The organism is Cupriavidus sp. GA3-3, from assembly GCF_000389805.1.
In the GTDB taxonomy this organism is placed as follows: Bacteria; Pseudomonadota; Gammaproteobacteria; order Burkholderiales; family Burkholderiaceae; genus Cupriavidus; species Cupriavidus necator_D.
Genome location: NZ_KB944482.1, coordinates 319,992 through 432,866, shown reverse-complemented (window position 1 = coordinate 432,866; position 112,875 = coordinate 319,992). Strand labels below are relative to the sequence as shown.

Sequence of the window (112,875 nt, the reverse complement as noted above, 5' to 3'; positions counted from 1 at the left end):
CACCGCCGCCCGAACGCCCTTGGCGGGGTCGCGTCCCATCGCTTCGAGCGTCTCCCACACCCATCCGGGGCTGATGACATTCACGCGAATCTTGCCTTGCAATTCGAGCGCTGCCGCCCGCCCGAACGCCTCAATGGCGGCGTTCACGGTGCTTACTGCTGCACCACCGAGCATTGGATGCTGCGCGAGGGTGCCACTGGTAAGCGTGACCGACCCGCCCTGGGAGATGTATGGAACCCCATACCGTACAAGATTGACCTGCCCCATCAGTTTATTGGCTAGGCTGAATGCAAAATCGTCGTCAGTCAGGCTGTCCAGTGGGGCGAATTTCGCGGTACCTCCTACGCAGACCACGGCATCAACCATCCCCAGTTGTTTGTACATCGCCAGAATCGACTGCTTGTCGGAGATGTCGACTGAGACCGCCGGCGAGCTACGACTGGCCCCGACCACGTCGTGCTCTTCCGACAATAAAGTCGTAATTTCTTTCCCAAGAAGCCCTGAGGCTCCAATGACCAGGATGCGCATACGTCCCCCTGATAACAGATGATGGGTGGTAGTGAATGGCCCACAGTACCCAGCCCGTTTTCAAGATGAAATAGCCTAGTTCATAGCATACGCCTTGCACGCAACTACGCGCCGACAACAGCTGCTTGGGTACCGAGCGGCAAGGAATGGCCACACTCGCTCGGCCATATTGCCGCGAAGACGCCGCCATGGAACCCCGTGGCGCGAGAGCTACTCAGACTGTTCTTTCTCAGTGTGCATCAAATTGACTCCGATCATGTTCGAGGACCGGAGTTGGTTACAGCTGACTGTGATTGGTGCAAGTCGCGGCGCGTTGGGGCGCTCTGCCTACCCCGCAGATCGGCGATGAACCAAAAAAACCCGCGCGGGCGGGGATGTGTAGCCGAGGGGTCAATCACGACGTGACTGAACGATGGCCGAATGTTCCGAACATTTCTGCCCCACTGGGGCAGGGTCAAGTTTCAGGGGTCGGCATTGGTGCCAGCAACTTTTGCTTTGCCACGTTGCCCTTTGATCCTGAAGAAGAACATCGGCAAAGCCGGTCCCTCCTATGTCGCCAGGTAATCCTGGTTTCGCATTGTTGGCGAATGCTCCCCGTCGCGCCCACTTCTGTGCCGAGAGCTCAGGGGTGCCCCCCGCCTCAGTTCAGCACGCCGTACGCACGCGCTTCAAAGATAGCCTGCGTGCGCGTCTTGACCGCCAGCTTCTTATAGATGTTCTTGACGTGCGACTCGATGGTCAGCCGCGACAGTGACAGTGCGTCGGCGATCTCGCGGTTGGTCGACCCCTTGTTGATGAAGACGAGGATCTCGGTCTCGCGTGCGCTGAGCAGCGGCTTTGCGCTTCCCGTCGGTGAAAGCCTGGTCTCGGCGGGTGCGGCCTTGGGTACCAATGTCGTGAGTAGCCGCTTGGCAATGGACGGATCGATCGGCGTGCCACCGCGCAGCGCGCCCCGCAGGCACACCGTCAGCTCGATGTCGTCGCGCTCCTTGAGCAGGTAGCCGGTGGCGCCGGCGATCAGCGCGCCGACGATTTCCGTGTCCGTGCCCGGTGATGCAATCACGACGATGGGCAGATCCGGAGCACGCTCGCGCAGGCACCGGATCAGCTCGATGCCACCGCCATCGGGCAGGCTGGTGTCGACCAGCGCCATGTCGAACGGACCCTGATCCACCATCGCGCAGGCCTGCGCGATGGTGCCCGCGAACGAGAGCGCGCCGGCCGCGTAGTCGAGCACGGTGAGGATCCCGCAAAGGCGCGTCAGCATCGGGCTCTCGTGCCCGACCAGCAGCAGTTGGCCACGCATGACGTTTCGGCGGCTATCGGAGAGCGTCGCGTTCGTTGGCATGGAGAAAGGCATGGGGGCTGGTGCGACCAGGGATGCGAGCTGCATGCCCGGTCGGGTGCAGTTCAGATGATCAGCGGCGCTGATTTCACCATCGGACCCGCAGTGATGCAATACGGCAACTGTCGTATGCGATTGACATGGCTGACCCCTTTTCTCGTTCTGGTTTGACCCTTGGTAGCGGCGCATGCCACGGTATTGCGTGGCATGCAGCTGGGCCTTGGGTAGAAGTAAAGCCCAATCAGGCGGTTTTTCCTATACCTGAAATCAGGCAGAGGCTGCTGCCGCGCGTTGGGGCAAGCCATCTCCCCCGAATGAGGCTGGGGGCCAGCCAGGCAGGTTTGCGATACCGCGCGGCGCAACCTCGGGCGGTAGCCCTGCTGATCAAAATACCAATTCTCAGGGATTGTGCCCGACCTCACCGTCACCTTAAATTCCGCTTGAATTTGCGCGCCGCAACTAGAAACACAGCAAGGGTCAACGATGGAACGGCGCGCAAAGACAAGGTGCCTTCGTCGTGCCGCAGCACGCCATGCGCGAGCCGGCTGGCGCGGAGCCACCAGCGGGGTCGAGCGCGTGCAGCCTGCTGCCTGCGCACTGCGCCAGGTAGGAACGGGTAACAAAAAGTGGGTTTGCCAGCGAGGGCATCCGTCTTCCGCAGCCGCCATGCCGGCCCTGCGGCGCGATGCGCTTCGACCTTTTTCGGACCGGTTGCGCCGGCCCGGGGGACTGGTTTTGCCTTCAGCACGGGCTGCCGTGCGAAACCGATGATTTGACCGGACACATTCGAGTCCTTCCGGAGAGTTCCATGTCCAATAGTCTGCAGAAGTGGGTAGGGCGAAATCGCCCGCCTCGGGTCCAGATTTCATATGACGTAGAGGTCGGTGACGCGGTCGAGAAGCGCGAGCTGCCCATGGTGGTCGGCCTGCTGGCGGACCTGTCCGGGCAACCGGCAGTGCCGCCGCCCAAGCTCAAGGAACGGCGCTTCATCGAGATCGACCGCGACAACTTCGACGGGATCATGGGCAAGATCGCGCCGCGCCTGGAGTTGTCCGTGCCCGACACCATGAAGGGCGACACCAATCTCAAGGTCGAACTGCGCTTCGACAAGTTCAGCGACTTCCATCCCGAAAGCCTGGTGGCGCAGGTGCCGCGCCTGGCCAAGCTGCTGGAAGCACGCCAGCAACTGCGCGACCTGCTCGGCAAGCTCGATGGCAACGACGAACTCGACGTGCTGCTCGAGCGCATCGTCAACAACGCCGATGAGCTCAAGCTGGTGCGCAGCGAAGCCGACTCCGGCGCCGCGGCGGCACAGCCGGAAACCGGAGACGCCACGCCGGCATGACGCGGCGGCGGGCGCGGGCATCGAGGCCCGCAGGACGCAACGAATTCACAAAGGGTGAACCAGATGGCAAAGAACTCCGCAGCGGACAACGCGAGCGCCGAATCAAAGGGGAGCACCACGGCCGCAGCCGAGCGTGAACTGACGCTGCTCGACCGTATCGTGCAGGAAGGCAATATGGCGGTGGAGCCGTCGCAGAGCGGCTATGCCAGGAAGCTGATCGGCCAGCTGGCCTCGCAGATCCTTGACGAGGGCATGCGCACCAGCCCGGACAAGAGCCTGGTGGCAACCATCAACGAGCGCGTGGCCGAGATCGACCGCCTGCTGAGCGACCAGCTCAACGCGATCATGCACGACCCCGCGTTCCAGGCGCTGGAAGGCGCGTGGACCGGCCTGCACGACATGGTCTACGGCACCGAGACCGGCACCAGCCTGAAGCTGCGCCTGCTCAACGTGACCAAGGCCGAGCTGCTGAAGGATCTTGAAACCGCAGTCGACCACGACATGAGCGTGCTGTTCAAGAAGATCTACGAAGAAGAGTACGGCACCTTCGGCGGCCATCCCTACACGCTGCTGATCGGCGACTACAGCTTCGGCCGCCATCCGCAGGACGTGGCGCTGCTTGAGCGGATATCGAAGGTGGCAGCCGCCGCCCATGCACCGTTCATCACCAGCGCGGCGCCGAGCCTGTTCGACCTGCGCGCTTTCACCGAGCTGGGCGTGACTCGCGACCTGGCCAAGATCTTCGAGAGCGCGGAGCTGGCGCAGTGGCGCGGCTTCCGCGAAACCGAGGATTCGCGCTATGTGTCGCTGGTGCTGCCGTCCTACGCGGCGCGCCTGCCTTACGGCGCCAGGACCAATCCGGTCGAGAGCTTCAATTTCGAAGAAGACGTCGACGGCACCGACCACAGCAAGTACCTGTGGGCCAACTCGGCCTACCAGCTGGGCCTGCGCATCACCGACGCGCATGCCAAGTACAACTGGTCGACCGCCATCCGCGGCGTTGAAGGCGGCGGCAAGGTCGACGGCCTGGTTGCGCATACCTACAAGACGGATGAAGGCGACGTCGCGCTCAAGTGCCCGACCGAGGTCACCATCACCGACCGCCGCGAGAAGGAGCTCAACGACCTGGGCTTCATCGCCATCGTCAATGCCAAGGGCTCGAACAGCGCCACCTTCTTTGGCAGCCAGACGGCAAACAAGCCCAAGGTCTACAACAAGGACCAGGCCAACGCCAACGCGCAGTTGTCTGCCCGGCTGCCGTATGTGCTGGCGGCTTCGCGCTTTGCGCACTACCTGAAGGTGATCATGCGCGACAAGGTGGGCAGCTTCCAGACGCGCGGGGACGTGGAGCGCTACCTGAACAACTGGATCGCCGACTACGTGCTGCTCAATCCCTCCGCGACGCCGGAGGCCAAGTCGCGCTTTCCGCTGAGCGCCGCGCGCGTCGACGTGACCGAGGTGCCGGGCAAGCCCGGCGCCTACCGTGCCACGTGTTTCCTGAAGCCGCACTTCCAGATGGAAGAACTGACCGCATCGATCCGCCTGGTTGCAGACCTGCCGGCAGCGGCAGCGTAGACCGGCAGACTCGCATCCCGGCATCCCCGGGCATAACGGAACTGAGAGAGCACAGACACCATGGACACCATCATTCTCGACATCCCCGAGATCAAGGGCAGCAACAAGCAGCAGACTGGCCGTGCCGCCGAGCGCATCCAGATCTATTCGTTCTCGCACGGCGTGGCGATGGCCGTGACCAATGACCCGGCCAACTCGAAGCGCACCTCGGGCAAGGCGCAGTTCCAGAGCATGACGATGTCAAAGAAGACCGACCAGGCCACGCCCGGCCTGTACGCCGCGTGCGCCGCCGGCAAGTCGCTCGGCGATGTGAAACTCGAGATCGGACGAACCGAAGACGGTGCGTTCCGCTCGGAGATGACCTACACGCTGAGCGACGCGATCGTCGAGTCCATCCAGACCGCTGGCGGCATGGGCGATTCCTCCGACACGTTCACGCTCGACTTCACCCGCATCACCGCGTTCTTCACGCAACAGAAGGGCGACGCGCAGAAGGAAGGCACGGCGGCGTTCGGCTGGGACCTGGTGGAGAACATGGCCTGCGCGGTGTCCGCGCCGCCGGAGCCGCAGAAGAAGGCGGCGTAAGCGGGGCCGCACATGTCCGTCATCGTCACCGGGTGGCCGATGCCGCTGTTCGAGCGGCTGTCGGCGGGTGCGAACGCCCCCTCGGCGCAGTTGCTCCAGGGCGAGCCACTGCGCCAGTCGGTGGCGCGCGAGCTTGCCCGGCTGCTCAATACGCGCTCGCGGCTGACGGCGGCGCAGTTCCTGGAGTCGGACGGGACCGTGCTCGACTACGGTGTGCCGGACTTCTCCTTCCGCTCGTTCCAGTCGGTGCCGGACTGCGACGCGATTGCGGCGCTGGTTGCGCATGCGATCGCGATGTTCGAGCCGCGCCTGCGCCAGGCGCGCGTACGCTTTGCCGAGCGCGACACCCCGCGCCCGGTCCTGGTGATCGACGGCGAGTTGCCGCTGGGCGCCGCGCCGGTGCGCGTGGCATTCGAGCTCGCCGCGGCAGGCCAGGCCGCTGACCCGCGCTGGGGCGATCATGGCTGAGGGCATCGCAGACGGTGCCGGCGACGGCGGCATCCTGCCGTACTACAAGCGCGAGCTTGCCTACCTGCGCACGGAAGGCGCCGCGTTTGCCGAGCGCTATCCCAACGTGGCCGCGCGCATTGCGCTGCATGGCACCGAATCGCTCGACCCGCATACCGAGCGCCTGATCGAAGCCACCGCCTTTCTGGCGGCGCGCGTGCATCGCGACCTGGACCAGGTGTTCCCGCAAGTTGCCGCGGCGCTGCTGGAGAACGTGTGCCCGTCGCTGGTGCAGCCGGTGCCGTCGATGACGGTGGTGCAGTTCGATCTCGACGCGGCCCAGGGCAAGGTGACCGCCGGCTACGCCGTGCCGCGCCACACCGGCCTGCATGCATGCACCGAGGGCGGCGAGATGTGCCGCTTTCGCACGGCGTGGGACACGACGCTGTGGCCGCTGGCGGTCACGCACGCGCGCATGACCGATGACAACGGCCTGCGGCTGACGCTTGAATGCGCCGACGGCGTCGATTTCTCCGAGCTCGAACTGGGAACGCTGCGCATCCATCTGCACGGCGACTGGATGGTGACCGTGCCGTTGTATGAACTGCTGGTCACCAGCGTGGCCGGCGTCAGCGTCGAGCCGCCAGATGGCCCGCCGGCGTGGCTGCCCGCCAGCGCGTGGCGCGAGGCCGGCTACGGCCCCGGCGAGAACGTGCTGCCGCAGCCGCCGCATGCGCAGCCGGCCTACGGGCTGATGCAGGAGTACTTCGCCTTCGCGCGCAAGTTTCACTTCTTCGACCTGGACCTGCCCGCCGGCCGGCTCGGCAAGGGCCGCAGCTGCGACGTGGTGCTGCGCCTGCAGCGCAGCGCACCCGGGCTGGGCCGGCTGCATGCCGGCATGTTCCGGCTTGGCTGCGTGCCGGCGATCAACCTGTTCTCGCAGACCAGCGAGCCCATCATGATCGACCACCGGCACTATGAGTACCGGCTGGTGGCAGACCAGCGCCGCGAGGCGATGACCGAGATCCATTCGATCCGGTCGGTGGTGCTGTCGGATCCGGCCAGCGACCGCTCGCTGGCGGTGCCGCCGTTCGCGGCGGCCACCGACGACCCGGCCGAAGGCGAGCTGTTCTGGCACGCGCGCCGCGAGCCGACCTTGCGGGCCAACCTGTCCGGCACCGACATGTATCTCAGCTTCATCGATGCGGGCAACGTGCAGCGCCTGCCGGCGGCACCCGTGGCGTACGCCAACGTGCTGTGCACCAATCGCCGGCTCGCGGAGCAGGTGCCGGTGGGTGCGCGCATGGTGCTGGAGGATGTGTCGCAGTACGCGCAGGTGCGCTGCCTCTATGAGCCGACCGTGCAGCGCAATCCGCCCATGGGCAGCGAGACCTTGTGGCCGCTGATCTCGCTGCTGACGCTGCACCACGGCACCCTGGCCGGCGGTGGCACCGGGCGCCATGAGGTGCAGCAGATGCTGCGGCTGTTCGCGGGCGACGGCCACCGCCAGCAGGACCAGGTGCGGGGCATCCGCAGCGTGCGCGCGCGCGGCGCGGCCGCGCACGTGGGCACCGAGGCCTGGCGCGGCTACTGCCGTGGCACCGAGGTCTCGATCGAGTTCGATCCCGATGCCTTTGTCGGCGGCTCGCCGCTGCTGCTGGGAGCGGTGCTGGCGCGCTTCCTTGCGCTGTATGCCTCAGTCAATTCCTTCGTGCGGCTAGTCGTGCGCCGCGGAGACGAGATATGGAAGCAATGGCCCGCGATGACGGGCAGCCAGCAGCTGCTTTGATCGACCGCCTGGCGTCCAACCCGGCCGGCTTCGACCTGTTCCAGGCCATCAGCCTGATCGAACGCGCGGTGCCGGGGGCTCAGCCGGTCGGCCGCGGCAATGGCGCCGGGGAGGCGGTGCGCCTGCGCGGACTGGTCTCGCTGGCCTTCCAGCCGCGCGACATCGGCGCGGTGCACGCGTCCGCTGAAGGCGCTGGCCGGGGCGGGCGCCCGTTCACGCTGACGACGCCCGTGATGTCGCTGGCGGGGGCAGGCGGGCCGCTGCCGCTCGCATACACCGAGATGCTGCTCGAACGCCGCGCCGCGCGCGACCCCGCGATGGGCGACCTGCTCGACAGCTTCAATCACCGCTTCCTGTCCTTCCTGTATCGCGGCCGGCGCAAGCACTCGCCCGCACTGGGCGGCCAGCGCCCGACCGGCGGCACGCTGGCGGCGTGCCTGGATGCGCTCAGCAACCTCGGCTTGCAGCGTGGGCCCTCAACCGCCAATGCACCCGCCGGCGCGGCACCGTGGCTGCGCCATGCCGGGCTGCTGGGCGCGGCGCCGCGTTCGATGGCGGGGTTGCTGGCCATGCTGGGGGACCGTCTCGGCCTGGGCGTGAGCGGGACGCAGTGTCTCGGCGGCTGGCTGCCGGTTGAAGCCAGCGATGCCGTGCGGCTCGGCGGACGCGGTGCAGCCGGGGGTATCACGCTCGGCGGCGGTGCGGTGCTGGGGCGGCGCACCTGGGACCAGGCCGCCGGCATCCGGCTTGATGTGCAGGTGCCCGGAGCCGAGCGCCTGCGGGCCTTGCTGCCCGGCGGGCGCGACCACGCGCTGGTCGCGGCGCTGGTGCGCGCCTATGTGCCGCAACCGCTCGATGTGCGGCTCGCGCTCCATCTCGGCACGCGCCAGCCCGCGGGGCTGGGGCTCGGTGCGCGCCTGGGCTGGACCGCCTGGCTGGCCGGCGGCGCCCAGGCACGGCCCGCGCCGGTGCAACTGGCGTTGCGAGCGCACGCATCCTGACCGGCACAAACATGGACATCGATATCCGCACGCTGCTCAGCCGCCTCAATCCCGAGTGCCGGCACGCGATGGAGCAGGCCGCCCAGCTTTGTGTCCGGCAGACGCACTACAGCGTCGACGTCGAGCACCTGCTGCTGCAATTGCTGGAAGGCGGCGCCACGGACCTGCAGGCGATCCTCGCGCACTTCGACCTGGCGCCCGCGCAGGTGGTGTCGCAGCTGCAGAAGGCGATCGACGGCTTCAAGCGCGGCAACGGCCGCACGCCGGCGCTGTCGCCTAACTTCTCGCCGCTGTTCCAGGAGGCCTGGCTGCTCAGTTCGATGCTGCTCGGCGAGCAGCAAGTGCGCGCCGGCACGCTGCTGCTGGCACTGCTGGAGGTGGAAAGCCTGCGCGGCATGCTGCTGGAATCGGCGCCGGCGCTGCTGCGGATTCCGCGTGCGGCGCTGCGCGAGGCCCTGCCCGCGCTGCTGGGGACATCCGCCGTTGGCGGCGGGCCCGGAACCGATGCAATCCCGGCAGCGGCGGCCACGCCAGCGTTCGGCATGCCGCAGCGCGGACCCGGCAGCGGGCAGGCATCGGCGCTGGAGCAGTTCACTGTCGACCTGACGGCGCTGGCGCGAGCCGGAGCGATCGATCCGGTGCGCGGGCGCGACAGTGAAATCCGGCAACTGATCGATGTGCTGCTGCGCCGCCGCCAGAACAACCCGATCCTGACCGGCGAGGCCGGCGTGGGCAAGACCGCGGTGGTCGAAGGCTTTGCCCAGCGCATCGTCTCCGGCGACGTGCCGCCGGCGCTGCGCCAGGTGTCGGTGCGCTCGCTGGACCTGGCGTTGCTGCAGGCCGGCGCCGGCGTCAAGGGCGAGTTCGAGAACCGGCTCAAGTCCGTGATCGCCGAGGTGGCGGCCTCGCCGGTGCCGGTGATCCTGTTTATCGACGAAGCGCACCAGCTGATTGGCGCCGGCGGCAGCGAAGGGCAGGGCGATGCCGCCAACCTGCTCAAGCCCGCGCTGGCGCGCGGCGAGTTGCGCACCATTGCCGCGACCACCTGGGCCGAGTACAAGAAGTACATCGAGCGCGACCCAGCGCTCGCGCGCCGCTTCCAGATCGTCAAGGTGGACGAGCCGGCCGAGGCCGCGGCCGTGGACATGCTGCGCGGCATGGTGCGCAAGCTTGAAGCGCACCACGGCGTGGAGATCCTCGACGACGCCGTGCGCGACGCGGTCAAGCTTTCGCACCGCTATGTCTCGGGCCGGCAGTTGCCCGACAAGGCCATCAGCGTGCTCGACACCGCCTGCGCCCGCGTGGCGGCGGCGCAGAGCGGCGTGCCCGAGGCGATCGAAGCGCTTGGGCGCTCGATCGAAAGCGCCGAGAACCAGCTGCGCATCCTGCGCCATGAGGCGGCCACCGGCACCGGGCGCGCCGACGAAATCGCTGCCGTCACGCGCCAGCGCGACGAAGCCCGGGCGCAGCACGCGCGGCTCAGCGACAAGCTCGCCACCGAGAAGCTGGCCGTCGAGGAAATCCTGGCCTGGCGCCGCCGGATCGCGGCGTTCCTCGAGAAGGAGAGCCAGGCCGAGGCCGGAGCCGACGGTGTGGCGAGGCATGAGGACGACGACAACGCCGACAGCGCGGAGTCGCTTGGCGCCAGTCTCGCGCGCCTGGAAAAAGGCCTGGAGGCGGTGCAGAACGATGAGCCGATGGTGCCGGTATGCGTGGACTCGGCCGCGGTGGCCGAGGTCATTTCGGGCTGGACCGGTGTCCCGGTCGGCCGCATGCTGGCCGACGAACTGCACACGGTGCTGTACCTCCAGGACAAGCTCGGCGAGCGCGTGGTGGGCCAGGACGAGGCCCTCGACGCGATCGCGCGCCGCATCCGCACGTTCCGCGCCGATCTCGATGATCCGGGCAAGCCGGTCGGCGTGTTCCTGCTGGTCGGCCCGAGCGGCGTCGGCAAGACCGAGACCGCGCATGCGCTGGCCGACCTGCTCTACGGCGGCGAACGCAACATGATCACGGTCAACATGTCGGAGTTCCAGGAGGCCCACAGCGTGTCGGGCCTGAAGGGCGCGCCGCCGGGCTATGTCGGTTACGGCCGGGGTGGCGTGCTGACCGAGGCGGTGCGCCGCCGCCCGTACAGCGTGGTGCTGCTCGACGAGATGGAGAAGGCGCATCCCGACGTGCTGGAGCTGTTCTTCCAGGTCTTCGACAAGGGCGTGATGGAAGACGGCGAAGGCGTGCCGATCGATTTCCGCAACACGGTGATCCTGCTGACCTCGAACGCGGCGCAGGACGTGATCACCGAGGCCTCGCGCGGCGGCCGGCGCCCGCCGCCGCAGGAACTGGCCGAGAAGCTGCGCCCGGCGCTGCTCAGGCAGTTCAGCCCGGCGTTCCTGGCGCGCCTGGTGCTGGTGCCGTACTACCACCTGGGCGATGCGCAGATCCGCAATATCGTCGACCTCAAGCTGGCGCGGCTGGCGCAGCGCTTTGCGCGCAACCACAACGCGCGCCTGAGCTGGGACGAGGCGCTGGCGCAGGCGATCACGCAGCGCTGCACCGAGGTCGACAGCGGCGCGCGCAATGTCGACCATATCCTGACCCAGTCGGTGCTGCCGGAACTGGCGCGGCGCGTGCTGGAGCAGCTGTCGATCTCGGAGCCGTTCGGCGGCGTGCATCTCTCGCTCGACACCGGCGGCGGGGTGGCGTTCCGCTTCCTGCCGCAAGCGGGGTGCTGACGCATGATCCCGACACAGGCCACCCAGGCCGGCAGCTTCGCGACCCTGGCCACGCCGTTTGGCGGCGACGTGCTGCTGCTCGACGGCTTTGCCGGGCGCGAGGCGCTGTCCGAGCTGTTCCGCTTCAGCCTGCGCATGCGCTCGGCGGATAAGGCGCTCGACGCGGGCCGCATCGTGGGCCAGCGCCTCACCGTCACGCTGCAGCACCCGGGCGGCGCGCCCCGCTACCTGAACGGCATCGTCACGCGCTTTGCCCACGCCGGCGCCGACCACAACCATGGCTTCTACACCGCGGAACTGGCGCCGCGGCTGTGGCTGCTGACCCTCGGGCGCGACCGCGCCATCTACCAGAACCTGTCCGCGCCGCAGATCATCCGCCGCGTGCTGCAGTCCTTCGACGTGGCGTTCGAGGCCCGCATCACGGAAACGCGCTACCCGGTGCGCGAGTACTGCGTGCAGTACGACGAAAGCCCGTTCGACTTCATCTCGCGGCTGATGGAGGAGGAAGGCATCTTCTACTTCTTCACGTTCGCGGACGGCGCGCACACCATGGTGCTGGCCGACAGCCCGTCGGCCCACCCGCCCGGCGCGCACTGCGCCGACCTGGCGATGCACGACATGGAGCGCCCGCAGGCCGGCGCGGCACGGATGCTCGCCTTCGGCATGGCGCGCCAGCTTGGCGCCGCGACGCAGGTTCTGGCCGACTACGACTACCTGCAGGCCCGGACCTCGCAGGGCACCGCCCAGGCCGGCGCGGCGCCGGTGGCGCAGCAGTACGTGTTTCCCGGCCGGCACAAGGATGCCGCCGACGCCAGCCGCAAGGCCGCGATCCGGGCCGGCGCGCAGCAGGCCCAGGCGCAGACGGGCATGGGCGAGAGCGCGTGCCACCACCTGGCCGCGGGCATCCGCTTCACGCTGCACGGCCACGTCGATCCCGCGCTCGATATCGCCTACGTGGTGCGCGCGGTGGAGCATGCCTGGAGCGGTGATGCCTATGGCAATACCGTGTCGGTGTTGCCGCTGTCGGTGCCATTCCGCGCGCCGCTCAGCACGCCGCGGCCGCTGGTCGCCGGCACGCACACCGCGACCGTGGCCGGGTCCCAGGGCGAAGAGATCTGGACCGATGCGCATGGCCGTATCAAGCTGAAGTTCCACTGGGACCGTGCGCCCGGCGCCAACCAGGACAGCTCATGCTGGGTCCGCGTGGCGCAGGCCTGGGCCGGCGCCGGCTGGGGCCACCTGTTCCTGCCGCGCATGGGGCAGGAGGTGGTGGTCAGCTATGTCGATGGCGACCCGGACCGGCCGCTGGTGACCGGCAGCGTCTACAACGGCCAGTCCGGCGTACCGGTGCCGCTGCCCGCCATGCAGACGCAGAGCGTGATCCGTTCGCGCGCATCGAAGGGCGGGTCGGCCGGCAATGAGCTGCGCATGGAAGACAAGGCTGGTGCCGAGGAGCTGTTCCTGCGCGCCCAGCGCGCCATGACGGTTTCGGTGGCAGACACCTTGTCCACCATGGTGGAGGCGGGCGGCGAATCGCACCTGGTCAAGGCCGGCGACCTTGCGCTCGAAGTGCGGTCCGGCAATGAAACACACAAGGTGAGCGGCACGCGCCAGGTCAAGGCGGACGGCGACGAGACCCACACCAGCGGCGCGGCGTTTGCGCACGACGTTGGCGGCAACTACAAGCTCACGGTGGCCGGCAACCTGGTGATCGAGGTCGGTGGATCGATCGCGTTCAAGGCGGGAACCTCGCTGCAGTGCGAGGCCGGCACCACGTTGAGCAGCAAGGCCGGTACCACCCTGAGCAACGAAGCCATGATGGTCCGGCAGAAGGCGTCGGCCGCGCAGACGGTGGAAAGCGGCGGCATGCTCGAGCTCAAGGGCGCCCTGGTGAAACTGAACTGAGACGCGGAACCGAGCCATGACTTCAACTGCCCCGACGCCGCCCGATCCAGGACCCGCCATGGCCGAAGCTTATGACGGCGATGGCCGCCTGGTGTCGCGCGTGCCGCTGGCCGGCGGGCGCCCGCACGGCAGGTTCGAGTGCTTCCATCCGGATGGCTCGCTGCGCCTGGATGCGGAATACGAGCATGGCGAACTGGCCGGGCTGCTGCGTGCCTATGCCGCCGATGGCAGCCTCGAATACGAAGCGCATTATGCCGGCGGCCGCCTGCACGGCATCAGCGCCACCTACCGCAACGGCCGGCTGGAGACGCGCCAGCTGTACGCCGACGGGCAGCTCGCGGGAGAGAGCGTGTGCTATGCGCCGTCCGGCGAGGTGACCGCGCGCTGCGTCTACCGGCGGGGCCGGCTCGAGGACGAGGCCGTCTATGCGCATGAGGGCGCGGTGGTGCGCCGCAGCCGCTACCGCGCCGGCAGGCTCGAGGGCGAGACCCGTGAGTACGGCGCTGGCGGCACGCTGGCGCAGTCGCTGCCGTACCGCAACGACCTGCTGCACGGCATGGCGCGCAGGTTCGACCCGGAAGGCGAGGTCATCGCCGTGCGCAGCTACGCCGACGGCAAGCCCCGCGGCGACTGGCAGGCGATTGCACCCGCCGATGGCGACGATGGCGCGGCAATGCCCGCCGGCTTTGCACAGCGTCTCGAACGCTGGCTGAGGGGTTAGGCATGGCCTTGCAGGTCACCATGGGTGCGACCATGCAGTGCAGCTTCGGGCTGGCGCCGTCCAGCCTGGTGGTGCTGCCGCTGGGCCGCGTGCTGGCCGGCACCGGTGCGGCCAGCGTGATGGACCACCTGCCGATGGTGAATATCCCGCCCTTCGGCATGTGCAACTGCTTGGGCAACCCGCAGGTGGCCGCGGCCACCGCCGCGGCGCAGGGCGTGCTGACACCGATGCCGTGCGTGCCGGCGACGTCGGCGCCGTGGCTGCCGGGCGCGCCGACCGTGCAGATCGGCGGCGCGCCGGTGCTGCAGGACAGCTCGAAACTGATGTGCGCATGGGGCGGCGTGATCCAGATCGTCGCGCCGGCGCAAGCCACCGTGATGACCCCCTGATGACCGCCGAGGCAAGCATGACCTACATATTCTCGATGAGCTCGCGCATGGTGACAATCGCCGTGACCTGCGCGGTGCTGCTGTGTGCGCTGTTGTTCCTGATGGGCGTGGAGATCGGCGCCCGCCTGGGACGGCCTGGCGTACTCCAGCGTGCGGACACCGCACCCATGGCCGTGGCGCCCGCGGCCCCGGCCACTGCCACGCTGCCCGCCGCCACCCAGGCGCCCGCCATTGCCGTTGGCCTTGCCGCGGCTCCAGGCGCGCCCTCGACTCCCTGAAACATGAACCGTTTGACGCCATGTCGCTGACTCCCGTCCCTGATTCCCGCCGCGCGGCAACACGCGCGTGGCGCTGGCTGGCGCGCGCCCTCGCGGGCGCCGCGCTTGCCCTGCCGGCCGCTGGCCATGCGCAGGCCACCTACACGCCGGCACCGGCCCACCCGGCGGCATCGTTTGCCGCGCAGGGCGGGTTGCCGGAAGGCGCCCCTGCGCCAGTCTCCACACCGAACGGACTGGTGTTGATGCCTGACGGACGCCTGATGGCGCCGGAGTTCGCCCGCATCGCCAGCCGCGGGGAACTGGTGGTCGCGGTGCTGAAGGTGGACCAGCCCCCGTTCTTCCAGGAGCGCAACGGCGAGCTGAGCGGGCTCGATATCGACCTCGCGCGCGAGCTTGCGCGCAAGCTCAACGTGCGGGTGCGCTTCAACCGCGACGCCACCACCTTCGACGGGGTGGTCAAGCTGCTGGCGCAGGGACAGGCCGACGTGGCCATCAGCAAGCTGTCGCGCACGCTGCCGCGCATGCAGATCATCAGCTTCAGCACACCTTACCTGCGGCTGAACCGCGCGCTGCTGCTCAATCGCGTCAAGTTCGCTCAGATGGCACGCGGCCGGCCGGTGCCGGAGGTGATCCGCGCCTATGACAGCTCGATTGGCGTGGTCGGAAATTCGTCGTACTCGGAGTATGTGGTGAACAATTTCCCCAAGGCCTACGTCACGGCTTATCCAACCTGGGATGAAGCCCTGAAGGCGCTGAACGACGGCCGCGTCGCCGCGGTGTACCGCGACGAGTTCGAGGTCAAGCGCGTGCTCAAGGCGGATCCGACCGCTGCGCTGCGCCTGCGCGTGGTGACGCTGCAGGATCTTGAGGACACGCTGGGCATCGCCGTCAACGTGTCGGCGCCGGCGCTGCTGGGCTTTGTCAACCAGTTCCTCGCCGAGCGGCCCAAGCGGCTCGAGGTGGCGGACGTGCTGCAGGCGGCCACGCGATGAGCGCGCCCGCCATGAAGCCGGGCGCGGCCCAGGCACAGCGCGCCGCGTCCATGAAGCTGGATGCCGGCAAGCTCTACGCCATTGCCCTCAATCCGTGGGTGGTGATCGGCAGCCTGGCGCTGGGCGGCGCCACCGGGCTGCTCTGGCCCGCGCTGGCCCGGCACCTGGGCGTGGTGGGCGATGTCTACGTGGACCTGCTCAAGATGACCACGCTGCCGTTCATGGTGTCGGCGGTGATCTTCAGCCTGCAGCGGCTGTTCCGCGATGGTGGGGCCTCGCGGCTGATGATCCGCGTGGTGACGGTGTTTGTCGGCGCGTCGCTGTTGGTGGCGCTGGTGTCGGCACTGGTGCTGATCGTGATGCGCCCGGGCAGCAACCTGTCGAGCGCCACCATGGAGACCTTCGGCGCGATGGTGGGCAGCGATGCCACGTCCAGCGATACGGTGATGAACCTCTACGGCGAGGATATCCAGGAGAAGTCGCTGAGCCTGTCCGAAGTCCTGACCAGCCTGATCCCGACCAATATCTTTGCCGCGCTCGCCAACGGCGACGCCCTCAAGGCCCTGGTGTTCGCGCTGATGTTCGGCCTGGCCGTGGGGCGCGTGCCCGAGCGCATTTCCATCGGGCTGAGCCTGTCGCTGGAAACGGTCTACCACGCCTGCCAGAAGCTGATGCACTGGCTCAGCTATCCGCTGCCCGTGATCCTGTTCTGCATGAGCGCGGCGCAGCTGGGCAAGTCCGGACTGGAGCCGCTGCAGGCGATGATGCAGTTCGTGCTGGCGTTCTCTATCGCGTCGGTGCTGCTGCTGGCACTGGCCGTCGGGATCATCTGGAAGCGCTCCAGCCAGAGCCTGGGCGCCACGCTGGACGCGCTGCGCTCACCATTTGCGCTGGCGCTGGCCACGCGCAACAGCGCGGCCTGCATGCCCAGCATGATCGAGTGCCTGGTCGACCGGCTCGGCTTTGCCCGGGTGCGCGTGGAACTGCTGGTGCCGCTGGCGATCTCGCTGCTGCGCGTGGGGCCGATGGTCTATTACGTCTGCGCCACGCTGTTCATCGCGCAGCTGTACGGCCATCCGCTGGGCCTGGTCGATATCGCCACGGTGCTGCTGGCCTCGGTGCTGGCGGGCTTTGCTTCGGCCGGCATGACGGGCCTGGTGATCGTTTCGCTGGTCGGCATGACCTGTGCCTATCTTGGCCTGCCATTCGAGGCCGCATTCATTCTCTTCCTTGCCGTCGACCCGGTCTGCGACATGCTGCGCACGCTGATCCTGGTGGTCGGCAATACCGCGGCGGTGTCGGTGATCTGCCCGCGGCCGCTGAAGCTTTAGGGTCGGCTCATATGAACAACGGAAGTACTGGCATGACCATGATCGGGGTGCTGGGCGGCATGGGGCCGCTGGCGACAGTGGATTTTCTCGATCGCGTGGTTCGGCTTACCGATGCCGTGCGTGACCAGGACCACCTGCCGATGGTGGTGGCGCACCTGCCGCAGACTCCTGACCGCTCGCGCTCGATCCTGGCTGGCGATGCCTTGCCGCTGCCCTACCTGCTGCGCGGCATCGAGCTGCTCAACCGCAACCAGGTGGGGCTGGTGGTGATCCCGTGCAATACCTCGCACCACTGGTATGCGCAACTGAGCGCGCACAGCGCGGCGCCGATCCTGCATATCGCGCGGATCTGCGTGGCGGCCTTGCCTGCCGATACCGGCAGCGTGGCCATCCTGGCCACGCGCGGTGCGCTGGCCTCCGGCATCTACCAGGCAGCGCTCGACGCGCGCGGGATCGCGGCGGTGGTGCCGCCGGAGCCGGTGCAGCTGCAGGTCGATGCCTGCATCCGGGCGGTCAAGGCCGGCGCCCTGGACCAGGCCGGCGAGGCGCTTGGCAGCGCGCTGGCGCGGATCGCGGCGCTCGGCGTCGGCGCCGCGATCATGGGCTGCACGGAAATCCCGGTGGCGGCGCGCGGCCTGGCCGCGCCGCCGCTCATGCTGGTCGACAGCACCAACGAGCTGGCACGGGCGACGGTGGCGTTCGCGCTGGCGCGCGGCTGGAACAAGGCCGCATGAAAGCCCTGAACTGGCTCTCGCACAGCGTGCCCGGGCTGCTCTTGTGCCTGGTGGCGGGCGCGCTCGCCGGCACCGTGGCCGGGCCGCTGGGCCGCTTCGCCTGGCTGGTCGGACAGCTCTACCTGTCGGTGGTGAACATGGCCGCGGTGCCGCTGCTGGTGGTGGCCACCTTCTTCGGCCTGCGCCAGGTGCTGGCGCTGCCGCGCGCCGGGGCGCGTTTCGGCGCCATCTTCGGCACGGCTGCCGGGGTGGTGGGGGTGTGCGCGCTGGCCGGCGCGCTGGCGGGGCTGCTGACCGCGCCGGGCGCGGAACTCCCTGCACAGGCCAGCGAAAAGCTTGGCGCGCTGATCCTCAGCGGCGTGGCCGATGGCGGCGAGGTGCGCGTGGACCTGCATGGCAAGGCAGAGGCCAATACGGACAAGCTGCCGCACGCGCTCGGGAACATCATTCCCGACAACTTCTACCGCGCACTGGCGCATGGCCAGACGCTGGGCGTGCTCACCGGGGCGCTGCTGTTCGGGCTTGCCTTCGCAGCGCTGTCGCGCGAGCAGACCGGCATGCTGAGCAATGTGTTCGAAGGGATCTACCGCACCTTCGAGCAGATCATCGCCCACGCCAACTTGCTGATCCCGGTGCTGGCATTCGGGCTTGCGGCCCATCTGTCGATGCATGCCGACCGCGCCACCATGGGCGCGATGGCCGGGGTGCTGGTCACGTTCCTGATGCTCTGCCTGCTGCTCAGCGGCGTGGCCGCGGCCGCGATTGCCGCCTGCGCGCGGCTGCCGTTCTCGCAGGTGGTGACCGAGCTGAATGGCTCCATGCTGGTCGGCCTGGCCTCAGGCAGCGCCACCGCGCCGATCCCGCACACAATCGAGGCCATGAGCGCGCGGCTGGGTTTTCCGCGCGGGCTGGTGGAGCTGGTGGTGCCCCTGGGCGCGGTGTTCGTGCGCGGGGGCTCGGCGCTGTACTTCGCGCTGGCCACGGTGTTCGTCGCCAACCTGTACGGGCGCCCCGTGGGCGCCGGCGACGTGGCATGGATCGCGATGGCCGCCACCATCGCGGCCTGGCTCTCGGCGGGGCAGGGCGGCCTGGGAACGATCGCCTATGCGGGCGTTGCGCTGTCGGTGCTGCAGTTGCCGGCTGAGGCAGCCGCGGTGCTGCTGCTGGCGATCGACCCGATCTGCGATGGGCCGCGCAATGCCTTGAGCCTGGTCTGCACCTGCGCGGTGATTGCGCTGGTGTCGGTGGGCCTGCCGATGGAGCGCGTCGCGGCGCAGCGGATGGAGGGCGCGGATGGGCGCGCGCACGTGCCGGGCCCACGGCTGCCCGCCGCACAGGCCGCGGCGGTGCGGCTGGTGCTGACGCGCGCGCAACTGGCGCTGGCCAGCGCCTGCGCGCTGCTGGCCGGTCTGCTGATCGTGCTGATGGGCATCGGGGTGGGTGCGAAATGATGCCGCATCCGCAACCACGAAGGAGTCTGATGATGACGACGCCCGTGCATCTCTTATCCCTGCGCCGCGCCGGCACGCTGCTGGCGGCGGCTGCGCTCGCTGGCCTGCTCGGGGGCTGCGCGGCCTCTTCATGGCTGGGCTTCAAGGGGGACAAGGTCAAATGGAAGCAAGTCACGCTGACGGCGGCGGCGGATGCCAACGGCAACAGCCCGGTGGCCGTCGACGTGGTGCTGGTCAGCGACGAGGCCCTGCAGGCCCGGCTGGCGGACCTGCCCGCGGCCAAGTGGTTTGCCGGGCGCAGCGACCTGGGCAGCACCTATCCGAGCGGGCTGCGTTATCGCAGCTGGGAACTGGTGCCCGGCCAGCGGCTGGACGTGCCGGCCGAAGACCTGGAGGGGCCGCGCGTCGCCGCGGCCTATGTGTTCGCCAACTACCAGGCGCCGGGCGCGCATCGCGCCCGCGTCGAGCAATTCAACGGCACGCTTGCCGTGCAGCTCGACAGCGCCGCCTTTACCGTGCTTGTGACCAAATGAACCTGGTTTTTCCTGCCACGGCCGCGTACGGCCCGGGAGCCCCCCATGTCTGAGCGCGCGCTGCCGGTCGATCGGGTTGAATGGCATGAGGGCATGCTGCTGGCGCCCCAGCATCTCCAGCTGCTGGCCGGGCGGCTCGATTCGCTGGTGGCGTGGCAGACACTCGCGGCCGCACCGTTTGGCTGGGGCGTGCGCCGGCTGGAGTTCGACGCCGGGCTGCTGCCGGCGGGCGTGGTGCGCGTGCTGCAGCTCGAAGCCATCATGCCGGACGGCACTGCCGTGTCCTACGCGCGCGACGATGCCCGCCAGCCGCCGCTGGAGCTGGCGCTCGAGCCGTTTGCCGACGCGCTTGCCGGCGGCATGCTGGCGCTTTACCTGACCCTGCCGGTGGCGGCCGCAAACCGCAAGGACGGGCAGGTGCGGCGGTTCCGCTCGGTGGCGGGCGCCCCGGTGGAGGATGAGGTGTCCGAAGCGCCGCCCGCCGACATTCCGCGCCTGCTGCCAAGCCTGGCACTCGATGCCGGCGCCAGGCCGTCGCCGCTCCATGTGTCGCTGTGCCTGGGCGCGGTCTACAAGGACAACGAGATCGTGCGGCTCGGCGACCGCCTGCCGCCGTTGCTGGAGGTGGCACGCGGCAGCGCGCTGTGGACGGCGGTGGCGTCGCTGGTGGCCCAGCTGCGCGGCAAGGCCGCGTTCGTGGCCAAGCAGACCGCGATCCCGTCATCCCGGGCGGACGACCGCCTGACCCAGCTGGAACTGAAGGACCGCTTGCGCAGCCTGGTGACCGCGCTGCCGCTGCTGGAGGCGGTGTTGCGCACGCCGCATCTGCACCCGCTTGCACTCTACCTGGCGCTGGCCTCGGTGCTGGGGTCGCTCAGCCTGCTCAAGCCGGGCGGCCTGCCGCCGGTGCCGGACGACTATGAACACGCCGACCCCATGGCCGTGTTCACGCCGCTGCTGCGCGCGCTGCGCGAGACCCTGGCCGAGGTCAGCGAAGAGTACCGCGAGCACAAGTTCGAGTTCCGCCACGGCGCGTTCGACATCGTGCTGCAGCCGGACTGGATCGGCGAGCGCCTGGTGGTGGGCCTGCGCGGGCAGTCAGAGCGCGACCTGCTGGCCTGGATGTCGGGCGCTGTGGTGGGCTCGCAGTCGGTCTACCCGTCGCTGCGCACGCGGCGCGTGCTGGGCGCGGTGCGCCGTGTGGTCGAGCATGCCGAGGACCTTGGGGTGCGTTCCGGCTCGGGTTACCTGTTGTTCGAGATCGAAGCCGATCCCGCGCTGGTCCATGCCAACGAGGCGATGGTGATCGGCAATCCCAATGAAGGCGCCAGCGTGCAGCGGCCGCAGGAAATGCTGCTGTTCGTCAAGGGCTGACGGCAGACTATCAAGGCAAACAGACTATGGCGCGCTACCGACCGGAAACCGAGGAAGACGATCTTGCCACCGGGCAGTTCCGGGCGTTCCTGGATGAACTCGTCAAGCTGCAGGAGCGGTTCTCCGAACAACCCGACCTCAGCGGCGAAGCTGCCGCGCAAGGCATGAACCGCCAGCTGCTGAACCTGCTGGAAGTGCAGACCCTGCAATCGCGGCGCGACAGCTCGCGCTTCGAGATGGAGGACGTGGCCGATGCCCGCTACCTGAAGGCGGTGCTCGCCGATGAAATCCTGCTGAACGCCGATTGGGCCGGCCGCGCCGCGTGGCATGGGCATCTGCTCGAATCGACGCTGTTTCGCACCAACGTGGCAGGCGACCAGGTGTTTCGCCGTATCGAGCAGCTGCTGCTGGACCGCGAGCCGTCGCGCCGCAACCTGGCACGGCTGTACCTGTTCACGCTCGGGCTTGGTTTCCAGGGGCGCTTTCGCGGCGCCGATGCCGAAGCGCGGCTGCGCAGTCTGCGCGAGGAACTGTATGAGTTCATCTACCAACGCCGGCCAGACCTGGGCGGACGCGAGCGCGTGCTCAGCGAATCCGCGTACGCCCACACGCTCTCGCATATCGCGCCGCGCAAGCTGCCCACGCTGACGCGCTGGACCGTGGTGTTCCTGCTGGGCCTGGCCACCCTGCTGGCGCTGTCCGAGGTGACGTGGCTGTGGCAATCCTGGCCGGTGCGCGAAGCGCTGCGGGCCGACACCGTGGCCGGAGGCACGCCATGACGCGCCGGCAGCCCATCCGCGCCCGGGGGGCAGGCGCATGCTGACCAGCAACCTGTTTCTGATTTCGATCGGCGTGCTGACGCTGGTGGCGCTGGCCGTGCTCGGCGCGGTGCTGTATTTCGCTGCGCAGCGGGCCCGCGCCAAGCCGGCGGCCGAGCGCAAGATCGTGCGCCTGCGCACCGATTCGCTGCGCAGCGCGTTCCGCCAGGCGATCGAGCTGGTCGAGGGCAATATCGCCTCGCGCGCCGAGCGCTACAACATTCCGTGGATCCTGGTCCTGAATGAGGGCGAGGATGCGCGGCCGCTGCCGATCGCTCAGTCCGGCGTGGCCAGCGTGCTGAGCTCCGACGCTGCCAATGCGGCCGCCACGCAGGGTATTTCATGGCACTTCTTTGACCGCGGCGTGGTCATCGACATCAATGCGGCCTATCTGGGCTCGCCTGACGACGATACCGATGAAAAGCCCTGGGACGAGTTCCTTGGCCTGTGCCGCGGCTATCGCCCGCAACGGCCCTTCGACAGCGTGGTGGTGACGGTGCCGGCGGCGATGCTGCTGGCCGACGACACCGACGCACAGCTTGAGCTGGTGCGCCGGGCCAAGCTGGCCCACCGGCGGCTATGGCTGGCGCAGAACCGCTTTGCGGTGCGTTTCGCGGTCTATGTGGTGGTGACGGGCTGTGAGTCGCTGCCGGGCTTCGCGCACTTTGCGCGCGCGCTGCCAGAGCCGATGCGCGCCGGCATGCTGGGCTGGTCCTCGCCGTACGACCTGTCGGCCACCTACCAGTCGGGCTGGATCGATGCGGCCATGTCGGGCGTGGTGCGCGCGGTGTCGGACGGTGTGGCCGAGCTGCTGGCGATAGGGGCGCAGGAGGTGGATGCCTGCCAGTCGCTGCTGCTGCCGGCGCGCATCGAAGCCATGCGCGGGCAGCTCACGCGCTATGTCGACGAGCTGCTGCGGCCCAGCGCCTATCACGAGCCCTTCTATCTGCGCGGCGTCTACCTGACCGGCGACAGCGGCGAGCTGGCGGCGCATGCACCCGCCTTCGCCGCGCCGCGCCTGCGTGCGGCGCAGCCTGACGCACTGGCGCCAGAGGATGCGCACGCGCCGGAGCTGGCGCCGGCAGCCAGCGCCAGCTCGTCCGCCGACCTGCTCAACGAGCTGATGCGGCAACCGGCGTTCCTGCGCGACCTGTTCGAGAAGAAGATCTTCCTGGAGTACGGGCTGACGCGGCCATCGCGCTCGCAGCAGCTGGCGCGGCCGCTGGTGCACCGTGCGCTGCGCTGGGGCGGCACGGCTGTGCTGTGCGCGTGGGGCGGGGGACTGCTGGTCGCGGCATGGCAGATGGGACATCGCCATGCCGAACTGCTGGCCGCGCTTGGCGAACTGCGTGCCGGCGCGCAGCAGCGCGCGCTGGCCGCGCAGCGCGGCCAGGACCTGCCGCCGGACTGGTACCGGCGCCAGGCGCTGGGGCTGATCGCGATGAACCAGCGCCTGAGCGCGCAGTCGGTCTCGTCCTGGTTCATGCCGGGCTCGTGGGCCTTTATCGACGACCTGGACGGGCGCGTGCACGATCGCTTCCAGCGCGCCTTCGGCGAGATCGCGCTCGACACCATCGATCGCGAACTGCTGGCACGCGTCGACACGCTGACAGGCGTGGGGCGCGACCCGAGCACCGGCCAGCTGATCATCGGCGACAGCTGCCTGGCGCCGCCGGGCGCACGGGGCGAGGCCCTGCCGCCACGCAGCCTGGCGCTGGAAGACATGCCGGAGATGCGCGCGCTGCAGCAGTACGTTGCCGCGGTCGACCAGTTCGACGCTGCGCTGCAAGCGCTGCACCGGCTGGAAACGCCGCAGCCTGCCAACGCCGATGCGCTGCGGCTGGTGGTGCGCTATGCGCTGGGGGCGGAGTTGCAGGGCGAGGTCTCGGGCAGCCTGCCGTATTTCCAGCGCGACCCTGGCAAGGGGCGTGGTGCCGCAAGCCTGGCAACCGGCGGCAGGGCACTGACCGCGCTGGTGCCGCCCTTGCGCTGCACCTTCGACAAGGGCGCGCGCCAGCTCGACGAGCGGCTTTTCAACAACAACCCGCTGCTGGTGGCCGAGCGCGCCGTCAGGTCCAGCCTCGATGAACTGGCCGGCGGGGCCAATGCCGGCAGTGGCGTCAACCGGGTCCTGGCCGACTACCGCGGCATTGTCGCGGCGATCGGCACGCAGCAGGAACTGCTGGCGTCCGGCAAGGGCGGCTGGATCAGGCAGCCCCAGTTCGCCGCGGGCACCGTCTACGCGCGCACGTTGGCGCAGGCCGCGCAGAACCGGCTGCTCGGCGAAGACCTGGTGGCAGCCGCGCGCGCACGCGCTGAAAGCGGCTTCCAGGCCTTCACCGGCGAGCTGGCGCAGCGCTTCAGCGGACCCGACAGCGGGATCGCGTGGCAGGACAAGGACGGCCGCTTCGTGGTCACGCCCGAGCGGCTGGCCTTGCGCGACCGGCTCGCCGCCCTGCTGAACCAGCCGTTCATGGCGCCGCCGCGCGACCTGGCGCTGCCGTCGGTGCCGGCCGGGTCGGCGGTGCTGTGGGATCGCCAGCAGCTTGACCAGGCCATCGCCCTGGGCGACATGCGCAAGCGCTTTCTTGACGAGGGGCTGACGGGCCTGCCAGGCCCCTGGCGCGATGCGATTGCGCAAAGCGTGGACCAGCAGTTTGCGCGGCTGGTGACCGACCAGGTCGCGACCGCGGCAATCATGGCGCCGCTGCAGGCCGATGGCGGCAGCGCCGGCTTCGAGGCTGCACTGGGCCGAATCGCGCGCATCAAGACCATGCTGGGCGAGATGCATGCCATGTCGCGCGTGGATGACCTCGATGCGCTGGTTTCGCGCGATGCGCTGGCACGGCTGCGCGCGGTGGACGAGCTGCTGCAGCAGTCCGAGCTGTACGCGATCCGGCAGGGCAGCGCCGGCGACGGGGCCCGTGCGCCGCGCTCGCCGCTGCTGACGGCGTTCGGGCTGAACGACGCGGCGGCGCTGGGGCCGTACCTGGACCAGCAGTCGGCGCGTGCGCAGGCCCTGGGCCGCGAGGCCGCGGTGTATCTTGCCGCGCTCTCGCCCGCCGACGCCGGCTCCGGCCTGGCATTGCGCTGGCAGGCGCTGAACCGCGATCTGGAACGCTATCGGCTCAAGAACCCGAACAGCCGGCTGCTGATGCTGGAGCAGTTCGTGCAGGCCGCGGCGGCCGAGTCCGGCCAGGGCGTGTGCCTGGCGCGCTTTGCGGCGCGGCCTGCCGGCGGGGATGACTACTTTGCCGCGCTGCACGTGCGCCTGTACGATGGCCTGCTCGCGCGCTGTGCGCAAGGCTATTTTGCCGACCTGCAGCGGCAGTGGGACGGGTTCTCGGCCACGTTCAATGAACGGCTGGCCGGGCGCGCGCCGTTTGGCGGCGCCGCCAACGCCGGCGAGGTGCGCACGGCGGACTATGCCGAGCTTGGCCGGGTGCTCAAGCGCTATGAACCGCTCTCGGCGACGTACCGGGCCGCGCGTGGCGACGGGCCGCTCAGGAATATCGCGTCCGGCGTGCCGGTGCACCAGTTCATCGACAGCTTCGACCAGGTCAGGACCCTGCTCGCGCCACTGTATCCGGTCGAGGAGGGCGCGCCCGCGGGCTATGACGTGAGCGCGGAGTTCCGCGTCAACCGCGGCGCGGAACTGGCCGGCAACCAGATCATCGACTGGACCCTGACGATCGGCGCGCAGAGCCTGTCGATGCGCGATGCGCCGCGCTCGCTGCACTGGGACTACGGCAGTCCGGTGACGCTGACGCTGCGCTTTGCCAAGGACTCACCGATGGTCGCGTTGCCTGACGCCGAACAGCGCGCGCTGGCCGCCGACGGCAAGACCATGACCTGGCGCTTTGCCGACCCGTGGTCGCTGCTGTCGTTCATTGCGCGCCATCGCATCGCGGATCCGGGCGGGCGCGCCGACAGCACGGCGCAACTGCTGCGCTTCGACTTTCCGCTGGGCAGCGCCGCGCCGGATTTCACGGCGGCGCCCAGGCCGGTGCGCGGCCGCGTGTTCCTGCGTCTGGTGCTGACGGCCGCGGGCAGGAAGATGCCGCTGCCGTGGCCGCAAAGCTTTCCCACCCGGGCTCCTGAATGGACCAACCTATGACGACGCCAACGCAAGACCGCATCCCGGCCGCGCAGGCACTGCTTGCGCCGGTGCCGGGCGACGATCCCGCGGGCGCTTCGCTGCGCTACGACGCGGTCTATCGCGCCATCGCCGAAGCGCGCCAGCACGACGACGAGTCCTTGCCGATGCGGGAATGGGAGCGCCCGCTGGTCAAGGCTGACTGGAAACGCGTGGCCGCGCTCGCCAGCGAGGCGCTGGCCACGCGCAGCAAGGACTTCCAGCTGGCGGCATGGCTGTGCGAGGCGTGGATCCATCTGCACGGCGCGGCCGGCTTTTGCGCCGGGGTGCGCTTGCTGGGGGCGTTGGCGGACGCGTATTGGGAAAGCGCCTGGCCGCGCATGGAAGCCGGCGATGCGGAGGCACGCTGCGCCCCGATCGCATGGCTCAACGAGACCTTGCCAGCGGTGCTGGCGCTGCATGTCCCGCTGTTGTCGCTGGCCGACGAGAAACCCCTGCACATCACGCTGGACCTGTGGGAACGCAGCCTGGCGCCGGTCGATGACGACGACAGCCTGGGCCGCGAGGCGCTGCTGCAGCGCGCGCATCACGCGCCCGACCGGGCCCGATTGGATGCGTTGTGGCGCGACCTGCACGGCGCCAGCGCCGAATGGGCTGGGTTTGACCGGCGCATCGACGCGCTGCTGGGGGCGCAAGCGCCGAGCCTGGCGCGCGTAACCGACACGCTGGCGCGGCTGGTGCGGGCGGTGGCGGCGCTGCGCGGGGACGAAGCAGGCAGCGCTCACCGTGGCGAACCCGCCGCCACGGGGCCGGCCGGTAACAACGATCCCGTGGACGATCCCGAGCCGATGCCGGTCTTGCCCGCCGCGGGGCCGGGGCAGACCGCCATGCTGGCGCACGGCCGCATCGAGGACCGTGCGCATGCCTACCAGCTGATCCGGGATGTGGCCGACTACCTGGCGCGCCATGAGCCGCACAGCCCCACGCCATACCTGCTGCGGCGCGCGGTGCGCTGGGGGCAGATGCCACTGGCGGATCTGATGCAGGACATCCTGCGTGAGGACGGGGATATCGGGCGGTATCTGGCGCTGCTGGACAACTAGCTGGCACGGCATCCGAGCCCGGGCATTTTCTGACATCAAGTGGACAAGGGGAGCTGGAACATGCTGAGGACCCAATACCAGACGTTCATCGCCGCCACCGCCAGGGACTGGAAGTTCCTGGCACGTGGCAGCAATATCCGCGCGGTCGATTGCGCGCTGGAAGACTATTGGCGAGAGATGAACGGCGCACGGGACGCACGGCGGGAGATCGCCAGCCTGAACGCGATCGTGACGGCGTGCATCGGCTGGCTGAAGCTCAAGCGCGGCAAGCCGGAAAGCCGTCAGGGCTTGGTTGGCGGCGCTGAAAAGATCAATGCTCTGTTCGTCACGCGCCGTCGTGCAATCACGAATCTCGGCAGCGAAGCGTTGCAGGAACTCTATGCGCGCCTGACCCAGCTGGGTATTCTCACCCCGGACTTGCGCGGGCGGATGAAATTCGACCGGCGCAAGCTGCTGGTGCTCGGTTCCGGTGTCAACCACGGTGACCGCTCGCCCTACGTGCGCGAACTCAGGCCGATGGGCGCGGACTATCAGAACGAGCGTCTGTCCTATCTCCAGTCGGGCAAGGTCCAGGCGATCTCGGGCAGCGGTGTCCATCTGACGCACAAGAATCTCTCGCAGATGATGCCGGCCAACCCGCAACGGCGCGAAGAGGCCGAGGCGATTGCCAGCAAAGATGTGCACGCACTGACGCTGGAGGATTTCCAGCTGCTCGATGCCATCGGTCGGGAGAACCTTGTTACAGGCGATGTCAACTATCTGACAAAGAGCGAACGCATGCGGTATATGGCGATCGTCGGAGACGACGGACTTCTGTACGACATAAATAACCAGCGCATCACGACACATGCGGTCAAGGTGACAGCCTATGCGATGGACAAGTACGGCTCCTTGTTCATTAAAGATGCAGATCCGCTGGATGACGCCATGTTCTTCAACCACTCGTCGTTCAACGCGGGCAATGATGTTATTTGCGCAGGTACGCTGACCATCAGGAATGGCTCGCTGCGCGTGATCGACAACAACAGCGGCCACTACAAGCCCACGCGGGAAAACCTGCACAACTGCCTCAGCGTGCTTGCCAGCGAAGGGCTCGCCTGCAGTTGGGCGAGCGTCAACCTGTATGTATTCGTCATGGGCGAAAAGCAGGAGCATCGCTATACCGCGAACGAATTCCTGAGAGACCCCAATGGCCGACCGATGCGTATCGCCGGCGGGCGCTGACGCGCGGTCGGCGGGCAATACCACGGGATCGGGTAAGGCGCGGGTATCATGGGCCATCCGTCCAGGCAACCGCGCCCCGATCCCCGATGAGTCTCGACCCCGCCGAACTCCAGGCCCTACGCCCCTACCTGCTGCGCTTTGCCCGCCTGCAGCTGCGCGACCAGGCACTGGCCGAGGATGCCGTCTCGGAAACACTGCTGGCGGCGCTGGAGCACCCTGAGCGCTTCGCCGGCCAGTCAACGCTGCGCACCTACCTGGTTGGTATCCTCAAGCACAAGATCATCGACACCCTGCGCAGCGGCAAGCGTGAGGTCAGGCTGGCGCTGGCCACCGATGCCGAGGGCCAGCGGCAATCCGACGACGATGCCTTCGACGCGCTGTTCACGCGCAACGGCCACTACCAGGACCCGCCATCCGACTGGGGCAACCCGGAACGCGCCTTTGAGCGCCGCGAGTTCTTCGAGATCCTGCAGCTGTGCGTTGACCGCCTGCCGGAGCGCACCGGCCGGATCTTCATGATGCGCGAGTGGCTGGAGCTGGACACCGAAGAAATCTGTCAGCATTTGCAGATCAGCGCGACCAATGCCTGGGCGATGCTGTACCGCGCCCGCATGCGCCTGCGCGAATGCCTGGAACTGCACTGGTTCGGCCAGCGCGGCCGGCCCGGCAAGGCCGGTTGATCCCGGCCCCCCGCCCATGCAACGGATAAGCCACTGAGCAACATGCCAGATTCCCGCCCTTCCCGCCGCCTGCTGCCGAACTGCGAAGAGATCCACCACCTCACCATGAAGGGCCTGGACCGGCCGCTGTCATGGGGCGAGCGGCTGCGCATGCGCTCCCACCTGGCGATCTGCGACGCCTGCACCAGCTTCAGCGCCCAGATGCGGACCCTGCGCGAGGCCATGCACAGGCTGGGGCGCGACGAATGACAAAAGGCCAGCGGATTCGCTGGCCTTCTTGCTGGCTGGGTGCCGGTATCGCTCAGGCGCGCGCGCCTTCCCCATAGGGATCGAACTTGCCGGCACGGCTACCTTCGGAATAGGTGTCGAAGCTGCGCGCTGGGGCGGCCGACACGCCGCTGCGGTCCAGCCCGGCCAGCGTGCGTGCGCCGTCGACAAACGGATCGGCCTTGCCGACGCGGGCGCCTTCCGTGAACACATCATGGCTGCGGAACTCATAACCATACTTGTCGCCGGGCACGGTGCTGCGGAAGCTGTAGCCGTACTTGTCGCCGGGCACTTGTTCGGCGGCGGTGGCGGCTTGCGCGGCGCCCAGGGCGGCCAGCGACAGGAGCAGGGCGGTAGCGAGGCGGGTGGTCTTGGTCATGATGGTTCTCCTTAAGCTCGTTGAATTTGTCAGAAGGCTTTGCGTTGTGTGCGTGCCGTTCATGTACAGAACTATAGGAGCGCCATCGATACGGAAGCAGGTCAGTTGCCGGACAAGTTATTCAAAAAAATTGAATTAATGGGCGAGGGCGGAAATGACCCGTGGCATGACGCAAATGTAATGACCCCGTCGCCGGAATGCCCGGTGCGGCTCGGTTAAACTTGCGGCTCGCTGCACTTCCCCGGCGCCTGATGCCCGGCGGCCAGGGCAGCTGCCACTTCCCCTATGCAACGGCTCATCCTCATCCTTCTTGCGCTCGTCCTGCCGCTCCAGTTCGCCTGGGCGGGAGCCGCCGCGTATTGCCGGCATGAGGTGGCGGCTTCGGCCAAGGCCCATTTCGGGCACCACGAGCACCAGCACAAGGCCGACAGCGGCAAGCAGGACCAGCCCGCGCAGAAGGCGCAGGACAAGGCCAAGCTCGGCCTGCCCGATCCCGACTGCGGCGTCTGCCATATCGCTTCGCTGCCGTTTGCACGGGCCGACGCGCCCGACGTGCACGCCATGCGCCGGGTGGAACTGGCACCACCGGCGTCGCAGCCCAGCTTCTCTTCGCACAGTGCGCGGGCGCCCGACCGTCCGCAGTGGCCGCGTCTCGCTTAGCCGGCGAGACGACGCTTCCATTTCCTGGTTTTCCTGAGTCCCTGACGTCAGGCGTCTCGCCGAATTCTCCCGGTTCCTTTCCTGGTGCAATTCGATGCGAAGACTTTTGCTGCCGCTTGGGCTGGCGGCCGTCCTATCCAGCCCGATCCATGGCGTCGCGCAGATGCCGCCCCCTGCCATGGCGCAGCCATCGGCATCCTCGCCGGCCCCGGGGCAAGAGCCTGCCGGCACGCTCACGCTCGACGCCGCGCTGGCGCTGGCCGAAGCCGGCAGCTTCACGCTGTCCGCGGCGGGCAAGGAGCTTGACGCCACCGAGGGCGATGTCACGCAGGCGCGCGTGCTGCCCAATCCCGAACTGGCCGTGTCGATGGAAGACACGCGCAAGGCCACGCGCTCCACCACCGGCCAGATCAACCTGCCGATCGAACTCGGCGGCAAGCGCGCCGCGCGCATCGGCGTGGCCGAGCGCGGGCGCGAGCTGGCGCAGGCCGAACTGGGCAGCGTACGCGCCGAGCTGCGCGCCGCGGTGATCACGCGCTTCTTTGGCGTGCTGGTGGCGCAGGAGCGCGTCAAGCTGGCCGAAGGCTCGGTCGGCATCGCCAGCAAGGCGGCCGCGGCGGCCGGGCGGCGCGTGGCCGCCGGCAAGGTCGCACCGCTGGAAGAAACGCGTGCCAGGGTCGAACAGGCCAATGCCGAGCTGGAACTGGCCGAGGCCACCGGCGCGCTGCAATCCGCACGGCAATCGCTGGCCGCGCTGTGGGGCAGTGCCGTGCCGCACTTTGCGCAGGCGCAGGGCGACCTTGACGCGCTGCCCTCGCGCCCCGCGCCGGCAGCACTGCAAGCGGCGCTGGAAGACTCGCCGCAGCTGGCGGCAAGCCGCCTTTCTGCCGAGCGCAGCCGCGCCGAAGTCGCCGTGGCGCGCAGCCGCCAGTACCCCGACGTGACCGTGAGCCTGGGCGCCAAGCGCGACAACGAGGCCAACCGCAATATGGCCGTGCTGGGCATGGCGATCCCGCTGCCGCTGTTTGACCGCAACCAGGGCAACCTGTACGCCGCATTGCGCCGCGCCGACAAGGCGCAGGACACGCACGCGGCCACGCGCATCCGCCTGGTCGGTGAGCTGCAGCAGGCGTCGACGCAGTTGTCGGTATCGCGCGCCGCGGCGCAGACGCTGCAGGCCTCGGTGCTGCCCGCGGCGGAGCAGGCCTATGCCGCTGCCTCGCGCGGGTTCGAGGCCGGCAAATTCAATTTCCTCGATGTGCTGGATGCCCAGCGCACGCTGTTCCAGGCGCGCATCCGCTACCTGGACGTGCTGGCCCGCACCTATGACGCGGCGGCCAGCATCGACCGCATCCTCGGACACTGATACGGAAGCTGCAGACATGGCAATGAGCAAGCAACAACGGGCCGCCGTGGTGGCCATCCTGGTCGCGGGGCTGCTGGGCGGCGCGGCGATCCTGTCCACCAGCAAGGGCGGCGGCGCCACCGGCGAGGCCGGGCACGGGCATGCCGAGGAGCACGAACATGGCAAGGAAGGAGGCAAGGCGGCCGCGCACGCTGACGCCAGCGCCCCCGCGGCGAAACCGGAAGCCGAAGGCAAGCCGCACCTGATCGCGCTGACGCCTGCGCAGATTCAGCAGGCCGGCATCGGCATCGCCACCGCCGCCGCGGCGCCGCTGCGCAGCAGCGTCGAATTCCCGGGCGAGATCCGCTTCAATGAAGACCGCACCGCGCACGTGGTGCCGCGCGTGGCGGGCGTGGCGCAGGCGGTGCCGGCCAACCTTGGCCAGCAGGTGCGCAAGGGCGAAGTGCTGGCGCTGCTCGCCAGCACGACGCTGGCCGAGCAGCGCAGCGAGCTGCTGGCGGCGCAGAAGCGCGAGGGGCTGGCGCGTGCCACCTATGCGCGCGAGAAGACGCTGTGGCAGGAGAAGATCTCCGCCGAGCAGGATTACCAGCAGGCCCGCACAGCGCTGGAGGAAGCGCAGATCGCGGTGCAGAACGCGCGCCAGAAGCTGACCGCGATTGGCGCCACGGAGAACAGCGCGGGCAAGGGCGGCAGCCTGAACCAGTTTGCGCTGCTTGCCCCGTTCGATGGCATCGTGGTCGAGAAGCACCTGGCGCTGGGCGAAGCAGTCCAGGAAGCCACCAGCGTGTTCACGGTCTCCGACCTGAGTTCGGTATGGGCGGAGTTCGTGGTGTCCGCGCGCGACCTGGACCAGGTGCGCGTTGGCGAAGCGGTCACGGTGCGCTCGAGCGCCTCGGACACGCAGGCCGAGGGCAAGGTGTCCTACGTCGGCGCGCTGCTGGGCGAGCAGACGCGCACGGCCAAGGCGCGCGTGACGCTGGCCAATCCCGGCATGGCGTGGCGCCCGGGTTTGTTCGTCACGGTCAGCGTGCTGGGCGCGCCGGCGCAGGTGCCGGTGACGGTGGCGGCCGACGCGGTGCAGCAGGTCGACGGCCAGAGCGTGGTGTTCATCGCCGTGCCGGGTGGGTTTGCGGTGCAGCCGGTCAAGACCGGGCGCGCCGGCGGCAAGCTGGTGGAGGTGACCGAGGGCCTGCAGGCCGGCGCGCGCTACGCCGCGGCCAACAGCTTCATCCTCAAGTCCGAGCTGGGCAAAGCCAGCGCCGGGCATGAGCACTGAGCGGGAGGCGTGCATGTTTGAACGTCTGATCCGCTTTGCCATCGAGCAACGCTGGCTGGTCCTGCTGGCGGTGCTGGGCATGGCCGCGCTGGGCCTGTACAGCTACACCCGGCTGCCGATCGACGCGGTGCCGGATATCACCAACGTGCAGGTGCAGATCAACACTGCCGCGCCGGGCTATTCGCCGCTGGAGACCGAGCAGCGCATCACCTATCCGGTCGAGACCGTGATGGCGGGCCTGCCCGGGCTGGAGCAGACGCGCTCGCTGTCGCGCTACGGGCTGTCGCAGGTGACGGTGATCTTCCGCGACGGCACCGATATCCACTTTGCGCGCCAGCTGGTCAACCAGCGCATCCAGGAAGCGCGCGACAAGCTGCCTGCCGGCATCACGCCCGCGATGGGCCCGATCTCGACCGGGCTGGGCGAGATCTACCTGTGGACGGTCGAGGCCGACCCCGGAGCGCGCAAGCCGGATGGCACGCCCTATACGCTGTCGGACCTGCGCGAGATCCAGGACTGGGTGATCCGCCCGCAGCTGCGCAACGTACCCGGCGTGACCGAGGTCAATGCCATCGGCGGCCATGCGCGCGCCTATGTGGTCGCGCCCAGTCTGGAGCGCATGGCGTCGTACGGGTTGTCGCTGGCCGATGTGGTGAGCGCGCTGGAGAAGAACAACGACAACGTCGGCGCCGGCTATATCGAGCGCCGCGGCGAGCAGTACCTGGTGCGCGTGCCGGGGCAGGTGCGCTCGCTTGAGGATATCCGCGACGTGATCGTCGGCACCGCGCAGGGCCTGCCGATCCGCGTGCGCGACGTGGCCACCGTGCAGACCGGCGGCGAGCTGCGCACCGGCGCGGCCACCGAGAACGGCCGCGAGGTGGTGCTGGGCACCGTGTTCATGCTGATCGGCGAGAACAGCCGCACGGTCTCGCAGGCGGTGGACCGCAAGATGGCCGAGATCAACCGCACGCTGTCCAAGGGCGTGCAGGCGGTCACGGTGTACGACCGCACCACGCTGGTCGACAAGGCCATTGCCACGGTCAAGAAGAACCTGCTGGAAGGCGCGGTGCTGGTGATCGCCATCCTGTTCCTGTTCCTGGGCAACCTGCGCGCGGCGCTGATCACCGCGCTGGTGATCCCGCTGTCGATGCTGTTCACCTTCACGGGCATGGTGCACTACCGCATCAGCGCCAACCTGATGAGCCTGGGCGCGCTGGACTTCGGCATCATCGTCGACGGCGCGGTGGTGATCGTCGAGAACTGCGTGCGCCGGCTGGCGCATGCGCAGGAGCGCCACGGCCATCCCCTCACGCGCAGCGAACGCCTGCATGAAGTCTTTGCCGCGGCGCGCGAGGCGCGCCGGCCGCTGCTGTACGGCCAGCTGATCATCATGGTGGTGTACCTGCCGATCTTTGCGCTGACCGGGGTCGAGGGCAAGATGTTCCACCCGATGGCCTTCACCGTGGTGCTGGCGTTGCTGGGCGCGATGGTGCTGTCGGTGACCTTCGTGCCGGCCGCGGTGGCGCAGTTTATCGGCAACCGCGTGGCTGAGCGCGAGAACCGGCTGATGGCCTGGGCACGCCGCCGCTACGCGGTGCTGCTGGAGCGCTCGCTGGCCGCGACGCCAGTGGTGCTGACGTTTGCCGGCGTGGCGGTGGCATTGTGCCTGGCCATTGCCACGCGGCTGGGCAGCGAGTTCGTGCCCAGCCTGAATGAAGGCGACCTGGCGATCCAGGCCTTGCGCATCCCCGGCACCAGCCTGACGCAATCCGTGGCGATGCAGCAGCAGGTGGAAACCGCGCTGAAGGCCAGGTTCCCGGAGATCGAGCGCATCTTTGCGCGCACCGGCACCGCGGAGATCGCCTCCGACCCGATGCCGCCGAATATCTCCGACGGCTACATCATGCTCAAGCCCATGTCGCAATGGCCCGAGCCGCGCCGCACGCGCGACCAGCTGATCGCCGCGATCCGCGATGAGGTGGGCAAGCTGCCGGGCAACAACTATGAATTCTCGCAACCGATCCAGCTGCGCTTTAACGAGCTGATCTCGGGCGTGCGCTCCGACGTGGCGGTCAAGGTGTTCGGCGACGACAACGCCGTGCTGGAGCAGACCGCCAATCGCATCGCGGCGGTGCTGCAGGGCATCCCCGGCGCGGCCGAGGTGAGGGTCGAACAGACCACCGGCCTGCCGATGCTGACAGTCCAGATCGACCGCAACAAGGCGGCGCGCTATGGCCTGAACCTGAGCGATATCCAGGATGCGGTGGCGATCGGCATCGGTGGCAAGGTGTCTGGCACCTTCTTCAGCGGCGACCGGCGCTTCGACATCGTGGTGCGCCTGCCCGATGCCGTGCGCGAGGACGTGGAAGCGCTGCGGCGCCTGCCGGTGCCGCTGCCGAAGGAAGCCGCAGCGCGCACCAGCTATATCCCTCTGAGCGAAGTCGCCAGCGTGGATATCGCACCGGGCCCCAACCAGGTCTCGCGCGAGAACGGCAAGCGCCGCATCGTGGTCAGCGCCAATGTGCGCGGGCGCGATATCGGCAGCTTCGTGCCCGAGGCCGAGGCCGCCATCCGCGCGCGCGTGCAGATCCCGGCGGGCTACTGGACCAGCTGGGGCGGCACCTTCGAGCAGCTGCAGTCCGCCACCGCGCGGCTGCGCATAGTAGTGCCGCTGGCGCTGGGGATTGTGTTCGTGCTGCTGTTCGCCATGTTCGGCAACGTCAAGGACGGGCTGCTGGTCTTCACCGGCATCCCGTTCGCGCTGACCGGCGGCATCCTGGCGCTATGGCTGCGCGGCATTCCGCTGTCGATCTCGGCGGCGGTGGGCTTTATCGCGCTGTGCGGCGTGGCGGTGCTCAACGGGCTGGTGATGCTGTCGTTTATCCGCTCGCTGCGCGAGGAAGGCCATGGGCTGGATGCGGCGATCCGCGATGGGGCGTTGACGCGGCTGAGGCCGGTGCTGATGACCGCGCTGGTTGCGTCGCTTGGTTTCGTGCCGATGGCCCTGGCCACGGGCACGGGTGCCGAGGTGCAGCGTCCGCTGGCGACGGTCGTCATCGGCGGCATCCTGTCGTCGACGGCGCTGACCTTGCTGGTGTTGCCGGTGCTGTACCGGCTGGCGCACCGGAACGACGAGCCGGCGACGGAAGCGGCGCAAGGGGAAGGGGAGCTGGCGCGAATGGATGCGTGAAGTCCCAGGGTGTGGCGGCGTTGCGTCACTTCATTCGATAGTTCATGTCACCATGAACCTTCGGCCTGCGCCGCGGCGGCATGATGTGACTGTCCGCCCGCCCCCGGGCGCTGGGTTCGCTGCAAGGACTCAGCACTTCCATCCACTGTGCCGCCATGCCCGATACCGATATCGATCCGCTCAGCGCCGTCACCCATCCCGACCCGTACCCGTACTACCGGGAGCTGGCCGCCAGCCAGCCATTCTTCCGCGATGACCGCCTTGGCCTGTGGGTTGCCGCCGGCCCGCAGGAAGTGGCCGACGTGCTTGCCCACTCCGACTGCCGCGTGCGGCCGCCCGCGCAGCCGGTGCCGCCCGCGCTGGCCGGCACCGCCGCCGGCGAGCTGTTCGGCCGGTTGGTCCGGATGAACGACGGCGCCGCGCACGCGCCGCTCAAGGCCCTGCTGATGCCGATGCTGGCGGGTATCGACCCGGCCGCCGCGGCGCAGCGCGCAACGGTGCTGGCGGCGGTGCTCGATGCCGGCGAAGCGTCCTGGGCCGCCATGTCCGGCGAGTGCATCAATCGCTGGCTGTTCACGCTGCCGGTCGTCACGGTCGCCGACCTGCTTGGCCTGCCGGTTGCCAACGAAGGCAGCAGCGCGGCCGAAGCCGCACAACGGGTTGCGGCCTTCGCCGGCGCGCAGTCGCCATTGGCCGATGCACCGGCCGTGCGCGCAGGCGCCGAGGCCGCTCAATGGCTGGGGCACTGGCTTGCCGATGCGGCGGACGGCGCAGGGCCGCTGCCGGCGCTGCGGCAGGCAGCCCGTGCCGCCGGCATCGACGCGCAGGCGGTCGCCGCCAACATCATCGGCCTGCTGGTGCAAGCCTGCGAAGCCACCGCGGCGCTGGCCGGGAATACGCTGCTGCGGCTGGGTCGCGACACGACGCAGTCAGGGCTGCCGCTCGATGCCGTGGTGGCGCGGGTCGCCCGGGAGGATCCGCCGGTGCAGAATACGCGGCGCTTCCTGGCCGCCGATGCGCAACTGTGCGGCCACGCCGTCAAGGCCGGCGACGCGGTGCTGGTGCTGCTGGCCGCGGCGTCGTGCAGTGGTGCCGCGGCCGGCGAACGGCCATGGACCTTCGGCCACGGCCGCCATGCCTGTCCCGGCGACCGCCTGGCGCAGGCGCTGGCTGCCGCCACGGTGGCGGCGCTGCGTGCGCGTGGGGCCGACCCGGCCGCGCTGGCGCAGGCATTCCGCTATCGTCCGTCGCTGAACGCACGCATTCCGCATTTCCTTTGATTCCCGCCATTGCCCCCAGGAGACAACATGATCGCAGTCATCTTCGAAGTCGAGCCCGCGCCGGGCCGGCAGGACAACTACCTCGATATCGCCGCGCACCTGCGCCCGCAGCTGGAGGCCATCGACGGCTTTATCTCGGTGGAGCGCTTCCAGAGCCTGACCAACCCCAACAAGCTGCTGTCGCTGTCGTTCTTCCGCGACGAGGCCGCGGTGATCGCCTGGCGCAATACGCTGGCTCATCGCCAGGCGCAGGCGGCCGGTCGCGGCGGCGTGTTTGCCGGCTACCGGCTGCGCGTGGCGCAGGTGCTGCGCGACTACGGGCTGAACGAGCGCGACCAGGCGCCGGCGGACAGCCGCGCGGTGCATGACCACAAGGCGGGCTGAGGGGGAGCAGCGATGACGATGGAAGCAATCGCCACCCAAGCCGCCTTTATCGGCCTGACGTTCTTGCTGGCAGGCTTTGTCAAGGGGGTGGTGGGCCTGGGCTTGCCCACGGTTGCGGTGGGCATGCTGGGGCTGGTGATGCCGCCCGCGCAGGCCGCGGCGCTGCTGGTGGCGCCGTCGATGGTGACCAACGTGGTGCAGCTGTTCGGCGGGCCGCGCTTCGGGCAGCTGATGCTACGGCTGTGGCCGATGCTGGTGGCGATCTGCGCCGGCACCTGGCTGTGCGCGGCATGGGTGCCGGCCGGCATGACGACGCACGCGACCTCGGCCTTGGGTGTGGCGCTGGTGCTGTACGCGGTGGTCGGGCTGGCAGCGGTGAAGCTGGTGGTGCCGGCAGGGGCGGAGCGGTGGCTCGGGCCGTTGATCGGGCTGGTCACGGGTGGCATTACGGCGGTGACCGGTGTGTTCGTGATTCCCGCCGTGCCTTACCTGCAGGGACTCGGGCTGGACAAGGAAAGCCTGGTGCAGGCGCTCGGGCTGTCGTTCACGGTATCGACCATTGCGCTGGCGGTGAGCCTGGCCATGGGCGGGTCGCTGCTGCATATGCCGGTGCTGGGCGCCTCGGCGCTGGCGCTGGTGCCGGCGCTCGGCGGCATGTTCCTGGGCCAGTGGCTGCGCCACCGGATCAGCGCCGAGCGCTTCCGCAAGCTGTTCTTCTGCGGGCTGCTGGTGTTGGGCGGCGAGCTGGCGCTGCGCGGGCTGTCCTGACCCTGCCGCTGGCTTGCTCCCCTCTCCCGCAAGCGGGAGAGGGAGCGCACAGTCGGTCATTGCCGCCCGATTGGTACTTCTATCGGGCGCCGTCCTCTAGTGGCTGACCTGCACCGTGCGGCCGTTCAGCGGCTGCACCGGGCGGGCGTTCATCGGATAAAGCTGACGGAATGCGGCCAACTGCGCCGGCGACACTTCCACCGGGGTCTTCAGCACCTGCCAGCGCACGTCCTCGCTGCACGGCGGCGTGGTCAGCGAGCCGGTGAAGGCCCAGTACGACTGCCGGGCCGGCAGCAACGCCGCCACATCCAGCGGCGCCGTCAGTTCGCGCGACTCTCCGGCCTTGGCCGGCAGGCTCGCGAAGACCGGTTTCAGCGCCGCATTCTCCCGCCCGGACTTGAACAGCACCGCCACCACCGCCAGCTTGCCTTCTGCATTCTGGTGCACCAGGTGCGCGACCAGCGGATAGGCCTTGCCGTTGATCTTCTCTTCGCTGGGCGTATGGAAGTGGAACTGCAGCAGCTTGTAGGGCACGCCGTCGAGTTCGATCTGCCCCGCTGCGGGCAGGTTGACCTGTACGGTGTGGCCGTTGTTGACCACGGTGGCGGGCGCCGCGGCGTAGCCAAAGCCGATCGGCTTCAGGTCCGCAGGCCGGGCCTTGCTGGTGCGGATATCGATGGGCGACTGGTGCTTGCCCAGCGCACAGGTCTTGTAGTCCTGGTCGAGCTCGGCCCAGTGGCTGGTACCGGTCGGTCCGGTGTAGCTCCAGTGCGGGTCATTGCCGGCCCACGCGGCAGGTGCAAGCAAGGCGGTGCAAACCGTGATAATCGGCAGCCTGGTGTTCATTGTCGATGCGTCCTAGTGTTGGTAACCCCTTGGTTTCCGACGTGGTGTTGTCAAGCTGTCCCAGTCTTGAGTGCCGGGTCTTTTGCCCGGGCCGGAAATCATGCAGCAAAACTACCGTCCAGCGAATAAGGCATTGCTGAATTCCGGTCTGCACAGCGTTTAACAAGGGTACGGACTGCATGCACGCATGCGATTGATGCGTGCCGCGCATGCCGGCATGGAACGGACACGGCGCCGACATCTCACGTGGCCCGCTGAAGGCGCAGGGCGCCACAGGCATCCCCGCTCAGCCGGGGATGCCTGCCACCGTTTGTCTCGGGATTTCAGCCAGGCCGCGCGCCGGCCTGGTTCGACTCCAGTTGCGCGCGTACCGCGGAGATATGGTCGCCCGCGGCATCGACGGCGTTCTCCAGGTCGCTGGTGCTGCAGCCCAGCTCCCGGCACCAGTACTGCACTTCAAGCGGATCCATCAGGTTGATGCGGCCAGGATCCAGGGGCCTGAACTCGTTTGTCACATCGCTCATGCTTGCCTCCTGTCCATGTCTCGGGGCGACACGGCCCTTGCATTGTAGGCAGTGATCCGGCACGCGTTGCATGCAAGGTGGGCCTGGGCTTGCGCATATGATGTACGGGTTACCCCAGCCGACAGGACGCCGCATGCCCCGCTCATCCGGTGCAAAACTCTGGTCCACGCTGAACAAGGCCGCGGCCCGCAATGCGCGCCGCATGCAGCGCGCCGTCAACCAGAACCTGACCAGGCCGATGACCGAGGCCATCGTGCGCAACGCGGTGAAGCAATCGGCTGCAGTCACGGCCGCCACGCAGCGCGCACTGTCGGGCGTGGTATCGCCGGTGCAGGCGCCGCAGAACCGCGGCAGCGGGCGCTGGGAAGAAGGCGCATGGGGCGCACCAGTGGCGCCGCGCCGCTACCGCATCTTTGTGCCGGCCGGCGTCACGGCGTCGCGGCGCGCCCCGATGCTGGTGCTGCTGCATGGCTGCGGCCAGGATGCCGCCAGCTTTGCCGCGGTCACGCGCGCCGCCGCCGTGGCGCGCGAAGCCGGCTGGGTGGTGTTGCTGCCTGAACAGGCCTCGCAGGCCAATGCACAGCGCTGCTGGAACTGGTTCCGGCCCGCCGCTCAGGGCGGTGTCGAAGCCGGGCTGCTGATGGCGCTGGTCGACCAGGCTTGCCGCTGCCATCCGGTTGCCGCGGACCGCATCAGCGTGCTGGGGCTGTCCGCGGGCGGCGCGATGGCGCTGATGCTGGGGCTGCGCTATCCGGGACGCTTTGCCGCAGTGGGGTCGCACTCCGGCGCGGTGCCATGGAGCGCCAGCAATGCCGCCCAGGCAGCGCGCGCCATGCGCGGGGGACACGGGCCCGATGCCAAGGCCATGCAGGCGCTGCGGTTCGGACTGGCAGGGCGCCGCCCGCCGCCGTTGCTATTGCTGCATGGCGATGCCGACCACGTGGTCGACTTCAGCAACGCCACCGCCGCGGCGGGCATGTGGATGCACCTGCAGCCGGAGGATGCGCACGCGTTGTCCGCGGCGCCGGCACGGCGCATCCAGCGCGGCATGCGCCGTGCCATGGATGTGTTCGACTGGACGGAGGGAAAGTCGCCTTACGTGCGCCTGGTGCGGATCGAGGGCCTGGGTCACGCCTGGAGCGGCGGGGCAGGCGGGCAGGCGTTCTCCGATCCGGCGGGGCCGGATGGGTTGAAGCTGGCGTTGCGATTTTTTCTGGCGGTTGGGGGGTGAGGCAGGCTTGACGCCTCATGGATATCGCGCTGTCATCCGGTTACGAAGGTGATCGCGTTTTCTCCGAGCGAGCGAACGGCGAAGTCTCGTCTCGGCTTCCTGCAAGACCTGACACGGCTGCCCGACCTCGACAAAAGTGTCGAATAGTACCTTCGACTGACCCCTACCCCAAACTTACCGGCTCAATCACCACATCACTGGCCGGACAAGCCACACACGGCAAGATCAGCCCCTCTTCCCTCTCATCCAGACTCAACCCCGGCCATTCGATCCGATAGCGGATCGTCCCTGCATGCAGCCGGCTGGCGCAGGCGCGGCAGGTGCCGTTGCGACAGGAGTTGGGCAGCGACACGCCTTCGAGCAAGGCAGCTTCCAGCAGGCTCAGCTCGGCCGGCGCGGCGAAGCGGGTATTGCCTGGCAGCACGCTTGTGGTGAATTCGGCGCGGTCGTCGGGCGCCACCGGCTCGCGTTCAGCCATGGTCCTCACCCTCCGCTTCCGGGAATTGGGCGCGTCCGTGGGTCGCGTCGCGCAGGGCGTCGCGCGCGGCGTCGAGCTGGGTTGCGGGCATGCGCAGGACCAGCGTGGCCAGCGCGCCATAGGCGGTGTCGGCCAGCGTGCAGCCCGGCTGCGCGTCGTAGTCGAGCCAGCGGCGCACGCGCGGCTCGTCGGCATAGTCGACGGACACCGTCAGGGTGCCGTAGGCGATGCGTTCCACGCGCTCGGCCTTTTTCAGCGCGGCCGCGATGGCATCGGTGTAAGCGCGCACCAACCCGCCCGCCCCCAGTTTGACGCCACCGTAATAGCGCACCACCGCCGCCAGCACGCCGTCCAGGTCATGGTGGCGCAGCACTTCAAGGATGGGCCGGCCGGCGGTGCCGGAGGGCTCGCCATCGTCGGACATGCCCGAGGCGCCGCCAGCCAGCAAGGCCCAGCACACGTGGGTGGCGGTGGGGTGCTCGGCGCGCAGCGCCTGCAGCGCCGCCATGGCGGCGTCACGGTCGGCAACGGGCAGCGCCAGCGCCAGGAAGCGGCTCTTGCGGATTTCGATCTCGGCCCGGACGGGGTTGGCTAGCGTGTAAGTGGGCAAGCGGAAGGGCGGAAGTAGGCAGAAACGGCGGCTGCCGGCATTCAACGGATCCGCGCCTGTGGAGCCGCGGATGCAAAGGGCGAGTGTACCGCAGCGGCATCCTGGCTCAGCCGAAAGCGCCGCTTTTGTGTTGTATCGTCAACTTGGTGTCACAAACAGCGCCTACGATCCGCTCCGGCCATGCGCAATGCCGCCCGCCGCCCGCCTGTGCCAACAGGTGCCCGGCCCCGCCCGCGGGACCGGCGCAAATACGCAGTGAACAACATATCCCTTCCTCTTCCCCGGATCGAGAACATGCTTGAACAACCCAATGCAGGCCGCCGCAAGGCCCTGAAGCTCCTGGCCGGCGCGCCGATGCTGCCGCTTGGTCTTGCCTCCACCAGCCTGCTGGCAGGTTGCGGCGGTGGCGACGACGCTGTCGCCGCGCCGCTTCCGCCGGCCCAGGCGGCCACGTTCACCACGGCCGAATTCGTTGGCATGAGCGCGCCGACGCTGGCAACGCCCGACGCCATGGCGACCACCACGGTGGGCTCCAGCCTCAAGGTGTCGTTCAGCGACGGCAGCAGCCAGACCTACAAGCTGGCCTACCAGCCGTTCTTCATCACCGGCGACACCCTGCCCGACGGCAAGGGCGGCACCATCCTGGCCGGCGGCTACTACGACATCAACAACAAGCCGATCATGGACACCTCCGTGGCCGGCAAGGAGCGCCAGTTTTTCTCCGACGCGCCGGACGGCAGCTCACTGCTGACCCTGGCCAACCCGACCGTGCCCGGCGTCAAGGGCAAGACGGTGTTTGCGGTGGTGCAGTTCGAGTACACCACGCGCAACCAGGGCAATGTCAGCATGTACGGCCTGCTGCCGTCGCCGATCGCCGTGGTGACGCTGGACCAGGACCCGGCCACCGGCAAGCTGACCCCGGTCAAGTACCACAATGTCGATACCTCGGGCGTCAACGGCCTGTGGATCACCTGCGGCGCCAGCCTGTCGCCGTGGAACACCCACCTGTCGAGCGAGGAGTACGAGACCGACCTGCTGAACGCCAGCGCGGTCACGCAGTTGCAGGGCTACAGCCAGAACCTGTACGGCGACCCGGCCCGCGCCAACGCCTACAACTACGGCCACCTGCCGGAAGTCACGGTCAACCCGGACGGCACCGGCACCATCAAGAAGCACTACTGCCTGGGCCGCATCTCGCATGAGCTGGTACAGGTCATGCCCGACGAACGCACCGTGCTGATGGGCGACGATGCCACCAACGGCGGCCTGTTCCTGTTTATCGCCGACCGCGCCCGCGACCTGTCGTCCGGCACGCTGTACGTGGCCAAGTGGCACCAGACCTCGGGCGTGGGCCCGGGCAGCGCCACGCTGTCGTGGATCAGGCTGGGCAGCGCCACCAGTGCCGAAATCCGCGCGCTGGTCGACGGCGGCATCAGGCTGGCCGACATCATGGATGTCAAGACCACCGATCCCGCTGACGTCAGCTACACCCGCATCATCTACAACGGCAAGCCGAACTGGGTGAAGCTGATGCCGGGCATGGAAAAGGCCGCGGCGTTCCTGGAAACGCACCGCTACGCCGCCCTGGTCGGCGGCAGCCTGGGCTTCACCAAGATGGAAGGCACCACGGTCAACATCAAGGACAAGAAGGCCTACTCGGCCATGTCCCGCATCGAGTCGAGCATGCTCACGGGCAATGCCGCCAACGCCGGTGATATCCAGGTGGAAGGCCCATACTCCGGCGCGGTCTATGAGCTGAACCTGAAGGGCGGCCAGGCCGACAAGACCGGCACGGCCATCAACAGCGAATGGGTGCCGGTCGACATGGCGGCGGTGCCCGCGCTGGTCAGCGAAGACCTGGGGGGCGGCAAGATGAAGCAGCAGGATGCGCTGGGCAACTTTGCCAACCCGGACAAGGTCGCCACGCCCGACAACCTGAAGTTCTCGGAAAAGCTGCGCACGTTGTTTGTCGGCGAGGACAGCAATACCCACGTCAACAACTTCCTGTGGGCGTACAACGTCGATACCAAGGTGCTCAGCCGCGTGCTGTCGTGCCCGGTCGGCGCCGAATCCACGGGCCTGCACGCGGTGGACGAGATCAACGGCTGGACTTATGTGATGAGCAACTTCCAGCACGTTGGCGACTGGGAATCGCCGCTGCACGACAAGGTCCGGCCGACGCTTGAAGCCAAGGTGATGGCCAACTACAAGGACCGCTTCGGTGCCGCCGTGGGCTACCTGACGGCCGATCCGACCGGCGTCAGGCTGGCCAAGGCCTGACGCGTCGCGCAGTGCCAGGATGAGGGCGGCGGGCTTCGGCCCGCCGTTTTTTGTTGGCGCGCGATCGTTTAACATGGCAACTCCGGCACCATGCCCAGCCTCCCGCCCGTCATGCCTGACCAGCTTCCGCACATCCACTCCGCGCGCCTCAGCCTGCTGCCCTTTCGTGGCGACGACGCAGCCGAGGCGTTTGCCTGCATCACCCCGACGCTTGCCCGATTCATGGACTGGGATCCGTCGCCCTCGCCGGCGGCTTTCGAGACCGTGTGGCAAGGCTGGCTGGCAGGCATGGCGCGAGGCTCGGAATTCGTGCTCACTATCCGGCGTGCCGACGACGGGCTGTTCCTGGGGCTGGCGGGATTGCACCATGCCGACACGCCCGCGCCGGAACTCGGCATCTGGATCCGCGAGGACTGCCACGGCCATGCCTTCGGCCTGGAAGCGGTCACTGCGCTGGCGCAATGGGCGCAGGACAACCTGTCGCCGGCGCACCTGGTCTATCCCGTGGCCGAACCGAACTGGCCCAGCCGCCGGATCGCAGAGTCGCTTGGCGGCACGGTCGTGGGCCAGGCCACGACGCGCAAGTTTGAGCGCTTGATCTACCGGATTCCGGGGGGCCGTTGACGCACTGCGGCAGCGCGCCCCCCGGCGCGCCGATTCTGCTACGCTAGGCGCTTTCCCCCGCTGAGCATGCCATCATGACCGGCTCCACCCAAGACCCCGATGCACGCCGCATGGCGCCCGCCACCGAGCGCAACCGCGAGCCGATCCTTGCGGTATTGCGCAAAGTGCTGCCCGCCAGCGGCACGGTACTGGAAATTGCCAGCGGCACCGGCCAGCATGCCGTGCACTTCGCGGCAGCGTTGCCGGGACTGACCTGGCAGCCAAGCGATGCGGAAGCCGCCGCGCGCGCGTCGATCGCCGCGTGGACCGCGCATGCGGGCCTGGCCAATGTGCGCGCGCCGCTGGCGCTGGATGTCTGCCGCCAGCCGTGGGGCATCGACGCCGCGGATGCGGTGGTCTGCATCAACATGATCCATATCGCCCCGTGGGCTGCGGCCGAGGCGCTCTTCGCAGGCGCCGGCAAGCTGCTGGGCCCGGGCGGCGTGCTGTTCCTGTACGGCCCCTATTGCCGCGGCGGCGCGCATACGGCGCCCAGCAACGCCGCCTTCGACGCGCAGCTGCGCGCCACCGATGCCGACTGGGGCGTGCGCGACATGGAAGCCGTGATCGCGTTGGGCGAGGCGCAGGGCATGCGCTGCGACGAGCCGGTGCCGATGCCGGCCAACAACTTCAGCCTGGTGTTCCGCAAGTAACCCGCTGCGCGCGCTTCAGCCGCGCACCAGCATCACGATCACGGCGGCAGTCGGGCAGCTCGAGCGGCGCCTTGCTCTAAAATCATCCCGTCATTCGATCCTGCGGTGCCAGCGGCTTCCAAGCCTGCGACACCGCGCCCGCCACGGAGAACACGATGAAGGTCCAGAACATCCTGCAGACGATCGGCAATACCCCGCATATCCGCATCAACCGGCTGTTCGGCAACGGCCACGAGGTCTGGATCAAGTCAGAGCGCAGCAACCCCGGCGCCTCGATCAAGGACCGCATCGCGCTGTCGATGGTGGAAGACGCCGAACGCCGTGGGGTGCTCAAGCCGGGCGGCACCATCATCGAGCCGACCTCGGGCAATACCGGCATCGGCCTGGCCATGGTGGCCGCGGTCAAGGGCTACAAGCTGGTGCTGGTGATGCCGGACAGCATGTCGGTGGAGCGCCGCCGCCTGATGCTGGCTTATGGCGCCACCTTTGACCTGACCCCGCGCGAGAAGGGCATGAAGGGCTCGATCGCTCGTGCCGAGGAACTGGTTGCGGCCACGCCGGGCGCATGGATGCCGCAGCAGTTCGAGAATCCCGCCAATGTCGACGTGCACGCGCGCACCACCGCGCAGGAAATCCTGAATGACTTCCCCGAGGGGCTGGATGTGCTGATCACCGGCGTCGGCACCGGCGGCCACCTGACGGGCTGCGCCCGCGTGCTCAAGGACAAGTGGCCGCAGCTCAAGGTTTTTGGCGTGGAGCCGGTGGCCTCGCCGGTGATCTCCGGCGGCGCGCCGGCGCCGCACCCGATCCAGGGCATCGGCGCGGGCTTTATCCCGAAGAACCTCGATACCTCGTTGCTCGACGGCGTGATCCAGGTCGATGCCGAGCCCGCGCGCGAGATGGCACGCCGCTGCGCGCGCGAGGAAGGCATCCTGGTCGGCATCTCGTCCGGCGCCACGCTGGCCGCGATCGCGCAGAAGCTGCCCGGGCTGCCGGCCAACGCGCGCGTGCTGGGCTTCAACTACGACACCGGCGAGCGCTACCTGACCGTCGAAGGGTTCCTGCCCGCCTGAGCTGCCAAGGCCGGCCGATGAAAACGTTCATATCGCGAACGGGAGTCTTTCAGCGACGACAGGCCGTGCCGCTTGTGCCAGTCCGCCAGCGATTCCTCCGGCCAGGTGTCGCAGTGCACATGGCCTTTGCCCTTGGGCACGTCGACCCAGGGCGCGACCGATTCCAGCGAGGCCTCCACCACCTCCGGCGGGCGCGGCAGCGGCGTGTCGATAGCCGATGCATGCGGATACACCAGCTCCGGCCAGCGCGGGTCCCAAAGCCACAGCGCGCTGCCGCATTTCACGCAGAAATGGCGCTGCGCCGGCGAGCGCCGCGCGCGCTTGCCGGGTTCGCGCAGCACGGCGTGGTAAATGCCCAGGTGCTTGCGCCCGCGCACGCGCAGCGTGGCCGCGTCGCCGCCGATGTTGATCGCGTAGCCCCCACCGCCGGCCGTCTTGCGGCAGATCGAGCAATGGCAATGCATATACGGACTGGGTGAGTCGGATTCAAGCGAGAAGTGGATCGCGCCGCAATGGCAGGAGCCGTCGAGATGCATGGTGTGGGCCTTTGCACGGTGGCGTTCAGGACAGTCCATTGACTGTAGAAAACCCCCGGCAAAGTGCCAAGGCGGCGGTGATGGCTAAAGCGCCTTGCGGAATGTCAGGTTGATGCGCAGCCGCCCCAGCAGCGGATGGTCGCCGTCGGCCAGCGGCGCCACGCCGTGGAAGGCCAGCCGCGACGGCCCGCCCCACACCACCACGTCGCCATGCGCCAGCCGCACCCGCTGCGGGCGGTCGGCGCGGCGCATGCCGCCGAACAGGAACACCGCGGGCAGTCCCAGCGAGACCGAAACGATGGGCGCGCTGAAATCGCGCTCGTCGCGGTCCTGGTGCAGCGAGAGCCGGGTGCCCGGCTCGTAGCGATTGATGAGGCAGGCATCCGGTTCGAAACCGGCAAAACCCGCTTGCGCCGCGGCAGTGGTGGCCAGCTTCCGGAAGCTCGCCGGCATCTCCGGCCACGGCTTTCCGTTCAGCGGATCGACGGGGTCATAGCGATAGCCACGCGCATCGGAGACCCAGCCGACCGTGCCGCAGTTGACCATCGCCACTGACATTCTTAGCCCGCCGGGGGTGATCATGTGCCGCCAGGGCGCAAGCGCGATGATGGCCTGGACGTCGGCCAGCAGCACTTCGGCATCCGCACGGGCCAGGCCGCGCAGGACTACGGCGCCGTCGGCGAGGGGTTCGATGGCGGGGCTGGCGGGGCCGTTCGGTGGCAGGTCGTCGAACAGGTCGAAAGTCATGGGTGGAGGTTTACGGACGCCTTGGCGCGGTCAGGCAACCGTCAGTTCCAGCCGCTTCCCCAGCGCCCGGAATGCAGCCTCGATCGTATCGATCTTGGTCGCATGGTCCAGGTTGACGATACGTTGCACCTCTTGCTTGCGCGTATTCAGCCGGCGCGCCAGTTCCGCCTGCGTCACGCCCTGCGCGATCATCTCGTTAAGCAGGAGCACCTTCGCCGACACGCTGGCCGGCAGTTCAACCAGATGCTGGCCGCGTTTTGCCTTCGACGGCAGTGGCACCGGGCGGCCATCTTCGAAATAGAATTCCATGGCCGTGGCGAGCGCATCGGCGGCCATTTCGCGGGCCTGCTCGATGGTGTCGCCGCTGGTCAGGGCTTCGGGGATATCGGGAAACGACACAGCAAAGCCACCGTCGTCCGGGACGATGTTGGCAGGGAAACGCAGCATATTGGGACTCCTTTGACGACAAGGGCAAGTTGGGGCGTGAGATGGAAGACTCATGACAGGCCGAGTTGCTTGAGAATCGCCTTGCGCAACCCCTCCCGGATCTCGTGGCTGGGATGCCGTGGCAGCGTGGTCTTCCTGCCATTGAGATACACCCTCACATGCTTCGCGCCTTCACTGAAGGTGGCGCCCTGTCCGGCGAGCCATCGCCGGAATTCACTCTGCTTCACCCGAATTCTCCTGCACCTCAGGGAAAGTCAAGGGTAAGCAAAAATGTTTACTGATTCTAGCAGCAATCCGTTAAATCTGGTTGCAGGATTGTGAGCGAAATACATGAATCGCCCTGCCGCTGACATAACAAAGGCCGCCCGTCGGGCGGCCTTGCATTCTCCGTGGCGCAATCAACACTGCGCTATGCAGCGCGAACTCAGGCAAACGTATCGATCTCGCCACGCCCAAGCACACGCGCGGGACGCACCGTCGTACTGGCCCCTGCCGCCGGCTCAACAGCCGCCAGCGTGCCGCTACCAAAGCCGGTTTGCCCGCGCCCATTCCCCGGTGCCTGCTGTTGCTGCCCGTTCCCATTGCCCGCCTGGCTGGCAAAGCCGTCTGCGCCCACCGAGGTCTGGCCAAGCTGGATGCCGTTTTCCGACAGCGCGGTGCGCAGGTGCGGCAGCGCCGCTTCCACCGCGGCGCGCACGGCCTGGTGGGGTGAGACGAACTGGGCCTGGGCCTGGTCGTTGACCACGTTGAGCACGACCTTGAGCGGCCCGAGGTCAGGCGGGTTCAGCTGCAGTTCGGCGCTTTGCTGGCCTTGCGTGCTCATGCGGATCATCTGCTGGCCGAGGGCCTGCGGCCACTGGCTGTCGTACAGCTGCGGTGTGACCACGGGACGGGCGGCCGCAGCGGCTGCAGTAGCCGACGGGGTAGCCTGGCCGGCCAGCGCGGCGGCCACGGCTGGTGTGTTGTCGGGGCTGGCCGCGGTAGCCTCGCCGGTGCGGGCGGCAGCCTGTGCGGCGGCGAACGGCGTTGCCACGGGCCTGGCATCCGCCGTGCCGGGGTTGGCGGCGAGCGGATCGGCGCGGTGCCGGGCGATGCCGCTTTCCGGGCGATTGCCCGATCCGCCGGCAGACTGGCCGCTGGCGTCCTGCTGCTGGACGGCCAGCACGTCGCCCGGGATGGCCTGCGCCGTGCCGGCCTTGCCGTCGGTACCTGCGCTGGCGCTGGCCTGCATCGCGGCGCGCTGGGATGCGATGGTGGCCAGCGTGTCGGCAACCGAAGGCTGTGCGGGCCGGGCTTCGGTGGTGACGACCTGCAGCGTGTCCGGCAGCGGCGTGGCGGCCGCCGGCATGGCCTCGGCCTGGGCATCTGCCGTGGCCGGCTGCGCGGCATTTGCCAGTGCCGCCTGCAGTGCGGCGGCGCCGGTGTCGGCAACGCCGGCGAGGGCGGAACCCGCCGCGCCGGCCGGCGCGGCAGCGGGGCTGGCCGGGGCTGCGGCGGGAAGCATCAGTGCCAGGGCCGCTGCGGCAGCGGCTGCGGCATCCGTCGGCGTGGCCGCCGCGGTGTCATCCTGGTCCTGGTTTTCATCCTTGTGGCCGGCCGCGGGCTTCTTGCCGGCCGCGGCGGCTGGCTGCGGCTTGCCGGCGTCGGCCTGCGCCGCGGGCTGGCGCGATGCGGGCTGGTCGCGCGCGGCGGTTTCCCCGGCCGGCGGCGCGGGCGCCTTGCTGCTTTCGCGGGCGCGCGACAGCGCGTCGCCGAATCCGCTCGCGGTTGCGTCGGCGCTGGCGCGCCTGGCGCCCTCGACCGCATTGGCGGCGCTGCTGACAATCTGGCTGATATCGATCATGGAGTTGGCTACGGGGGTGGCCTGGGTCAGGCTTCGCTGAGACGGCTGGCCGTGCTGCGGGCCAGGCGGGCTGCGTATTCGTCGTTGGCGCGCTGTTCGCGGCGCGCGGCAACCTGGTCTTCCTTCGCTTCGGCGCGCGCGATCAGCGTGTCGAAGGAGTTCAGGCGGCGCTTCTGGTGCTGCCAGTGGTTGCGCCCTGCCAGCAGGTCGGCTTCGGCCTTGGCCAGCGCCGCGCCCTGCTGGCGGATGGCATGGTCGAGCGAATCGAGAAAGCGCGAGAAGTCCTGCCAGCGGCTGGAGGTCATGCCTTCGGCGGCCACCACCTGCATGCGCGCGCGGTACTCATGGCGGTACTCGGTGAGCTGGTTGAGCTGCTGCTCAGCCTGCGTGCGCAGTCCCTGCAGCCTGCCCAGCTCGCGCGCGGCGGCATCGGTATCGTTCTGGGCGAGGTCAGCCAGCGTATTAAGCGGTGAATGCTTGAGCATGTTCACTCCTGTCGAAGAGGCTGTGAAGCTGGGCGATGGCGTCGTCGTAGCCGGCGCGCTCGTGGATGTCTTGCTGCAGGAAGGCTTCCATGCGCGGGTGCAGGCGCATCGCCAGGTCCAGCTCCGGGTCGTTGCCCGGCACATAGGCGCCTACGCTGATCAGGTCGCGGTTGCGCTGGTAGCGCGACATCAGCTGCTTGAAGCGACGCACCGAGCCGAACTGCTCATCCGGGATCAGCGCGGTCATGGCGCGGCTGATCGATGCTTCCACGTCGATGGCCGGATAGTGGCCGGATTCGGCCAGGCTGCGCGACAGTACGATATGGCCGTCCAGGATGGCGCGCGCGGAATCGGCGATCGGGTCCTGCTGGTCGTCGCCTTCGGTCAGCACCGTGTAGAACGCCGTGATCGAGCCGCCGCCTTCGGGGCCGTTGCCGGTGCGCTCGACCAGCGTCGGCAGCTTGGCAAAGACCGAGGGCGGATAGCCCTTGGTGGCCGGCGGCTCGCCGATGGCCAGCGCGATCTCGCGCTGCGCCATGGCGTAGCGCGTCAGCGAGTCCATGATCAGCAGCACATGCTGGCCCTGGTCGCGGAAATACTCGGCCAGCCGCGTCGCATAGGCGGCGCCCTGCATGCGCAGCAGCGGCGAGGTATCGGCCGGCGCGGCCACCACGACCGAACGTGCGCGGCCTTCGGGGCCAAGGATGTTCTCGATGAACTCCTTCACTTCGCGGCCGCGTTCGCCGATCAGGCCGACCACGATCACGTCGGCGCTGGTATAGCGCGCCATCATGCCGAGCAGCACGCTCTTGCCCACGCCCGAGCCCGCGAACAGTCCCATGCGCTGGCCGCGTCCTACCGTCAGCATGCCGTTGATGGCGCGCACGCCGGTATCGAGCACAGTCTCGATCGGCGCGCGCATCAGCGGGTTGATCTGCTCGCCGGCCAGCGGCACCTCCATGGCGGCGGTGATCGGGCCCAGCCCGTCGAGCGGGCGGCCCGCGGCATCCAGCACGCGGCCCAGCAGGCCGGCGCCAACCGGCAGGCGCTTGGAGCCCGGCTCGCGCGGCGTGGTGATGCCGGCCGGCTGCGGCGATGGTTCCAGCGGGTAGACGCGCGCGCCCGGCAGCAAGCCCACCACATCGGATTGCGGCATCAGGTAGAGCCGGTCGGCGCCAAAGCCCACCACTTCCGCTTCCGCGGTGCGCGGGGCATTGCTGTCGGTGGTGAACTGCCCGGCGGGCAGCTCGATCAGGCAGTCGCTGCCCACCGGCAGGCGCAGGCCCACGGCTTCCAGCACCAGGCCCGCGGCGCGCGTCAGGCGGCCGCAGCTGCGCTTGCTGTCGAGCCCGGCGATGCCGGCCGCGGCGCTATCCAGCGCGCCGATCCAGCGTTGCGCATGGGCCAGCGCGGGATCCGGCGCTGGCGTGGCCTGCTCGGCGGCGTCAGGCATGTGGCGGCTCCCATGGATCGTCGCGGCCCAGCGCCTTGACCACGCGGGTCCAGCGCGTAGGCAGCGTGGCATCGCGCTCGCCGCTGGCGGCGCTGGCGATGCAGCCGCCGCGCGCCACCGACGGATCGGCGCGCACGGTCCAGCCGGCGGCCGCCAGTTCGCCATGCAGGTGGGTTTCCACCAGCGCCACGTCGTCGGGATGCAGCAGCAGGCTGGGCGATCCGCACAGCGCGGGTTCGCTGGTCAGCAGCTCGCGCACGGCCGGCAGCAGCACCGCGGGGTCGTTTGCCAGGGCGGTGCGCACCAGCTGGCGCGCCACGTCGAGCGCCAGCGACACCAGCGCGCGCGCGACCTGGTCGTCCACGCCGCCGAGCGCGCTGCGGAAGTTGGTGGCCAGCGCCTGCAGCTGCGTGGCCTCGTTGCGTGCGGTTTCCAGGCCGCGGGCGTAGCCTTCGCGGTGGCCGTCGCCGTAGCCCTGGGTCTGCCCCTGGGCGTAGCCCTGGGCATAGCCTTCCTTGCGCGCGCCTTCGCGCATCGCGTCGAGCGCCTCGAAATCGATCGGCGGCGGTGCGGGCTCGGATGGCATGGCGGCCAGGGCTTCGGGCGGCTCGCTTTCGCGGGGATCGAGCGAGCCCATCTGCCAGCGCTGCCAGCCGGCCGCGCCGCCACGCGCGCGGCGCGGGGGCTCGAACGGCGCAAAGCCGCCAGGATCGGCGGCCGCGCCGTTGCCGGCAAGGGAAGAGAGCGGGTCGCCGCGCGGCGCGCGGCGTGCGGCCTGGCCGCGCTCAGGGTTTGCCTCAGACATAGGCATCGTCGCCTCCGCCGATCTGCACTTCGCCCGCATCCGCCAGGCGCCTTACCACCTGCAGGATGGCCTTCTGCTCGGCCTCGACCTGCGACACGCGCACCGGGCCCAGCGCGTCCAGGTCCTCGCGCAGCATCTCGCCGGCGCGGGTGGACATATTGCGGATGAACTTGTCGCGCAGTTCCTGCGGCGCGCCCTTGAGCGCGACGATGAGCGACTCGGTGGCGATTTCCTTGAGCACGCGCTGGATGCCGCGGTCGTCGACCTCGAGCAGGTTCTCGAACAGGAACATCTCGTCGATGATCTTCTGCGCCAGGTCGCCGTCGTGCAGGCGCACGCCGTCGATCACAGCCTCTTCGTGCGCGGTGCTCATCAGGTTGATGATCTCGGCCGCGGTGCGCACGCCGCCCATGCGGCTGCGCTTCAGGCTCTGGCCCGCCAGCAGCTTGGTCAGCACGTCGGTCAGTTCCTGCAGCGCGCCCGGCTGCACGCCGCCGAAGGTGGCGATACGCAGGATCACGTCGTTGCGCAGGCGGTCGGTGAACAGCGCCAGCACCTCGGACGACTTCTGGCGGTCCAGGTGGATCAGGATGGTGGCGATGATCTGCGGATGCTCGTCGCGGATCAGCTCGGCAATGGCCGTGGCGTCCATCCAGTTCAGCGAATCGATGCCGCCGCCCGGATCGCGCGACTCCAGGATGTCTTCGATCACCGACTGGGCGCGTTCCTCGCCCAGCGCCTTGTTCAGCACGCTGCGGATAAAGGCGTTGGAATCGACGTTCAGGGCCAGGTACTGCTCGGTCTCGGTGCGGAACTCGCCCAGCACCTCGGCCATTTCCTCGCGGGTGACCGAGCTGAGCGTGGCCATGGCCGAGCCCAGCTCCTGCACTTCGCGCTGCGACAGGTGCCTGAACACCTCGGCCGCGGCATCCTCGCCGATCGCCATCATCAGGACGGCGCTCTTTTGCAGGCCGGATTCGGAGATGCCCTTAGCGGTTGTCATTGGCAATCCAGTTCTTGATCACGCTGGCGACCAGGCGCGGGTCGCGCTGTGCGGCGTCGCGCACCAGCGCGAGGTCGCTTTCATACTTGGCGGCAAGCCGCAGGATTTCCGGGTTGGCGGGCTCGTCCGGCGGCAGCAGCACTGCCTCGGTCTCGTCCCTGGGTTCCGGCGCCGGCAGCGGCGGCGAGGTGTAGCGGCGCAGGACCGGCCGCGCCACCTTGAACCACACGAACAGCGCCAGCAGTGCCAGCAGCAGGTAGCCCGCAAGGGTCTTGCCGAGCTCGATCATGTCGGGCTGCTTCCACAGCGGCACCTCGGGCGCGGCCTTCTCGCGCTCGGCGGTGAATGGGCTGTTGACCACGTTGATGGAGTCGCCGCGGTCGGCCGAGAACCCCATCGCCTCCTTGGTCAGGTTCTGGATCTGCGCCAGCAGTGCCGGCGGCAGCGGTTCGGCCACGAGCTTGCCCTTGGCATCGGCCTGCTGACGGTAGTTGACCACCACCGCCACCGACAGGCGGCGCACGCCGCCCGGTGCCTGCTGCACGTGGCGCACGGAGCGGTCCAGTTCGTAGTTGACGGTGGAGTCGCGGCGATTGCTGCTGGGGCCGCTGGAAGCGGTGGCATTGGCGACCTGGGCGCCCTGACCTGGCTGGGCAGCTTGCCCCGGCTGTCCCGGTTGCCCGGCAGCCGGAGCACCGGCCTGTCCCGGCGCCTGGCCCGCACGCGGCGTCTGCGGCGTGGTCACGGGCGCGGCGGCGGCAGCCGGCGGCTGGTTCGACAGCGCCCCGGGCACGCCGCCCGGCGGCGTGACACCCTGCTGGGTCGACTCGCTGGTCTGCTGGCTGCGGATCGCCGAGCGGGTCGGGTCCTGGTTGGGCTTGTAGCTCTCGTCGGTGTGCTCGACGATGGAGAAGTCGACGTCGGCGGTCACCTGTGCGCGCACGTTGTCCTTGCCGACGATCGGCGTCAGGATCGCTTCGATGCGCTTCAGGTAGTTCTGCTCCAGCGCCTGGACGTACTTGAGCTGGGTCGCGTCGAGCATGCGCTCGTTGCCGGTGTTCGACAGCAGGTTGCCGTGCTGGTCGACGATCGAGATCGACTTGGGCGTCAGCTCCGGCACGCTCGACGACACCAGGTGGCTGATCGCAGCGACCTGGCCTTCATCGATGGCGCGGCCCGGGTAAAGCTGCAGCACGATCGACGCGGTCGGCTTCTGGCGTTCGCGCACGAACAGCGTCGGCTTGGGGATGGCCAGGTGCACGCGGGCGGACTGCACCGCGGCGATGGACTCGATCGAGCGCGCCAGCTCGCCTTCCAGCCCGCGCTGGTAGTTGACCTGCTCGGCAAACTGGCTGATGCCGAATTTCTGGTTGTCCATCAGCTCCATGCCGGCCGTGCCGCTCTTGGGCAGGCCCTGCGATGCCAGGCGCAGGCGCGTCTCATGCACCTTCTCGGCCGGCACCATGACCGCGCCGCCGCCTTCGGCGAACTTGTACGGCACGTTCATCTGCTGCAGCGATTGCAGCACCGCGCCGCCATCGCGCTCGGACAGGTTGCTGTACAGCACCTTGTAGTCCGGGCTGCGCGACCACAGCACGCCCACCGCGATGGCCGCGGCCAGGGCGGCGCCGGCCAGCATCAGCGGCAGCTTCGGGTTGGCCTTCAGGCGCTCGATCACTTCTGCCGGGCGCCCGGGCAGTGCCACGGTCGCGGTCATGCGCGTGCTCCGGATCCGGCGCCGCGATGCTGGCGACGGCACGGGCGATGCTGACCGCCTTGGTCGTCGGCGCGGCTCACGGCACGGCTCACATTACGCTGCAGAGAAAACACGCGTACTCCCGAATCGATGATTGTCTGGTGATTTCCGGAGCCAGCACGGGACGACAGCCCGCGCTCTTCCGGCACGGTGGCAATGATCGGCCAGACTTGAGCGCGACAATCCGGCGAATAGACGCGGTTTTTTGTCCGATTTCGGCCCATGGCGGGGCGGCACCGGCGGGTACTCTGCGGGGGCTGAAACTGGGTGCGAACCGCCTGAGGCCCGCCTGCCGGCAGGCTACTCTGTGATGCAAGGGCGCACCACAAGACGAACTCTGCCGGTGGACCGGCATATAACGACCCAAATGACCACTATCTCTTCCATCGAGAGCATGCTGCAGCAACTGCGCGGGATGTCCCAGGTTGCCTCGGGCAACAGTGCCAGCCAGTCCGCCGCGCCGGTCGGCGGCGGCTTTGCCGGCGAGCTGCAGCGCTCGCTGGGCCGCATCAACGCCGCGCAGGAACGCGCCTACGGCCAGGCCGAGGCGTTCGAGCTGGGCAAGCCCGGCGTGGCGCTCAATGATGTGATGATCGACCTGCAAAAGGCCAATGTGTCGTTCCAGACCGGGGTGCAGGTGCGGAACCGGCTGGTGGCGGCTTACCAGGAAATGATGAATATGGCGGTGTAAGCCCACCGGCCTGCGCCGAAAGCAAAGAGCCCCTGGCGCGCGCAAGCGGCCAGGGGCTCTTGTCGTCAGGAAGACCTGCCGGGTCAGGCCTGCGCTTCAGCGCCTGCGTCCATGCCCGCTTCAAGGTGGTAGATCCAAGCCAGCAGCTCTGCCACGGCCACATAGAGCTGCGGCGGCACGTGGCTGTCCAGGTCGACCTGCATCAGCAGGTTCACCAGGGTGGGTGAATCGTGGATATAGACGCCCGCTTCGCGCGCGCGGGCGATGATGGCTTCGGCCACCACGCCATAGCCCTTGGCGACCACGCGCGGGGCCTTGTCGCTGTGCTGGTAGGACAGGGCGATCGCCGCGCCGCGGTCTTGCGCCGCTTCGCTCATCGCGCCGCTCCTACCGTCATGTTGTCCTGGGTCTGCACGCTCAGGCGCTGCAGCACGATGCCCTGCGCCTCGAGCTGGTTGCGCAGCAGCGGCCGTGCCGCGATGAAACGCGCCGCGACATCGGTCTCAGGCGTTGCCACGCGGGCGTCGAGCCCCGCCGGTCCCAGTGTCAGCACCGCTTCGACGATGCCGAGGCTCGGCAATTGCAGCCGCAGGCGGCTGGACCATGGCCGGGCGCTGTCGTCATGGGCCTGCGCTGCGCCATCCGCGTCGGGGCGTAGCAACTCCCACTCCATCGGCACGCCGGGCCAGGCTTCGCCGGCAAAGCGGAACTGCTGCGTGGCGAGCAATTCCAGCTGCTGGCGGACCACGCCTTCGGTTGCCGGATGGATGGCCGGGCCGGCTGCCGAGGCCTGCTTGCCGGCGTCTGCCGAGGCGGTGTCCGGCAGGCCAGCGGCGGCGCGCGCCGCGTGGGGGATGAGGCTGTCCGGCGCTGCAGCGCGCGCGCCAGCCTCCGCGGTGCTCTGGTAGGCCTGCGTGGCCAGCGCCGCGGCGGACTGGCGTTGGGCCCCCGGTTCGGCAGCGGCTTCGCGGCTGTAGGCCGCCGTGGTGGCGGCGCCTTGCCGCAGCGCCTGTTCCGCCGCCGCATGGCTGTGGGCCACGCGCGGATTGCCGGCCGAGGCCAGCGCTTCAGCCAGCACCTGCGAGGCCGGAATCAGCGGCGGCGCTGAGGGCCGCCCCGGCTCTGCCGCTGCGGCACCGCCGGTATAGGTCAGCAGCGCAGACGGCAGCGTGGTTGCGGCGGCCTGCGCAGTGCCGCCTGGGGCAGCCGCCCGGGCCGGCACCGGTACTTGCGCCTGCGGCTCCTGGCGGATGCCGGGCAACGCGCGTGCGCCGGCAACCCACTGTGCAAGGTGCGATTCGTAGAACAGGCCGCTCTGCCCAACCGTGTTGGCAAGCGCCGACGCCGCAGCCTGCGCCGACGCTGGCGTGGGCGCGGCGGCCAGCAGCGGGCCGGCGCTGCGCACCGGCTGGGCCTCGGTACCGTCCATCACCGCCAGGATGGCCCGCGCCGCCGCGCTCAGCGATTCCTGCGTCGAAGTGCCCGGCAGCAAGGTAGCCTGGCCTGCCAAGGCGTTGGGGCCGGTGGCGTGCTGGCTGTGGCGGATCGCCTGGCCGGTGGAGCTCTGGACATTCGACTCGGTGGCCTCGGGCACGGGCTGCAGCGCCGCCAGCTTGTCGATGGCAAGCGCCGTGCGCAGCGGTTGTGGGTCCGGGGCCTGACCGGGTGCCAGGCCTGGAGGCAGATGGATGCCGGTCATACGGGTCGCGTGAATGCAGACGGCGGGCTTTCCGGCCCGCCGCGGGGAGTAGCGCAGCGGTCAGGCTGCGTCAGGCGGTGGCGCCGTAGGTGGCGGACAGTTCGATCTGGCGGCGCGAGCTGGTCAGCATGTCGCCGAGCTTCTTCAGCTGCGGCATGGCCAGGTCGCGGATGCGGGCATCGTAAGTGAGGATGCGGTCCAGCAACTGGTAGCGGCGCATGCGTTCCGCATCGGAGAACGGTGCCTCGTGGTCCATCTGCCGCAGGCTGTCCACCAGGGCCAGGTAGCCCTGCTGCAGCGCGGTGACGGTGTCCCAGTCAGCCGCCTGGGCGGCCTCGTGCATCCGTGCGGACAGCGCGAGGATTTCCTCGTAGCAGTCCACGATCGGGAAAAACTCGGGAAGGGAAGCCATGTCAGTTGTCCTGTAAGGCGGGTTGCCGATCCGCGGCCGTGTCGTCGATCTGCGCCCAGGCCGAAGCCAGGCTTTCGAGCAGCGTGTCGACTTCGGCCAGCAGGGCCGCGTCGCTGCGCAGGTTGGCCAGCATCAGCCGGCGCACCATATATTCGTACAGGGATTCGAGGTTGGCGGAGATCTCGCCGCCAACCTCATGGTCAAGCACGGCGCGCAGGCCGTTATCGATGATGTCGATGGCTTTGGAGATGGCGTTGCCGCGTTCGATGACGTTGCCGCCCTCCAGGTGGAACTTCGCCCGCGCAATGGCTGCGCGCGCGCCGTCGTACAGCATGGCGATCAGCTTGTGCGGGCTGGCGCTCATGGCGCCGGTCTGGACGCCGACCTGGGCGTAGGCGTTGGCGGATGCGCGGGCGAACATGGTTGGGTTCCTTCAGGCTGTGGTGTGCGGCGGGACGGTTACTTCTTGGTGCTGTTGTTCAGCGCATTGAACTGTTGCGTCAGGTAGCTGCTGGTACGGTTCATCTGCGCTACCACCAGGTCCAGTTGCGTGAACTGGGCCTTGTATCGAGCCACCGTGGCAGTAACGCGGTCCTGGACGCGGTCATAGTCGTCTTCCAGGTCCTTCAGCGTCTTGGTGATGCCATCCTGAGCCACCTTCAGCGCGCCATCGGTCTTGCTCAGGCCCTCGATATAGGTGCTGGCGCGCTTGCCGATGCCGCCGTCGCCGGTGGTGCTGGAAAACAGGGACGTGACGCCACCCAGGTCTTCGTTTATCGCCTTGGTCAGCTTGGTGTCGTCCAGCTTCATCGTGCCGTCTTTGTCGAACGAGATGCCGACGTCGATCAGCGTGATCGTGCCGCCGTTGCCGTCATCCATGGCACCGCCCAGCATTGAACGCAGGCTGGACTGGATCGAGCGCAGCGTGCCGTCGCCGGTCAATGCCGCGGACGTACCGGCCTTCGTATCGAATGCCGTCAGCGACTTGGCGGAACTCTGAATGTTGTTGTAGGCGGTGACAAAAGCCTGGACGGCGGCCTTGATTGCGACGTTGTCGCGGGTCACCACCAGCGATGTCGTGCCTGGCTTGACAAGGTTCATGGTCACGCCCTGCGCTGCGTCCACCACTGAATTGCTCTGGCTGACCACGTCGATGCCGTTGATCGTCAGCGTCGCATTGGCAGGCGGCACCTTCTGTTCCATCTTGTTGGCGGCGGGCGCCGCGGCCGGGTCGAACGCAACCACGTTGTTCAGTGCCGCATCGGTCGACGACACCCGCATGGTGGCTTGCGTTCCGGTCTTGTCCGACGTCAATACCAGGCGGTAAGGGCTGGCGCTGCCGTCATTGACGATGCTGGCCGTCACGCCGATGCTGGCCTTGTTGATGGCATCGCGCATTCCTTCGAGCGAAGAATCCGCGGGGATGGTGACCTTCTTGGTGCTAGTGGCGGCGCCACCGGTGGCCAGCGCTTCGCCGAAGTCGAACACGAGCTCGCCGCCACCGATCGCGGCCTTCTGGTCGGCAACGTTGCTGCTCACCAGCGACTGCGCGGTGGCCAGCGTGTTGACAGTAATGCTGTAGCTGCCAGGCACGGCGTTGGCAGCGGTGGTGACGTTCATCACGTCCGTGGTGCCGATGCTGGCCTTTACTGCGCCGAAGGTGGCAGCATCGGACAGCTTCTTCGCCGCGCCCTGGTAGGCGTCCAGCACGCTCTGCACCTGACTGTAGGCCGACAACTTGGTCTGGTAGCTCTTGGCCTGCGCATTGATGGCGTCAAGCGGTGCCTGCTCGGCCTTCTGCAGCTGGTCCAGCAGGTCGCTCAGTTGCAGGTTGGAACCGATGCCGATGGAGGAGATCGTTGCCATATTATTGTCTCGTCTTCAACTGATATTCAGGGCTCAGGCCGCGTGGTTGATGAACAACCCCTGCAGCTTGTCGATGGCGCGGGCAATGCGCAGCACCTCTTCGGTGGGCATCTGCCGGATCAGGTCGCCGGTTTCCTTGTCGATCACCTTGGTGATGACGCGGTGCGTGGTATCGTCGATCTCGAAGCGCAGGCCGATGGTGGTGGTCTTGAGCGCGTCGACCAGCTCGCCGATGGCGGCGCTGGTTTCCAATCCCTGTGCGGCTTCTGTGTGGTCGCTGTCCACGGAACGATCCTGTCGCTGCGTAGCATGGCTGGCCATGGTGGTGGCGCCGCCAGATGGCATGGCAACGGCTAAGCCTTCGGCTGGCATCCGCACGGTAAAGGGGTTCACTGTCGGGGGAGGCGCCATCGAATACTCCGTCCGGGTTGGCAGGGTTCAGTTCCAGGAGAAACGCTTTGCAGGCAGTCGGGCTGCCTGCGAAATGCTCCTCGGGCAAAAAGGCCGGGCCTTGCGGCCCAGCCTTCCTGCGCCATTCGCCGATGCGATTAACGCAGCAGCGACAGCACGCCTTGGGTCGTCTGGTTGGCTTGCGCCAGGACCGACGTACCAGCCTGTTGCAGGATGTTCGCGCGGGTCATGTTCGACACTTCCGTTGCGTAGTCGGCGTCCTGGATGCGCGAGCGCGACGAGGACAGGTTGGTCACGGTGGTGCCCAGGTTCGAGATGACGGAGTCAAAACGGTTCTGGACGGCACCCAGCGAGCTGCGCAGGTCGTCGACTTGCTTCAGCGCGGCGTCGATCTTCTTCAGTGCGTTGCCGGTGGGAACGCCCGTGAATTCGGCCGTGGGGGTGGCGCCGCTCAGGGAGATCGTGCCAACGGCCACGTTGAGGGTGCCGGCGGCACCGCCGTCGGCCAGGGTGCCGGCAGCGACGTAGTTCTTGCCCTGGACGGTGACGTAGCCCGTGGCTACGCCTGCAGCATTGTTGGCAACACGCACTACCTGGTCTTGCAGAGTGACGGGGCCGGCGATGCCATTGGCGGTGTCGTCGAATGCGACATCAGCTTCGTTGAGCTTCACGGCGCCGGTGGCACGATCAACCGAAGCAGCAAAGTAGTCGTCACCAGCCTTCACGACGAACTGGCCAGAGTTCGCGCCGGCAGCCGTCTTGACTTCGTGCAGTTCGAGGTCCGCTGCGGCGAAGGTCTTGCCGGTTGCGGCGTTGATCTTGGTGACGTCGCCCGCAGCGAAGCTCACGTTGAACGAACCGGTACCAGCGGCAGCGTTGATCGTGGTGATCTTCGGGCCGACGTCCAGCGAGTTCTTGGCCACCGAGAAGCCGCTCAGGCCCAGCGTGGTCCTGTCGATCTGCTTCAGATCGATGGAGATGGTCTCGCCGTCGTTGGCGCCAACCTGGACGGACAGCTTGTTGCTGCCGGCCAGAACCTTGACGCCGTTGAAGTCGGTCTGTTGCGACGTACGGTCGATTTCAGACAGGCGCTGGTTGATTTCATCCTGAATCGACTTCAGGTCGGACGAGGAGTTCGAACCCGTGGCCGCCTGGACCGACAGTTCACGAATACGTTGCAGGTTGTTGTTGACTTCGGTCAGCGCGCCTTCCGTCGTTTGTGCCAGCGAGATGCCGTCGTTGGCGTTGCGCTGGGCTTGCGTCAGGCCGCGGATGTTCGAGGTAAAGCGGTTGGCGATGGCCTGGCCGGCGGCGTCGTCCTTGGCGCTGTTGATGCGCAGGCCCGACGACAGGCGCTGGATCGCCGTGTTCAGCGACGATTGCGACGTGTTCATGTTGTTCTGAGTCATCAGAGACAACGAATTGGTGTTAATGACTTGCGCCATGGTACGACTCCTATATGCAAAGTTTTGGGCATTCCGGCTAGTGCCGTAACGTTGGCGGCCTGCTTTGCAGGGCGTAGAGTGCCTCCGTTGCTTGGGTTATCGACCGGGCAAGAGAAAGGTTTAGAGTGATCTCCGCGATAGTTTCGCGGGGTACCGGCAGGGCGGGCTGAGGCGCCGCGCGGCAGGGCAGGAAGGCGCGTGGGGCGGGCGTTGGCCTAGCGGCGCTTGCTGGTGCGGGGGATGTAGATCGGCAGGAAGTCCGGCTCCGGCGCCGGAGCCGGCGCCACGACCGGCGCGTCCGGCGCATTGGCCAGCGTAACCAGGCAGATCGCCCGCTTGTAGACCACCGTGGGCCGGATGTCGTCCGGCTGCCGGCCAAGCAGCACCACGTAGTCGTCTGACGCCAAGACAAGGCCCTGCAGCCGGGCGCCGGTGGCCAGGTGGACGATCACCGGGGCCTGGCTGGTCCTGTATGCCGCAAATTGCTGGTGTTGCAATTGTCTCCGGCTGCGTGACTTGGGCCGGGTTTCCTTCTTCTTCACAACGACTCCGGAAGAGCCCGCAAGGGTTCTGGCGGCTAATGGCTTGGGGTGCGCCACGGCCAGGGCGGCACGAGAAACATCCGCTCTCGGTAACGGCGCGTGTGCCGGCGGTTGGCGCTGCCAGAAGAGAAGGGGAATAATTCAGGGCTGAGAGTAACAAAGTTCTACAAGCGTTGACGAACCGTGTGTCAATTCGGATCTAGAGTCGCCGCTCTATAAAATGTGTTGCTCTCGAGGCCGTGATATTGTACAGCATTGTGCGCTGCCGCATGCCGCGGCTAGGGCGGCGGGGCGACAGGCCGGTTGGACCGGGCTCGCGATGAAATTGCCAGCCCATATGAAAAGTGCCCTGATGTAGCGTCAGGGCTAAGAACAATCAAAAGTGCGCAAATAATCTCATATTGTCATAAGGGAATCCCCTGATAGAAACGGGATTTACACCTCATGTAAGCGCGTTTATATTCTTGGCAAGAGCTTTTCAGCTCGAGCAGTCCTGAAAAGCCTACGAGCACCCCGCGCGTAGGCTTCTTTTTTTGCCTGCGTCGTTTGAATCGCGCTCTGTGGCGCTGTGGCTGGTGCGGTTAGTAAAAACCGACCGGCCGTTCGGACTGCCCAAGCAGATTTAACGCCACTTTCGCGCCGCGCAATCCTCCGAAATGGGAGGATTTTTGCCGCCAATTCTCATTTCCGTTCAAGAAGTTCAGCTGAACGCCGATAGCCGGCGCGGCCCTTAGCCTGCCGTCGTGGCGGTGCCGCGGGCCACGCGCCGCCGTGCGCGCGCTGCCAGGCCGGCGCCCAGCACCCAGCGCAGCGTCGGTGCCAGCACATGCATGCCCGCGAGTGCTGCCGGGCGCCGTATCGAAGGGCCGTCCAGATCGAGCTGTTGCCGTGCCCACGGCGGCAGCAATGCGATGCCCGCGTCGGCCATGATCCGCACCGCCGGCTGCAGCAGCGGGTTGGCCACCGGCATCTTCCGCACCAGCCGCACCACTTCGCTGGTGCGTTCGCTAGCCAGCAGCGCAGGCCGCATGGCCTCCAGGTAGGCCGTGACTTCGGCGCGCGAGCGCGGCACGTCGGCCGCGCCCAGCATCTGGGCGATGCGCGCAACCTCGTCGTAGTAGCGATCCTGCTCGGTGCCGCTCAGTGGTCCGACATAGCGCAGGTAGCCAGCCAGGAAGCTTGAGACCTCGGCCACGTGCACCCACGTCAGCAACGCCGGGTCGGAGGCGGCATAGTGCCGCCCGTCCGGGGCCACGCCGACCACGCCGGCATGGATGCGCCGTACGCGCCCGATCAGCGCCATGGCATCGGCACGGCTGCCGTAGGTGGTGCCGGCGATGAACTGCGCGGTGCGCCCCAGGCGCCCCTGCATGTCGGTGCGAAAGCTGGAGTGGTCCCAGACCCCGGCCAGTGCCAGTGGATGCAGTGTCTGCAGCAGCAGCGCACTGACGCCGCCCGCGAGCATTGCCGGAAAGTCGGCATGCACGCGCCAGCAGACCGCGTCGGGCCCGAACAGACCGGGATCGCCCGGCGGGTTGTCGTAGTCGAGGGTCAGGCCGGAATTGCTGCGGGTCAGCGCGCGCACGTGCGCGCCGGCGCGCTCACGCAGCCTGGTGGAGAGATGGTTCAGCGGGCCGCGTCGTGGCTGCGCAGAGCGGCCGGCGGCGGGGTCGGTAAAGCTGGACAAGGCCGGTGCCTGAATGGGGAAGTCAGGGCCAGCATACACGGGATGCGGGGCGATGTGCGCGGGGTCATGCCGCGGCGGTTGCCGCAAAAAGGGCCGGAGCCCCCTTGCGGGAGTCCCGGCCTGTCAATCTCCGGCGTATGCCCCTGCGGCCGCACCGCATGTTGCGGCCGCACATACCCGGAAAGCTGCCTGTTATCGTGGCTGGCGCGGCTTACTTACGGCTGGCGTTGTCCGCCTTGTTGCCCACCCTGTTGCCCGCCCTGGCCGCTTTGCTGGCCGCTGCGTTGGCCGCTTTGCTGGCCCGGTTGCGAGCTGCCGCGATCCTGCTGCTGCTGTTGGTCCTGCTTGCGGTCCTGGTTACCCATCTGACCGCCGCCTTGTTGTTGTCCCGGCTGCTGCTGGCTGCCGCGTTGGCCAGATTGTTCCTGCTGCTTCTGTTCCTGCGGCTTCTGGCCCGACTGCGATTGACCCGGCTGTTGCTGCTGTCCCATTGCTAGCTCCTTGACGCGGCGAACTGCCGCATCCCCTGTTTCGCAATCGCCATGCCAAGGATGGAAGGACCGGGGTGCCGCCAGCAACGGCCTGTAACGGGGGATGCAGCACATCACGCGGCGGGCGCTTTTACAACGGGTGGCCCGATTTACACGCCGTGGGCCCCGCCGCGGACGCCTGGTGCGGCCTGCCCGGCAGGTATGGAGCTTGCTGAAATATGCCTTACCAGTGGTTCCGCGTGCCAGGCAAGTCCGGCAACGGATGCGCTGGTGACCCGAAAAAGGAGGCAGCCATGCGTTTTTCCCGAATTCCCGCGCGCACCGTGCGGATGGCCTGTGTTGCTGCGGCGCTGGCGGTAGCCGGTAGCGCGCTGGCGCTCGACAAGAGCGGCCTGATCCTGGTTGCGGCCGACGATACCCCTGTGGCACCCGTCAATTCCGCGCCGGGCATGCCCGGCCGTGCCGACCCTGACCGGGGCGCCGCCCCGGACATGAGCGCCGACAAGGCCAAGCGGGCCGTCGAGGACGGTGCTATCACCACCAGGATCAAGACCAAGCTGCTCACGACCAAGGACCTCAAGTCCACCGGCATCCGTGTGAAAACCAGGCAGGGCACGGTCGACGTGAGCGGCACGGTGCCGAGCCAGCAGCAGCACGACCTGGCGCTCGACGCGATCCGCAGCGTCGAGGGCGTGACGTCGGTCAATGACAACCTGAAGGTGTCATCGCGGTAAGCGGGTTTGTCCGATGCTGAGGGTTTGCTCCCTCTCCCGCGCGTGGGAGAGGGAGAACGCAATCGGAATTTGGCCCCCCTGCCTAAGCCGCGTGCTTCCTGCGCGTAGTGCTTGAACTCTTGCGCGCGGCCGGCGCGTGCGACTCGCGCTTGGCCGGTGCACGCTTGGTCTTGGCGGCGGTGCTGGCGCGCTTGGCAGGCGGGGTCGCAGCCCGCTTGGCAGCGGGCTGCTTCCTGGCGGCGGCATGCCGCGCAGGGGCCTTGCGGCGCGCGGGCGTGGCGTCCTCCTTGTCTTCCTTGCCGCGCTGGCCCAGGCTCTGGCGCAGCAGCGCCACCATGTCGATGACCTTGGCGCCCTGGCGCGGCGCTTCTTCCTCTTCCGCAGGCGGGGTCAGCTGGTGGGTCTTGCCGGAGTCGATCTTTTCTTCGATGCGCGCCATCAGGTCGTCACGATAGCTGTCGCGGTACTGTTCCGGCTCCCAGTCTTCGCTCATGTCTTCGACCAGCTTGGTGGCCATCTCGATCTCGCGCGCATGCGCGCCGGTGGGTTTGCCGGTGGTCGCCTTGGGCAGGCGCAGTTCGGAGATGGGCAGCACCTCGTCGGCAAAGCGCATGGTGTTGAGCACCAGCGCGTCGCCGTGCACCAGCATCGCGGCCAGGTGCTGGCGGGCGCGCAGCACCACCAGCGCCAGCGCGGCACGCCCGGTGCGGCGCATGGTTTCGTGCAGCAGCGCGTAGCCGCGCTCGCCGCGCTTGTCGGGCTCGAGGTAGTAGGGCGTGTCGAAGTAGTACGGCGGGATGCTCTGCGCGTCGACAAAGCTGACGATATCCACCGTCTGCGTGGCCTCGACATTGGCCTGGCGGAAGTCTTCCTCGTTCAGCAGCACGTATTCGTCCTTGGCGTACTGGTAGCCCTTGACGATATACTCCTTGTCGACCGGCTTGCCGGTGCTCTTGTTGATGCGCTGGTAGCCCACCGGCGCCATGTCGCGCACGTCCAGCAGGTCAAGGTCCAGCGTCTGGCTGCGCGACGCGGGCCGCAATACTACCGGGATATTGACCAGGCCAAAGGTTATGGCGCCTTTCCAGATGATGCGTGACACGTGAGGGCTCCTTTGCCAGCCGCACGGGCACGTTGCGGCGGCGGTGGCGGCAGATCGCCCGGAGGCGGGTCTGCCACTGGTTCGGGCGGGCCCGGCGGAGGTTCCGGCGGCGGGGTTTCAGGCTTGCGCGGCGGGATGTCGGGATCGGGCGTGGTATGCACGGAGCTTCCTTGTTCAAGGGTGGATGGGAGCGGCGGCTGGCATCGGCATCGCGCTAGGAATGGTCCGCGCTGAGTGCATCCAGCAGCCGTGTCAGCGCGTCCAGGTCGGCTGGCTTGACCAGGTGCTGGTCGAAGCCGGCTTCCAGCGCGCGGCGGCGGTCCTCGGGCTGGCCGAAGCCGGTCAGCGCCACCAGCGTGGCGCCGCGCATCTCGGGCAGCGCGCGCAGGCGGCGCGCGGTCTCGAAGCCGTCCATGGCGGGCATGCCCAGGTCCAGCAGCACCACCTCCGGCCGGGCATCGGTGGCGCGCGCCAGCGCGCTGGGGCCGTCGGCGGCGGTCACCACCGTATGGCCAAGTGTCTGCAGCGTCATCATCATGGCCTCGAGCGCGTCAGGGTTATCGTCCACCACCATGATCCGGCGCGGCACGCCGCGGTGCGGCGCGGTGCGGCCGGAGCCTGGGTGCCACTTCTGCCACGGCTCTACCGGCAGCGTCACGGTGAAGGTGCTGCCCTGTCCGGGGCCGGGGCTGTCGGCGCGGATGGTGCCGCCATGTAGCCGCACCAGCTTTTGCACCAGCGTCAGGCCGATGCCGGGACCGTCCTGCTGGATCGCGCTGCGCGGCGGTTCGGGCTGGGTGCCGTCGTCGCGCGCGGCCAGCGGATCGAACAGCTGCCGCTGCAGTGCCTCGGACAGGCCGGCGCCGTTGTCGCGCACGCGCACGGTGACGCGGGCGCCGGACGCGGCATCGGGCGCGGTGTTCGCCGCGCCGTCCTCGAGACTGGCATCGACGACGATCTGGCCGCCGGCGGGCGTGTAGGCCGCGGCGTTCTGCAGCAGGTTGCTGAAGATCTGCGCCAGGCGCACCAGGTCGCCACGTACCGGCAGGGGCTGCTCGGGCAGCGACAGGCGCAGCGTATGGCCGCAGGCGTCCATCGTGGGGCGCACGGCTTCCACCGCGGTATTGAGCGCGGTGCGCAGTTCCACCAGGTCCTCGCGCAGCGTGATGCGGCCCTGGTTGAAGCGCGAGATGTCGAGCAGCTCGTCCACCAGCCGGGTCAGGTGGTGCAGCTGCCGGCCGATGATGTCGCGCGCGCGGAACATGTCCTCGCGCGAGGGCGAGAGCTGCTGCAACAGGTCCGCGGCGCTGCGCAGCGGCGCCAGCGGATTGCGCAGTTCATGCGCCAGCATCGCCAGGAACTGGTCCTTGCGCCGTTCCTCGTCATGCAGCGCGCGGCCGGCACGGTTTTGCAGCGTCACGTCCTGGCAGGTGCCGGCAATGCGCAACGGCGGCGTGCGGTCGTCGCCCGGCTGGCCTTCCGCGCCGCGTACCGGGAACGCGCGCGCGCGGATATCGCGCAGCTCGCCATCGGGGCGCGCAAGGCGGAACTCGATGTCCAGCCTGCCGTCGCCCAGCATGCTGGCGAACGCCGCTTCCACGCGCGCACGGTCGGCCGGCGCCACGCGCTCCAGGCAGCGGCGCGGCTCTTGCGTCAGCTGCTCGGGCTTATGGCCGCACAACGTGGCGAGCGAGGGGCTGGCGAACAGCAGGCGGGGCTCGGCCGGGTCGAGGATCCACACCACGTCGGCCAGCGATTCGGCCAGCTGGCGGAACATGTCTTCATGCTCATGCAGTGCCCGCGAGGTGCGGTGATAGGCGTCCTCTGCCCCGCGCAGCCGCAGCAGCGCCTGGATGCTCGACAACACCTCTTCCGGCTCGGCAGGCTCGACCAGGTAGCCGTCGGCGCCGCAGTTCAGCGCCTCTACGCGCTGGCGCGATTGCGCCAGCCCTGGCGAGGTCAGCAGCACCAGCGTGTGCGCGGTCTGTGGATCGGCCTTGAGCAGCCGGCAGACTTCCAGCCCGCTGATATCGGGCAGGCGTGCGGCCAGCAGCACCAGCACCGGCGCATGCTGTCGCACCAGCGACAGCGCCGAATGGCCGGTGGCGGCCTCGATCACGGAATACTCGCCGCGATGGAGGATGCGGCTCTTGACGTAGCGCGGCCCCTCGCGGTCATCGACATTCAGGATCAGCGGGGCCGGGTTGGCGGCATGCGGCGTCATGGCATCACGCTGACAGGCGCTTGCGCGCCCGCGCGGAGGTTTGCTCAGGGCCCGGGATGGTCCGCGGCGGCGCCGTGTAAAACCGCGCCGGCCGCGCTGCCCCGCTTGCAAGCTTTGCCGCGCCGGCGCGGCCGCCGATTGTAGGTATTACATGCGCACAGAAGTCGTCCATCGCCATTCCCCCTTATGCATCAGCACGCCTGCGGTCTTTGCCAGGCTGTTGCGCTGGCAGAGTGGCAAGAGGCGTGCCGGGCAGGCGTCGCCCGGCACGCAGCGCGGCAACCGCGTGGCATGCGTGGCGCGCTTCAGCGGCGGGCCGCCTCGCCGCCATGCGCTTCGGCGCTGGGGGAGGTGCCGCCGTGCGGTCCGGCTGAGCCGGTTGCTTCGACAGCTTTCTGCGGGATCTTGCCGGGCTCGGTAGTGCCGCCGCCGGTGGCGCCCTTGCCAAAGCGCGCAGCGATCCGGTCCTGGACCCGGCTTAATGCCTCGGCCTGCTGTTTGGCCGCTTCGGCTTCCTTGGACTTCTTGGCTTCGGCGGCCTGCTGCTGCTCGGGCGTCGGTGCCGGCAGGCGTGCCTGCACCGGGCTGGCGGCGAAGGACAGCATCGCGCAGGAAACCAGCAGGTGGCGCAAGGCGCGGCGGTTGCGTGGCGCGGCAGCGGTGGCTCGAATCTTCGCGGCGATCCTGAGTTGGCTCATCATCACGTCTCCATGTCGTCGCTGCACTGGCAACAGTGCAACGTGGCGCACGCGGCGGGGGTGCCGGGCCGTGTGTCATGACCGGGATGCGGCAAGAAATGTGCCGCTTGGCGACTGCTGTGGATCTCCGGCGGGAACGGGGGCTATCGGGCGCGTGCCAGTCGCGCCGCGGCGCGCGTGATCGCCTGCCGGGTTTCGGCGTAATCCGCCCATGGGTCGTCTGCCGCCACGGCGTCGAGCCTCGGGCCGGCATTGGCCACGGTCCACTGCGCCGCGCCTTGCAGGCTATCGAGTTCCTCCCACCACACCGGCATCGATACCCCCAGCCCCGGGCGTGCCCGCGCCGAGAATGCCGCCACCGTGGTGGCGCCTATGCCATTGCGCAGGTAATCGATGAAAATCTTGCCAACGCGGTTGCTTGGACCGCTCTTGGCCACGAAGCGCTGCGGCACGGTGGCGGCGACATGGCGCACCGCGTCATGCGCGAACGCCTTCACCTCGTCCCACCCGGCACGCGGCGTGATCGGCACCACCACGTGCAGCCCCTTGCCGCCACTGGTCTTCAGGAAGCTGGCGAGGCCGAGTTCATCGAGCAGCGCCTTCATCAGCGCGGCGGCTTCCTGCATTTGTGGCCAGGGCACGCCTTCGCCCGGGTCCAGGTCGAAGACGATGCGGTTGGGGCGCTCGATGCTGCGCTTGCCGGCGTTCCAGGTGTGGAACTCCACCACATTGAGCTGTGCCGCGGCCACCAGGGCTTCGGCCGACGCGATTTCCAGCAGCGCGGGATGCCCAGGCCACAGGCCCGGATCGAGCACGTTGAGGCCGTCCACCCGCAGCGTGTCGCTATGCCGCTGGAAGAACTGCTCGCCGCCCACGCCCGATGGCGCGCGCACCATCGCGATCGGTCGCCCGCGCAGGTGCGGCAGGATCAGCGGCGCGGCGCGTTCGTAGTAGCGCACCAGGTCGCCCTTGGTCAGGCCGGATGCTGTGTCGATGACGCGCTCGGCATGGCTGATCGCGACCTTGCCGCCGGCGGCGGTGGTGCGCTTTGCCGCGGCCTTCGGCCGTGTGCCGGCATGCTTTGCCGTGGTTGCCGCGGGCTTGCCGTTGGCCGCCGGCGTTGCCGGCCGCTCCACCGACACCGCGCGCGCGGGCTTGTCGGTGCGCAGGCCGTGGAACACGGCATGGCGCACGCGGCCTTCGCGGGTCCAGCTGCCGAACGAGACCTCGGCCACCAGCTTTGGCCGCACCCAGTGCCCCTTTACGCCTGCAGGCACGTTCTCAAAGGGCGCGGAATCGGCGCGCAACGCGTCCAGCTGCGTGCGCAGCGCGCCCAGCGTGCGCGCGTCGAAGCCGGTGCCGACATTGCCCGCGTAGCGCAGCCGCCCGCCGCTGTCGTGCACGCCAAGCAGCAACGAGCCGATGCCGGCGCGGCTGCCCTTCGGGTCGGTGAAGCCCGCCACCACGAACTCCTGGCGCAAGGTGCATTTCAGCTTGATCCACGTACTGGTGCGCGCGCTGACATAGGCGGCGTCGGCGCGCTTGCCGATCACGCCTTCAAGCTTCATGCGGCAGGCTGCCTCGAGCATGTCGGCAGGGCCGGCCTCGAAGTCCTCGCTGAACTGCAGGCGCGGCGAGGTGTTGTGCGCGAAGATCCGGCGCAGCAGGGCGCGCCGCTCCACCAGCGGTACCTTGCGCAGGTCATGGCCGGCAAAGTAGGGCAGGTCGAACACGAAATACTGGATGCCCTCGACGCGCGCGGTATCGAAGGCATTCTGCAGCGCCTGGAAGTCGGTCGCGCCATGCTTGCCGAGCACCACGATCTCGCCATCGAGCCAGCCATCGGGCAGGCCCAGGGTGCCGACGTCGCGCGCCAGCGCACGCAGCTTGCTGGTCCAGTCGTTGCCCTGGCGCGTGAACAGGCGCACATCCTTGCCGTCGATGCGGGCCAGCAGCCGGTAGCCGTCGAACTTGATCTCGTAGCGCCACGCCTGCGCGTCGGACGGAGGCTGCTCCACCAGCGTGGCCAGCTGCGGCGCCAGCGCCAGCGGCAAGGCCGCGCGCGGCGCGCCGCGCGGCGGCTTCAGGGATTTCGCCGTGCCGTGTGCATCTGGTGCGGCTTCGTCAGGCGGCTGCGCGGACTTCGCGCGCTTTGCCGCGGGTTTGCGCTGCGTGCCGCCCAGCACGCTGTCCGGCAAGGCCTCGACCACATCGAACTCCGATGCCGGCACGGCGGTCTCGTCGCGCTCCTTGATCAGCAGCCAGGCGTCCTGCTCCTTCTGCCGGCTGCCGTGCATGCGCACCAGGGTCCAGTGACCGTGCAGCTTTTCACCGCGCAGCTCGAACTTCAGCTTGCCGGCGCGGTAGCCGGCCTCGGCATCGCCTACCGGCAACCAGGTGCCGCGGTCCCAGACGATGACCGTGCCGGCGCCATAGTGGCCGGCGGGGATCACGCCCTCGAAGCCGGCATAGTCCAGCGGATGGTCCTCGACATGGATGGCCATGCGCTTGTCGGCCGGGTCCAGGCTCGGGCCCTTGGGCACGGCCCAGCTTTTCAGCGCGCCGCCGAGTTCGAGGCGAAAGTCATAGTGCAGCCGACGCGCCGCGTGCTTCTGGATCACGAAGGAAAGCTCGCCGGCGCGCTTGTGCACCTTGCCGCGGGTGCGCGCGGCGCCGCTGGGCTCAGGCGTGGCGCCGAAGTCGCGCATGCGGCGGTATTTATCGAGCGCGGCGGGAGCGGCCTTGGCGGCTGGCGCGCCGCGTGCCGCCGGGCGGGCCGTGCTGGCGCGCTTGCCGGTGGGCTTGCCGGCGCCTTTTGCCGCGGCGCGGCGTTTGCCTGGATCCTTTGGCGCTGTCGGTCGCGTGGTCTTGGCCATTGCTGTCGCCGGTTAGGTGGGATGTATCCAGCTTAGGCAGCACATGCCGCCGCTGAAATCGGCGCCCGTCCTACAGCGCCCGGCGGCAGCCCCATGCGCGTCGCGCCATGTGGTTCTTACCGGGTGTTGTAAATCTGCGGCAGCCCGCCTGCCGTGGCGCCGCCAGCCAGGGCCGCCCCGGACAGGAACGCTCCTTGCGACTCCCCAGCGGCATGCCCGGCACCGTGCCGGGCCTCCCCGAGGAGAAGCGGCGATGAAACCAACCCTGAAGAACATTGGCTCGCAGGTCATCGTCCTGACCGGTGCCAGCAGCGGCGTGGGCCTGGTGACGGCGCGCAAGGCGGCGCAGCAGGGCGCGCGGCTGGTGCTGGTGGCGCGCAGCGAGGGCTCGCTGCACCAGCTGGCCGAAGAGCTGCGCGACCATGGCAATGAAGTCATCACCGTGGTGGCCGATGTCGGCAAGCATGAAGAGGTTGGCAAGGTGGCGCAGGCTGCGATCGAGCGCTTCGGTGGCTTCGATACCTGGATCAACAACGCCGGCGTGACCATCTTCGGCCGCCATTGCGACGTGCCGCTGGAAGACCAGCGGCGGCTGTTCGATACCAACTACTGGGGCACCGTGCATGGCTCGCTGGCGGCGGCCGCGCACCTGCGCGAGCACGGCGGCGCCATCATCAACATGGGCAGCGAGGCGGCGGACGGCCCGCTGCCGCTGCAGAGCGCCTATGCGGCCTCGCAGCACGCGATCAAGGGCTTTACCGATTCGCTGCGGCTGGAACTGGAGCAGGAGCAGGCGCCGGTCAGCGTGACGCTGATCAAGCCTGCCGGACTGGAAACGCCGCTGGCGATGCACGCCAAGAATTTCCTCGATGTCGAGCCGCGCATGCCGCCGCCGCTGTATGACCCGGCGCTGGCGGCCGACGCGATCCTGTTTGCTGCCGCGAACCCGCGCCGCGAGCTTTTCGTCGGTGCTGCCGCCAAGGCGTTCTCGGCCGCGGCGTACCACGCGCCGCACACCTTCGACCGCTTCATGCGCCGCTTCATGGGCCGCGCGCAACAGACGCATCACCCCGCGGGTCCGCTCGAGGACAACGCGCTGTATGGCAGCGGCAGCGGCCTGCAGGAACGCAGCGGCAGCCACAACGCGCTGCACTCCTGCCCCTACACCACCACCGCGCGGCACCCGATGCTGGCCACTGCGCTGGTGGTGGGCGCCTCCGCCGCGGTTGCCGCGGTGTACCAGTTGCGGCACAAGCGCTAGTGTCCTGTGCTGCGCACATTGGTGGCGCGTGGGCCGCGAACGCCTATCATTGACTCGAATGCCCGCAGTTGCGGGCATTCGGGCCTCCGCCGGGCGGCGGCGCCAGGCCGCCCGCGCACGGGGCCTGCTGTCTTCCCCATCACACAGAAGGTATGCTCATGTCCGAGCCGCATGCGGCAAAAGGCATCCGTACGTCACTCGTCGGCGAGCCGGACTGCACCCTGGCGGACGATGCCGGCCTCCTGCTGGCGGCACAGTACCGGCGCCTGCTCGACGCGGTGGAAGACTGCGCCGTGTTCGAGACTGATGCGCACGGGTGTATTGCGATGTGGCCGGATGCCGCGCGGCGCGTGTTCGGCTACAGCGCCGAGGAAATCACCGGCCGTCACTTTTCCTGCCTGCATCGTCCTGACGATGTCGCTGCCGGCCTGCCGCAGCAATGGCTGCAGGCGGCCGCACTCGGAGGCAGCGCGCGCGACCAGGGCTGGCGCGTGCGGCGCGACGGCAGCCTGTTGCAGGCGTCCTGCCTCATGCGGGCCATTGGCGCTGCCGACGGGCCGGACGTAGCGGCCAGGCATGGCGATGCCTCGTCCGTGGAGTCCGCGGCAGGCCAGGCCGCCGGCTTTATCGTGTCGTGCCGCGACATTACCGTGCAGCAGGCTGCATCCGAGCATGCCCGGCTCGCCGATACCCGGATGCGGCTGCTGGCTGAAAACCTGCCCGGCACCGCGGTGTGCGAACTTGACCTGGACGGCACCATCCGCAGCTGGAACGTCGGCGCGCAGGCGCTGGCCGGCTACGTCGAGGCCGAAGCCGTCGGCCAGCCGCTGGCACTGCTCTATTCCCGCCAGGATGCCGCCGCGGGGCGCGACCGCGCGGCGCTGGAAGCCGCGCGCGCGTGCGGCCAGTGGGCCGGCGAAGAGCGCGTGGCACGCAAGGACGGCTCGGTGGTGCGTTGCCATACGCGCATGGTGCTGGTGCGCGACGCCGCCGGCTGCCCGACCAGCCTGCTGTGGACCGTGCGCGACCTGAGCGATGCGCTGCGGCTGGAAATGCTGGAGGCCGGCAGCCGCCGGCTGCAATCGTTCCTGGCCATCCTGGCGCATGAACTACGCAATCCCCTGGCGGCGGTGCGCAACGCAGTCGAAGTGATCGAGCTGACCCCGGATGCCGACACGCGCGTGCGCCGCTGCGCCGGGATCATCGACCGCCAGCTGCACCAGCTGGAGCGGCTGGTGAACGACCTGCTCGACGTAGGCCGCGTGACCGCCGGCAAGCTGAAGATGGAGCTGACGCCCACCTCGTACAACGACGTGGTAACCACCAGCATCGAGGCAATCCGCCCGGTGCTGGAAGCCGCCGGCCAGCGGCTCGTGTTGGCGCTGCCGGCAAGCTCGCCCTATGTGCGCGCCGACGCCGCGCGGCTGGGGCAGGTGCTGCTGAACCTGCTCAGCAATGCGGTCAAGTACACCCCGCGCGGCGGTATCGTCAGCGTGCATGTGAGCGTGGAGTCAGCGCGCGTGATCACCGCCGTGTCGGATACCGGCCGGGGTCTCGCGCCGGCGGCGCTGGACCGCATCTTCGACCTGTTCGCGCAGGAGGCCGGCGCCGGCAGCCGCGGCGGCCTGGGCATCGGGCTGGCGCTGGCCAAGGCCGTGGTGGAAGCGCACGGCGGCGCGATCCAGGCCGACAGCGGTGGCGCGGGCAAGGGCAGCACCTTCACCGTGATCCTGCCGCGCGCCAGCGCCCGCCGCCGCGAGGCCGGCACGCCGCCGCCAGGGCCGGTGCCGCGGCGCCGCGTGCTGGTGGTGGACGACAATGCCGATTCGGCTGACAGCATGGCCGAGCTGCTGGGCCTGCTCGGCCATGAGGCGCGCGCCGCCCATGGCGGCCAGCAGGCACTGGACCTGGTTGCCGAATTCCGCCCGGATTGCGTGCTGCTCGACCTGGAAATGCCCGACATGTCGGGCTTTGAAGTCCTGCCGGCATTGCGCCAGGCGTGCGCCCCGCGCGCGGTGCAGTTCCTGGCGCTGACTGGGCGCTGCACTGCCGAAGACCAGCGGCGCAGCGAACTGGCCGGCTTCCATGCCTACCTGACCAAGCCGCTGGCGATCGAGGCCCTGTCGCGCGCGCTGGCCGCGCCGCTGCCTTACAAGGAGCGGTAGGCGTCCAGCCGGTTGTACAGCGTCTTCAGGCTGATGCCGAGCGCGCGCGCGGCCTGGCGCTTGTCGCCGTCAAAGCGCGCCAGCGTGGCCATGATGATTTCGCGCTGGGTGTCGGCCAGCGTGGTGCCGACGCGCACGCTGACCACGCCGTCTACCGTGGTGGGCCGCGGCGGCTGCGTGGCCAGGTTGGGGTTGCCGATCTCCACGACCTTGTCGGCCAGGATAAAGGCGCGGTAGACGGCGTTCTTCAGCTCGCGCACATTGCCCGGCCAGTCATAGCGCACCAGCCGCTCCAGCGAGGCGGCCGAGAAGGCCTTGTCGGTGCGCTCCATGGCGTTGTACTCGGCCAGGAAGTGGCGTGCCAGCGGCACGATATCGTCGGGCCGCTCGCGCAGCGGCGGGATATGCAGTGGGAACACGGCCAGCCGGTACAGCAGGTCTTCACGCAACTGGCCGGCACGCGCTGCCTCGACCGGGTCGCGGTTGGTGGCTGCCAGGATGCGCACGTCGGTGGCGATGGGCGTGTCGCCGCCGACGCGGTGGAAGGTGCGGCCTTCCAGCACCCGCAACAACTTGATCTGCATCTCGAGCGGCATTTCAGTGACTTCGTCGAGAAACAGCGTGCCCCCATGGGCCTGCTCGAAGTAGCCTGCCTTCTGCTCGATCGCGCCGGTAAAGCCGCCTTTCTCGTGGCCGAACAGTTCCGACTCGATCAGTGTGGGTTGGATCGCCCCGCAGTTGACCGCAATGAAGGGGCCGTTGCGGCGCGCGCTGCGCTCATGTACCGCGCGCGCCACCACTTCCTTGCCGGAGCCGCTTTCGCCTACCGCAAGCATGGTGACATCGGTGGGCGCCACGCGCTCGATCTGGGCCAGCAGGCGTTGCATGGCGGGCGACGCGCTTTCCCACAGCAGCGACACCTGCGAGGGTATGGCACGGCGCGGCGCGGGCTCGCGCGCCGGCTCGGATGTGCTGGCGGCGTGGCTGGCGGGCTGCCCAGAGAGAGCGGCGTTGCTGCGCCGCGATGTACTGGCGGTCACGGGCACAATGAAGGCCTCGGTCGGGGGCGGGCTTGTCGTGAGAAGTTCCTATGCTAGCCTTTGGCGCAGGGGCTTGCCATAGGTGTCTGAGCCCGCGCGGAAACATCCGACAGCTGTGTCAGACGGACACCGGCAACGACCGTGCCTGCCCGCGCTTAGACTGGCATTACGCAGTGGACTTGTGCAACCGACTGACAATGTCGCAGTCGAAACCCGTGCCGCCCCTGTGCCTGTCGCGCCACGCCTTGCATGGAGCGTGGCGGCGGGCGTGCCCGAGCCCGGCAGCGTGACCGCCGTGGCCCGCGAACGGAGGCGCCAGCGGATTTCGCCCAAGTTTCCAATAGGTCTCACTGACGGATCGTATGCCCCACATCCTGATTGTCGATGACGACGAAAACGCATGTGCCGCGCTAGCCGAGATCGTGGCCATGGAAGGCTTCAGCTCCGCCACGGCGGGCACCCTGCGCGAGGCACGGCTGCAGATCGGCTGGCGCATGCCGGAGGCGATTGTGGCGGACCTGCGCCTGCCGGACGGCAACGGCATGGAGCTGTTCGACGAGGTTGGCGCCTCGGGCGTCGAAGTGATCCTCACGACCGGTTATGCCAGTGTGGAAAGCGCGGTCGAAGCGCTGCGCGCCGGTGCCACCGATTACCTGGTCAAGCCCATCAACGTGGCGCGGCTGCAGACCGTGCTCAGGCGCCTGGCCACCACCGGCGAGTTGCGCGCCGAGATCCATTCGCTGCGCGGCGAGTTGCGCCGCTACGGCCGCTTCGGCCGGCTGATGGGCAGTTCCGAAGTGATGCAGGTGGTCTACGACCAGCTTGCCCGCGTGGCCCCGACTGAAGCCACGGTACTGCTGATCGGCGAAAGCGGCACCGGCAAGGAACTGGCCGCGCAGACCGTGCACGAGCTCTCGTCGCGGCGGCGGCAGCCGTTCCTGGCGGTCAACTGCGGCGCGATCTCGCCCACGCTGATTGAAAGCGAGATGTTCGGCCACGAGCGCGGCAGCTTTACCGGCGCGGACCGCCAGCACAAGGGCTATTTCGAGCGCGCCGACGGCGGCACTCTGTTCCTGGACGAGATCACCGAGATGCCCGCCGAGCTGCAGGTCAAGCTGCTGCGCGTGCTGGAGACCGGCACCTTCATGCGCGTGGGCACCAACCGCGAATGCCATGCCGATGTGCGCGTGCTGGCCGCCACCAACCGCAACCCTGAAGATGCGGTGGCCGACGGCAAGCTGCGCGCGGACCTGTTCCACAGGCTGAACGTGTTCCCGGTAGAACTGCCGCCGCTGCGCGCGCGCGGCGACGACGTGATCCAGATCGCCAACCTGATGCTGGACCAGCTCAATGCCGAGCAGGGCACCCAGCGCCGCTTCGCGCCCAATGTGCTGGACAGCCTGCGCCTGCACGCCTGGCCCGGCAATGTGCGCGAGCTGCGCAACTTCGTGCAGCGCGCCTTCATCATGTCCGACGACGACCTCATCACCGAAGTGCAGGTGCCGCTGCAGGTCGCGGCCACGCAGGCGCCGGGCGCGGCGGTGGTGTCGGTGCCGGTGGGCATGTCCCTTGCCGATGCCGACCGGCAGCTGATCTTCGCCACGCTGGAGCAATGCGCGGGGGTGAAGAAGCACGCGGCCGAGATCCTCGGCATCAGCCTGAAGACTTTGTACAACCGGCTGGAAGATTATGCCGCCCGCGGCGAATTGCCAGAGTGGCTGCGCGCCTCGCGCAACGACACCGGTTCGTCGGCTACCGGCTGATGGCGTGAGGCAGCGCCTGCGTTAGCGGGGATCGGGCCCGTGCCAGTGAGCCGCAGCGCCCTGTGCAGCACGTTTCTTGCTTCCTCCAACGCATACAACCCGGCCAATCCGGCCGGGGACGTGCCAATGCCGAGCCGCACATGACGCAGCACCCCCCGCAATCCGCGATGCCGGACGCTCCGCTTTCCTCGCCGGCCGGCGCCGTGCGCAGCGTGCAAGAGGTGAGCGCGCTGATCGAGCAATCGGCGCATGACCTGCGTTCGTCGCTGAACGCCATCCAGAGCTGGGCCTACGTGCTGGACCGTGCCTTCGATACCATGCCGGCGCCCGCGCAGCGCGCGCTGGACGGGATTCGCTTCGGCATGCAGCAGCAGCTGGCGCTGATCGAGGAGATGGAAGAGGCCGTGCGGCTGCTGGCCGACGAGAGCGCACCGCGCTGGCAGCGCCTGGACCTGCTGGCGCTCACGGCCCAGGCCATTGCCGACCGGCGTCCCACCGCCGAAGCCCGTGGCGTGCTGCTGTCGCCGGTCGCCACTGACGGTGCGGCGGATTCGTCGGAAGCAGCCTATCTGATCGATGGCGACGCCGAGCGGCTGGCCCCGCTGCTGCGGCACCTGCTGGTGCATTGCATCTGGCGCGCGCCGGCCGGCGGCTCGGTCGGCGTGCAGGTGTTGAGCGAGCCGGATCACGTGAAGCTGCGCATTACCGAGAGCCCGCCGCTGGACCAGCAGCGCAGCGCCAGCCGGCTGACCGCGCTGACCGATTTCTTCGGGCGCCGGGCGGCGCCGGACGGCGCGACCCCGGCCCGGCAGAGCAGCGCGCTGCTGCTGACGCGCCGCATGGTCGAAATGCACGGGGCGGCGCTGAGCGCGGAAAGCGATGGCTGCGATAACGACCGGATCAGGGTTTGCATCGCCGTCAGGTTCCCGCGCCACATGAGCGCCTGAAGCGGCGCCGCGCATTCATGTAGTTTTTACCGGCCTGTCGCGTGCGCTACGCGTAGCGCTTGCCGGCCGGCCCTGGTTGCACTTGCCATACCTGCGGCGTCACGGCAGCGCCCGCACCGCTCCCCCGCCACTCTCCTGTCCTTTCCCGTTTCTGGCCCGCGCCTTGCATGGATGAATGACCCAACCAAGGAGGGTACAACCATGCCCAAAGCCAGCCGCAAATCCGACAAGGCCGCGCAGGTTGCTCACAAGCCGTCCGGCGCGAAATCCGACAAGTCCCTGGCTGCCCGCATGAGCGGGCCATCCGCGGGCAAGGCCCACGCAGGCAGCAAGGCCGCCGCAGGCGACAAGCAACGGGGCAAGGAAGCCAAGACCTACCAGGCCGCCGTGGACGACTCGCTGGAGATGACGTTCCCGGCCAGCGACCCGATCTCGCCGAGCGCAGCCATGCACGCCGAGAAGAAGACGCAGACCGCGCGCGACGATGTCGACTGGAAGCTCAAACGGGGCAGTGACGAGCAGCCCGTGGGCGCCAAGCCGGCCGGCCAGCGCAAGGGGTCGGCCAGCAAGCGCTGAAGCGCATTTCCGCAACCCTGAGTCCAGGTGCCGCGGCGGGATTCTACCCAGGGCCCCGCGCCGCGGCCCGCCAAACGGAGATAGCCATGACCCGAGTCCAACCTGAGCCCCCTGAAGAACGGCCGCCGCACGGCGCATCCATCGTCGGCGGCATCGACCGCGATTCCCCGGGCCCTGGCCCATTCGTGATGGCAGCCGACACGCTCGAGGGCAACAAGGTGGTTGACCCCGCCGGCGACGATATCGGCACCATCGACCACATCATGATCGACGTGCTGGGTGGGCGCGTGGCCTACGCGGTGCTGGCCATGGGCGGCTTCCTTGGCATTGGTGAAAAACTCTTCGCCTTGCCGTGGTCGGCGCTCACGCTCGATACGCGGCGCAAGTGTTTTGTGCTTGGTGTTGAAAGGGATCGGCTCAAGGCCGCGCCGGGGTTTGACAAGGACCACTGGCCCAGCATGGCGGATTCGCAGTGGGCGACCAGCATTCACCAGTATTACGGGATTTCGCCTTATTGGGAGGCGGATCGGTATGACCCTTGGGATGAGAGGAGGAGGTGATGGGGATTGGGCGACGGCCCTTTAGGCTGGCGCCAATGCGGTCGCTTGTCGCCCTTGGCGGGCGTGGCTGTTTCGCCGGCGTAGCCGGCGAGTCACTTTTTGTCCGAGCGACAAAAAGTAACCAAAAAACGCGTCGCCTATGCGGCTGGCAATCAATTTCACGGCGTTGGTCATATGGGCGGCCGTGCTTGCCGTTTGGATGTGGTCGCAGTTCGACCCTGCTAACGCCATGTGAGTGTGTGCCAGTGCCTGCGATAACCGGCTTTTGAACGATCCCCAAGTCGGGCGGTGGCCCGCGCTCTCTAGCGTTATCGCATCAACGCCTTCGGCTGCGCTTCGCGCAAGCGCCCAATGACCGTCAGCGCATTTTGGGCCTGCGTAGCAGCCGTAGGCGTCCCCGCGATGCGGCTGGCAGCAGGCGGCCTACACCCTGCATGGGGATCGTTCAATAGTGGGTTAACGGAGGCACTGCCCCACACTCACATGGCGTTAGCAGGGTCGAACGGGCACCCACGCCGAACGGCAAGCACCACCGTGCGAACCACCAACGCCGTGGAATTGATTGCCAGCCGCTCAGGCGACGCGTTTTTTGGTTACTTTTTGTCGCTCGGACAAAAAGTGACTCGCCGGCTACGCCGGCGAAACAGCCACGCCCGCCAAGGGCGAAAACCGACCGCATGGCACCAAGCCAAAGAGCCACGCCCGCCAAGCGCCATAAGCCACCAAATGACGCCAATCACAAACAAGCCACAACTCTGTGGGAGCGCCAACAATGAACAATTCCAGCCCAATCCCTCCAGGCATTGACCATCGATCCGGATCCGGCAAGCATGGCTTGCTGCATGCGTTTGACCGCTTCGCCGGCGCGGCCACGCGCCAGGCCGGATCGCCGGTCGCATTCGTGCTGGCCGTCGGTGTGGTGGCCGCGTGGGCCATCACCGGCCCATTGTTTTCCTATTCCGAGACCTGGCAACTGGTCATCAATACCGGCACCACCATCGTCACCTTCCTGATGGTGTTCCTGATTCAGCAGAGCCAGAACAAGGACGCGGTCGCGGTCCACCTGAAGCTCAATGAACTGCTCGCCTCGCACCGCGAAGCCAGCAATATGCTGGTGTCGATCGAGGACCTGGACGAGGAAGAGCTGCGCCAGCTGGTGACCTTCTATCGCCACCTGGCCGAGCTGGCTGACAAGGAAGACGGTATCAAGTCGAGCCATTCGCTGGACGAGGCGCGCGAGAACCACGCCGCCAAGCGGCAGGCGCGCGCAGCGCGCGGGCGCCGGCTGGACGGCAGCGATGCCGGGAGCCGCTCACCCACCGTGGCACCCAGCTCTTAGCCCATGCGGCCCCTTCCATTCCATCGAGCGACAGCCACCAGCAAGGAGCCGCCCGTGTCCGAACCGAGCAAGGCAACGAATCAAAAGCGCGCCGCCCCGGGCAACCTGCCGGCGCGCAGCCGCGCGGTGATGGTCTACGGTTGCGAGACCCTGGGCAAGGCCGACAGCCACCATGGCACGACCCTTGCCAATATTGCCCGCAAGGTCGCCGACATCGCGGGTCTCACCTTTGCAGGCGCCTACGCCGCGCCTGATGCGGGGCTGCCTGTGCCGTACCTGGTGCCCGCGCAGACGCTGGTGGGGCGCAAGCTGGCCCAGGACCTCGGCGTGCGGGGCGCGGGCGACCTGTTTGGCGGGGTGGTGCCTTACGCCTTCGTGGCCACCAAGGCGATCACGCACGGCCTGGTGGCACCCGGCGCGGCAGCACCGCAGGGCTGGTCCGAGGACTTTGTGCAGCGCGTGGTGGGCGCTACCCTGCCGGGCTTCACCGCCTTCACGCTCGGCGACGCGCGGATTGCGGCAATGCGCCTGCTGGCGCTGGGGCCGGTACGGCTGAAAGAACCGTATGGCGTCGGCGGGCTGGGCCAGCGCGTGGTCCACGACGAACGCTCGCTGGACGAGGCGCTTGCCGCGATGGCGCCCGACGTGGTGGAAGCCCATGGCCTGGTGGCGGGGCGCGACCTGGACGCGCCGCAGACCTACAGCGTGGGGCAGGTGGAACTGGCGGGCCTGCGGGCCAGCTATTGCGGCACGCAAGGGCTCACTGCCAACAACCACGGGCAGAAGGTCTATGGTGGCTCGACGCTGACGATGGTGCGCGGCGGCCTCGAGGCGCTGCTGCGGCACCCGTTCGACGCGCGCACGCTGGCCGCGGTGCGGGCCGCGATGGTGTACCACGAAGCCGCGCTCGCGTGCTATGGCGATGCCGGGAACATGGTGCTGTCGCGCTGCAACTACGACGTCGCCTTCGGCCCGCCCGCGGGCAGCGCCGGCCACGGGCAGGTGCTTGGGGGCGTGCTGGAACAGTCCTGGCGGGTGGGCGGCGCGACCGGCGCCGAACTGGCGGCGCTGGCCGCGCTGCGCGAGGATCCGCGCCGCGCCCGCGTGGTGGCTGCCACGCGCGAGGTCTATGGCAAGGGCGTGCGCGTGCCGGACGACGCCGAGATCTACTTCCAGGGAGAAGACCGGCACGCCGGTCCGTTGACCAAATACGCACGACTGGAGCCTGATTCCGATGGCAACGCATGAAGACCTGCTGCAGATAGAAAGCGAAGGCGGCACCATTGCCGGCACCCTGATCAGCCCGCAAACCAGGCTGCCGGGCGTGCTGTTTGTCCACGGCTGGGGCGGCAGCCAGCAGCAATACCTGGCCCGCGCGCGCAAGGTGGCAGGCCTGGGCTGCGTCTGCCTGACCTTCGACCTGACCGGGCACGCCGGCACCCAGGCGCAATACGAGACCGTCAGCCGCATGCGCAACCTGGCCGACGTGGTGGCCGCCTACGATGTGCTGGTGCGCCAGCCCGAAGTGGACCGCAACGCCATCGCGGTGGTGGGCAGCAGCTACGGCGGCTACCTGGCTGCGCTGCTGAGCACGCTGCGCCAGGTGCGCTGGATGGCGTTCCGCGCGCCGGCGCTGTACATGGACTCGGGCTGGGAACTGCCCAAGCGCCAGCTGCATCGCGAACAGGACCTGGTGGCCTACCGGCGCAGCGTGGTGCCGCCCGAGAGCAACCGCGCCCTGCGCGCTTGCGCGGAATTTGCCGGCGACGTGCTGGTGATCGAATCCGAGCACGACCAGGTGGTGCCGCACGCCGCGGTGATGAGCTACGTGGATGCCTGCGTGCACGCCAGCTCCATGACCTACCGCGTGATCAAGGGTGCCGACCACGGCCTGACGGAAGAGGAAAGCCAGCGCGGCTACAGCAGCCTGCTGGTCAACTGGCTGCGCGAGATGATCACCGTCGCGCGCGCCGGCCCGGTCAGCGCCGAGCGCGCCGAGCGGCCCGCGGAGCGGCCCGCACCGCAGGCGGCCACCGGCGAGCCGGGCATGCCGCAGGCCGAGTCCGCAAGCGTGCCGGCGGCGGTATCCGGCGCCCAATAGCGGCTTGCGCCATGTCGATGGCAGCAGGCCAGGACAGCTGAACCGGCTCAGCACCCCAATGGGCCGATGTAGCCCGGCAGGCCGCGCGCGCCCGCGGCGTGGGCCAGCCGGAACGCCTGCGCCAGCGCGATGGCAAAGTGATGCGGGGTGTCGAACGGGCCCGCCACGTGGCGGCGGAAATAGTCGGCCCAGCGGAAATCCATATAGGCGGTCTTGACCTTGCGATAGCCGCCGGCCAGCTGCACGAAGGCCTCGAGGCTGCGATACGGGTCGTCGCGCATGTCGTGGATGCCGGCAGGCAGTTCCGTCAGCGGACGGCGGCGCCCGTGTTCGTCGTAAGGGTGGACCATGTGCTCGGCCACCATGTGGCGCCAGAACGCCGGCACGTCCATGTCGCTCAGGTCGGCGCGCACCACGCCCGGCACATGGGTGAGCCCCAGATCGTGCCAGGCGCGCACCCAGTGATGGTGATCGACCACGTACAGGGCCTGTTCCGGACCGATCACCAGGTGTACGCGGTGCCGGTCCAGGAACGCGGCGCGGTCCTCCGGTGGCACGCGCCGGGTGACATGGACCTTCTGCGCGACGTGGTAGCCGCCTACCGTGATCTGGGTGGGACGCAGGGCATCCAGCGGCACCATCAGCTTGCTGTCCGGGCACAGCTTGCGAGGCTGGCGGCGCATGGGCGCATCAACTCTTGTTCAGCGTGCGCTCAGGCGAGATCCCCGAAGTATCGGTGCCGGCCGCATCGTCGCCGCCGACCTCGGAGCCCGCCGCCCACGCGGCGCCTGGCTGGCGCTGCACGCGCAGGTGATTATTCACCTCGGTGACGCCGAACACGGCATCGGCAATGTCCTCGATCACGTACTTCTCGCGGCGCTCGCGCACGGTGCCGTCCAGCGTCACCACGCCGTTGGCCACTTCCACGCTGACATCGTGGACATCGACATAGGGGTTCATCGCCAGGCGTTCGCACACATCCTCGCGTACGCGCTCATCGGCGCGGCGGTAGCCCTTGGGGCCGACCGGACGGCGCCCGGCGCGCTGGCCGCCTGGCGCTCCCGCTTGCGCCGTATAGGACGCGTGGCGCCGGTAGCCCGGATCATCCGGGTACACACGCTGGCCGCCGCTGTACGACTGGCCACCGCTGCCGGCATCGCCAAAATAGCCGCCGCCATAGCTCGGCTGCCCGGCGCGCTGCGCGCGGTCGCGTTCCATGCCTTCGCGCCAGTGCATGGCGCGGCCGCCGCGTTCACCCCATTCTTCTTCACCACCGTGCCAGCCGCGGCCAGGCTGGCGCGGGTCATCCTCATCGCTGAGTTCGCTGCGGCGTCCGCGCGGGCCGAAGCGGTCTTCATCGCGGTAGCCATAGCCCGATTCGCGTTCTTCGCTGCGGTAGCCGCTGTCCTGCGGGGCCGGCCGGTAGCCACCATAGCCGCTGCTGTACGGATGGCCGGTGCCGCCCGTGTCGGCCGCGCCATAGCCCGGTTCGCCCCAACTGCCGCGGCGCTGGCCGGCAGGCGTGTCCTGCTGGTACCACGGGCCGCCATGGAGATCGGACTCGCGTTCGCGGCCCGGAGGCGCGGATTGGCCGCTGCTGTCGCCGCGCCAGTCCTCGCCCCATTCCTGTCCCCAGTCCTCCGAGCCGCTGCCCCGGCCCTGGTCGCGCGTCCGTTGCGCCGGGCCGCGCTCGCGGCGCTGCGTTTCGCTGCCGCTGCGGGGGCCGCTGCGGCTGCGCTCGTTGCGGAAGTTGAACATGGTTGCCTCCTGGCTGTGGGGCCCGGGCGTCCTCCGCCGCACTGCCAGGTGCGGCGGGCCCGTGCGGCAACCGCCGCAGGCGCGCCGGGCCGGTGATGTTCATGCCTGCAATGGCCGCAATATCCGTGCCCCGACGCGCGCGCGGGGGCCAGGCGGGCTGGCCGTCCCGGATCGCTGTAAGGATTGCCGGGCGATGTAAGGGTTACGGGCGGCGTGTCAGCCACGGCCGCGGGCCGCGGCGTGGCCCGGGCTCGCCGTTTGCGGCATGGAATTTGCGCGGCACCTGCAAGGGCCGCGATGCGGCCGCGCAGACAGGAGCCAGCCATGTCCACACCGACCAGCATCCCGCCCCAGCACCAGTCGCGACAACCTGGCCTGGAGTCCGCCATGCGGCCGCAGCCGGACAGCGGCGCTGACGACTATGTCGGCAGCGGCCGCCTGCGCGGGCGCGCGGCGCTGATTACCGGCGGCGACAGCGGCATCGGCCGGGCCATTGCGGTGGCCTTTGCGCGTGAAGGCGCCGATGTCGCCATCGCCTATCTCGATGAGCATGCCGATGCGCGCGAGACCGTCGAGCTGGTGGAGGGGGCGGGCCGCAAATGCTTGGCAATCGCCGGCGACCTCGCCGACCGCGCGCATGCCGAGGCCGTGGCGCGACAGGCGTTGCAGCAGTACGGCAAGCTCGACATCCTGGTCAACAACGCCGCCGAGCAACACTCCAAGGCCTCGCTGGAAGAGGTCGACGCCAGCCAGGTGGAGGCCACCTTCCGCACCAATGTGTTTGCGATGTTCCACCTGACGCGCGCGGTGCTGCCGCACCTGAAGTCGGGCGCGTCAATACTGAACACCACTTCGGTGACCGCGTATCGCGGCAGCAAGCACCTGCTGGATTATTCCGCCACCAAGGGTGCGATCGTATCGTTCACGCGTTCCCTGGCGCTGCAGGTGGTCGAGCGCGGCATCCGTGTCAACGGCGTCGCGCCGGGCCCGATCTGGACACCGCTGATCCCGTCGACCTTCACCGCGGAGGAAGTGGCCGAGTTTGGCAAGAAGACGCCGATGGGCCGCCCGGGACAACCGTTCGAGGTGGCGGCGGGCTTTGTATTCCTGGCGTCCGACGCGGCCAGCTATATCACCGGGCAGATCCTGCACATCAACGGCGGCGAGGTCGTCAACGGCTGAGGCGCCAGGGCGGGGCATGTAGTTCCGGGGCCGCCTTTGCAAATATTGCACGCCGGCGTGCGCGCCATGCAGGCCGTGCGCGCGGCGTGCCGCACAGCAGGCGCAGGCGTGGCTCTTGCAATGTGGATGACAGCAGTCATGACCATCGCCACCATCATGGGAGTCAGTCATCATGTCATCGATCGTAGCCGGACGTTTCGATTCGATTGCCAGCGCCGAAGACGTGGCACGTACCCTGTTCTCGCGCGGCTTCTCCGTGTGGGACGTATCCATCATGTCGGTGGGGCCGGACAGTGCGCCGGAAAGCGGCGCGGTGGACCGCGTCATGCTGGCGGCATGCGTCAACAACGGCCTCGATTCCGTTGCCGTGGACGTGCTGCGTGAAGCCGGGGCGAGCGCACTGGAATGCGCGCAAGGCAACTGGGAATGCGGCCAGTGGACGGATTTCAATCCCGCCCGCCACGGCGAGCCCATACGCGGCGGCGAGGGTGAGTACTGGCCACGCCCGCTCGCACGCGAGGCGGTTGCCGAAGAGAGCACCGGCAACGAAGACCCGGGCAGCGAGCTTGAGCACTTCGTCGACCAGAAGCGTGCCGAGAACGACTGAGCGCCGCGTCGCCGCAGCCGACAGCGCTGAACCAGGCACGCCGCGCAGCGCGCGAGGCAACGCCGTTGCCGAACTGGCTCGCCTGCGCCCGACCCAGCTGACGCTCGGTTATGCCCACGTCAGCTACAAGATGGATGTCACGCAGCGCCACGCGAACCCGGACGACCACGCGGCGCTGCGGCGCTTCATGCGCCGCCATCGCGTCAAGACCGTGGCCGGGCCGGGCGGCAGCCTCTATATCATCGATCACCATCACTGGGCGCGGGCGTGGCTGGATCTCGGCTACGAGCAGGCACCGGTGCGCGTGCTGCATGACTTCAGCCGCCTGAGCCCGTCGGCGTTCTGGAAACGGATGCGCCGTCTCGGCCATGTCCATCCCTATGACGAGCACGGCAAGCTGCTGGGCCCGAAGGCGCTGCCGCCCACTGTGCGGGGCATGCGCGACGATCCCTATCGCAGCCTGGCGGCCTTTGCGCGCGAGGCCGGGGCTTACCGCAAGCCTGGCAGCGCTGCCGGCGATTTCTCCTGGGCCGCCTTCCTGCGCGAGCGGGTGGAACAGGACCTGGGCAGCGTTGCGGGATTCGGGCTGGCGCTGGCGGAGTCGATCCGGCTGGCGCGCAGCGCCCGGGCAAGACGTTTGCCCGGCTATTGCGGCGGGCCGGCGAGGGGGAGGGTCGGGGGAAAGAAGGGCGGTGCCAGATAGCAGGTGGTGGCTGACCCTGGCAGCCCGCTTGGGCTTGCTCGCTCGCCCACGGGCGGGAGAGTGAGCAAGCTTGCCGATCAACTGTCTGACTTGTGCTTCGGCATGCCCTTGGTCTTGGTCGAAGCCATCTTGTCGAGTTCCTTCTCGCTCATCGATTTATACATCGAGCGGGAAGGTCCCTTGAGCGATCCGGCCTTCTTTTCGCCGCGCTTTGCGGAGAGCGCCGCTCCCGCGGCCTGCTGTTGCGCCTTGGATTTGGCTGGCATCTGGGTCTCCTTGCAAATGGGGGAAGGAACCGGGCGATGCGGTGGCACACGCCCGCGCTTCGTTATAGGGCGCCGGCGCGGCAGCTACAAGGGTAGCCCCGCGCTGGCGCCGCTGCGTGCGCCAGCCGGCGTGCGTTGCCCGCAGGCTGGCCGGGAACGCTAGATCCGGCCAAGCACCACGAGCAGCACCACGATCAGGACGATCAGGCCCAGGCCGCCGCTAGGCCAGTAGCCCCAGCCGGAACTGTAGGGCCAGGCCGGCAACGCGCCGATCAGCAGCAGGATAAGGATGATCAGGAGAATGGTGCCGATTCCCATGGCGTGCTCCTTGTTGTGGATCAGGCAAGCCGGGCTTCCGGACCGGGTGGCCTCGGAGAGCCAACTGCTTACAGTTCAGCCTAGATCAGGGGGCGCCGGCGTCCCCCCGGACTAGGGCTGAAATCGCTGTAGGAATCGGACGACGTTGGGGTGCCGGGCGCGCAACATGCAGGGCTGTCGTGGCGGCCACTGCGCCGCGTTCAGCACGCTGCGTTCAGCCCGTGTTCGACGGCATAGACGGCCACCTGCACGCGGCTGGCCAGGTTCAGCTTCTTCAGGATGTTCTGCACGTGGATCTTCACCGTGCTTTCCGCCACGCCCAGGTCGCGCGCGATCTCCTTGTTGCTTTCGCCGCGCGCCAGGCCCTGCACGATCTCGCGCTCGCGCGCGGTCAGCCGCGGCGCTTCGTCCTGGCGCGCCGCGGCCACCGGTGCGGGAGCGCGGAACTGGGCCACCAGCTTGGCGGTCATGCTGTCGGAGATGACCGGCTCGCCGGCCGCGGCACGGCGGATGCCGGCGATCAGCGCCTCGGTCTCGATATTCTTGATCAGGTAGCCGCGCGCACCGCCGCGCAGCGCGGCAGCCAGTTCCTCGGCTTCCTCGGACACGGTCAGCACGATCACGGCGGTCCGCGGCAGGTCTTCCACCAGCAGCTGCAGGGCCTCCAGGCCGGACAGGCCGGGCATGTTCAGGTCCAGCAGGATCACGTCGGGACGGTGCTGCTTGGCGCGCTTGATGCCTTCCACGCCGTCGGCGGCTTCGTCGACGATCTCGAAGTCGGCCTGCCGCTGCAGCAGCGCACGGATGCCGGAGCGGAACAGGGTGTGGTCGTCGATCAGCAGGATGCGGATGGTCATGGCTGGGTCTCGGTGGTCGTGGGGGCGGGGCGGGTGTCGGCGAACTCGCGGGCGCCGGAAGAGCGGCCGGCGGGCAGCACCAGTTCGATGCGCACGCCGTGGCCGGGGCGGGCCTGCACGTGCAGCTGCGCCCCCAGCCGCGCCGCGCGCTCGCGCATGATGTTCAGGCCGATATGCGCTTCGGCGCGCGTGGCGATTTCCTCCGGATCGAAGCCCTCGCCGTCGTCCTGCACCACCAGCCGGAAATCGCGGCCGTGGCTGAGCGCCACCGCCACGTGCGCCGCCATGGCGTGCTTGCGCACATTGGAGAGCGCCTCCTGCAGGATGAACAGCACCTGCAGCTGCTGCTCCGGCGCCAGCGGCCAGGCGCCGCCGCTCTCGTCAATGGCGAGCGTGGCCTCGGTGCGGCACTGGCGCCGAAAGCGGCCCACGGTCTCTTCCACCGCCGGTCGCAGCTCGCCGGTGCCGAGCCGCGAGCGGAAGTTGTTCAGCAGTTCGCGCACGTCCTGGTAGCTCTCTTCCACGCCGTGGCGCAGCATCGGCACGATCTCACGGGTCTCGGCCAGGTCGTCGCGTTCGACCGCGGCGTCCAGCAGCTGCACCTGCAGGTTCAGGTAGTTCAGGCCCTGGGCAATGCTGTCGTGCAGGCCCTGCGCCACCAGGTTGCGCTCTTCCACCACCGCCAGCTGGCGCGCGGTCGCGGACAGGCGCAGGTGTTCCAGCGCGGTGCCAAGGTGCTGGCCCAGTGTTTCCAGCATCTGGCGGTCTGACGGGGGCAGCGCGCGCGGCGTGCGGAAGTGCAGCGCGAACACGCCGGTGGCGCCGCGCTGGCTTTCGATGCGGAAGGCCGCCAGCGACTGGAAGCCGTTGCGGCTGCAGGGCGTGGCATCCCCGGCGGCGCCCTGGCGCTGCGCCGCGCGCAGGTCGACGATGGCGACCACGGCCTCGCGCGTGGCGTCGCCGCAATGGCAGGCGTTGGCCGCCGCGCAGGATTCGGATTCTGCCAGCGCGGCCGGCAGGCCGGCGGCTGCCAGCAGGTGCATCCTGCCATGGCGGCTGTCCAGCACGCGCACGCTGCCGCCATCGGCATCGAACTGGCGCATCACGCGTTCCAGGAAGCCGCGCGCCATGGCCTCGGCATCGGCGGCCTGGTTCAGGAAGGCGGCCATGTCGTAGAGCGTCTCCAGGTCGCGGTTCTGGCGTTCCAGCTCGGCGGTCTTCTGTGCCACGCGCGTCTCCAGGTCGTGGTACAGCCCCTGCAGTTCGCCGGCCATGCGGTTGAAGCCTTCGCTGAGGGTGCCGAACTCGTCGCGGCTTTCCACCGGCAGGCGCAGCGAGAACTCGCGCGCGGCCATGCGCCGCAGGCCGTCCTGCAGCCGCAGCACCGGCAGGATGATCCACAGGTAGAGCAGGTAGATCACGGCCACGGTGCCGACGCAGGCCATTGCCGCCAGCGCGATCTGCGACAAGCGCAGCCAGTCGGTCTTGCGCGCGCTGTCATGCTCGATCATGCCAACCAGGCGATCGGCCTGCGCGACGAAGCCGGGCAGTGCGGCGATATAGCTTGCCGGCGCTGCGTGCTCGCCCGTTCCGGCTACCGCCAGCGGGCGCAGACGTTGTTGCCAGCCCTGCGTGACACGGGTCATCTGGGCATGGATGGCGGGTTCGTCCGGCAGGAACAGCGGGCGCGCCGCGTCGCCTTTCCTGAGCAGGGCCAGCGTGGCGTCCAGCGCCTGCACCTGCTCGGCCAGTGCATTGTCCTGGCGCGCCTGCGCCAGCGTCAGTTCGATCGCCACGCGGTTGGCGCGCATGCGCAGGCTGCCGGCGTCATTGATGGCGGCACCCGCGCCTTCCAGCTTCCATGACAGCCACAGCGTGCCGGCAATCATGCCCAGCACCACCAGCAGCATGGCCAGCGAGAGCGAGATGATGCGGGTGGAGAGGCGGTCGCGCAGCGCCGGCAGGCCGGCAGCGCGGAAGTCCGCCGCGGCGCTGGCGGCTGGAGGATCGGTTCGGAACATGGCGGTATCGGGGGCTACCAGTCGGGGGAAGCCGGGTGGTGGCCCGGCGGCCGGCGCGTGCATGGCTGCGCGCTGGCATCGAGGGCAATTTTCCCTGCGCAGCACGCGGGGCTTCCTGCGCCAGATCAAGAAAACCCGGCTTCGGCGTCTGGCATGTGCGGCCGGCGGCGCATCGGCTTGTCATTTGCGGGGAATACCGCCCACACACCAGGCCTGTCACGTCGTGACATATCGCTCCACCGCATGGCGCGGGGATACATCGTCGGACTTATCTGCGGTCAAATCCCCACGACCTGCCCTGGCCTAGCATCGGGTCCCAACATTGATGGGGAGAAGCAAGGCGTGAAGGCAGCCAGTTTCGACTATGAACGCGCCCCGCGCCTGGCCGTGGTGTTCGGCTGCCTGATGCCGGCGCCGTGGCTTGGTGCTGCGGCGGGAGTCTTGCTTGCCGCCGGTCCGCCCGGCGGCTTGCCGGACCGCTTTGCGCCACTGGCGCTGGTGGCGGTGCATGTGCTGGCGCTGGGCATGCTGCTGCCGGTCATGGTGGGCGCGCTGTTCCAGATGATGCCGGTGGTGGCCGGCGTGGCCGTGCCGGGTGCGGGGCTGCTTGCGCCGTTCATGGCCGCGGCCGGCGCGGGCGTGGCCACTGCCCTGGGCATTGGCCTGCTCGGCGGCGAGCCTGTGGCGATGCAGGCGGCTGCGGCCGTGGCCGTGATCCTGTTGCTGGCCGGGGCCATCCTGCTGGCTGCGGGCCGGCGCGTGGCCGCAGTGGATGCCACCACGCGCACCCTTGCCGGCATCGGCGCGCCGCTGATGGTCGCGGCGCTGTGCGGCATGGTGCTGGCCGGCGCCTTCGGCGGCTGGTGGCGCGTGCCGGTGGCGCGCTGGCTCGGCCTGCATATGGCGTGGGCGCTGGGCGGCTGGCTGGCGGCGCTGGTGACCGGCGTGGCCACCACCGTGCTGCCGATGTTCTGGCAGGTGCCACGCCTGCCGGCGGCGATCGGGCGCTGGCTGCCCATGGCGCACTGGTTGCCGCTGGCGCTGTTCAGCGCCGCGGCAATGCTGTGGCCGGATCACCGTGCGCTGGCGTATGGCGTGCTGCTCGTGTGGCTGGCGTTCGTGGCGGTGGTGGGCGCATGCGGGCTGGCCGGCACGCTGCGCGCGCGGCGGCGCCATGATCCGCTGTGGCTGCTCTGGCCGGTGGCATGCGCCAGCATGGCAGGCGCGGCGCTGCTGGGGGCGGCGGCCGTGGTGCTGCCCGCCACCGGGCTGCCGCTGGCATGGTGGGCCGGCACCATGGCGCTGGTCGGCGTGGGCGTGCTGCCGGTCACGGCCATGCTCGGCAAGATCGTGCCGTTCCTGGCCTGGCTGCACCTGCGCCGGCTGCTGCCGCCGCGCGCGCGGGTGCCGGCCATGCAGGCCATCATCGTGCCGGGCCGGCAACGGCGGCAGGCATGGCTGCTGCTGGCTGCCTACGTCCTGCTGCTGGCGGTGCCGCTGGTGCCGGCGCCGCTGGCCCGCGCTGGCGGCGTGCTGCTGGCGGGCGCCAATGCGTGGCTGGGGTGGCAACTGCTGGGAGCGTTGCGATGCATGCGGGAGATGAAGAAGCGCGGCGGATTACCGCCGCGCTCAGATTGCTGACAAAGTCTTTCCTGCTGCGGGTGTGCGGCGCCCGTTGCACTTGCCGGCCTTGCGAGTTGGCTCGCTCAGATTGCTGAAGCTGTTGCCGTCAGGCTGGCGCCAGCCCGGCGGGCTTTTCCCCCGTCAACAGATAGTGCATCAGCTCCGCCACCGGCCGGATCGCCTCGCCGAAGGGCAGCGCACCCCGGCCGCGGAAGAACAGGCCGCGCTCCACGTCGCCGCGCACGGCCTGCGCCAGCTTCAGGTCGATGCAGAACTGGCCGATGCGGGCAATGCCGTCGCGCAGCCCGCACGCCTGCAGGCAGTCGAAGCCCTCCAGGCATTCACGCGGCCTGGCGCGGCGCTGCAGCCGCGACTCGCTCGACAGGTAGCGCGACAGCCACGGCGTCAGCACGGCGCGCGCGGGCAGCCCGGCCACGCTGGTGAACTCGCGCAGGGTCTCGGGCCGCGCCGTGGCCAGCACCTGCTTGAAGGCCGGGTGGGCATCGCATTCCTCGGTCACGGCGAAGGCCGTGCCCAGCTGCACCGCGGCGGCGCCCTCGCCCAGCCAGTGGCGCACCTTGGCATGGCTGTCGATGCCGCCGGCCAGGATCAGCGGAATGCTGTCCCAGGCCAGCCCGAGCTGCGCAAACAGTTCGCGGCATTCGGCCAGCACGCGCGAAAACGAAAAGCGCGGCTCTGACAGGTCCTGGATGCTGGCCGCGCCCAGATGGCCGCCGGCATGGGCCGGATGCTCGACCACGATGGCATCGGGCAGGCGGCCCTTCTTCATCCAGCGGCGCAGCACCAGGCCGATGCCGCGCGCCTCGGACAGGATCGGGATCAGCGCCACCCTGGGGTGGCTGGCGGTCAGTTCGGGCAGGTCCAGCGGCAGGCCAGCGCCCATGACGATGGCATCGGCGCCGCTTTCACAGGATTGCCGCACCAGCGCGGCGTGCGAGCCCACCGCCTTCATCACGTTGACGGCGATCAGCCCGCGGCCCTCGGACGCCGTGCGCGCGGCACGGATCTCGCGATCCAGCGCTTCGAGGTTGGCGGCTTCGATGGCGGGCTTGTCACGGCTGCCGCGGGTGCGTTCCATCAGGTCGGGGTGGTGGTGGCGCAGGTCGATGCTGGCGATGGTGCCGACGCCGTTCTCGCGCGCGACGGCGCCGGCCAGCCGGTGGGCCGAGATGCCGATGCCCATGCCGCCCTGCACGATGGGCAGCAGGCGGCGGCCGGCCAGCTTGAGCCAGGGTTGATTCATAAAATCTCCGGAAGAGGATGGGCGCGGGGCCGGCGTGCGGCCAGCCGCGTGGATGACCAGGCAAGCGTGGCACAGCGGCACGTGCCGGCGTTTGCCGCAGGTCAAGCGCGCGGTGGTGGCCTGCCACTGGCCTACGCCGACCGGCATAGGCCGGCGCGGGCGGTGTGCGGTTGGCGTGGGTTTGCGCGCGGTCAAGCCCCTGCTGCAAGCGCTTGGCTAGCATCGGCGGCTGTCTTCATCTTCGCGCCGCCGCCGGCGCCATCACCGATGACCCCTGCCTCCCCAGCTCCATCCACCGCGGCGAACGTGCCGCGCCGGCCCCAGCTCGTTGCGCCCGCCGGTTCGCTGGCGGCCCTGCGCATGGCGCTGCAGCACGGCGCCGACGCGGTCTACCTGGGCCTGCGCGATGCCACCAACGCGCGCAACTTCGGCGGCCTGAACTTTACCGAGGCCGACATCCGCACCGGCGTGGCCGAAGCCCACGCGCGCGGCGCCGAGGTGCTGTTCGCGATCAACACCTTTGCCCAGATGGGCGCGGTGGCCCAATGGCAGCGCGCGGTCGATGCGGCGGCGGACCTTGGCGCCGACGCGGTCATCATGGCCGACGCCGGCCTGATGGACTATGCGTGCGAGCGCCATCCGGGCTTGCGCCTGCACCTGTCGGTGCAGGGTTCGGCCACGCACGCCGACGCCATCGAGCTGATGCGCGAGCGCTTCCATATCCGCCGCGTGGTGCTGCCGCGCGTGCTGTCGCTGGCGCAGATCGGCAAGCTGGCGCGCCAGACCAGCGTGGAACTGGAGGTGTTCGGCTTCGGCAGCCTGTGCGTGATGGCCGAGGGGCGCTGCCTGCTGTCGTCCTACGCCACCGGCGACTCGCCCAACAACAAGGGCGTCTGCTCGCCCGCGCACGCGGTGCGCTGGACCGAGCAGGACGGCACCATGCAGGCGCGGCTGTCGGGCATCCTGATCGACAGCTATGCGCCGGGCGAGCCGGCCGGCTATCCCACGCTGTGCAAGGGCCGCTTCGAGGTGGAGGGCGAGCGCGGCTACGTGCTGGAAGAGCCCACCAGCCTCAATGCGCTGTCCCTGCTGCCTGCGCTGATCGACATGGGCATCGCTGCCATCAAGATCGAAGGCCGGCAGCGCAGCCCGCGCTATGTGGGCGATGTGGTCGGTGTGCTGCGCGCGGCCATCGACGCGGCCTGCGCCGATCCGGCGCGCTTCGTGCCGCGGCAAGAGTGGCAGAGCACGCTCGGGCGCCATGCCGAAGGCGACCAGGTCACGCAGGGCGCCTACGACCGGCCGTGGCGGTGACACCCATGACATCGATCTGCCTTGAACCGGCCATGACGGAGCTTCCCATGCCAGAGATTGCCGCGGCCGCAATGCCGCAAACCGTAGCGATGCCCGACTTCGGCATCGCCCTGGGCCCACTGCTGTACTACTGGCCGCGCGAGGCCGTGATGCAGTTCTATGCGTCGGTCGCCGATGCGCCGGTCGACCGCGTCTATCTCGGCGAGACCGTCTGCACGCGCCGCCATGAAGTCCGCCATGCGCAATGGCTGGAGATTGCGCAAATGCTGCGCGATGCCGGCAAGGAGGTGGTGCTGTCCACGCCGGTGCTGGTGGAGTCCGACACTGACATCGCCTGGATGCGCCGCGCCTGCGCCCAGGACGACTACCTGGTCGAGGCCAACGACCTTGGCGCGGTGCGCTGCATGCAAGGGCGGCCCTTTGTCGGCGGCCCCCACCTCAATGCCTACCACGCCGATACGCTGGCGTGGCTGGCCGGGCTGGGCGCGGCCGGCTGCGTCGCGCCGGTGGAGATGGATGGCGCCACACTGGCCGCGCTGGCAGCGGCGCGCCCCACCGGCATGCGCCTGGAAGCCTTTGTCTGGGGCCGGCTGCCGCTGGCGTTCTCGGCGCGCTGCTTTACCGCGCGCCACCATCGCCTGCGCAAGGACAGTTGCGAGTTCCGCTGCATGGACTATCCCGACGGCCTGGTGGCAGCCACCGGCGAGGGGCAGGCGTTCTTCACGCTCAACGGCGTGCAGACGCAGAGCGCCACCTGCCTGGACCTGTGCGCAGAGGCGTTGGCGATGGCGCGGATGGGGGTGGGGATGCTGCGCGTGAGCCCGCATTCGTCCGGCACGCTGCAGGTGGTGCAACAGCTCGCGGCGATTCGTGCTGGTGAACAGGCACCTGCTGCCAGCGGCATCACGCCGACCGGCGCCCAGCCCTGCAACGGCTACTGGCACGGCAGCGCGGGCATCGCCTGGGAGGCCCGGGCATGAGCGCGCTGCACAAGCTGATCGCGGGCGTGCACCGGCGCATGCCCGCCCGTGCCAGGGCGCTGCCGCTGGTGGCGGCGCTGGAGCTGGCGCGCCGAGCGGGATGGCTGGAGCCACCGGCCGCACTGGACGGACACGCCTTCCTGCTGACGGTGCAGGACCTTGGGCTGGCCGTGCCGTTCCGCTGCGAAGGCGGGCGCTTTCGTGCCGCGGCAGCGGACGCCGAGCCTGAGCTGACGCTGCGCGCCTGCGCGGTCGACTACCTGCGCCTGCTGGGCGGCGAGGCCGATACCGACACGCTGTTCTTCCAGCGCCGGCTGGTGATCAGCGGCGATACCGCGCTGGGCCTGGAGGTCAAGTACTGGCTCGACGCCGCGCCGCGGCCTGCATGGGTCAGCCAGGCGGCGGCGCGGCTGGTGGCCTTGCATGGCGCCACCGTGGGGCGGGCAGGTGCGGCGTCGTAGCCGTGCCACTCAGGCGTCGCCGTCCAGCATGAAGCGGTTGCGTCCCGCGCGCTTGGCCCGGTACATAGCGCTGTCGGCGCGGTGCAGCAGCGGCTCCAGCCGCGGCGCTTCCGGCACGGTCCAGACCGCGCCCACGCTGATGGTGACCACCGGCTGCACCGGCGTGCCGTTGTGCGCGATGCCGAGATCGCGCACAACGGCCACCATGCGGCGCGCCACGTCACGGGTCTCTTCACGCGTGGCGCCGGGCAGCACCGCCGCGAATTCCTCGCCGCCCAGCCGGGCGCAGAACTGCTCGCCGGAGAGCGTGCGGGCCAGGGCGCCGGCAATCTGCCGCAGGCAGTCGTCGCCGGCCACGTGGCCATGCAGGTCGTTGTATTGCTTGAACTGGTCCACATCCAGGATCAGCAGGCCCAGCGCCTGGCTGCGCTCGCACGCCCGGGTCACGGCCGCGATCGACTCGCGCTGGAAGTAGCGCCGGTTGCGGATGCCGGTCAGGGCGTCGATGTCCAGGTCGGCCTGCACCTGCCACAACTGCTCTTCGGTCTGGCCGAGCCGCGCGGTCAGGGCCCGCTCGCGCGACTGGAAGCGGCTGATGTCGCGCAGGAACAGCAAGGTGCCGATCTGCCTGCCGTCGAGGCGGGCGACACGCTCCACGGTAAGCTCGAAGGGCGCGCCCGGTGGCACGAAAGGCGTGGCCGCGAGGCTGGCAGTGTCGGCAGGCGAGTGCTGCAGCGCGGCTTCCCAGCCGGAGGGCAGTGGGTCGCCGCGGCGCAGGGCCGGCCAAAGCTGCGCGGCGGCCGGGTTGAATTCGACGATGGCGCCATGGCTGTCGACGATCACGCAGCCCTCGCTGAGGGCATCGAACACCTGCAGGCGGGCGTAGTGGCCGATATCGTCAAGGTGCGTGCGCAGCGCGCAGAACCAGACCAGCGCCGCCATCAGCGAGAACGTCGCCGGCGTCAGGTCCCCGCCCAGCGGCCCGGTCCAGCGGTTGAGGTAGGCGACATTGGCAACCAGGGGCAAGGCCAGGCCCGACGCCAGGATGGCGCGGCCCCGCCGCGACAAGGCCCCGTTGGGCACTTCGGCCGTCACCAGGAAATGCAGGCTCACCCCCAGCAGCAGGTACGACCAGGTCGCCACCGCGGCATAGCCGATGCCATGGTCGAACACCGCGCCGGGCAGTACGCCGGGAGGCATCAGCGTGATGCGCGGCCAGATCAGCCGGTGGCGCTCGTTGGTGAAGACCATCACCACGGTGACCACGGCCACCAGCACGGGCAGCCACAGCCTGGACCAGGGCACCACATAGCGCGGGCGGCTCAGGTGCACCATCGCCACCAGCCAGCCGATCGGCACGGCGACGATCCCGAGGTACTGGATCTTGGCCCACAGGATGCGCCCTTCCAGGTCCGTGGAGCTGATCTCGAGCAGGCGGCCGCCGCTCCAGGTCGCCGCGCCGAATGCCAGCACCAGGAACGCCTGGACGGTCGGATCGTCGCGCCGCGGCCAGGTGGCGATGGCCATGCCGATGCAGGCGACCACGGCGACGGTAAGCAGGAGAACCAGGGAATATGAGGGCATTGAAGGCGGAGCGCGTCCCGAGACCCGGGCGTTGGTTCCGGCGATCCGCGATCTCGTCAGCCAGCATGATACCGGGCTGCGCGGCTGGCTTGGCAGTGGGTGCGCCGATGCAACAGGTGGCAGGCAAGGGGTGCGCGCGCGCCACTACCTGGCGCCGGGCGAACCGATCGGGATGATCGCCGCGACGGCGCAAGGCGGGGGCGGCCGGGTCATGCCGGCCGCGGGGTTTCGCGGACCAGCCAGAAGGGGACGTCGGTGACGTCCTTTTGCATGTCTTGCCAGTCAGGCATCAGGCCCCGCGTCAGCAGGTGGCCCCAGCCATCGATCCACTTCTGCTGGGCCCGGGCGTACAGCTCCAGCATGGCCGATGCATAGTGCAGCGGGCCGCCGATCAGCGGCAGCTCGCAGGCAATCTCGCGCGCATAGAAGGCCTCTGGCTCCGGCGCGAGGATCGCGCCCATGGCATCGAACTGCAACTCCTCATACATGGTGCGGGCGAACTCCAGGTTGAGTTCGGCCATGCGGCGCCAGTTGTCCGCCAGGTCGGCCTGCATGGCCTCGACCTGCTGCGCGCCGGAGAAGAAGGTGGGAAACGGCCGGAAGCCGAGCGGCCAGAAGGTTTGCATTGCGGTCATCATCACGGGAATCTCCGGTGGTGGGCGTGCGCGCAGCGGGGCGGCAGTTGCTGCACACGGCGATGCCGACATGCGGGCGGCACACCCGGACTAGCTTATGCGGTAATGGCGCGCATCGCCATGTCTGCATCCTGGCACCCGAGTGTGTCAGTCACTTGCACCCCAGCCGCCTGGCCAGCTTGTGCAGGTTGCTGGCATCGATACCCAGCTGGCGCGCTGCCTGCGCCCAATTGCCACCCTGGTCCTTCAATGCCTGTTCGATGCAGGCGCGCTGGGTTTGCTCGACCGCGTCGCGCAGGGTGATGCCTGCAGCAAGCGCCGGGGCGGCGAACGCGCTGGCCATGCCGGCGCCGGCATGGTGTGCCGCGGGCACTTCCAGTCCGTCGAGGTCGAGCAGTTCAGGCTCCAGCGTCACGATGTCATTGCGGCCCGCGCCACGGCTGACGGCACGCAGCGCCGCGCGGCTGATCACGTGTTCCAGCTCGCGCACGTTGCCGGGCCAGCGGTAGCTGCGCAGCGCATCCTGCGCACCGCCTGACAGCCGCAGGCTGCGCAGCCCCAGGCGCGCGCGGTTCAGCTCCAGGAAGCGCCCGGCCAGCAGCAGCACGTCGTTGCCGCGCTCGCGCAGCGGCGGGATCGGGATCGGGTAGACCGACAGGCGGTGGTACAGGTCGGCGCGGAACGAGCCGTCGCGCACATGCTCGCGCAGGTTGCGGTTGGTCGCGGCAATCACGCGCACGTTGACGCGGCGTGGGCGGTCCGAGCCCAGCCGCTGGATCTCGCCGTTCTGCAGCGTGCGCAGCAGCTTGGCCTGGATCGCCAGCGGCAGTTCGCCGACTTCATCGAGGAAGAGGGTGCCGCCGTCGGCGGCCTCGAAGCGTCCCGGGCGCTCGCCGGTCGCGCCCGAGAACGCGCCGCGCGCGTGGCCGAACAGCTCGCTTTCAGCCAGCGACTCCGGCAGCGCCGCGCAGTTGACATGCACCAGCGGCTGCGCGCGCCGGCGCGACTGGCGGTGCAGCCGGTGCGCGAACAGCTCCTTGCCCACGCCGGTCTCGCCCAGCAGCAGTACCGGCAGGTCGGTATCGGCCACCACCTCCAGCTCATGCAGCAGGTTGGCGATGGCCTCGCTCTGGCCGATGATCTCGCCGCCGATGTCGCCATGCTGGGCCGTGCCTTCGTCGGCCTCGGGCGTGCCGCGTGCCAGCTGCAGCGCGCGGATCTCGCCTTCCAGCCGGGTGGTGCGGATGGCCGCTTCCACGATCACCGTCAGCCGCTGCAGCTCGGCCTGGGCCGCGGCATCGAAGGTGCCGATCGCCAGCGCATCCAGCGTCAGCGCGCCCCAGGGCTGGCCGTCCACGGCCAGGCTGGTGCCCATGCAGTCGTGCACCGGCAGCGGCTCGCCAACGTGCTCGTCGATCAGGCCGTCGTATGGGTCGGGCAGCATGCTGTCGTGATGGAAGCAGGTCACCCCGCGCCGCGCCAGGATCGCGGCCAGGCGCGGGTGCAGGCCGACCGCAAAGCGCCGGCCCAGCGCATCGCGCACCAGGCCATCGACCGCAACGGGGCGCAGGTGGTCTTCTTCCAGCCGCAGCAGCGCCACCGCGCCACAGCGGAAATGCGTGCGCAGCATGCTGACCAGCCGCTGCAGGCGCACCGCATGCGGCAGGTCGGTGACAAGGTCGGCCAGCAACTCGGGATACATCGCGCTCGGTAGCATGGTTAAAAATACCGTAAGGGTGATAAGTACCGCGAGAAGTATAGGGTATTAATTACCGTCAGTGTTTCAACCCATTGATCTGGATAGGTTTTTTTCAGGCACGCTCCTCGCGTAAGTCGTGCAGGCATAACTTACACATGGAGCAACCATCATGACCTTGCAGGACCACTCGCTTGGACAACTGGCCCGCCTGATCCCTGGTGCCACCCGGATCTTCCACGGCTACGGGCTGGACTTCTGCTGCGGAGGCAAGCAGACCCTGCGCGACGCCGCGCAGCAAAAGGGTCTCGATGCGGCTGCCGTCGGCACCATCGACGCCCAACTGCGCGCGCTGCAGGACGAAGGGTCGTCGGCACAGGACTGGAACACGGCGGCGCCGGCCGAGCTGATCGAACATATCCTCACGCGCTTCCATGCGCGCCACCGCGAGCAGTTGCCCGAGCTGATCCGCCTGGCGCGGCGCGTCGAGCAGGTGCACGGTGACCGGCCCGATTGCCCGCTTGGCCTGGCCGACCACCTGAGCGAGATGCTGGGCGAGCTGGAAACGCATATGCAGAAGGAAGAGCAGGTGCTGTTCCCGATGTTGTCGCGCGGCCTGCATGCCGCCGCGGGCCGGCCGATCACGGTGATGCGCGCCGAGCATGACGACCACGGCGTGGCGTTGCAGCGGCTGGCGGCGCTGACCAACGACATCACGTTGCCGCGCGCGGCCTGCAATACCTGGCGCGCGCTCTACCTGGGCCTGCGCACGCTGCGCGAAGACCTGATGGAACACATCCACCTGGAAAACAACGTGCTGTTCGAGGTCGCCACCGCCGCCGCGCAAGCCACTGGCTGCGGTTGCTCGACGCACGCCTGAGCCCTCCCGCCACCATAACCAACGACTTCGCATCATGGGTTCCTACCGCAGACTCTGGTTCCTGCTGATCGCCGTGCTGGCGGTCACGTTCTCCCTGCTCGGCTACTACGGCGTCGAGGTGTACCGGCAGGCCCCGCCAATGCCGGCCAAGGTCGTCACGACCGAGGGCCGCACGCTCTTCACCGGTGAAGAGATCCTGGACGGCCAGACCGCCTGGCAATCCGTGGGCGGCATGCAGCTGGGCTCCATCTGGGGCCACGGCGCCTACCAGGCGCCGGACTGGACCGCCGACTGGCTGCACCGCGAACTGAGCGCGTGGCTGGAGCTGGCCGCGCAGGACGCCAACGGCCGGCCCTATGCGCAACTCGACGCGCCGGCGCAGGCCGCGCTGCGCGAGCAGCTGCGCACCGAGTACCGCGGCAATGCCACCGATCCGGCCACCAACGTGCTGACCGTGTCGAAGCGCCGCGCGCAGGCCATTGCCGACACCGCCGCCTACTACGACCAGCTCTTCTCCGACGCGCCGGCGCTGCACACCACGCGCGAGCACTACGCGATGAAGGAGAACACGCTGCCCAGCGCCGAGCGCCGCGAACAACTCACGCACTTCTTCTTCTGGACCGCGTGGGCCGCATCGACCGCGCGCCCGGGGCACGAAGCCACCTACACCAACAATTGGCCGCACGAGCCGCTGATCGGCAACCAGCCCACCAGCGAGAACGTGGTGTGGTCGGTAATCAGCGTGGTGGTGCTGCTGGCCGGGGTCGGCTTCCTGGTATGGGCATGGGCCTTCCTGCGCGGCAAGGAAGACGCGCCGCCGCAGGCGCCGGCACGCGATCCGCTGCTGGCCGTGGCGCTGACGCCGTCGCAGCGCGCGCTCGGCAAGTACCTGTTCCTGGTGGTGGCGTTATTCGTGTTCCAGGTGTTCCTGGGCGGCTTTACCGCGCACTACACCGTCGAAGGCCAGAAGTTCTACGGCATCGACGTCTCGCAGTGGTTCCCCTACGCACTGGTGCGCACCTGGCATATCCAGAGCGCGCTGTTCTGGATCGCCACCGGCTTCCTGGCCGCGGGCCTGTTCCTCGCGCCGCTGATCAACGGCGGCAAGGACCCGAAGTACCAGCGCCTGGGCGTCGAAGTCCTGTTCTGGGCACTGGTGGTCGTGGTGGTGGGATCGTTCACCGGCAACTACCTGGCGATCGCGCAGAAGCTGCCTGCCCACCTGAACTTCTGGCTGGGCCACCAGGGCTATGAGTATGTCGACCTGGGCCGGCTGTGGCAGATCGGCAAGTTCGCCGGCATCCTGATCTGGCTGGTGCTGATGATGCGCGGCATCCTGCCGGCGCTGCGCGCGCGCGGCACCGACCGCAACCTGCTGGCGCTGCTGACCTCGTCGGTGGTGGCAATCGGCCTGTTCTACGGCGCGGGCCTGGCCTACGGCGAACGCACCAGCCTGACGGTGATGGAGTACTGGCGCTGGTGGGTGGTGCACCTGTGGGTGGAAGGGTTCTTCGAAGTTTTTGCCACCACCGCGCTGGCCTTCATCTTCTCCACGCTGGGCCTGGTGTCGCGCCCGATGGCAACGGCCGCCAGCCTGGCCTCGGCCTCGCTGTTCATGCTGGGCGGGATTCCCGGCACCTTCCACCACCTGTACTTTGCCGGCACCACCACGCCCGTGATGGCAGTGGGCGCCGCCTTCAGCGCGCTGGAAGTGGTGCCGCTGATCGTGCTGGGCCATGAGGCCTGGGAGAACTGGAGCCTGAAGCGGCGCGCGCCGTGGATGGCAGACCTGAAGTGGCCGCTGATGTGCTTTGTCGCGGTGGCGTTCTGGAACATGCTGGGCGCCGGGGTGTTCGGCTTCATGATCAACCCGCCGATCGCGCTGTACTACATCCAGGGACAGAACACCACGCCAGTGCATGCCCATGCCGCGCTGTTCGGGGTGTACGGGTTCCTGGCGCTGGGCTTCACGCTGCTGGTGCTGCGCTACGTGCGCCCGGCCTACCGGCTCAGCCCAACGCTGATGAAGACCGCCTTCTGGGGGCTGAACCTCGGCCTGGTGCTGATGATCGGCACCAGCCTGCTGCCGATCGGCATCATCCAGTTCCTGGCCAGCGTCGAGCATGGCACCTGGTATGCGCGCAGCGAGGCCTTCATGCAGCAGCCCATCCTGCAGACCCTGCGCTGGGTGCGCACCTTCGGCGACGTGGTGTTTATCGTCGGCGCGGTGTCGTTTGCCTGGCAGGTGGTGCTGGGGCTGGCGAATCGTACGCCGCTGGCGGCGGATGCGGTGCCGGCGCGGATGAAGACGGCGGTGCGCTGAAGTCCAGTTTAACGAGAAGCAGTGCTTGGCCCGCCGGGGGTACGCGGCGGGCCGCATTTTATTGCCAACACGTCTAACGCATGGTCTCCAGCAGCGCGATCCTCAGGAACTCCCGCAGCGCATGCGTGTGCTCGTCAGGTCCTGGATCGAGTCTCCAGATCAGGCCGACATCCATGGATGGGACCCGGTCGGAAAGGCTGCGGCGCAGGATGCGCTGGCCCTCCAGTGACCACGGCCGGTAGACCAGATCGGACAGGATGGAGACGCCGCGTCCCGCCGCTACCAGGCTGCGGACGGCTTCGATCGAGCAGCTTTGCAGGCGGACGCTCGGCGTGAGCCCGTACTGCCCCCAGTACTTGATCACGGTGGCAATATGCTCGTCCATGTCGAGCAGTATGTAGTCGTGCCGCGCCACGTCCGTCAGGCTGATCTGCTCGAGCTGCATCAGGGGATGGTCAGGATGGCCCCAGAGTTGCCGCGGCGACCGAAGCAGGGTTTCGCAGCCGATGTGATGCATCTCCGGCAGGTTGGAAACCAGCAGCAATGCCAGGTCGAGCTTGCCGGCCTGGATATCGGCCTCGATATCGCCGCGAGGCCTTTCCAAGATTTCGAGCTCGAGTAGCGGAAACTTTTGTTCAAGCGCCGGCAGCAGCTTGGGCAGCACGTACGCCGTGATGGTCTCGGTGACACCGAGGCGGATGGCGCCTGCTACCGTGCTGGGGGTCACCGACGCAGCGCTGACGGCATCCCGTACCGCCGCCTCGATCTGCTGGGCATGCCGCAGGAAGCGGATGCCGGCCGCGGTCAGCTTTACGCCGGCTGCGTGCCGGGAGAACAGCGGGGCGCCTACGACGTCTTCCAATCCCTTGAGTGAGGCAGTCATGGACGATTGCGAAACATTGCAGCGTTGCGCCGCTCGCGACACCTGGCCCGTCTCAGCAATTGCCACAAAGTGCTGTATCTGTTTCAAGGTTGGGAGCATCGATTTTTCCGATATTGCAATGTCAGAACTATGAATTAGCTATATCGCCCCATGCTAGCTAGCATCCAGCACGAATACAAGTTGCTGGAAGTGGCGATGAGCGAAGTCGAAAAGAAGGGTTTTTGCACGCTGTGTCGTTCCCGCTGCGGAACGATCAATGTCGTGAAGGAAGACATCCTCGTTGCGGTCCGCCCGGATGGCGAACACCCCACGGGCAAAGCGATGTGCCTCAAGGGAAAGGCAGCGCCCGAACTCGTGCACAGCGCCGAGCGGCTGTTGCACCCGATGCGCAGGACGAACCCAAAAGACGCAGCGGATCCAGGGTGGGTGCGCATTTCATGGGAGGAGGCGCTCGCTCAGATCGCGGCGCGCCTGATTGAGGCGCGCACCACGCTGGGTGCGGAGTCGGTTGCCTTCGCCGTGACCACACCCAGTGGCACGGCGCTGTCGGATAGCATCGACTGGATCGAGCGTTTCGTCCGCCTCTATGGCAGCCCCAACATCTGCTACGCGACCGAGATCTGCAACTGGCACAAGGACTTCGCGCATGCCTTTACCTTCGGCTGCGGGATGCCGACGGCGGATTACCGCAATGCCGAACTGATCCTTCTGTGGGGACACAATCCCGCCAACACGTGGCTGTCGCAGGCAGAGGCCATCGGCGCCGGACGGGCCGCCGGCGCCAGGCTGATCGTGGTCGACCCGCGGCAGACCGGGCTGGCGGAAGAAGCTGATCAATGGCTGCGCGTGAAACCTGGCAGCGACGCCGTGCTGGCCATGGCATTGGCCAACCTGCTGATCGAGGCCAATGCCTTCGATACCGATTTCGTGCGGCAATGGACCAACGGTCCGCTGCTGGTACGCAAGGACAATGGCGCCTTGCTGCGCGGGCGCGACATCGGTCTCGGGCAGGCAGACGCCTTTGTCGTCTGGGACGCCCACCAGCACACGGCCATGCCGGCGGGCGGCCAGTGTCATGATCCCAACCGCATCGCGCTGCGCGGAACCTTTGAGGTGACCGTTGCCGATCGCCATGACCAGGCCACGCTGCTGTGCCAACCGGCGTTCGAGCTCTATGCGGCGGAATGCGCGCGCTATCCCGCCGATCGCGCGGCCCGGCTGACGTGGATTCCGGAGGGCGATATCCGCCATGCCGCGAACATGATCGGCGCGGCACGGCGCGTTGCCTATCACGCCTGGTCCGGCGTCGGCCAGCATGAGAACGCCACGCAGACCGAGCGTGCGATTGCCTGCCTCTACACGCTGACAGGCAGCTTCGACCGGCGCGGTGGCAACCGCATTTACCAGAAGCCGCCGTTCAATGCGGTGAGCCGCCTGGACCTGCTTAGCCCGGAGCAGAGGCGCAAGGCCTTGGGATTGTCCGAACGCCCGCTGGGGCCGCCCGCGCAGGGCTGGATCACCGCGCGCGACCTGTATCGCGCCATCACCGACAAGAAGCCCTATGCGGTGACGACGCTGATCGCGTTCGGCACGAATCCGCTGCTCTCGCAGCCGGATGTGGCAATGGGTGAGCAGGCACTGCGCGCACTGCCGTTCTACGTGCATTGCGATCTGTTCGAGAACCCGAGCGCAAAGTATGCGGACATCCTGCTGCCCGTGAGCACGCCATGGGAACGCGAGGGGCTGCGCATCGGCTTCGAGGTTTCTGCCGAGGCTGAGCAGTTGGTGCAGTTGCGCCAGCGCATGGTCCCGCCGCGCGGCGAGGCGCGCTCAGACAACGAAATCGTGTTTGCGCTGGCGGCGCGCATCGGGCTGCAGGAAGCCTTCTTCGGCGCAAGTCTGGAAGCCGGCTGGGACTACATGCTCGCGCCGATGAGGTTGACCGTGGCAGCGCTTCGCCGCAAGCCGGAAGGGGTACGCATCCCGGTCGAGGACACCGAGATGAATTACCGAATGGGCAAATCCGCCAGGCCTTTCAATACGCCGACAGGCCTGGTCGAGCTGTACTCCGAACGGCTGCTCGCGCATGGCTATTCGCCTTTGCCCGGCTACCAGGAAACTTCGGTTGAACAGGGAGATACCGCGCAATCTGCGTTCCCCTATGTGTTGACGTCGGCAAAGAATGGCTACTACTGCCACAGCCAGCAGCGCGGTGTCGCGTCTTTGCGGCGCAAGGCGATGCTGCCGCGGCTCGACATCTCCAGGGAAGCCGCCGCGGCACGGGACATCCGCAGCGGCGACCCCGTGCGCGTCTCGACGCCGGGCGGCAGTGCACTGTTCACGGCACGCATCGATCCGGGCCTGCATCCCGCCGTGCTGGTGGGCGAGTACGGCTGGTGGCAACGCTGCGACGCGATGGGGCAAGCACCGCTCGCCGTGCGTGGCGCGGACAGTGTCAACTTCAACGGGCTGATCGATGCCCAGCGCCAGGACCCGGTCAGCGGTTCGTCGCCGTTGCGCGCCTATCGCTGCAGCATCGAGCGCGAAGCCGCTTTCGATATCCGGCGCCGGCCGTGGGAAGGCTTCCGCGCGTTCCGCGTGGTGGCGTTGCGCAAGGAAGCCGCCGATGTCACATCGGTGTACATGGCGCCCATCGATGGCGGCCGCCTGCCCGATTTTCTGCCGGGCCAGCACGCGACCATCCGGTTGTTCATCGGCGGCGCGCGGCAGGAGGTGATCCGGTCCTACTCGCTGACCGGACCCGCGATCATGGCTGACCGTCAGTGCTATTCGATCTCGGTGCGACAGGCAGTGGCGCGGCTCGCCAATGGTGAACTGGTGTCCGGCCGCGCCTCATCGTTCATCAACCAACAGCTCGCAGTCGGCGACGTTGTCGAACTGCGCGCGCCCGGCGGCACCTTTGTCATGCCGACCCGTACCGCGCGGCCCCTTGTGCTGCTTGCCGGCGGCATCGGCATCACGCCTTTCATCAACTTGCTGGAGTCATTGGCCGGCCAGACGGAGCCGCCCAGGATCCTGCTGCTCTATGCCAACCAGAACGGTGCGACGCACGCCTTCAAGCGCAGGATTCGCGAACTGGAAGCGGCGATCCCCACGCTGTCCGTGGTCAATTTCTACGATGCGCCGGCTGACGGGGACATCGCGGGGCGCGACTTCCACGTGCATGGGCGCGTATCCGCCGACGCGGTCCCGCAAGCGCTGCTCGCCTTGCGCCCGCTGATCTACATGTGCGGCCCGGTTCCGATGATGACTGCCTTCGCCGAGGGCATGGCCGCCAGAGGCGTGCCGCACTTCGATATCCACAAGGAGATCTTTCGCTCTCCGGCTGTCGCGAAGATCGAGCACGGACAGGCATTCCAGGTGCATTTCCGCAGGTCGGGGGTCGTCCACCAATGGCGTTCCGAGGACGGCGCTCTGCTCGGCTTTGCCGAGGCGCGTGGCGTGCGCTTGCCCAGCGGGTGCCGCGTCGGGCAATGCGAAAGCTGTGCCGTCAGGATCGTTTCCGGGTCGGCGCACCACTTGCAAGGCGAGGTACCCGATGACCCCGGTGTTTGTCTCGCGTGCCAGGCCGTGCCGGCCAGTGACCTGGTAATCGATGCCTGATTCCCTTTCTACTTCTGACCCGATAACACCATGCTGAATATCGATGCAGAGAGAGCGCGCGCGTCGCTCCCGTTTGACCGGCTTGTTGATGCACTCAAGGAAGCGTTCGCCTCTGGCTGCGAGGTGCCGCTGCGGCATAACCATACCGTCACCACCGCGCAGGGCCAGCAGGGGACGCTGCTGCTGATGCCGGCCTGGAGCCCGCCGCAGGGATACCTGGGCGTCAAGACCGTCTCGATCTATCCCGGCAACGCCGGGCGCTCGCTGCCGGGACTGTTCTCGACCTACATCCTCTACAGCGTGGAGACCGGCAAGCCACTGGCGCTGATCGACGGCAACGAGATCACGTCCCGGCGCACAGCGGCCGCGTCTGCGCTCGGCGCCTCCTTTCTCAGCCGCAAGGACGCCAGATCCATGCTCTTGCTGGGCGCCGGCCGGGTGGCCAGCCTGGTGCCGTATGCCTGGCGCAGCGTTCGGCAGATCGAGCGGGTCGGGGTGTGGGACATCAACCCTGCCCAGGGCCGCCGGCTGGCCGAACAGCTTTGCAGCGATGGCTTCGACGCATACGTGGTGGACAGGCTCGAGACGGACACCTGCGCCGTGGACGTCATCAGCGCGGCGACGCTTTCGACCGAGCCGCTGATCCGTCGCGAATACCTTCGTCCCGGCACCCATGTCGACCTGATCGGTGGCTTTACGCCAGCGATGCGTGAAACCGATGACGCTTGCTTTGCGGGCACCTCTGTATTTGTCGATACGGACGAGGCGGCAACCAAGGCGGGCGACCTGCTGTCCCCGCTCGGCAATGGCGTGATCGCCCGGGAAGATATCCGTAGCGACCTTGCCGGTCTCTGCCGGGCCCAGCACGCAGGAAGAGTTTCAGACGATGAGATTACGGTCTTCAAGGCTGTCGGTACCGCCCTGGAAGATCTTGCCGCCGCGGCGATGTGTTTCGAAGCCGTGGCAAACAACTAGAACGATCAAGGAAACTGCCAAGGAGTTCAGCATGAAAGAGACAACGAGGATGGCATTTGCCGATGCCGGCAAGCCGCAGCAAGGCGGCCTGGAGAGCCTGGCCATACAGGTGACGAACTGGTCAGAGCGCTGGTTTCCGGATTCCTACATCTTTGCCGCGATCGCCGTCGTGGTGGTGGCGCTCGGCGCCATGCTGGTCGGGGCGCCGGCACCGGCCGTGGCGAAGGCATTCGGTGACGGCTTCTGGAGCCTGATCCCGTTCACGATGCAGATGGCCGTCGTGGCGATCGCCGGCTATGTGGTGGCGGTCTCGCCGCCGGCGTCGATGCTGATCGCGCGGCTGGCATCGCTGCCGCGTACGGCCCGCGGCGCGGTCGCGTTCGTGGCGCTGGTGAGCCTGCTGACGTCGCTGCTCAACTGGGCCATCAGCCTGATCTTCAGCGGCTTGCTGGTGCGTGCGATTGCCCAGCGTGGGGGCTTGCGCGTGGATTATCGGGCGGCGAGCGCGGCGGCTTATCTGGGGATGGGCGCAACGTGGGCGCTAGGGCTCAGTTCCTCTGCCGCGCAGCTACAGGCAAATCCTGCCAGCCTGCCGAAGTCGCTGCTTGATATCACCGGGGTGATCCCGTTCGCTGAAACGATCTTTCTGTGGCAATCGATGGTGATGACCGCCGTGCTGATTGTCGCGTCACTGCTGATCGCGTACCATTCTGCGCCCACCGAGGAGCGGGCCCGCACTGCCGCCGATATGGGTGTCGACCTCAACGATGCCGACGAAGGCGTCGCGCGGCCGTCGCGCCCTGGCGAGTGGCTGGAATACAGCCCGCTACTGACGCTGGCGCTGGTAGCGATGGGTGCAAGCTGGCTCTATCAGGAGTTTTCCGCAAAGGACCCGATCCTCGCCATCTCCAACCTGAACACCTACAACTTCCTGTTTCTGCTGCTCGGCATGTTGCTGAACTGGCGCCCGAAGCGCTTCCTGCGCGCGGTGGCCAGGTCGGTGCCGTCGACCTCAGGCGTGCTGATCCAGTTTCCGCTGTATGGTGGTATCGCCTTTATCCTGACCAAAGCGACCGGAGTCGACGGTGCCACGCTATCCCATCATCTCGCGTCGGCCTTTGTTTCGATGGCGACCACCGAATCGTTCTCCGCGGTCATGGGCGTGTATTCGGCCGTGCTGGGGTTCTTCGTGCCGTCGGGCGGCGGCAAGTGGATCATCGAGGCTCCGTACGTGATGCAGGCCGCCAATGAACTGCAGGTCCACCTGGGATGGGCGGTACAGGTCTACAACGCGGCCGAGGCGCTGCCAAACCTGATCAATCCCTTCTGGATGCTGCCGCTGCTCGGCGTGCTGGGAATCCGGGCCAAGGATGTGGTCGGCTTCACCTTCACGCAGTTGCTGGTGCACACGCCGCTGGTGCTGCTGATGCTGTGGGCGTTCGCCACGACGCTGCCTTACCATCCGCCGGTCATGCCTTGAGTCCTGGGAGGAACGTCGGCAGGGCGACTGAGGTGTCGCCCTGCGATCGAGGCTGGTTCACCCGTTCGCGGGCTGCTGCTGCGCCTCGGCAACGATCTCACGGATGGCCTGCTCGAAAGCCTCCACCGGCTGCCCGCCGGTGACCAGGTAGCGGTTGTTGAAGATGATCGATGGCACCGACTGGATGCCCATGCGCTGGTACTCCTGGATTTCCGCGCGCACCGCATCGGCATAGTCATCGCTGTCCAGCACCTTGCGCGCCGCCGCGGCATCCAGGCCAACGGCCTGCGCGGCTTCGACCAGCACCTCGTGATTGCTCGGGTCCTTGCCATCGGCATGGTAAGCGCGCAGCAGCGCCAGCTTCAGCGGCAGCTGCTTGCCTTCCAGGCCCGCCCAATGCAGCAGCCGGTGGGCGTCGAAGGTGTTGTAGACATGGGTGCGCTCGCCAAACGGAAAGCCCACGCCGGCGCCGCGCTCGCGGATCATGGCCTGGGTCTCTGCGATCTGCGCCGGGGTGCGCCCGTACTTCCTGCCGAGATAGTCGACGATCGCCTCGCCCTCCGGGCGCATCCCCGGGTTGAGTTCAAACGGATGCACGACGATCTCGGCATCCACCGCATCGCCAAGGCGCTGCAACGCCAGTTGCAGCGAAGACAGGCCGATGGCGCACCAGGGGCAGGCAATGTCGGAGACGAAGTCGATCTTGATGGGTTGGGGCATGGCTACTCCTGGCATGGGCAGGGGTATGGCCCCGGCCCGGATCTGGAAATTGCCGACAGGGTAGCCTGACTGGCGAATCCTTGCAGGCGGGCGCCGCGGCCGTGGCCGTGGC

101 protein-coding genes and 1 pseudogene (1 of these 102 cut by a window edge) are annotated in these 112,875 nt (G+C 68.5%); 59 read left to right on the top strand and 43 right to left on the bottom strand.

Annotated features, from left to right (window positions below; translation table 11 throughout):
• Both C265_RS19890 and C265_RS19885 read right to left on the bottom strand, forming a co-directional pair.
• Positions 1–528 carry the 5' portion of a short chain dehydrogenase gene (locus C265_RS19890; protein ID WP_010810738.1) on the bottom strand. 69 nt of this gene lie to the left of the window's left edge, so 528 of the gene's 597 nt are visible here — the first part of the coding sequence; its start codon is at positions 526–528; its stop codon lies off the left edge, out of view.
• Positions 529–1,168: 640 nt separating this feature from the next.
• Complete coding sequence (locus C265_RS19885) at positions 1,169–1,834, bottom strand: response regulator transcription factor (protein WP_010810737.1); 666 nt, start codon at positions 1,832–1,834, stop codon at positions 1,169–1,171.
• 847 nt (positions 1,835–2,681) lie between these two features.
• Between C265_RS19885 and tssB the strand changes: the two genes are divergently transcribed.
• The 23 genes from tssB (at position 2,682) to C265_RS19770 (ending at position 29,225) form a co-directional block, all read left to right on the top strand.
• A complete protein-coding gene (gene tssB, locus C265_RS19880; protein WP_011617867.1) occupies positions 2,682–3,218 on the top strand; it encodes a type VI secretion system contractile sheath small subunit in 537 nt (178 codons plus the stop codon).
• 63 nt (positions 3,219–3,281) lie between these two features.
• Positions 3,282–4,793 carry a type VI secretion system contractile sheath large subunit gene (gene tssC, locus C265_RS19875; protein ID WP_010810735.1) on the top strand — a complete coding sequence of 504 codons (1,512 nt, stop codon included), beginning with the start codon at positions 3,282–3,284 and terminating at the stop codon, positions 4,791–4,793.
• Positions 4,794–4,853: 60 nt separating this feature from the next.
• Positions 4,854–5,378 (top strand): type VI secretion system tube protein Hcp, encoded by a 525-nt coding sequence (locus C265_RS19870; RefSeq protein WP_010810734.1) that lies wholly within the window; start codon positions 4,854–4,856, stop codon positions 5,376–5,378.
• Positions 5,379–5,390: 12 nt separating this feature from the next.
• A complete protein-coding gene (gene tssE, locus C265_RS19865; RefSeq protein ID WP_010810733.1) occupies positions 5,391–5,846 on the top strand; it encodes a type VI secretion system baseplate subunit TssE in 456 nt (151 codons plus the stop codon).
• Positions 5,839–7,614, top strand: coding sequence for a type VI secretion system baseplate subunit TssF (tssF, locus tag C265_RS19860; protein WP_010810732.1), 1,776 nt, complete (start codon positions 5,839–5,841; stop codon positions 7,612–7,614). The genes tssE and tssF overlap by 8 nt, the downstream gene beginning before the upstream one ends.
• Positions 7,569–8,615: a type VI secretion system baseplate subunit TssG gene (gene tssG / locus C265_RS19855; RefSeq protein ID WP_010810731.1), complete on the top strand. Its 1,047-nt coding sequence runs from the start codon at positions 7,569–7,571 to the stop codon at positions 8,613–8,615. Before tssF ends, tssG begins: the two co-directional genes overlap by 46 nt.
• 11 nt (positions 8,616–8,626) lie before the next feature.
• Positions 8,627–11,347, top strand: a complete 2,721-nt coding sequence (gene tssH / locus C265_RS19850) for a type VI secretion system ATPase TssH (protein WP_010810730.1) — start codon at positions 8,627–8,629, stop codon at positions 11,345–11,347.
• 3 nt (positions 11,348–11,350) lie between these two features.
• On the top strand, positions 11,351–13,252 hold the full coding sequence (gene tssI, locus C265_RS19845; RefSeq protein ID WP_010810729.1) for a type VI secretion system tip protein TssI/VgrG: 1,902 nt from the start codon (positions 11,351–11,353) through the stop codon (positions 13,250–13,252).
• Positions 13,253–13,310: 58 nt separating this feature from the next.
• On the top strand, positions 13,311–13,973 hold the full coding sequence (locus tag C265_RS19840) for a toxin-antitoxin system YwqK family antitoxin (protein WP_010810728.1): 663 nt from the start codon (positions 13,311–13,313) through the stop codon (positions 13,971–13,973).
• A gap of 2 nt (positions 13,974–13,975) precedes the next feature.
• Positions 13,976–14,362, top strand: a complete 387-nt coding sequence (locus C265_RS19835) for a DUF4280 domain-containing protein (RefSeq protein ID WP_010810727.1) — start codon at positions 13,976–13,978, stop codon at positions 14,360–14,362.
• A gap of 17 nt (positions 14,363–14,379) precedes the next feature.
• On the top strand, positions 14,380–14,640 hold the full coding sequence (locus tag C265_RS19830) for a hypothetical protein (RefSeq protein WP_037024814.1): 261 nt from the start codon (positions 14,380–14,382) through the stop codon (positions 14,638–14,640).
• A gap of 20 nt (positions 14,641–14,660) precedes the next feature.
• Complete coding sequence (locus tag C265_RS19825; protein ID WP_010810725.1) at positions 14,661–15,632, top strand: ABC transporter substrate-binding protein; 972 nt, start codon at positions 14,661–14,663, stop codon at positions 15,630–15,632.
• 50 nt (positions 15,633–15,682) lie between these two features.
• Positions 15,683–16,963: a dicarboxylate/amino acid:cation symporter gene (locus C265_RS19820; protein ID WP_371258367.1), complete on the top strand. Its 1,281-nt coding sequence runs from the start codon at positions 15,683–15,685 to the stop codon at positions 16,961–16,963.
• Between the two features lie 32 nt (positions 16,964–16,995).
• On the top strand, positions 16,996–17,697 hold the full coding sequence (locus C265_RS19815; RefSeq protein ID WP_010810723.1) for an aspartate/glutamate racemase family protein: 702 nt from the start codon (positions 16,996–16,998) through the stop codon (positions 17,695–17,697).
• Entirely contained in the window at positions 17,694–19,148 is a 1,455-nt protein-coding gene (locus C265_RS19810) for a dicarboxylate/amino acid:cation symporter (protein ID WP_010810722.1), read from the top strand. The genes C265_RS19815 and C265_RS19810 overlap by 4 nt, the downstream gene beginning before the upstream one ends.
• A gap of 29 nt (positions 19,149–19,177) precedes the next feature.
• A complete protein-coding gene (locus tag C265_RS19805) occupies positions 19,178–19,681 on the top strand; it encodes a hypothetical protein (protein ID WP_011617857.1) in 504 nt (167 codons plus the stop codon).
• Positions 19,682–19,726: 45 nt separating this feature from the next.
• On the top strand, positions 19,727–21,055 hold the full coding sequence (gene tssK / locus C265_RS19800) for a type VI secretion system baseplate subunit TssK (RefSeq protein WP_010810720.1): 1,329 nt from the start codon (positions 19,727–19,729) through the stop codon (positions 21,053–21,055).
• Positions 21,056–21,081: 26 nt separating this feature from the next.
• Positions 21,082–21,834 carry a DotU family type IV/VI secretion system protein gene (locus C265_RS19795; RefSeq protein WP_010810719.1) on the top strand — a complete coding sequence of 251 codons (753 nt, stop codon included), beginning with the start codon at positions 21,082–21,084 and terminating at the stop codon, positions 21,832–21,834.
• A 37-nt stretch (positions 21,835–21,871) separates the two neighbouring features.
• Positions 21,872–25,990 carry a type VI secretion system protein gene (locus tag C265_RS19790; protein ID WP_010810718.1) on the top strand — a complete coding sequence of 1,373 codons (4,119 nt, stop codon included), beginning with the start codon at positions 21,872–21,874 and terminating at the stop codon, positions 25,988–25,990.
• Complete coding sequence (tssA, locus tag C265_RS19785) at positions 25,987–27,072, top strand: type VI secretion system protein TssA (RefSeq protein ID WP_010810717.1); 1,086 nt, start codon at positions 25,987–25,989, stop codon at positions 27,070–27,072. Before C265_RS19790 ends, tssA begins: the two co-directional genes overlap by 4 nt.
• A gap of 60 nt (positions 27,073–27,132) precedes the next feature.
• On the top strand, positions 27,133–28,296 hold the full coding sequence (locus C265_RS19780; protein WP_010810716.1) for a hypothetical protein: 1,164 nt from the start codon (positions 27,133–27,135) through the stop codon (positions 28,294–28,296).
• Positions 28,297–28,382: 86 nt separating this feature from the next.
• On the top strand, positions 28,383–28,976 hold the full coding sequence (locus C265_RS19775; RefSeq protein WP_010810715.1) for a sigma-70 family RNA polymerase sigma factor: 594 nt from the start codon (positions 28,383–28,385) through the stop codon (positions 28,974–28,976).
• A gap of 42 nt (positions 28,977–29,018) precedes the next feature.
• Positions 29,019–29,225 (top strand): zf-HC2 domain-containing protein, encoded by a 207-nt coding sequence (locus C265_RS19770; RefSeq protein WP_010810714.1) that lies wholly within the window; start codon positions 29,019–29,021, stop codon positions 29,223–29,225.
• Positions 29,226–29,277: 52 nt separating this feature from the next.
• Here the strand turns inward: C265_RS19770 and C265_RS19765 are convergent, their stop codons facing one another.
• Positions 29,278–29,622, bottom strand: coding sequence for a hypothetical protein (locus tag C265_RS19765; protein WP_010810713.1), 345 nt, complete (start codon positions 29,620–29,622; stop codon positions 29,278–29,280).
• 285 nt (positions 29,623–29,907) lie between these two features.
• Between C265_RS19765 and czcI the strand changes: the two genes are divergently transcribed.
• From czcI to C265_RS19730, 7 genes are all read left to right on the top strand, one after another.
• Positions 29,908–30,282 carry a cation efflux protein, CzcI family gene (gene czcI, locus C265_RS19760; protein WP_010810712.1) on the top strand — a complete coding sequence of 125 codons (375 nt, stop codon included), beginning with the start codon at positions 29,908–29,910 and terminating at the stop codon, positions 30,280–30,282.
• Positions 30,283–30,376: 94 nt separating this feature from the next.
• Entirely contained in the window at positions 30,377–31,648 is a 1,272-nt protein-coding gene (locus C265_RS19755; RefSeq protein ID WP_010810711.1) for a TolC family protein, read from the top strand.
• 16 nt (positions 31,649–31,664) lie between these two features.
• Entirely contained in the window at positions 31,665–32,924 is a 1,260-nt protein-coding gene (locus C265_RS19750) for an efflux RND transporter periplasmic adaptor subunit (protein WP_037024726.1), read from the top strand.
• 13 nt (positions 32,925–32,937) lie between these two features.
• Positions 32,938–36,114: a CusA/CzcA family heavy metal efflux RND transporter gene (locus C265_RS19745; RefSeq protein WP_010810709.1), complete on the top strand. Its 3,177-nt coding sequence runs from the start codon at positions 32,938–32,940 to the stop codon at positions 36,112–36,114.
• A 155-nt stretch (positions 36,115–36,269) separates the two neighbouring features.
• Positions 36,270–37,394: a cytochrome P450 gene (locus tag C265_RS19740; protein WP_010810708.1), complete on the top strand. Its 1,125-nt coding sequence runs from the start codon at positions 36,270–36,272 to the stop codon at positions 37,392–37,394.
• Between the two features lie 27 nt (positions 37,395–37,421).
• Positions 37,422–37,778, top strand: coding sequence for an antibiotic biosynthesis monooxygenase (locus C265_RS19735; RefSeq protein WP_010810707.1), 357 nt, complete (start codon positions 37,422–37,424; stop codon positions 37,776–37,778).
• A 12-nt stretch (positions 37,779–37,790) separates the two neighbouring features.
• Positions 37,791–38,546, top strand: coding sequence for a sulfite exporter TauE/SafE family protein (locus C265_RS19730; protein ID WP_011617847.1), 756 nt, complete (start codon positions 37,791–37,793; stop codon positions 38,544–38,546).
• A 96-nt stretch (positions 38,547–38,642) separates the two neighbouring features.
• Here C265_RS19730 and C265_RS19725 read toward each other — a convergent pair whose 3' ends face one another.
• Both C265_RS19725 and C265_RS19720 read right to left on the bottom strand, forming a co-directional pair.
• On the bottom strand, positions 38,643–39,392 hold the full coding sequence (locus C265_RS19725) for a carbonic anhydrase (protein WP_010810705.1): 750 nt from the start codon (positions 39,390–39,392) through the stop codon (positions 38,643–38,645).
• A gap of 323 nt (positions 39,393–39,715) precedes the next feature.
• A complete protein-coding gene (locus C265_RS19720; RefSeq protein WP_010810704.1) occupies positions 39,716–39,916 on the bottom strand; it encodes a DUF3606 domain-containing protein in 201 nt (66 codons plus the stop codon).
• Positions 39,917–40,049: 133 nt separating this feature from the next.
• Here C265_RS19720 and C265_RS19715 point away from each other — a divergent pair, with 133 nt between their 5' ends.
• Positions 40,050–41,147, top strand: coding sequence for a PHB depolymerase family esterase (locus C265_RS19715; RefSeq protein ID WP_010810703.1), 1,098 nt, complete (start codon positions 40,050–40,052; stop codon positions 41,145–41,147).
• Positions 41,148–41,310: 163 nt separating this feature from the next.
• Here C265_RS19715 and C265_RS19710 read toward each other — a convergent pair whose 3' ends face one another.
• Complete coding sequence (locus tag C265_RS19710; RefSeq protein ID WP_010810702.1) at positions 41,311–41,625, bottom strand: 2Fe-2S iron-sulfur cluster-binding protein; 315 nt, start codon at positions 41,623–41,625, stop codon at positions 41,311–41,313.
• Positions 41,618–42,235 carry a YigZ family protein gene (locus C265_RS19705; protein ID WP_037024807.1) on the bottom strand — a complete coding sequence of 206 codons (618 nt, stop codon included), beginning with the start codon at positions 42,233–42,235 and terminating at the stop codon, positions 41,618–41,620. Before C265_RS19705 ends, C265_RS19710 begins: the two co-directional genes overlap by 8 nt.
• Before the next feature lie 294 nt (positions 42,236–42,529).
• Between C265_RS19705 and C265_RS19700 the strand changes: the two genes are divergently transcribed.
• From C265_RS19700 to cysK, 4 genes are all read left to right on the top strand, one after another.
• Entirely contained in the window at positions 42,530–44,515 is a 1,986-nt protein-coding gene (locus C265_RS19700; protein ID WP_010810700.1) for a PhoX family phosphatase, read from the top strand.
• A gap of 111 nt (positions 44,516–44,626) precedes the next feature.
• Positions 44,627–45,139, top strand: coding sequence for a GNAT family N-acetyltransferase (locus tag C265_RS19695; RefSeq protein WP_011617843.1), 513 nt, complete (start codon positions 44,627–44,629; stop codon positions 45,137–45,139).
• A gap of 74 nt (positions 45,140–45,213) precedes the next feature.
• Entirely contained in the window at positions 45,214–45,831 is a 618-nt protein-coding gene (locus C265_RS19690) for a DUF938 domain-containing protein (protein WP_010810698.1), read from the top strand.
• A 155-nt stretch (positions 45,832–45,986) separates the two neighbouring features.
• Positions 45,987–46,904, top strand: coding sequence for a cysteine synthase A (gene cysK, locus C265_RS19685; RefSeq protein WP_010810697.1), 918 nt, complete (start codon positions 45,987–45,989; stop codon positions 46,902–46,904).
• 53 nt (positions 46,905–46,957) lie between these two features.
• Here the strand turns inward: cysK and C265_RS19680 are convergent.
• The 10 genes and pseudogenes from C265_RS19680 to fliF form a co-directional block, all read right to left on the bottom strand.
• Positions 46,958–47,440, bottom strand: a pseudogene (locus C265_RS19680) (GFA family protein); the annotation flags it as partial.
• Between the two features lie 84 nt (positions 47,441–47,524).
• Positions 47,525–48,187, bottom strand: coding sequence for a DNA oxidative demethylase AlkB (gene alkB / locus C265_RS19675; protein WP_010810695.1), 663 nt, complete (start codon positions 48,185–48,187; stop codon positions 47,525–47,527).
• Positions 48,188–48,217: 30 nt separating this feature from the next.
• Positions 48,218–48,634 (bottom strand): type II toxin-antitoxin system HicB family antitoxin, encoded by a 417-nt coding sequence (locus C265_RS19670; protein ID WP_010810694.1) that lies wholly within the window; start codon positions 48,632–48,634, stop codon positions 48,218–48,220.
• 50 nt (positions 48,635–48,684) lie between these two features.
• Positions 48,685–48,861 carry a type II toxin-antitoxin system HicA family toxin gene (locus C265_RS19665; RefSeq protein ID WP_010810693.1) on the bottom strand — a complete coding sequence of 59 codons (177 nt, stop codon included), beginning with the start codon at positions 48,859–48,861 and terminating at the stop codon, positions 48,685–48,687.
• A gap of 197 nt (positions 48,862–49,058) precedes the next feature.
• Positions 49,059–50,477 (bottom strand): flagellar hook-length control protein FliK, encoded by a 1,419-nt coding sequence (locus C265_RS19660; protein ID WP_010810692.1) that lies wholly within the window; start codon positions 50,475–50,477, stop codon positions 49,059–49,061.
• A 26-nt stretch (positions 50,478–50,503) separates the two neighbouring features.
• Positions 50,504–50,962 carry a flagellar export protein FliJ gene (fliJ, locus tag C265_RS19655; RefSeq protein WP_010810691.1) on the bottom strand — a complete coding sequence of 153 codons (459 nt, stop codon included), beginning with the start codon at positions 50,960–50,962 and terminating at the stop codon, positions 50,504–50,506.
• Positions 50,940–52,415 (bottom strand): flagellar protein export ATPase FliI, encoded by a 1,476-nt coding sequence (gene fliI, locus C265_RS19650; RefSeq protein WP_010810690.1) that lies wholly within the window; start codon positions 52,413–52,415, stop codon positions 50,940–50,942. Before fliI ends, fliJ begins: the two co-directional genes overlap by 23 nt.
• Complete coding sequence (gene fliH / locus C265_RS19645; protein ID WP_037024723.1) at positions 52,408–53,226, bottom strand: flagellar assembly protein FliH; 819 nt, start codon at positions 53,224–53,226, stop codon at positions 52,408–52,410. Before fliH ends, fliI begins: the two co-directional genes overlap by 8 nt.
• Complete coding sequence (gene fliG, locus C265_RS19640) at positions 53,213–54,223, bottom strand: flagellar motor switch protein FliG (protein ID WP_010810688.1); 1,011 nt, start codon at positions 54,221–54,223, stop codon at positions 53,213–53,215. Before fliG ends, fliH begins: the two co-directional genes overlap by 14 nt.
• Positions 54,210–55,940, bottom strand: a complete 1,731-nt coding sequence (gene fliF, locus C265_RS19635; protein WP_010810687.1) for a flagellar basal-body MS-ring/collar protein FliF — start codon at positions 55,938–55,940, stop codon at positions 54,210–54,212. The genes fliG and fliF overlap by 14 nt, the downstream gene beginning before the upstream one ends.
• Before the next feature lie 406 nt (positions 55,941–56,346).
• Here fliF and fliE point away from each other — a divergent pair, with 406 nt between their 5' ends.
• Complete coding sequence (fliE, locus tag C265_RS19630) at positions 56,347–56,670, top strand: flagellar hook-basal body complex protein FliE (RefSeq protein WP_010810686.1); 324 nt, start codon at positions 56,347–56,349, stop codon at positions 56,668–56,670.
• A gap of 83 nt (positions 56,671–56,753) precedes the next feature.
• On the opposite strand, the gene C265_RS19625 is transcribed toward fliE, so the two are convergent.
• The 9 genes from C265_RS19625 to C265_RS19585 all read right to left on the bottom strand — a co-directional run bounded on the left by C265_RS19625 (position 56,754) and on the right by C265_RS19585 (position 64,732).
• Positions 56,754–57,047 carry an EscU/YscU/HrcU family type III secretion system export apparatus switch protein gene (locus C265_RS19625; RefSeq protein ID WP_010810685.1) on the bottom strand — a complete coding sequence of 98 codons (294 nt, stop codon included), beginning with the start codon at positions 57,045–57,047 and terminating at the stop codon, positions 56,754–56,756.
• Positions 57,044–58,369, bottom strand: a complete 1,326-nt coding sequence (locus C265_RS19620; protein WP_010810684.1) for a flagellar hook-length control protein FliK — start codon at positions 58,367–58,369, stop codon at positions 57,044–57,046. Before C265_RS19620 ends, C265_RS19625 begins: the two co-directional genes overlap by 4 nt.
• A 70-nt stretch (positions 58,370–58,439) precedes the next feature.
• The gene (locus C265_RS19615; RefSeq protein WP_010810683.1) at positions 58,440–58,781 is read right to left on the bottom strand and encodes a flagellar protein FliT; all 342 of its coding nucleotides are present in this window, start codon (positions 58,779–58,781) and stop codon (positions 58,440–58,442) included.
• Between the two features lies 1 nt (position 58,782).
• Positions 58,783–59,202 carry a flagellar export chaperone FliS gene (fliS, locus tag C265_RS19610; protein ID WP_010810682.1) on the bottom strand — a complete coding sequence of 140 codons (420 nt, stop codon included), beginning with the start codon at positions 59,200–59,202 and terminating at the stop codon, positions 58,783–58,785.
• Between the two features lie 38 nt (positions 59,203–59,240).
• Entirely contained in the window at positions 59,241–60,647 is a 1,407-nt protein-coding gene (fliD, locus tag C265_RS19605) for a flagellar filament capping protein FliD (RefSeq protein ID WP_010810681.1), read from the bottom strand.
• A 33-nt stretch (positions 60,648–60,680) separates the two neighbouring features.
• The gene (locus C265_RS19600; protein WP_256333786.1) at positions 60,681–60,968 is read right to left on the bottom strand and encodes a flagellar protein FlaG; all 288 of its coding nucleotides are present in this window, start codon (positions 60,966–60,968) and stop codon (positions 60,681–60,683) included.
• Between the two features lie 227 nt (positions 60,969–61,195).
• Positions 61,196–62,503 (bottom strand): flagellin FliC, encoded by a 1,308-nt coding sequence (locus C265_RS19595; RefSeq protein ID WP_010810679.1) that lies wholly within the window; start codon positions 62,501–62,503, stop codon positions 61,196–61,198.
• A gap of 215 nt (positions 62,504–62,718) precedes the next feature.
• A complete protein-coding gene (locus tag C265_RS19590; protein ID WP_010810678.1) occupies positions 62,719–63,000 on the bottom strand; it encodes an RNA chaperone Hfq in 282 nt (93 codons plus the stop codon).
• A 775-nt stretch (positions 63,001–63,775) separates the two neighbouring features.
• Entirely contained in the window at positions 63,776–64,732 is a 957-nt protein-coding gene (locus C265_RS19585; RefSeq protein ID WP_010810677.1) for an oxygenase MpaB family protein, read from the bottom strand.
• A 236-nt stretch (positions 64,733–64,968) separates the two neighbouring features.
• Here C265_RS19585 and C265_RS19580 point away from each other — a divergent pair, with 236 nt between their 5' ends.
• A complete protein-coding gene (locus tag C265_RS19580) occupies positions 64,969–65,229 on the top strand; it encodes a hypothetical protein (RefSeq protein ID WP_037024800.1) in 261 nt (86 codons plus the stop codon).
• A gap of 287 nt (positions 65,230–65,516) precedes the next feature.
• On the top strand, positions 65,517–65,957 hold the full coding sequence (locus C265_RS19575) for a BON domain-containing protein (protein ID WP_010810675.1): 441 nt from the start codon (positions 65,517–65,519) through the stop codon (positions 65,955–65,957).
• Positions 65,958–66,039: 82 nt separating this feature from the next.
• Here the strand turns inward: C265_RS19575 and C265_RS19570 are convergent, their stop codons facing one another.
• The 4 genes from C265_RS19570 to ligD all read right to left on the bottom strand — a co-directional run bounded on the left by C265_RS19570 (position 66,040) and on the right by ligD (position 72,857).
• Positions 66,040–67,059, bottom strand: a complete 1,020-nt coding sequence (locus tag C265_RS19570; protein WP_010810674.1) for a Ku protein — start codon at positions 67,057–67,059, stop codon at positions 66,040–66,042.
• Positions 67,060–67,273: 214 nt separating this feature from the next.
• Positions 67,274–69,283: a response regulator gene (locus tag C265_RS19565; RefSeq protein WP_010810673.1), complete on the bottom strand. Its 2,010-nt coding sequence runs from the start codon at positions 69,281–69,283 to the stop codon at positions 67,274–67,276.
• A gap of 305 nt (positions 69,284–69,588) precedes the next feature.
• Positions 69,589–69,984, bottom strand: a complete 396-nt coding sequence (locus C265_RS19560) for a hypothetical protein (RefSeq protein WP_010810672.1) — start codon at positions 69,982–69,984, stop codon at positions 69,589–69,591.
• Between the two features lie 140 nt (positions 69,985–70,124).
• Entirely contained in the window at positions 70,125–72,857 is a 2,733-nt protein-coding gene (ligD, locus tag C265_RS19555) for a DNA ligase D (protein WP_010810671.1), read from the bottom strand.
• Between the two features lie 253 nt (positions 72,858–73,110).
• On the opposite strand from ligD, the gene C265_RS19550 reads away from it, so the two are divergent.
• Positions 73,111–74,118 (top strand): SDR family oxidoreductase, encoded by a 1,008-nt coding sequence (locus C265_RS19550; protein ID WP_010810670.1) that lies wholly within the window; start codon positions 73,111–73,113, stop codon positions 74,116–74,118.
• A 158-nt stretch (positions 74,119–74,276) separates the two neighbouring features.
• Complete coding sequence (locus tag C265_RS19545) at positions 74,277–76,283, top strand: ATP-binding protein (protein WP_010810669.1); 2,007 nt, start codon at positions 74,277–74,279, stop codon at positions 76,281–76,283.
• Here C265_RS19545 and C265_RS19540 read toward each other — a convergent pair.
• Entirely contained in the window at positions 76,268–77,329 is a 1,062-nt protein-coding gene (locus C265_RS19540) for a sigma-54-dependent Fis family transcriptional regulator (protein WP_011617806.1), read from the bottom strand. The two genes, C265_RS19545 and C265_RS19540, sit on opposite strands and share 16 nt — an antisense overlap.
• 356 nt (positions 77,330–77,685) lie before the next feature.
• Here C265_RS19540 and C265_RS19535 point away from each other — a divergent pair, with 356 nt between their 5' ends.
• The 7 genes from C265_RS19535 to C265_RS19505 all read left to right on the top strand — a co-directional run bounded on the left by C265_RS19535 (position 77,686) and on the right by C265_RS19505 (position 84,609).
• A complete protein-coding gene (locus tag C265_RS19535; RefSeq protein ID WP_010810666.1) occupies positions 77,686–79,086 on the top strand; it encodes a sigma-54 dependent transcriptional regulator in 1,401 nt (466 codons plus the stop codon).
• Positions 79,087–79,226: 140 nt separating this feature from the next.
• Positions 79,227–80,033: a HAMP domain-containing sensor histidine kinase gene (locus tag C265_RS19530; RefSeq protein ID WP_011617805.1), complete on the top strand. Its 807-nt coding sequence runs from the start codon at positions 79,227–79,229 to the stop codon at positions 80,031–80,033.
• Positions 80,034–80,234: 201 nt separating this feature from the next.
• The gene (locus C265_RS19525) at positions 80,235–80,609 is read left to right on the top strand and encodes a hypothetical protein (protein ID WP_010810664.1); all 375 of its coding nucleotides are present in this window, start codon (positions 80,235–80,237) and stop codon (positions 80,607–80,609) included.
• 86 nt (positions 80,610–80,695) lie between these two features.
• Complete coding sequence (locus C265_RS19520; protein ID WP_010810663.1) at positions 80,696–81,169, top strand: PRC-barrel domain-containing protein; 474 nt, start codon at positions 80,696–80,698, stop codon at positions 81,167–81,169.
• A 772-nt stretch (positions 81,170–81,941) separates the two neighbouring features.
• Positions 81,942–82,508: a low affinity iron permease family protein gene (locus C265_RS19515; protein ID WP_037024718.1), complete on the top strand. Its 567-nt coding sequence runs from the start codon at positions 81,942–81,944 to the stop codon at positions 82,506–82,508.
• A 54-nt stretch (positions 82,509–82,562) separates the two neighbouring features.
• A complete protein-coding gene (locus C265_RS19510) occupies positions 82,563–83,756 on the top strand; it encodes a DUF3182 family protein (RefSeq protein ID WP_010810661.1) in 1,194 nt (397 codons plus the stop codon).
• Positions 83,743–84,609: a S9 family peptidase gene (locus C265_RS19505; RefSeq protein WP_010810660.1), complete on the top strand. Its 867-nt coding sequence runs from the start codon at positions 83,743–83,745 to the stop codon at positions 84,607–84,609. Before C265_RS19510 ends, C265_RS19505 begins: the two co-directional genes overlap by 14 nt.
• Positions 84,610–84,656: 47 nt before the next feature.
• Here C265_RS19505 and C265_RS19500 read toward each other — a convergent pair whose 3' ends face one another.
• Both C265_RS19500 and C265_RS19495 read right to left on the bottom strand, forming a co-directional pair.
• Entirely contained in the window at positions 84,657–85,292 is a 636-nt protein-coding gene (locus tag C265_RS19500; protein ID WP_010810659.1) for a ParB-like protein, read from the bottom strand.
• A 7-nt stretch (positions 85,293–85,299) separates the two neighbouring features.
• The gene (locus C265_RS19495) at positions 85,300–86,367 is read right to left on the bottom strand and encodes a BON domain-containing protein (protein ID WP_010810658.1); all 1,068 of its coding nucleotides are present in this window, start codon (positions 86,365–86,367) and stop codon (positions 85,300–85,302) included.
• 324 nt (positions 86,368–86,691) lie between these two features.
• Here C265_RS19495 and C265_RS19490 point away from each other — a divergent pair, with 324 nt between their 5' ends.
• The 3 genes from C265_RS19490 (at position 86,692) to C265_RS19480 (ending at position 88,859) form a co-directional block, all read left to right on the top strand.
• A complete protein-coding gene (locus C265_RS19490; protein WP_010810657.1) occupies positions 86,692–87,549 on the top strand; it encodes an SDR family oxidoreductase in 858 nt (285 codons plus the stop codon).
• Between the two features lie 172 nt (positions 87,550–87,721).
• Positions 87,722–88,156, top strand: a complete 435-nt coding sequence (locus C265_RS19485; RefSeq protein WP_010810656.1) for a hypothetical protein — start codon at positions 87,722–87,724, stop codon at positions 88,154–88,156.
• Positions 88,140–88,859: a ParB-like protein gene (locus tag C265_RS19480; RefSeq protein ID WP_010810655.1), complete on the top strand. Its 720-nt coding sequence runs from the start codon at positions 88,140–88,142 to the stop codon at positions 88,857–88,859. Before C265_RS19485 ends, C265_RS19480 begins: the two co-directional genes overlap by 17 nt.
• Positions 88,860–88,936: 77 nt before the next feature.
• On the opposite strand, the gene C265_RS19475 is transcribed toward C265_RS19480, so the two are convergent.
• From C265_RS19475 to C265_RS19465, 4 genes are all read right to left on the bottom strand, one after another.
• Positions 88,937–89,125: a DUF3008 family protein gene (locus C265_RS19475; protein ID WP_010810654.1), complete on the bottom strand. Its 189-nt coding sequence runs from the start codon at positions 89,123–89,125 to the stop codon at positions 88,937–88,939.
• A gap of 159 nt (positions 89,126–89,284) precedes the next feature.
• Positions 89,285–89,443 carry a DUF3309 family protein gene (locus C265_RS31665; protein ID WP_010810653.1) on the bottom strand — a complete coding sequence of 53 codons (159 nt, stop codon included), beginning with the start codon at positions 89,441–89,443 and terminating at the stop codon, positions 89,285–89,287.
• Between the two features lie 200 nt (positions 89,444–89,643).
• Positions 89,644–90,300 carry a response regulator transcription factor gene (locus C265_RS19470; RefSeq protein ID WP_010810652.1) on the bottom strand — a complete coding sequence of 219 codons (657 nt, stop codon included), beginning with the start codon at positions 90,298–90,300 and terminating at the stop codon, positions 89,644–89,646.
• Positions 90,297–92,321, bottom strand: coding sequence for a type IV pili methyl-accepting chemotaxis transducer N-terminal domain-containing protein (locus tag C265_RS19465; RefSeq protein WP_010810651.1), 2,025 nt, complete (start codon positions 92,319–92,321; stop codon positions 90,297–90,299). The genes C265_RS19470 and C265_RS19465 overlap by 4 nt, the downstream gene beginning before the upstream one ends.
• Before the next feature lie 342 nt (positions 92,322–92,663).
• Between C265_RS19465 and C265_RS19460 the strand changes: the two genes are divergently transcribed.
• Positions 92,664–93,962 (top strand): hypothetical protein, encoded by a 1,299-nt coding sequence (locus tag C265_RS19460; RefSeq protein ID WP_010810650.1) that lies wholly within the window; start codon positions 92,664–92,666, stop codon positions 93,960–93,962.
• A gap of 88 nt (positions 93,963–94,050) precedes the next feature.
• Here C265_RS19460 and C265_RS19455 read toward each other — a convergent pair whose 3' ends face one another.
• Entirely contained in the window at positions 94,051–95,208 is a 1,158-nt protein-coding gene (locus C265_RS19455) for a nitronate monooxygenase family protein (RefSeq protein ID WP_010810649.1), read from the bottom strand.
• A gap of 267 nt (positions 95,209–95,475) precedes the next feature.
• Between C265_RS19455 and C265_RS19450 the strand changes: the two genes are divergently transcribed.
• Genes C265_RS19450 through C265_RS19440 form a run of 3 tightly spaced genes read left to right on the top strand, consistent with a single transcriptional unit; the run spans position 95,476 to position 97,963 of the window.
• Positions 95,476–96,522 carry a peptidase U32 family protein gene (locus C265_RS19450; protein ID WP_174549461.1) on the top strand — a complete coding sequence of 349 codons (1,047 nt, stop codon included), beginning with the start codon at positions 95,476–95,478 and terminating at the stop codon, positions 96,520–96,522.
• A 47-nt stretch (positions 96,523–96,569) separates the two neighbouring features.
• Positions 96,570–97,502, top strand: coding sequence for a U32 family peptidase (locus C265_RS19445; RefSeq protein WP_010810647.1), 933 nt, complete (start codon positions 96,570–96,572; stop codon positions 97,500–97,502).
• Positions 97,499–97,963: an SCP2 domain-containing protein gene (locus tag C265_RS19440; protein WP_010810646.1), complete on the top strand. Its 465-nt coding sequence runs from the start codon at positions 97,499–97,501 to the stop codon at positions 97,961–97,963. Before C265_RS19445 ends, C265_RS19440 begins: the two co-directional genes overlap by 4 nt.
• A 9-nt stretch (positions 97,964–97,972) precedes the next feature.
• Here C265_RS19440 and C265_RS19435 read toward each other — a convergent pair whose 3' ends face one another.
• The 3 genes from C265_RS19435 to norR all read right to left on the bottom strand — a co-directional run bounded on the left by C265_RS19435 (position 97,973) and on the right by norR (position 101,899).
• On the bottom strand, positions 97,973–99,547 hold the full coding sequence (locus tag C265_RS19435; protein WP_010810645.1) for a histidine kinase N-terminal 7TM domain-containing protein: 1,575 nt from the start codon (positions 99,545–99,547) through the stop codon (positions 97,973–97,975).
• A 209-nt stretch (positions 99,548–99,756) separates the two neighbouring features.
• Positions 99,757–100,185, bottom strand: a complete 429-nt coding sequence (locus tag C265_RS19430) for a polyhydroxyalkanoate granule-associated phasin (protein ID WP_010810644.1) — start codon at positions 100,183–100,185, stop codon at positions 99,757–99,759.
• Between the two features lie 148 nt (positions 100,186–100,333).
• Positions 100,334–101,899: a nitric oxide reductase transcriptional regulator NorR gene (gene norR / locus C265_RS19425; protein ID WP_011617790.1), complete on the bottom strand. Its 1,566-nt coding sequence runs from the start codon at positions 101,897–101,899 to the stop codon at positions 100,334–100,336.
• A gap of 151 nt (positions 101,900–102,050) precedes the next feature.
• Between norR and ytfE the strand changes: the two genes are divergently transcribed.
• Together ytfE and C265_RS19415 are read left to right on the top strand one after the other, a co-directional pair.
• Positions 102,051–102,758 carry an iron-sulfur cluster repair protein YtfE gene (gene ytfE / locus C265_RS19420; protein WP_010810642.1) on the top strand — a complete coding sequence of 236 codons (708 nt, stop codon included), beginning with the start codon at positions 102,051–102,053 and terminating at the stop codon, positions 102,756–102,758.
• A 34-nt stretch (positions 102,759–102,792) separates the two neighbouring features.
• Entirely contained in the window at positions 102,793–105,081 is a 2,289-nt protein-coding gene (locus C265_RS19415; RefSeq protein WP_010810641.1) for a nitric-oxide reductase large subunit, read from the top strand.
• A gap of 73 nt (positions 105,082–105,154) precedes the next feature.
• Here C265_RS19415 and C265_RS19410 read toward each other — a convergent pair whose 3' ends face one another.
• Positions 105,155–106,063 (bottom strand): LysR family transcriptional regulator, encoded by a 909-nt coding sequence (locus tag C265_RS19410; protein WP_037024715.1) that lies wholly within the window; start codon positions 106,061–106,063, stop codon positions 105,155–105,157.
• A gap of 96 nt (positions 106,064–106,159) precedes the next feature.
• Between C265_RS19410 and C265_RS19405 the strand changes: the two genes are divergently transcribed.
• Genes C265_RS19405 through C265_RS19395 form a run of 3 tightly spaced genes read left to right on the top strand, consistent with a single transcriptional unit; the run spans position 106,160 to position 112,043 of the window.
• Positions 106,160–109,588, top strand: coding sequence for a molybdopterin-dependent oxidoreductase (locus C265_RS19405; protein WP_037024798.1), 3,429 nt, complete (start codon positions 106,160–106,162; stop codon positions 109,586–109,588).
• 30 nt (positions 109,589–109,618) lie between these two features.
• Entirely contained in the window at positions 109,619–110,563 is a 945-nt protein-coding gene (locus C265_RS19400) for an ornithine cyclodeaminase family protein (RefSeq protein ID WP_010810638.1), read from the top strand.
• Between the two features lie 31 nt (positions 110,564–110,594).
• The gene (locus C265_RS19395) at positions 110,595–112,043 is read left to right on the top strand and encodes a short-chain fatty acid transporter (protein ID WP_037024712.1); all 1,449 of its coding nucleotides are present in this window, start codon (positions 110,595–110,597) and stop codon (positions 112,041–112,043) included.
• 57 nt (positions 112,044–112,100) lie between these two features.
• On the opposite strand, the gene C265_RS19390 is transcribed toward C265_RS19395, so the two are convergent.
• Positions 112,101–112,763, bottom strand: a complete 663-nt coding sequence (locus tag C265_RS19390) for a DsbA family oxidoreductase (RefSeq protein WP_010810636.1) — start codon at positions 112,761–112,763, stop codon at positions 112,101–112,103.
• Positions 112,764–112,875 lie beyond the last annotated feature (112 nt).

What these genes read in the sequence shown, in the direction of transcription:
- C265_RS19795 (WP_010810719.1), top strand. Translation starts at nt 21,082, where the DNA reads ATGGCGCGCTACCGACCGGAAACCGAGGAAGACGATCTTGCCACCGGG.
- C265_RS19870 (WP_010810734.1), top strand. Translation starts at nt 4,854, where the DNA reads ATGGACACCATCATTCTCGACATCCCCGAGATCAAGGGCAGCAACAAG.
- C265_RS19625 (WP_010810685.1), bottom strand. Translation starts at nt 57,047, where the DNA reads ATGAGCGAAGCGGCGCAAGACCGCGGCGCGGCGATCGCCCTGTCCTAC.
- C265_RS19660 (WP_010810692.1), bottom strand. Translation starts at nt 50,477, where the DNA reads ATGATCGATATCAGCCAGATTGTCAGCAGCGCCGCCAATGCGGTCGAG.
- C265_RS19700 (WP_010810700.1), top strand. Translation starts at nt 42,530, where the DNA reads ATGCTTGAACAACCCAATGCAGGCCGCCGCAAGGCCCTGAAGCTCCTG.
- C265_RS19565 (WP_010810673.1), bottom strand. Translation starts at nt 69,283, where the DNA reads ATGACGCCGCATGCCGCCAACCCGGCCCCGCTGATCCTGAATGTCGAT.
- C265_RS19780 (WP_010810716.1), top strand. Translation starts at nt 27,133, where the DNA reads ATGCTGAGGACCCAATACCAGACGTTCATCGCCGCCACCGCCAGGGAC.
- C265_RS19770 (WP_010810714.1), top strand. Translation starts at nt 29,019, where the DNA reads ATGCCAGATTCCCGCCCTTCCCGCCGCCTGCTGCCGAACTGCGAAGAG.
- C265_RS19885 (WP_010810737.1), bottom strand. Translation starts at nt 1,834, where the DNA reads ATGCGTGGCCAACTGCTGCTGGTCGGGCACGAGAGCCCGATGCTGACG.
- C265_RS19745 (WP_010810709.1), top strand. Translation starts at nt 32,938, where the DNA reads ATGTTTGAACGTCTGATCCGCTTTGCCATCGAGCAACGCTGGCTGGTC.
- tssA (WP_010810717.1), top strand. Translation starts at nt 25,987, where the DNA reads ATGACGACGCCAACGCAAGACCGCATCCCGGCCGCGCAGGCACTGCTT.
- tssB (WP_011617867.1), top strand. Translation starts at nt 2,682, where the DNA reads ATGTCCAATAGTCTGCAGAAGTGGGTAGGGCGAAATCGCCCGCCTCGG.
- C265_RS19485 (WP_010810656.1), top strand. Translation starts at nt 87,722, where the DNA reads ATGTCATCGATCGTAGCCGGACGTTTCGATTCGATTGCCAGCGCCGAA.
- tssF (WP_010810732.1), top strand. Translation starts at nt 5,839, where the DNA reads ATGGCTGAGGGCATCGCAGACGGTGCCGGCGACGGCGGCATCCTGCCG.
- C265_RS19690 (WP_010810698.1), top strand. Translation starts at nt 45,214, where the DNA reads ATGACCGGCTCCACCCAAGACCCCGATGCACGCCGCATGGCGCCCGCC.
- C265_RS19495 (WP_010810658.1), bottom strand. Translation starts at nt 86,367, where the DNA reads ATGTTCAACTTCCGCAACGAGCGCAGCCGCAGCGGCCCCCGCAGCGGC.
- fliH (WP_037024723.1), bottom strand. Translation starts at nt 53,226, where the DNA reads ATGCCTATGTCTGAGGCAAACCCTGAGCGCGGCCAGGCCGCACGCCGC.
- C265_RS19395 (WP_037024712.1), top strand. Translation starts at nt 110,595, where the DNA reads ATGAAAGAGACAACGAGGATGGCATTTGCCGATGCCGGCAAGCCGCAG.
- C265_RS19815 (WP_010810723.1), top strand. Translation starts at nt 16,996, where the DNA reads ATGACCATGATCGGGGTGCTGGGCGGCATGGGGCCGCTGGCGACAGTG.
- norR (WP_011617790.1), bottom strand. Translation starts at nt 101,899, where the DNA reads ATGCTACCGAGCGCGATGTATCCCGAGTTGCTGGCCGACCTTGTCACC.
- C265_RS19615 (WP_010810683.1), bottom strand. Translation starts at nt 58,781, where the DNA reads ATGGCTTCCCTTCCCGAGTTTTTCCCGATCGTGGACTGCTACGAGGAA.
- C265_RS19835 (WP_010810727.1), top strand. Translation starts at nt 13,976, where the DNA reads ATGGCCTTGCAGGTCACCATGGGTGCGACCATGCAGTGCAGCTTCGGG.
- czcI (WP_010810712.1), top strand. Translation starts at nt 29,908, where the DNA reads ATGCAACGGCTCATCCTCATCCTTCTTGCGCTCGTCCTGCCGCTCCAG.
- C265_RS19520 (WP_010810663.1), top strand. Translation starts at nt 80,696, where the DNA reads ATGACCCGAGTCCAACCTGAGCCCCCTGAAGAACGGCCGCCGCACGGC.
- C265_RS19440 (WP_010810646.1), top strand. Translation starts at nt 97,499, where the DNA reads ATGAGCGCGCTGCACAAGCTGATCGCGGGCGTGCACCGGCGCATGCCC.
- C265_RS19490 (WP_010810657.1), top strand. Translation starts at nt 86,692, where the DNA reads ATGTCCACACCGACCAGCATCCCGCCCCAGCACCAGTCGCGACAACCT.
- C265_RS19620 (WP_010810684.1), bottom strand. Translation starts at nt 58,369, where the DNA reads ATGACCGGCATCCATCTGCCTCCAGGCCTGGCACCCGGTCAGGCCCCG.
- C265_RS19775 (WP_010810715.1), top strand. Translation starts at nt 28,383, where the DNA reads ATGAGTCTCGACCCCGCCGAACTCCAGGCCCTACGCCCCTACCTGCTG.
- tssH (WP_010810730.1), top strand. Translation starts at nt 8,627, where the DNA reads ATGGACATCGATATCCGCACGCTGCTCAGCCGCCTCAATCCCGAGTGC.
- fliJ (WP_010810691.1), bottom strand. Translation starts at nt 50,962, where the DNA reads ATGCTCAAGCATTCACCGCTTAATACGCTGGCTGACCTCGCCCAGAAC.
- fliS (WP_010810682.1), bottom strand. Translation starts at nt 59,202, where the DNA reads ATGTTCGCCCGCGCATCCGCCAACGCCTACGCCCAGGTCGGCGTCCAG.
- tssC (WP_010810735.1), top strand. Translation starts at nt 3,282, where the DNA reads ATGGCAAAGAACTCCGCAGCGGACAACGCGAGCGCCGAATCAAAGGGG.
- C265_RS19430 (WP_010810644.1), bottom strand. Translation starts at nt 100,185, where the DNA reads ATGATGACCGCAATGCAAACCTTCTGGCCGCTCGGCTTCCGGCCGTTT.
- C265_RS19830 (WP_037024814.1), top strand. Translation starts at nt 14,380, where the DNA reads ATGACCTACATATTCTCGATGAGCTCGCGCATGGTGACAATCGCCGTG.
- fliF (WP_010810687.1), bottom strand. Translation starts at nt 55,940, where the DNA reads ATGACCGCGACCGTGGCACTGCCCGGGCGCCCGGCAGAAGTGATCGAG.
- C265_RS19670 (WP_010810694.1), bottom strand. Translation starts at nt 48,634, where the DNA reads ATGCTGCGTTTCCCTGCCAACATCGTCCCGGACGACGGTGGCTTTGCT.
- C265_RS19695 (WP_011617843.1), top strand. Translation starts at nt 44,627, where the DNA reads ATGCCTGACCAGCTTCCGCACATCCACTCCGCGCGCCTCAGCCTGCTG.
- C265_RS19530 (WP_011617805.1), top strand. Translation starts at nt 79,227, where the DNA reads ATGACGCAGCACCCCCCGCAATCCGCGATGCCGGACGCTCCGCTTTCC.
- tssI (WP_010810729.1), top strand. Translation starts at nt 11,351, where the DNA reads ATGATCCCGACACAGGCCACCCAGGCCGGCAGCTTCGCGACCCTGGCC.
- C265_RS19550 (WP_010810670.1), top strand. Translation starts at nt 73,111, where the DNA reads ATGAAACCAACCCTGAAGAACATTGGCTCGCAGGTCATCGTCCTGACC.
- tssG (WP_010810731.1), top strand. Translation starts at nt 7,569, where the DNA reads ATGGAAGCAATGGCCCGCGATGACGGGCAGCCAGCAGCTGCTTTGATC.
- fliD (WP_010810681.1), bottom strand. Translation starts at nt 60,647, where the DNA reads ATGGCAACGATCTCCTCCATCGGCATCGGTTCCAACCTGCAACTGAGC.
- fliE (WP_010810686.1), top strand. Translation starts at nt 56,347, where the DNA reads ATGACCACTATCTCTTCCATCGAGAGCATGCTGCAGCAACTGCGCGGG.
- C265_RS19455 (WP_010810649.1), bottom strand. Translation starts at nt 95,208, where the DNA reads ATGAATCAACCCTGGCTCAAGCTGGCCGGCCGCCGCCTGCTGCCCATC.
- C265_RS19545 (WP_010810669.1), top strand. Translation starts at nt 74,277, where the DNA reads ATGTCCGAGCCGCATGCGGCAAAAGGCATCCGTACGTCACTCGTCGGC.
- fliI (WP_010810690.1), bottom strand. Translation starts at nt 52,415, where the DNA reads ATGCCTGACGCCGCCGAGCAGGCCACGCCAGCGCCGGATCCCGCGCTG.
- C265_RS19725 (WP_010810705.1), bottom strand. Translation starts at nt 39,392, where the DNA reads ATGAACACCAGGCTGCCGATTATCACGGTTTGCACCGCCTTGCTTGCA.
- C265_RS19820 (WP_371258367.1), top strand. Translation starts at nt 15,683, where the DNA reads ATGAAGCTGGATGCCGGCAAGCTCTACGCCATTGCCCTCAATCCGTGG.
- C265_RS19475 (WP_010810654.1), bottom strand. Translation starts at nt 89,125, where the DNA reads ATGCCAGCCAAATCCAAGGCGCAACAGCAGGCCGCGGGAGCGGCGCTC.
- C265_RS19840 (WP_010810728.1), top strand. Translation starts at nt 13,311, where the DNA reads ATGGCCGAAGCTTATGACGGCGATGGCCGCCTGGTGTCGCGCGTGCCG.
- alkB (WP_010810695.1), bottom strand. Translation starts at nt 48,187, where the DNA reads ATGACTTTCGACCTGTTCGACGACCTGCCACCGAACGGCCCCGCCAGC.
- ytfE (WP_010810642.1), top strand. Translation starts at nt 102,051, where the DNA reads ATGACCTTGCAGGACCACTCGCTTGGACAACTGGCCCGCCTGATCCCT.
- C265_RS19735 (WP_010810707.1), top strand. Translation starts at nt 37,422, where the DNA reads ATGATCGCAGTCATCTTCGAAGTCGAGCCCGCGCCGGGCCGGCAGGAC.
- C265_RS19765 (WP_010810713.1), bottom strand. Translation starts at nt 29,622, where the DNA reads ATGACCAAGACCACCCGCCTCGCTACCGCCCTGCTCCTGTCGCTGGCC.
- C265_RS19435 (WP_010810645.1), bottom strand. Translation starts at nt 99,547, where the DNA reads ATGCCCTCATATTCCCTGGTTCTCCTGCTTACCGTCGCCGTGGTCGCC.
- C265_RS19750 (WP_037024726.1), top strand. Translation starts at nt 31,665, where the DNA reads ATGGCAATGAGCAAGCAACAACGGGCCGCCGTGGTGGCCATCCTGGTC.
- C265_RS19525 (WP_010810664.1), top strand. Translation starts at nt 80,235, where the DNA reads ATGCCCAAAGCCAGCCGCAAATCCGACAAGGCCGCGCAGGTTGCTCAC.
- C265_RS19400 (WP_010810638.1), top strand. Translation starts at nt 109,619, where the DNA reads ATGCTGAATATCGATGCAGAGAGAGCGCGCGCGTCGCTCCCGTTTGAC.
- cysK (WP_010810697.1), top strand. Translation starts at nt 45,987, where the DNA reads ATGAAGGTCCAGAACATCCTGCAGACGATCGGCAATACCCCGCATATC.
- C265_RS19805 (WP_011617857.1), top strand. Translation starts at nt 19,178, where the DNA reads ATGATGACGACGCCCGTGCATCTCTTATCCCTGCGCCGCGCCGGCACG.
- tssE (WP_010810733.1), top strand. Translation starts at nt 5,391, where the DNA reads ATGTCCGTCATCGTCACCGGGTGGCCGATGCCGCTGTTCGAGCGGCTG.
- C265_RS19740 (WP_010810708.1), top strand. Translation starts at nt 36,270, where the DNA reads ATGCCCGATACCGATATCGATCCGCTCAGCGCCGTCACCCATCCCGAC.
- tssK (WP_010810720.1), top strand. Translation starts at nt 19,727, where the DNA reads ATGTCTGAGCGCGCGCTGCCGGTCGATCGGGTTGAATGGCATGAGGGC.
- C265_RS19505 (WP_010810660.1), top strand. Translation starts at nt 83,743, where the DNA reads ATGGCAACGCATGAAGACCTGCTGCAGATAGAAAGCGAAGGCGGCACC.
- fliG (WP_010810688.1), bottom strand. Translation starts at nt 54,223, where the DNA reads ATGACAACCGCTAAGGGCATCTCCGAATCCGGCCTGCAAAAGAGCGCC.
- C265_RS19730 (WP_011617847.1), top strand. Translation starts at nt 37,791, where the DNA reads ATGACGATGGAAGCAATCGCCACCCAAGCCGCCTTTATCGGCCTGACG.
- C265_RS19470 (WP_010810652.1), bottom strand. Translation starts at nt 90,300, where the DNA reads ATGACCATCCGCATCCTGCTGATCGACGACCACACCCTGTTCCGCTCC.
- ligD (WP_010810671.1), bottom strand. Translation starts at nt 72,857, where the DNA reads ATGGCCAAGACCACGCGACCGACAGCGCCAAAGGATCCAGGCAAACGC.
- C265_RS19500 (WP_010810659.1), bottom strand. Translation starts at nt 85,292, where the DNA reads ATGCGCCGCCAGCCTCGCAAGCTGTGCCCGGACAGCAAGCTGATGGTG.
- C265_RS19415 (WP_010810641.1), top strand. Translation starts at nt 102,793, where the DNA reads ATGGGTTCCTACCGCAGACTCTGGTTCCTGCTGATCGCCGTGCTGGCG.
- C265_RS19515 (WP_037024718.1), top strand. Translation starts at nt 81,942, where the DNA reads ATGAACAATTCCAGCCCAATCCCTCCAGGCATTGACCATCGATCCGGA.
- C265_RS19535 (WP_010810666.1), top strand. Translation starts at nt 77,686, where the DNA reads ATGCCCCACATCCTGATTGTCGATGACGACGAAAACGCATGTGCCGCG.
- C265_RS19710 (WP_010810702.1), bottom strand. Translation starts at nt 41,625, where the DNA reads ATGGCTGAACGCGAGCCGGTGGCGCCCGACGACCGCGCCGAATTCACC.
- C265_RS19720 (WP_010810704.1), bottom strand. Translation starts at nt 39,916, where the DNA reads ATGAGCGATGTGACAAACGAGTTCAGGCCCCTGGATCCTGGCCGCATC.
- C265_RS19465 (WP_010810651.1), bottom strand. Translation starts at nt 92,321, where the DNA reads ATGTTCCGAACCGATCCTCCAGCCGCCAGCGCCGCGGCGGACTTCCGC.
- C265_RS19450 (WP_174549461.1), top strand. Translation starts at nt 95,476, where the DNA reads ATGACCCCTGCCTCCCCAGCTCCATCCACCGCGGCGAACGTGCCGCGC.
- C265_RS19560 (WP_010810672.1), bottom strand. Translation starts at nt 69,984, where the DNA reads ATGATGAGCCAACTCAGGATCGCCGCGAAGATTCGAGCCACCGCTGCC.
- C265_RS19595 (WP_010810679.1), bottom strand. Translation starts at nt 62,503, where the DNA reads ATGGCGCAAGTCATTAACACCAATTCGTTGTCTCTGATGACTCAGAAC.
- C265_RS19575 (WP_010810675.1), top strand. Translation starts at nt 65,517, where the DNA reads ATGCGTTTTTCCCGAATTCCCGCGCGCACCGTGCGGATGGCCTGTGTT.
- C265_RS19600 (WP_256333786.1), bottom strand. Translation starts at nt 60,968, where the DNA reads ATGGCCAGCCATGCTACGCAGCGACAGGATCGTTCCGTGGACAGCGAC.
- C265_RS19390 (WP_010810636.1), bottom strand. Translation starts at nt 112,763, where the DNA reads ATGCCCCAACCCATCAAGATCGACTTCGTCTCCGACATTGCCTGCCCC.
- C265_RS19405 (WP_037024798.1), top strand. Translation starts at nt 106,160, where the DNA reads ATGAGCGAAGTCGAAAAGAAGGGTTTTTGCACGCTGTGTCGTTCCCGC.
- C265_RS19445 (WP_010810647.1), top strand. Translation starts at nt 96,570, where the DNA reads ATGCCAGAGATTGCCGCGGCCGCAATGCCGCAAACCGTAGCGATGCCC.
- C265_RS19410 (WP_037024715.1), bottom strand. Translation starts at nt 106,063, where the DNA reads ATGCTCCCAACCTTGAAACAGATACAGCACTTTGTGGCAATTGCTGAG.
- C265_RS19755 (WP_010810711.1), top strand. Translation starts at nt 30,377, where the DNA reads ATGCGAAGACTTTTGCTGCCGCTTGGGCTGGCGGCCGTCCTATCCAGC.
- C265_RS19825 (WP_010810725.1), top strand. Translation starts at nt 14,661, where the DNA reads ATGTCGCTGACTCCCGTCCCTGATTCCCGCCGCGCGGCAACACGCGCG.
- C265_RS19715 (WP_010810703.1), top strand. Translation starts at nt 40,050, where the DNA reads ATGCCCCGCTCATCCGGTGCAAAACTCTGGTCCACGCTGAACAAGGCC.
- C265_RS31665 (WP_010810653.1), bottom strand. Translation starts at nt 89,443, where the DNA reads ATGGGAATCGGCACCATTCTCCTGATCATCCTTATCCTGCTGCTGATC.
- C265_RS19790 (WP_010810718.1), top strand. Translation starts at nt 21,872, where the DNA reads ATGCTGACCAGCAACCTGTTTCTGATTTCGATCGGCGTGCTGACGCTG.
- C265_RS19810 (WP_010810722.1), top strand. Translation starts at nt 17,694, where the DNA reads ATGAAAGCCCTGAACTGGCTCTCGCACAGCGTGCCCGGGCTGCTCTTG.